95 protein-coding genes, 1 tRNA gene and 2 pseudogenes are annotated in these 99,947 nt (G+C 68.2%); 33 read left to right on the top strand and 65 right to left on the bottom strand.

Going from position 1 to position 99,947, the window contains the following annotated elements:
• The first annotated feature begins 201 nt into the window (after positions 1 to 201).
• The 4 genes from J2T21_RS18775 (at position 202) to J2T21_RS18760 (ending at position 2,509) form a co-directional block, all read left to right on the top strand.
• A complete protein-coding gene (locus tag J2T21_RS18775) occupies positions 202 to 588 on the top strand; it encodes an antibiotic biosynthesis monooxygenase family protein (protein WP_307583488.1) in 387 nt (128 codons plus the stop codon).
• A 13-nt stretch (positions 589 to 601) separates the two neighbouring features.
• A complete protein-coding gene (locus J2T21_RS18770; RefSeq protein WP_307583487.1) occupies positions 602 to 1,414 on the top strand; it encodes an alpha/beta fold hydrolase in 813 nt (270 codons plus the stop codon).
• 64 nt (positions 1,415 to 1,478) lie between these two features.
• A complete protein-coding gene (locus J2T21_RS18765; protein ID WP_307583486.1) occupies positions 1,479 to 2,027 on the top strand; it encodes a hypothetical protein in 549 nt (182 codons plus the stop codon).
• Positions 2,027 to 2,509 (top strand): DUF421 domain-containing protein, encoded by a 483-nt coding sequence (locus J2T21_RS18760; protein WP_307583484.1) that lies wholly within the window; start codon positions 2,027 to 2,029, stop codon positions 2,507 to 2,509. The genes J2T21_RS18765 and J2T21_RS18760 overlap by 1 nt, the downstream gene beginning before the upstream one ends.
• Positions 2,510 to 2,633: 124 nt before the next feature.
• Here J2T21_RS18760 and J2T21_RS20900 read toward each other — a convergent pair.
• The 6 genes and pseudogenes from J2T21_RS20900 to J2T21_RS18730 form a co-directional block, all read right to left on the bottom strand.
• A pseudogene (locus tag J2T21_RS20900) lies at positions 2,634 to 2,759 on the bottom strand (DUF6480 family protein); the annotation flags it as partial.
• Positions 2,760 to 3,108: 349 nt separating this feature from the next.
• Positions 3,109 to 4,032 (bottom strand): SDR family oxidoreductase, encoded by a 924-nt coding sequence (locus J2T21_RS18750; RefSeq protein WP_307583483.1) that lies wholly within the window; start codon positions 4,030 to 4,032, stop codon positions 3,109 to 3,111.
• Positions 4,033 to 4,156: 124 nt separating this feature from the next.
• Positions 4,157 to 4,351 carry a hypothetical protein gene (locus tag J2T21_RS18745; RefSeq protein ID WP_307583481.1) on the bottom strand — a complete coding sequence of 65 codons (195 nt, stop codon included), beginning with the start codon at positions 4,349 to 4,351 and terminating at the stop codon, positions 4,157 to 4,159.
• A 26-nt stretch (positions 4,352 to 4,377) separates the two neighbouring features.
• A complete protein-coding gene (locus J2T21_RS18740) occupies positions 4,378 to 4,635 on the bottom strand; it encodes a DUF4235 domain-containing protein (protein WP_307583480.1) in 258 nt (85 codons plus the stop codon).
• Positions 4,636 to 4,679: 44 nt separating this feature from the next.
• Complete coding sequence (locus tag J2T21_RS18735; RefSeq protein WP_307583478.1) at positions 4,680 to 5,780, bottom strand: hypothetical protein; 1,101 nt, start codon at positions 5,778 to 5,780, stop codon at positions 4,680 to 4,682.
• Between the two features lie 10 nt (positions 5,781 to 5,790).
• Positions 5,791 to 6,063, bottom strand: a complete 273-nt coding sequence (locus J2T21_RS18730; RefSeq protein WP_307583477.1) for a hypothetical protein — start codon at positions 6,061 to 6,063, stop codon at positions 5,791 to 5,793.
• A gap of 1,119 nt (positions 6,064 to 7,182) precedes the next feature.
• On the opposite strand from J2T21_RS18730, the gene J2T21_RS18725 reads away from it, so the two are divergent.
• The 4 genes from J2T21_RS18725 to hpaD are packed head-to-tail and all read left to right on the top strand — an operon-like array spanning position 7,183 to position 12,070.
• Entirely contained in the window at positions 7,183 to 8,688 is a 1,506-nt protein-coding gene (locus tag J2T21_RS18725; protein ID WP_307583476.1) for a fumarylacetoacetate hydrolase family protein, read from the top strand.
• Positions 8,689 to 8,695: 7 nt separating this feature from the next.
• A complete protein-coding gene (locus J2T21_RS18720; protein ID WP_307583475.1) occupies positions 8,696 to 9,355 on the top strand; it encodes a GntR family transcriptional regulator in 660 nt (219 codons plus the stop codon).
• Positions 9,356 to 9,407: 52 nt separating this feature from the next.
• The gene (hpaE, locus tag J2T21_RS18715) at positions 9,408 to 10,913 is read left to right on the top strand and encodes a 5-carboxymethyl-2-hydroxymuconate semialdehyde dehydrogenase (RefSeq protein ID WP_307583474.1); all 1,506 of its coding nucleotides are present in this window, start codon (positions 9,408 to 9,410) and stop codon (positions 10,911 to 10,913) included.
• Positions 10,914 to 10,960: 47 nt separating this feature from the next.
• Entirely contained in the window at positions 10,961 to 12,070 is a 1,110-nt protein-coding gene (gene hpaD / locus J2T21_RS18710) for a 3,4-dihydroxyphenylacetate 2,3-dioxygenase (protein ID WP_307583473.1), read from the top strand.
• Between the two features lie 161 nt (positions 12,071 to 12,231).
• Here the strand turns inward: hpaD and J2T21_RS18705 are convergent, their stop codons facing one another.
• The 3 genes from J2T21_RS18705 to J2T21_RS18695 form a co-directional block, all read right to left on the bottom strand.
• On the bottom strand, positions 12,232 to 12,792 hold the full coding sequence (locus J2T21_RS18705) for a dihydrofolate reductase family protein (protein WP_307583472.1): 561 nt from the start codon (positions 12,790 to 12,792) through the stop codon (positions 12,232 to 12,234).
• Positions 12,793 to 12,992: 200 nt separating this feature from the next.
• Positions 12,993 to 13,706, bottom strand: a complete 714-nt coding sequence (locus J2T21_RS18700) for a response regulator (RefSeq protein WP_373458073.1) — start codon at positions 13,704 to 13,706, stop codon at positions 12,993 to 12,995.
• A complete protein-coding gene (locus J2T21_RS18695) occupies positions 13,703 to 15,025 on the bottom strand; it encodes a sensor histidine kinase (protein ID WP_307583471.1) in 1,323 nt (440 codons plus the stop codon). Before J2T21_RS18695 ends, J2T21_RS18700 begins: the two co-directional genes overlap by 4 nt.
• 331 nt (positions 15,026 to 15,356) lie before the next feature.
• Between J2T21_RS18695 and J2T21_RS18690 the strand changes: the two genes are divergently transcribed.
• Entirely contained in the window at positions 15,357 to 16,178 is an 822-nt protein-coding gene (locus J2T21_RS18690; protein ID WP_307583470.1) for a GAP family protein, read from the top strand.
• Between the two features lie 111 nt (positions 16,179 to 16,289).
• Positions 16,290 to 16,961: a phosphoribosyltransferase gene (locus tag J2T21_RS18685; protein ID WP_307583469.1), complete on the top strand. Its 672-nt coding sequence runs from the start codon at positions 16,290 to 16,292 to the stop codon at positions 16,959 to 16,961.
• Between the two features lie 11 nt (positions 16,962 to 16,972).
• On the opposite strand, the gene J2T21_RS18680 is transcribed toward J2T21_RS18685, so the two are convergent.
• Complete coding sequence (locus J2T21_RS18680) at positions 16,973 to 18,445, bottom strand: MFS transporter (protein ID WP_307583468.1); 1,473 nt, start codon at positions 18,443 to 18,445, stop codon at positions 16,973 to 16,975.
• A 262-nt stretch (positions 18,446 to 18,707) separates the two neighbouring features.
• Between J2T21_RS18680 and J2T21_RS18675 the strand changes: the two genes are divergently transcribed.
• From J2T21_RS18675 to J2T21_RS18665, 3 genes and pseudogenes are all read left to right on the top strand, one after another.
• The gene (locus J2T21_RS18675) at positions 18,708 to 18,974 is read left to right on the top strand and encodes a GlsB/YeaQ/YmgE family stress response membrane protein (RefSeq protein WP_307583467.1); all 267 of its coding nucleotides are present in this window, start codon (positions 18,708 to 18,710) and stop codon (positions 18,972 to 18,974) included.
• Between the two features lie 117 nt (positions 18,975 to 19,091).
• Positions 19,092 to 19,433: pseudogene (locus J2T21_RS18670) on the top strand (ATP-binding cassette domain-containing protein); the annotation flags it as partial.
• 101 nt (positions 19,434 to 19,534) lie between these two features.
• Positions 19,535 to 20,347, top strand: coding sequence for an ATP-binding cassette domain-containing protein (locus J2T21_RS18665; protein ID WP_307583465.1), 813 nt, complete (start codon positions 19,535 to 19,537; stop codon positions 20,345 to 20,347).
• 73 nt (positions 20,348 to 20,420) lie between these two features.
• On the opposite strand, the gene J2T21_RS18660 is transcribed toward J2T21_RS18665, so the two are convergent.
• Positions 20,421 to 20,942 carry an META domain-containing protein gene (locus J2T21_RS18660; RefSeq protein ID WP_307583464.1) on the bottom strand — a complete coding sequence of 174 codons (522 nt, stop codon included), beginning with the start codon at positions 20,940 to 20,942 and terminating at the stop codon, positions 20,421 to 20,423.
• Positions 20,943 to 21,044: 102 nt separating this feature from the next.
• On the opposite strand from J2T21_RS18660, the gene J2T21_RS18655 reads away from it, so the two are divergent.
• Positions 21,045 to 21,713, top strand: a complete 669-nt coding sequence (locus J2T21_RS18655) for a phosphoribosyltransferase (protein WP_307583462.1) — start codon at positions 21,045 to 21,047, stop codon at positions 21,711 to 21,713.
• Positions 21,714 to 21,856: 143 nt separating this feature from the next.
• Here J2T21_RS18655 and J2T21_RS18650 read toward each other — a convergent pair whose 3' ends face one another.
• The 3 genes from J2T21_RS18650 to J2T21_RS18640 form a co-directional block, all read right to left on the bottom strand.
• Positions 21,857 to 23,227, bottom strand: a complete 1,371-nt coding sequence (locus J2T21_RS18650; RefSeq protein WP_307583461.1) for an MFS transporter — start codon at positions 23,225 to 23,227, stop codon at positions 21,857 to 21,859.
• Positions 23,228 to 23,462: 235 nt separating this feature from the next.
• Positions 23,463 to 24,914, bottom strand: a complete 1,452-nt coding sequence (gene hpaB / locus J2T21_RS18645; protein WP_307583460.1) for a 4-hydroxyphenylacetate 3-monooxygenase, oxygenase component — start codon at positions 24,912 to 24,914, stop codon at positions 23,463 to 23,465.
• 81 nt (positions 24,915 to 24,995) lie between these two features.
• Positions 24,996 to 25,535, bottom strand: coding sequence for a flavin reductase family protein (locus J2T21_RS18640; RefSeq protein WP_307583459.1), 540 nt, complete (start codon positions 25,533 to 25,535; stop codon positions 24,996 to 24,998).
• Between the two features lie 192 nt (positions 25,536 to 25,727).
• Between J2T21_RS18640 and J2T21_RS18635 the strand changes: the two genes are divergently transcribed.
• On the top strand, positions 25,728 to 26,444 hold the full coding sequence (locus J2T21_RS18635) for an IclR family transcriptional regulator (protein ID WP_307583458.1): 717 nt from the start codon (positions 25,728 to 25,730) through the stop codon (positions 26,442 to 26,444).
• A gap of 85 nt (positions 26,445 to 26,529) precedes the next feature.
• Here J2T21_RS18635 and J2T21_RS18630 read toward each other — a convergent pair whose 3' ends face one another.
• The 3 genes from J2T21_RS18630 to J2T21_RS18620 form a co-directional block, all read right to left on the bottom strand.
• Positions 26,530 to 27,801, bottom strand: a complete 1,272-nt coding sequence (locus J2T21_RS18630; RefSeq protein ID WP_307583456.1) for an MFS transporter — start codon at positions 27,799 to 27,801, stop codon at positions 26,530 to 26,532.
• 107 nt (positions 27,802 to 27,908) lie between these two features.
• On the bottom strand, positions 27,909 to 31,085 hold the full coding sequence (locus J2T21_RS18625) for an AAA family ATPase (protein ID WP_307583455.1): 3,177 nt from the start codon (positions 31,083 to 31,085) through the stop codon (positions 27,909 to 27,911).
• Entirely contained in the window at positions 31,082 to 32,248 is a 1,167-nt protein-coding gene (locus J2T21_RS18620; RefSeq protein WP_307583454.1) for an exonuclease SbcCD subunit D, read from the bottom strand. The genes J2T21_RS18625 and J2T21_RS18620 overlap by 4 nt, the downstream gene beginning before the upstream one ends.
• A gap of 79 nt (positions 32,249 to 32,327) precedes the next feature.
• Between J2T21_RS18620 and J2T21_RS18615 the strand changes: the two genes are divergently transcribed.
• Positions 32,328 to 33,329, top strand: coding sequence for an ADP-ribosylglycohydrolase family protein (locus tag J2T21_RS18615; RefSeq protein ID WP_307583453.1), 1,002 nt, complete (start codon positions 32,328 to 32,330; stop codon positions 33,327 to 33,329).
• 45 nt (positions 33,330 to 33,374) lie between these two features.
• Positions 33,375 to 33,947: a phosphatidylglycerol lysyltransferase domain-containing protein gene (locus J2T21_RS18610; protein ID WP_307583452.1), complete on the top strand. Its 573-nt coding sequence runs from the start codon at positions 33,375 to 33,377 to the stop codon at positions 33,945 to 33,947.
• Positions 33,948 to 33,992: 45 nt separating this feature from the next.
• On the opposite strand, the gene J2T21_RS18605 is transcribed toward J2T21_RS18610, so the two are convergent.
• From J2T21_RS18605 to J2T21_RS18565, 9 genes are all read right to left on the bottom strand, one after another.
• Positions 33,993 to 34,991, bottom strand: a complete 999-nt coding sequence (locus J2T21_RS18605) for an exonuclease domain-containing protein (RefSeq protein WP_307583451.1) — start codon at positions 34,989 to 34,991, stop codon at positions 33,993 to 33,995.
• 144 nt (positions 34,992 to 35,135) lie between these two features.
• Complete coding sequence (locus J2T21_RS18600; RefSeq protein WP_307583450.1) at positions 35,136 to 35,831, bottom strand: hypothetical protein; 696 nt, start codon at positions 35,829 to 35,831, stop codon at positions 35,136 to 35,138.
• Positions 35,828 to 36,751 carry an ABC transporter ATP-binding protein gene (locus J2T21_RS18595; protein WP_307583449.1) on the bottom strand — a complete coding sequence of 308 codons (924 nt, stop codon included), beginning with the start codon at positions 36,749 to 36,751 and terminating at the stop codon, positions 35,828 to 35,830. The genes J2T21_RS18600 and J2T21_RS18595 overlap by 4 nt, the downstream gene beginning before the upstream one ends.
• Entirely contained in the window at positions 36,751 to 37,140 is a 390-nt protein-coding gene (locus J2T21_RS18590) for a GntR family transcriptional regulator (RefSeq protein ID WP_307583448.1), read from the bottom strand. Before J2T21_RS18590 ends, J2T21_RS18595 begins: the two co-directional genes overlap by 1 nt.
• Before the next feature lie 596 nt (positions 37,141 to 37,736).
• Entirely contained in the window at positions 37,737 to 38,525 is a 789-nt protein-coding gene (locus J2T21_RS18585; protein WP_307583447.1) for a hypothetical protein, read from the bottom strand.
• Positions 38,526 to 38,527: 2 nt separating this feature from the next.
• Positions 38,528 to 39,754, bottom strand: coding sequence for a toxic anion resistance protein (locus J2T21_RS18580; protein WP_307583446.1), 1,227 nt, complete (start codon positions 39,752 to 39,754; stop codon positions 38,528 to 38,530).
• A 292-nt stretch (positions 39,755 to 40,046) separates the two neighbouring features.
• On the bottom strand, positions 40,047 to 40,748 hold the full coding sequence (locus J2T21_RS18575) for a DedA family protein (protein WP_307583445.1): 702 nt from the start codon (positions 40,746 to 40,748) through the stop codon (positions 40,047 to 40,049).
• A 111-nt stretch (positions 40,749 to 40,859) separates the two neighbouring features.
• Positions 40,860 to 41,276: a DUF6924 domain-containing protein gene (locus J2T21_RS18570; RefSeq protein WP_307583444.1), complete on the bottom strand. Its 417-nt coding sequence runs from the start codon at positions 41,274 to 41,276 to the stop codon at positions 40,860 to 40,862.
• Positions 41,277 to 41,352: 76 nt separating this feature from the next.
• Positions 41,353 to 41,709, bottom strand: a complete 357-nt coding sequence (locus J2T21_RS18565) for a cupin domain-containing protein (protein ID WP_209907324.1) — start codon at positions 41,707 to 41,709, stop codon at positions 41,353 to 41,355.
• Between the two features lie 329 nt (positions 41,710 to 42,038).
• On the opposite strand from J2T21_RS18565, the gene J2T21_RS18560 reads away from it, so the two are divergent.
• From J2T21_RS18560 to J2T21_RS18545, 4 genes are all read left to right on the top strand, one after another.
• On the top strand, positions 42,039 to 44,834 hold the full coding sequence (locus tag J2T21_RS18560) for an aconitate hydratase (protein ID WP_307583442.1): 2,796 nt from the start codon (positions 42,039 to 42,041) through the stop codon (positions 44,832 to 44,834).
• Between the two features lie 103 nt (positions 44,835 to 44,937).
• Positions 44,938 to 45,195 carry a DUF6458 family protein gene (locus J2T21_RS18555; protein WP_307583441.1) on the top strand — a complete coding sequence of 86 codons (258 nt, stop codon included), beginning with the start codon at positions 44,938 to 44,940 and terminating at the stop codon, positions 45,193 to 45,195.
• A gap of 56 nt (positions 45,196 to 45,251) precedes the next feature.
• Positions 45,252 to 46,010 (top strand): metallophosphoesterase family protein, encoded by a 759-nt coding sequence (locus J2T21_RS18550; protein ID WP_307583440.1) that lies wholly within the window; start codon positions 45,252 to 45,254, stop codon positions 46,008 to 46,010.
• Positions 46,011 to 46,145: 135 nt separating this feature from the next.
• Positions 46,146 to 47,957: an HNH endonuclease signature motif containing protein gene (locus tag J2T21_RS18545; protein WP_307583439.1), complete on the top strand. Its 1,812-nt coding sequence runs from the start codon at positions 46,146 to 46,148 to the stop codon at positions 47,955 to 47,957.
• 79 nt (positions 47,958 to 48,036) lie between these two features.
• Here J2T21_RS18545 and J2T21_RS18540 read toward each other — a convergent pair whose 3' ends face one another.
• The 7 genes from J2T21_RS18540 to clpS all read right to left on the bottom strand — a co-directional run bounded on the left by J2T21_RS18540 (position 48,037) and on the right by clpS (position 53,013).
• On the bottom strand, positions 48,037 to 48,606 hold the full coding sequence (locus J2T21_RS18540) for a hypothetical protein (protein WP_307583438.1): 570 nt from the start codon (positions 48,604 to 48,606) through the stop codon (positions 48,037 to 48,039).
• 172 nt (positions 48,607 to 48,778) lie between these two features.
• Positions 48,779 to 49,414 carry an RdgB/HAM1 family non-canonical purine NTP pyrophosphatase gene (rdgB, locus tag J2T21_RS18535; RefSeq protein WP_307583437.1) on the bottom strand — a complete coding sequence of 212 codons (636 nt, stop codon included), beginning with the start codon at positions 49,412 to 49,414 and terminating at the stop codon, positions 48,779 to 48,781.
• A 2-nt stretch (positions 49,415 to 49,416) separates the two neighbouring features.
• Positions 49,417 to 50,166, bottom strand: coding sequence for a ribonuclease PH (rph, locus tag J2T21_RS18530; RefSeq protein ID WP_307583436.1), 750 nt, complete (start codon positions 50,164 to 50,166; stop codon positions 49,417 to 49,419).
• Between the two features lie 75 nt (positions 50,167 to 50,241).
• Complete coding sequence (locus J2T21_RS18525) at positions 50,242 to 51,153, bottom strand: MBL fold metallo-hydrolase (RefSeq protein WP_307583435.1); 912 nt, start codon at positions 51,151 to 51,153, stop codon at positions 50,242 to 50,244.
• A complete protein-coding gene (gene murI / locus J2T21_RS18520; protein ID WP_307583434.1) occupies positions 51,150 to 52,079 on the bottom strand; it encodes a glutamate racemase in 930 nt (309 codons plus the stop codon). The genes J2T21_RS18525 and murI overlap by 4 nt, the downstream gene beginning before the upstream one ends.
• Positions 52,080 to 52,144: 65 nt before the next feature.
• Positions 52,145 to 52,714 carry a DUF2017 domain-containing protein gene (locus J2T21_RS18515; RefSeq protein WP_307583433.1) on the bottom strand — a complete coding sequence of 190 codons (570 nt, stop codon included), beginning with the start codon at positions 52,712 to 52,714 and terminating at the stop codon, positions 52,145 to 52,147.
• Between the two features lie 2 nt (positions 52,715 to 52,716).
• A complete protein-coding gene (gene clpS, locus J2T21_RS18510; protein WP_373458074.1) occupies positions 52,717 to 53,013 on the bottom strand; it encodes an ATP-dependent Clp protease adapter ClpS in 297 nt (98 codons plus the stop codon).
• Between the two features lie 317 nt (positions 53,014 to 53,330).
• Between clpS and J2T21_RS18505 the strand changes: the two genes are divergently transcribed.
• Positions 53,331 to 54,644, top strand: a complete 1,314-nt coding sequence (locus J2T21_RS18505) for a nicotinate phosphoribosyltransferase (RefSeq protein ID WP_307583432.1) — start codon at positions 53,331 to 53,333, stop codon at positions 54,642 to 54,644.
• A 19-nt stretch (positions 54,645 to 54,663) separates the two neighbouring features.
• Positions 54,664 to 55,296: an isochorismatase family protein gene (locus J2T21_RS18500; protein ID WP_307583430.1), complete on the top strand. Its 633-nt coding sequence runs from the start codon at positions 54,664 to 54,666 to the stop codon at positions 55,294 to 55,296.
• Between the two features lie 121 nt (positions 55,297 to 55,417).
• Here the strand turns inward: J2T21_RS18500 and J2T21_RS18495 are convergent, their stop codons facing one another.
• From J2T21_RS18495 to J2T21_RS18475, 5 genes are all read right to left on the bottom strand, one after another.
• Positions 55,418 to 57,214, bottom strand: a complete 1,797-nt coding sequence (locus J2T21_RS18495) for a DEAD/DEAH box helicase (RefSeq protein WP_307583429.1) — start codon at positions 57,212 to 57,214, stop codon at positions 55,418 to 55,420.
• 94 nt (positions 57,215 to 57,308) lie between these two features.
• Complete coding sequence (locus tag J2T21_RS18490) at positions 57,309 to 57,605, bottom strand: DUF3039 domain-containing protein (protein WP_307583428.1); 297 nt, start codon at positions 57,603 to 57,605, stop codon at positions 57,309 to 57,311.
• Between the two features lie 73 nt (positions 57,606 to 57,678).
• The gene (locus tag J2T21_RS18485) at positions 57,679 to 59,247 is read right to left on the bottom strand and encodes a transporter (protein ID WP_307583426.1); all 1,569 of its coding nucleotides are present in this window, start codon (positions 59,245 to 59,247) and stop codon (positions 57,679 to 57,681) included.
• Positions 59,232 to 60,008: an ABC transporter ATP-binding protein gene (locus tag J2T21_RS18480; RefSeq protein ID WP_307583425.1), complete on the bottom strand. Its 777-nt coding sequence runs from the start codon at positions 60,006 to 60,008 to the stop codon at positions 59,232 to 59,234. The genes J2T21_RS18485 and J2T21_RS18480 overlap by 16 nt, the downstream gene beginning before the upstream one ends.
• Positions 60,009 to 60,254: 246 nt before the next feature.
• The gene (locus tag J2T21_RS18475) at positions 60,255 to 61,172 is read right to left on the bottom strand and encodes a co-chaperone YbbN (RefSeq protein ID WP_307583424.1); all 918 of its coding nucleotides are present in this window, start codon (positions 61,170 to 61,172) and stop codon (positions 60,255 to 60,257) included.
• A 340-nt stretch (positions 61,173 to 61,512) separates the two neighbouring features.
• On the opposite strand from J2T21_RS18475, the gene J2T21_RS18470 reads away from it, so the two are divergent.
• On the top strand, positions 61,513 to 62,673 hold the full coding sequence (locus J2T21_RS18470; protein ID WP_307583422.1) for a calcium:proton antiporter: 1,161 nt from the start codon (positions 61,513 to 61,515) through the stop codon (positions 62,671 to 62,673).
• A gap of 209 nt (positions 62,674 to 62,882) precedes the next feature.
• Here J2T21_RS18470 and J2T21_RS18465 read toward each other — a convergent pair whose 3' ends face one another.
• Positions 62,883 to 64,595, bottom strand: a complete 1,713-nt coding sequence (locus J2T21_RS18465; RefSeq protein ID WP_307583420.1) for a hypothetical protein — start codon at positions 64,593 to 64,595, stop codon at positions 62,883 to 62,885.
• 226 nt (positions 64,596 to 64,821) lie between these two features.
• Here J2T21_RS18465 and J2T21_RS18460 point away from each other — a divergent pair, with 226 nt between their 5' ends.
• Positions 64,822 to 66,147 (top strand): AI-2E family transporter, encoded by a 1,326-nt coding sequence (locus tag J2T21_RS18460; RefSeq protein ID WP_307583419.1) that lies wholly within the window; start codon positions 64,822 to 64,824, stop codon positions 66,145 to 66,147.
• A 42-nt stretch (positions 66,148 to 66,189) separates the two neighbouring features.
• On the opposite strand, the gene J2T21_RS18455 is transcribed toward J2T21_RS18460, so the two are convergent.
• Complete coding sequence (locus J2T21_RS18455; protein ID WP_071213167.1) at positions 66,190 to 66,540, bottom strand: hypothetical protein; 351 nt, start codon at positions 66,538 to 66,540, stop codon at positions 66,190 to 66,192.
• A 104-nt stretch (positions 66,541 to 66,644) separates the two neighbouring features.
• Here J2T21_RS18455 and nucS point away from each other — a divergent pair, with 104 nt between their 5' ends.
• From nucS to J2T21_RS18440, 3 genes are all read left to right on the top strand, one after another.
• The gene (gene nucS / locus J2T21_RS18450) at positions 66,645 to 67,340 is read left to right on the top strand and encodes an endonuclease NucS (protein ID WP_307583418.1); all 696 of its coding nucleotides are present in this window, start codon (positions 66,645 to 66,647) and stop codon (positions 67,338 to 67,340) included.
• 145 nt (positions 67,341 to 67,485) lie between these two features.
• Positions 67,486 to 68,709 (top strand): N-acetylglucosamine-6-phosphate deacetylase, encoded by a 1,224-nt coding sequence (locus J2T21_RS18445; RefSeq protein WP_307583416.1) that lies wholly within the window; start codon positions 67,486 to 67,488, stop codon positions 68,707 to 68,709.
• A gap of 426 nt (positions 68,710 to 69,135) precedes the next feature.
• Positions 69,136 to 69,339 (top strand): cold-shock protein, encoded by a 204-nt coding sequence (locus J2T21_RS18440; RefSeq protein WP_068735141.1) that lies wholly within the window; start codon positions 69,136 to 69,138, stop codon positions 69,337 to 69,339.
• A 147-nt stretch (positions 69,340 to 69,486) separates the two neighbouring features.
• On the opposite strand, the gene J2T21_RS18435 is transcribed toward J2T21_RS18440, so the two are convergent.
• The 21 genes from J2T21_RS18435 to argS all read right to left on the bottom strand — a co-directional run bounded on the left by J2T21_RS18435 (position 69,487) and on the right by argS (position 91,181).
• Complete coding sequence (locus J2T21_RS18435) at positions 69,487 to 69,924, bottom strand: DUF2550 domain-containing protein (RefSeq protein ID WP_307583413.1); 438 nt, start codon at positions 69,922 to 69,924, stop codon at positions 69,487 to 69,489.
• 7 nt (positions 69,925 to 69,931) lie between these two features.
• A complete protein-coding gene (locus J2T21_RS18430) occupies positions 69,932 to 70,216 on the bottom strand; it encodes a F0F1 ATP synthase subunit epsilon (RefSeq protein WP_071213163.1) in 285 nt (94 codons plus the stop codon).
• 2 nt (positions 70,217 to 70,218) lie between these two features.
• The gene (atpD, locus tag J2T21_RS18425) at positions 70,219 to 71,676 is read right to left on the bottom strand and encodes a F0F1 ATP synthase subunit beta (RefSeq protein WP_307583412.1); all 1,458 of its coding nucleotides are present in this window, start codon (positions 71,674 to 71,676) and stop codon (positions 70,219 to 70,221) included.
• A 57-nt stretch (positions 71,677 to 71,733) separates the two neighbouring features.
• Positions 71,734 to 72,627: a F0F1 ATP synthase subunit gamma gene (locus tag J2T21_RS18420; protein WP_307583410.1), complete on the bottom strand. Its 894-nt coding sequence runs from the start codon at positions 72,625 to 72,627 to the stop codon at positions 71,734 to 71,736.
• Positions 72,628 to 72,705: 78 nt separating this feature from the next.
• A complete protein-coding gene (gene atpA, locus J2T21_RS18415) occupies positions 72,706 to 74,343 on the bottom strand; it encodes a F0F1 ATP synthase subunit alpha (RefSeq protein WP_307583409.1) in 1,638 nt (545 codons plus the stop codon).
• A 120-nt stretch (positions 74,344 to 74,463) separates the two neighbouring features.
• A complete protein-coding gene (locus J2T21_RS18410; RefSeq protein WP_307583408.1) occupies positions 74,464 to 75,276 on the bottom strand; it encodes a F0F1 ATP synthase subunit delta in 813 nt (270 codons plus the stop codon).
• Positions 75,276 to 75,830 carry a F0F1 ATP synthase subunit B gene (locus J2T21_RS18405; protein WP_071213158.1) on the bottom strand — a complete coding sequence of 185 codons (555 nt, stop codon included), beginning with the start codon at positions 75,828 to 75,830 and terminating at the stop codon, positions 75,276 to 75,278. The genes J2T21_RS18410 and J2T21_RS18405 overlap by 1 nt, the downstream gene beginning before the upstream one ends.
• Before the next feature lie 74 nt (positions 75,831 to 75,904).
• Entirely contained in the window at positions 75,905 to 76,120 is a 216-nt protein-coding gene (locus J2T21_RS18400; protein ID WP_071213157.1) for a F0F1 ATP synthase subunit C, read from the bottom strand.
• Between the two features lie 94 nt (positions 76,121 to 76,214).
• Positions 76,215 to 77,021 carry a F0F1 ATP synthase subunit A gene (gene atpB, locus J2T21_RS18395; protein ID WP_071213156.1) on the bottom strand — a complete coding sequence of 269 codons (807 nt, stop codon included), beginning with the start codon at positions 77,019 to 77,021 and terminating at the stop codon, positions 76,215 to 76,217.
• Between the two features lie 78 nt (positions 77,022 to 77,099).
• Positions 77,100 to 77,348 carry a hypothetical protein gene (locus tag J2T21_RS18390; protein WP_071213155.1) on the bottom strand — a complete coding sequence of 83 codons (249 nt, stop codon included), beginning with the start codon at positions 77,346 to 77,348 and terminating at the stop codon, positions 77,100 to 77,102.
• Positions 77,335 to 77,832: a hypothetical protein gene (locus tag J2T21_RS18385; protein WP_307583406.1), complete on the bottom strand. Its 498-nt coding sequence runs from the start codon at positions 77,830 to 77,832 to the stop codon at positions 77,335 to 77,337. The genes J2T21_RS18390 and J2T21_RS18385 overlap by 14 nt, the downstream gene beginning before the upstream one ends.
• A gap of 168 nt (positions 77,833 to 78,000) precedes the next feature.
• Positions 78,001 to 79,119 carry an MraY family glycosyltransferase gene (locus tag J2T21_RS18380; protein WP_307583405.1) on the bottom strand — a complete coding sequence of 373 codons (1,119 nt, stop codon included), beginning with the start codon at positions 79,117 to 79,119 and terminating at the stop codon, positions 78,001 to 78,003.
• Entirely contained in the window at positions 79,116 to 79,997 is an 882-nt protein-coding gene (locus tag J2T21_RS18375) for an L-threonylcarbamoyladenylate synthase (RefSeq protein ID WP_307583404.1), read from the bottom strand. The genes J2T21_RS18380 and J2T21_RS18375 overlap by 4 nt, the downstream gene beginning before the upstream one ends.
• 21 nt (positions 79,998 to 80,018) lie before the next feature.
• A complete protein-coding gene (gene prmC, locus J2T21_RS18370) occupies positions 80,019 to 80,888 on the bottom strand; it encodes a peptide chain release factor N(5)-glutamine methyltransferase (RefSeq protein ID WP_373458072.1) in 870 nt (289 codons plus the stop codon).
• A gap of 9 nt (positions 80,889 to 80,897) precedes the next feature.
• Complete coding sequence (gene prfA, locus J2T21_RS18365) at positions 80,898 to 81,980, bottom strand: peptide chain release factor 1 (RefSeq protein WP_307583403.1); 1,083 nt, start codon at positions 81,978 to 81,980, stop codon at positions 80,898 to 80,900.
• Positions 81,981 to 82,130: 150 nt separating this feature from the next.
• Entirely contained in the window at positions 82,131 to 84,395 is a 2,265-nt protein-coding gene (gene rho, locus J2T21_RS18360; protein ID WP_307583402.1) for a transcription termination factor Rho, read from the bottom strand.
• A gap of 345 nt (positions 84,396 to 84,740) precedes the next feature.
• On the bottom strand, positions 84,741 to 85,676 hold the full coding sequence (gene thrB, locus J2T21_RS18355; RefSeq protein ID WP_307583401.1) for a homoserine kinase: 936 nt from the start codon (positions 85,674 to 85,676) through the stop codon (positions 84,741 to 84,743).
• Between the two features lie 35 nt (positions 85,677 to 85,711).
• Positions 85,712 to 86,812 carry a threonine synthase gene (gene thrC, locus J2T21_RS18350; RefSeq protein ID WP_307583400.1) on the bottom strand — a complete coding sequence of 367 codons (1,101 nt, stop codon included), beginning with the start codon at positions 86,810 to 86,812 and terminating at the stop codon, positions 85,712 to 85,714.
• On the bottom strand, positions 86,813 to 88,099 hold the full coding sequence (locus J2T21_RS18345; RefSeq protein WP_307583399.1) for a homoserine dehydrogenase: 1,287 nt from the start codon (positions 88,097 to 88,099) through the stop codon (positions 86,813 to 86,815).
• Positions 88,100 to 88,107: 8 nt separating this feature from the next.
• Positions 88,108 to 89,529 (bottom strand): diaminopimelate decarboxylase, encoded by a 1,422-nt coding sequence (gene lysA / locus J2T21_RS18340; RefSeq protein ID WP_307583398.1) that lies wholly within the window; start codon positions 89,527 to 89,529, stop codon positions 88,108 to 88,110.
• A gap of 11 nt (positions 89,530 to 89,540) precedes the next feature.
• A complete protein-coding gene (gene argS, locus J2T21_RS18335; protein WP_307583396.1) occupies positions 89,541 to 91,181 on the bottom strand; it encodes an arginine--tRNA ligase in 1,641 nt (546 codons plus the stop codon).
• 195 nt (positions 91,182 to 91,376) lie between these two features.
• Between argS and J2T21_RS18330 the strand changes: the two genes are divergently transcribed.
• A tRNA-Arg gene (locus J2T21_RS18330) sits at positions 91,377 to 91,449 on the top strand.
• Positions 91,450 to 91,603: 154 nt separating this feature from the next.
• Here the strand turns inward: J2T21_RS18330 and J2T21_RS18325 are convergent.
• Positions 91,604 to 92,059, bottom strand: a complete 456-nt coding sequence (locus J2T21_RS18325; protein ID WP_307583395.1) for a peptidoglycan-binding domain-containing protein — start codon at positions 92,057 to 92,059, stop codon at positions 91,604 to 91,606.
• Between the two features lie 733 nt (positions 92,060 to 92,792).
• Here J2T21_RS18325 and J2T21_RS18320 point away from each other — a divergent pair.
• Complete coding sequence (locus tag J2T21_RS18320; RefSeq protein WP_307583394.1) at positions 92,793 to 93,038, top strand: hypothetical protein; 246 nt, start codon at positions 92,793 to 92,795, stop codon at positions 93,036 to 93,038.
• A 193-nt stretch (positions 93,039 to 93,231) separates the two neighbouring features.
• On the opposite strand, the gene J2T21_RS18315 is transcribed toward J2T21_RS18320, so the two are convergent.
• A complete protein-coding gene (locus J2T21_RS18315) occupies positions 93,232 to 93,909 on the bottom strand; it encodes a response regulator (protein WP_307583393.1) in 678 nt (225 codons plus the stop codon).
• Entirely contained in the window at positions 93,894 to 95,270 is a 1,377-nt protein-coding gene (locus J2T21_RS18310) for a sensor histidine kinase (RefSeq protein ID WP_307583392.1), read from the bottom strand. The genes J2T21_RS18315 and J2T21_RS18310 overlap by 16 nt, the downstream gene beginning before the upstream one ends.
• Positions 95,271 to 95,490: 220 nt before the next feature.
• Here J2T21_RS18310 and J2T21_RS18305 point away from each other — a divergent pair, with 220 nt between their 5' ends.
• Positions 95,491 to 96,078, top strand: a complete 588-nt coding sequence (locus J2T21_RS18305; RefSeq protein ID WP_307583391.1) for a M15 family metallopeptidase — start codon at positions 95,491 to 95,493, stop codon at positions 96,076 to 96,078.
• Here J2T21_RS18305 and J2T21_RS18300 read toward each other — a convergent pair.
• Entirely contained in the window at positions 96,075 to 96,449 is a 375-nt protein-coding gene (locus tag J2T21_RS18300) for an iron chaperone (RefSeq protein WP_307583390.1), read from the bottom strand. The genes J2T21_RS18305 and J2T21_RS18300 overlap by 4 nt on opposite strands.
• A 220-nt stretch (positions 96,450 to 96,669) precedes the next feature.
• Between J2T21_RS18300 and J2T21_RS18295 the strand changes: the two genes are divergently transcribed.
• Both J2T21_RS18295 and cls read left to right on the top strand, forming a co-directional pair.
• Entirely contained in the window at positions 96,670 to 98,136 is a 1,467-nt protein-coding gene (locus J2T21_RS18295) for a carboxylesterase/lipase family protein (protein WP_307583389.1), read from the top strand.
• A gap of 162 nt (positions 98,137 to 98,298) precedes the next feature.
• Positions 98,299 to 99,807, top strand: coding sequence for a cardiolipin synthase (gene cls / locus J2T21_RS18290; protein WP_307583388.1), 1,509 nt, complete (start codon positions 98,299 to 98,301; stop codon positions 99,805 to 99,807).
• Positions 99,808 to 99,947: the final 140 nt, after the last annotated feature.

Raw genomic sequence — 99,947 nt, 5'->3', positions numbered from 1 at the left:
GCCCTGCGCAACCCCAAGCCCCTGCAGGCGGCCGGGGCACCCGCCGGCTGACCCGCAAACCCCTGCGCCGCCCCCCCCCCCCCCCCCCGGCCCCCCCCCCCCCCCCCCCGCCAAGGTGGTCGCAGCGGCGTAGTGCCGTGGACGAGACCGTCCGCGGCACTATTTCGCATCGGCGTGCCGGGGTGGTGCAAACTGGGATGCATGATCACCGAACACGCATTGCTGCCGGTCATCGCCGGCATGGAGGACGAGTTCATGGCCGCCTTCGAGCAGACCCGCCCGTTCATTTCCGCCACCGAGGACTTCGGCGGCCTGCAGCTGTCCCGCAGCATCGAGACGCCCAACCATTTCCTGCTGCTGGTCTCCTGGGCATCCGTCGAGGCACACACCGTGGGCTTCCGCGGTTCGGGGAACTACCGCCACTGGAAGGCCCTGCTGCATCGCTTCTACGAGCCGTTTCCGGTGGTCGAACACTTTCGGGCCGTTGAACCGGCAACCACCGCCCCGCACACCGTCGCGCAAGGCGGCAGCGACCCTGACACACGCCCGCCCACCGCCCGGACATTCGCCAAGTCCTTCCGGATCTGAAAGGATCTGCCACATGGAATCCACACACGAGCACCTCGTCGAAGGCACCGCCAACGCCCTGGGCCTGACGGTATACGAACCCGGCACCGCCTCGGCGCTGCGACCCGTCGTGCTGCTGCACGGCTTTGCCTCCTCCAGCGAGTTGAACTGGGTGAAATCCGGGTGGATCCGCTCGCTGACCGAGGCCGGCCGCAAGGTGCTGGCCGTGGATCTTCCCGGCCACGGCACTTCCCCGGCACCCGAGGACCTGGATGCCTACACGCCCAGCCGCATGCGCGCGGACCTGCTGCAGCTGTTGATGGACCACGGGGCGAGAACCCTGTCGGACAACGACCCGCTCAGCGGCATCGACGTGGTCGGCTATTCCCTGGGCGCGCGCCTGGCCTGGGAATTCGGCGGCACCCAGCCGCAGCTGGTCAACCGGCTGGTGCTCGGCGGGCCGGCGAGCATCGACCCGCTGGCCGCCTTCGACCTGGACGCCGCCCAGCAATTCCTGGCCGACGGCAGCTCGATCGCCGACGAATCGACGGCGGATTTGCTGCGCATGGCCCAGACCGTGGAATCCAACGACATGTTCTCGCTCATGAGCATGATCCAGGCCATCAAGACCGAGCCCTTCTCCCCCGAGCAGATGGTCCCCACCATGCCCACGCTGCTGGTGGCCGGGGACGGGGACGCGCTGGCCACGACCATGCCGCGGCTGACCGAGCTGCTGGCAACCCGCGACACCGAGAAGTCCGTGCTCTGGCTGGCCGGACGCGACCATGCCAACGCAGTGACCAGCCGCGAGTTCAGGAATGCCGCGGTGTCGTTCCTGGCCGCCTAGACCGGGCACCCTTCCCGGGCTGCACCAGTGGGCGCGGCAGCTCCCCGCGCGGTTAGGATGAGGCATGGACAAGGACCCGGGTTTCCCGCAGGACCTGCAGCGGGAGAATGACTCGACCCTCGCCGATGTCGTGGACTCCGACCAGGACCGGCAGGGGCGCATCGGACGCCGCGCCATCCTCGGGTTGACGGCGCTTTTCATCCTGGCTTCGCTTTCGGGGGTCTTCGGCCTCAATTCCGTCGCCACGAGTTCTTCCCCGGGCTACGAGCTCACGGTCAAGTCCCCGGGCTCGACGAGGGCGGGCATGGACGCCAGGATCACCGTGGAACTCCACGCCACCGAAAAAATCACCGGCACCGTCATCGTGGAAGTTGACCAAAACTACCTGGACTCCTTCACGAGCTATGGCATTTCCCCCGCACCCGACGGGGAAGGCAGCGACGGCGACGTCGTTTCGCTGGAGTTCGATCCGCCCGGGGAAACCGGGTTCCGGGTCGACATCGACGGCACCTCGAGCGAAGACATGGTGGTGCTGTCCACCGGCCGGCTACGGGTGTACGTTGGCGGAGAATTGGCGGGCACCGTGGACCTGAAGACCTGGAAGGCGTTCTAATGGAAATCGTGCTTCGCGCGGCGGTGACATTCATCGTGCTGTGGCTCATTACCCGGGCCGTCGGGCGCTCCACCCTCGGGGAGCTCAGTTCCTTCGAGCTGCTGTTGTTCATCACCATGGGCGACCTGGTGCAACAGGGCATCACGCAGGAGGACCACTCGGTTACCGGGGGCCTGTTGGCCGTCGGGACGATCGCGCTGCTCACCGTGCTCCTGGGCTGGGCCAACGTTCGATGGCCGCGGATGGGCCGCTTCGTCCACGGATCCCCGGTGGTCATCCTGCACGACGGCCGCCCCGACACCAAGGCGCTGCGCGCCGAGCGCATGGGCATCGACGACCTCAGGACCGCCGCGCGCGGACAGGGGTTCCGGAATTTCTCGGATATCGACCTGGCGGTGCTGGAGCCCAACGGAAAGATCTCGTTCTTCGCCAAGGACCGTTCGGGCGCCTCCGGCTCCCCCGAGCAGCCGGAGGTCGGCTGACCGGCCATCCCTACCCGGCCTGCACCTCGCCACAGGCGACCGGGGCCCGGACCGGTGGCCCGGGCCCCGGTCGGGGACGAATCAAACCACCAGGGGCCCCCACGCCAATGCGAGCGGTGCGAAGCTACTCCTCGTGCCCCTGGTCCATGCTCATGGACCCTTCACCCGGCGGGGGCTCCCCGGGAGGGACTCCCCCGCCCGGTTCCAGCCCGGTGATCCGCTGCTCCAGGGGATCGGGGTTGGAGGTGGCGCCGACTTCCGGCGTTTGGGCTTCCTCCGCTTCCGCGGATTCCTGCTGCTGCGCCTCATCTCGCCCGAATTCCCTATTGTCTCCCATGGCCGTCCTGTCTTTTCTGTCGAAAGTGGTTTCCCGGCTTGCCTCTGCGGGTTCCGCCCGCCCGTCCTGTCCGCGTGGCCCATCGGGGGTGTCAGACCATTCCGGGTCGTCCGGCGTGAGGTTCAAGGGATCATCGCCGGCCGGGTCCTGGGACTCCAGCCGGGGGTCGTTCCCGGGCCGCCGGGATTCGTCCGCCGGTTCCGGGTGGAAGCTGGATGTGTCCATGCGTGTTTCTCCTCGTGGGTGTTTGCCGTCGGCCGGCTCACGGCGTCTGCCGGCCGCCGTTGACGTTCAGCGTCTCCCCGATGACGTAGCTGGATTCGGCCGAGGCAAGGAATACGTAGGCGGGCGCCAGTTCCACTGGCTGGCCGGCACGGCCGAGGGGAACGTTGTGCCCGAACTTCGGCAACGCGTCCTTGGGCTGGCCGTCCGAGACCTGAAGCGGGGTCCAGATGGGCCCGGGTGCCACCGCGTTGACGCGAATTCCGCGCGGTGCCAGCTGCACGCCCAGTCCCTTGGTGAACGCGTTGATCGCCGCCTTCGTCGAGGCGTAGTCCAACAGCGTCGGCGACGGGTCGTAGGCCTGGACCGAGGTCGTGTTGATGATGCTGGAGCCGGCCGGGAGGTGCTTGAGCGCCGCGCGGGTGATGGTGAACATGGCCAGGATGTTGATCTGGAAGGTCTGCAGGATCTGTTCGTCGTCTAGGTCCTCGAGATTCTCGATGGCCACCTGCTTGCCGGCGTTGTTGACCAGGATATCCAGGCCGCCGAGTTTCTCCGCCGCATCGTCGGCCAGCGAGTTGCGGTAGTCGGCGTCGAGGAGGTCGCCGGCCAGGCCGATGCCCACGCGCCCCTCGGCCTCGATCAAGCCGATGATCTTGCGGGCGTCTTCCGCTTCCGCCGGCAGGTAGGCAATGGCGACATCCGCACACTCCCGGGAGAAGGCGATTGCCACGGCCGCCCCGATGCCCGAATCTCCACCGGTGACCAGCGCCTTGCGTCCCTTGAGCCGCCCCGTCCCGACATAGGATTTTTCGCCGTGGTCGGCCTGGGGATCGAGCTTGGCATCCAGGCCCGGTTCGGGCTGGTCCTGTTTCGGCGGCGAGATCCTGGGGTGGCGGGTGACGGGGTTGTCCGGGGAAAGCTGGGCTTCGGAATCGGGCTTGAGGGGTTCGCGCTCGTCCATGGGAAATCCTCCGGTCTTCGTGGGCGTTTTGCTCGTACTATTCATGCCAGGGCAAAGCCCCGGGGTGATCAATGAATGCGCAGCCCCGGCCGGCGCGGTCGCGGGGTGCCGGGGCCGGGCATGACTAGTCGGTGCCGGAGGCCTCCTCGTCCGGTTCGGGGGAAAAGCCCTCCGCGGTGGGGCGGTCCTGGTTGATACCGGCCTTGACCTCCTGCTCCGGCGAGGGCGTTGCGTCGTCCTCGGGTTCTTGAGGCTGGCCCCCGGCGGCCTGGCGCGCCGCCTCCGACTCGTCGGACGCGTCGTTGTCCCGATGTTCCATCGCGGTTTCCCTTCCTCTCCGCCTGCCTACGGGGCGCTCTTCTTCTCGACGAGATTCTGCGTCCAGCGCTTGGTGAGGGCCTGGATGATCGATGCGGTGGCGCCGGAGACCACGGCGAAGGCCAGCACCTTGGAGATCTTCGTACGTTGCTGCGCCTCCGGGTTGGTCACCGCGGGAGCCGGTTCGCCGGTGGCACCCTTCCAGATTGCCCCGGAGATCCGTGCCCCGGCCAGTCCGGCCAGAAGCGAGAGCGCGATGGTCAGTGCCTTGGTGAGTAGTTTCATGATTCTCCTTCGTTGGCGTGCTTTCGGTGTTCCGGGGCGTGTGGCTACGCGCCGTCTTCGGTGTCATTGGACAGGCTGATCTGTCGCCGTTCATACTCCCTTCGGCTGTAGGTTGCCTTGCGCACGGATTCCTCGTTGTCCAGGCCGGATCCCACGGCACCGGCGATGGTTCCCAGCGACGCGGACAGCCAGGACAGGTTCAGGTAATCGCCGAAGCCCACCCCGTGGCCCAGCTCCAGGGCCAGGAACTGGGCATCGATGATGACCAGGGCGCCGGCGAGGATGACGGCGAACAACGCCAGGTACATCAGCAGGATCGCCGAGACGATGGTCAACAGTGTTGCCAGGTTGTAGATCACCCGCTTCTCCCGATGGCGGTCGCCGACGGGGCGTTCCCACAGGCCGTTGTGCAGCACCAGCCAGGAACCCATGACCGTGACCGAGAGCAGGGTGATGAGGGCCAGGCGCTGGGCAGGCAGGTAGTCGGCCATGCTCCAGATGCTGGTGTAGAAGACGCCAAAGGCGCCCGTGGCAAGGGCCGCGGCCATGGCCGTGGACAGGCTCGGAACCAGGCGCCACGGCCGGTTGCTGCGCACCATGCCGATCAGCAGGAGCAGGCGGCCCCGCAGCCCCTTGACTGTTTCGAAGGCGTCGCCCTCGGCCTCGACTGCCTCGATCCGGCGCTCGACGGAAAACGGGTCCACGCGTGCGGGCACCCTGCCGTCGTGGCGCAGGTAGGGGTCCCCGACACCGTGCAGGGCGGCAAGGACCTGCACCACGGCCCTCTGCAGCCGCTTCCGGCGCACGATACCCAGCGCGGGAAGGACCACGACGGCCGACCCGGAGCCGGTGTTGCGGCTGGTCGCCACCGGCTCGCCGTTCTCGTACTTGGGCAGGTCCGTCAGGTAGACCAGGTAGTCCCACTGCCCCGCCTCGCGCAAGGTGCGGGCATGCGCGTTGAGTTCCACTTCGCCGTTGGCGCTCAGGGGAAGGGAGAACTCCGCGACCTCCAGCTTCCACCCGACGGCCGAATCCAACCGCGACCGCAACTGCTCGGGCAGCGTCTTCTCCAATTCCAGGGCACGGCCCAACGGCATGCCTGCGTCCGCCATCAAGCCGACCACCATGGTCCGGTCCGACCGCATGTCCATCGCCCTACCCGGCGTCGAAACGGTCTTCGTCCTCGGACGGCGCACTGGCCGAGGACTCGTCGCCCTCCGAAGCCCCGCCGGTCCCGGGCACCGCGCCCACGTCCTCGGGCAGGTGCTCGGCCAGGTACTCGGAGTCCTGGAACGGATCGACGGTTCCCGGGTCCTCCGGCCCGTCGAGGTCATCCGGATTGACGGGCGTCCCGCTTTCCGGTTCCAGGGCGTCCTCGGGGTAGTCGTCCTCGTGCGCCAAGCTGTTGTCGGGGGAATTCGTCGTCATGTCTCGTCTCCTGGAGTGGTGTTGCCCGTTGGGGAGTCGTTCCGGACTGGTTCCCGGCCTGGAATCCGCCGGTGTCGTGGCTCCCACGCTACTGATTCAGGATGTCGATGCCAAGTGATTTGCACGGCGAACCTCCGGGCGCAGGATCGATTGGCTCGCGCCTGCCCTGGGCGCCGGCAGGCCACCCCCGGGAGGCACGCACGGCCCAGGGCAGCGGATCGACGTCCGCAAGCAGCCTGCCGAGCCTGGTGTGGACGCGCTGGTGCTCCGGCGCGGTCCCGGAGGGGGTGTCTCAGCAGTCAAGGCCCCCATGGAGGCGGCCCTGGCAGCCCGCAGCACCGGGGGCAAGGTCAGCCCGGGCGGCGAGGAGGCCTGCGGTCGGGTCGGCCGATGCGCGATTCCCATGCAGCAGGTTTTCCGCGCCGCGCGCAGTGGCCAGGACCAGCGTCATGCGCAGGCCGCAGCATTCCTCCCCGTGGTCCCGGCACCAGGGCAGGCAGTTGTCCAGTTCAGGCTCCACCGGGTCCTGCGCCCTCCGGCCCGCCAGCCTCGGTCCCCGACTCCCCCGCATCGGTGCCGACCACGATTTCCAGCTCCTTGTCTTTCGGGCCCGTGGTCTCGATCCCAGCCGGCCGCTCCCCGCCGGGGAGGATCGGCGGCCGAGTGTACGGCCGGGTGTGCACAAGGCAGTCCCCGTCACAGTCCGCGGCGGGGCTTTTCCCGCCCCACGGGAGGCAATGGCTTGCGGGTTCCATGTTGCCGGCTTCTGGGGCGAAGGGGGATCGTGTCCGTCGGATCTTGCCGACCCGACCCGGCATTTTGCGGTGGGAACGGCCTCCATCGGGGCTTGGCCGCACGTCGCCGAATCGGTGGACGGAGTTCACCCCCGCCGTGCCAGCCTTCCAGTGACAGGCAGCAGCAGGGAGCGAAGGCCATGGGCGAAGCGCGCGGAGGTGTATTCATTTTCGTCCACCCCGCGCGCGAAATTCCGCGCAATCGAGGGGCCGAACCAGCACCCTGCCAGCCTTTGCCGAACGTAACCGCAGACACATCTTGACAACCCCGGAGATCCCGATCACACTGGATCGTATACGATTTCATACACAACAGGAGGAAACCGTGAGCAGCGACGCCACAGCCACCGAACCGGTGCAGGTCGACCAGTCCATCTTCGAGGCGGCCGGCAAGGTTCTTGCTGTACATCTTTCCTACTCCTCGCGTGCCGCCCAGCGCGGCCGCACCCCGGCCTTCCCGTCCTACTTCATGAAGGCCTCCTCCTCGCTGGCAACCTCCGGATCCACCGTCGAGCGTCCCGCCGGCACCGAGCTGCTCGCCTTCGAGGGCGAGATCGCCCTTCTCATCGGCACCGATGCCCGCCGCGTCTCGGTCGAGGACGCCTGGTCCCACGTCGGGTCCGTGACCGCTTCCAACGACCTGGGCGTGTACGACATGAAGTACGCCGACAAGGGATCGAACATCCGCTCCAAGTCCGGCGACGGCTACACCCCGATGGGCCCGGTGCTGCTTCCTGCGTCGGCCGTGAACCCGGCGGCCCTGCGCATCCGCACCTGGGTCAACGGCGAGCTCGCCCAGGACGCCTCGACCGGGGAACTCATCTTCTCCTTCGCGCAGATCGTTGCCGACCTGTCGCAGCAGATGACGCTGAAGGCAGGCGACGTGATCCTCACCGGCACCCCGGCCGGATCCTCCGTGATCGTCCCGGGCGACGTGGTCGAGGTGCAGGTCGACGACGAGGCCGCGGGCCTGTCCACCGGGCGCCTGGCCACCACCGTCGTGGAAGGCACCGAGTCCTTCGCGGCCTTCGGCAACCAGCCCAAGATCACCGATGCCGACCGCATCGACGCCTTCGGCACCGCCGCCGGCGCGGGCATCGAGCTGCCGATCACCGGCAAGCAGGCACTGACCGACGAGGTCAAGGAAAAGCTCATGTCGGTGGCCACCGCCACCATCTCCGGCGCCCTGCGCAAGCGCGGGCTGAACAACGTCTCGGTCGACGGACTGCAGGCCACCAAGGGCATGAGAAAGGTCATCGGCACCGCCCGCACGCTGCGCTACGTGCCGGGCCGCGAGGACCTGTTCAAGACCCACGGCGGCGGCTACAACGCACAGAAGCGCGTCATCGACGACATCGGCCCGGGCGAGATCCTGGTCATGGAGGCCCGCGGCGAGAAGGGCTCCGGCACGCTGGGCGACATCCTGGCGATGCGCACCCAGGTCCGCGGCGCCGAGGCCATCATCACCGACGGCGGGGTGCGCGACCTCGACGCCGTCGCCGCCCTGGACATCCCCACCTTCCACAACGGCGCGCACCCGGCGGTCCTCGGGCGCAAGCACGTGCCGTGGGACACCGACGTGGCCGTGGGCTGCGGGGGGACCACCATCGTGCCCGGGGACATCGTGATCGCCGACGCCGACGGCATCCTGGTCATCCCGCCGCACCTGGCCGCCGAGATCGCCGAGGAGGTCGTCGAATCCGAGCGCCAGGACACCTTCGTCTTCCTGAACGTGTCCAAGGGCAGCAAGATCGAGGGCCTGTTCCCGATGAACGCGCCCTGGAAGGCCAAGTACAACCAGTGGGTCGCCGACGGCGAACCGGAAATCTAGGTCGACGATGGCCCCGAGCAAGTCAGAGTCGGCCTACCGGCTGCTGCACGAGAAGATCACCGACGGAACCTTCACCCCCGGCTACCGGCTGGTGCTGGGCGCCATCGCCGCAGAGCTTGGCTGCTCGGTGGTCCCGGTCCGCGAGGCCATCCGCCGCCTGGAGGCCGAGGGCCTGGTGACGTTCGAACGCAACGTCGGGGCCACGGTGGCCGCGGCCGACCTGACGCTCTACATGCACACCATGCAGACCCTGGCGATCATCGAGGGCGCAGCCACCGCGCTGAGCGCCCCGTTCATCGACGCCGACCAGCTGGCCGCGGCCCGGTCCATCAACCAGGCCATGGCCGACCTGTTGGTCGACTTCGATGCGGTGCGCTTCACCGAGCTGAACAACGAGTTCCACCAGGTGCTCTACCGCAATTGCCCCAACCCGCACATCCTGGAGCTGGTGCAGCGCGGCTGGAACCGCCTGGCCGCGATGCGCTCCTCCTCCTTCATCCACATCCCGGGCCGCGCCCGGGAATCGGTGAAGGAACATGCAAGCCTGCTGGATTTGATCGAGGCCAATGCCCCGGCCGCGCAGATCGAACAGGCGGCCCGGGCCCATCGGACCACCACCCTGAACGCCTATCTCGCGGCGGCCAATCTCCCGGCCTCCCCGCTCTAGCACTTCCGAAGCACGCCACCTTTCCCCGCAATCCCCCACAAGGAGCCAGTAAATGAGCAAGCACTTCGTTCCCGAGAACCTTCCCACGACCATCCAGCACTACATCGGCGGCAAGTTCGTCGACTCCATCAACGGGGAGACCTTCGAGGTCCTGGACCCGGTGACCAACACCACCTACGCAACCGCCGCCGCCGGCCAGAAGGCCGACATCGACGCCGCCGTCGCCGCCGCCACCGAGGCCTTCAAGAACGGCCCCTGGCCGACCATGAGCCCCCGGGCCCGCGCCAAGGTGCTGTACAAGATCGCCGACGCCGTCGTCGCCGCCGAAGACCGCCTGGCAGAGATGGAAACCTTCGACACCGGCCTGCCGATCACCCAGGCCCGCGGCCAGGCCCAGCGCGCCGCCGAGAACTTCCGCTTCTTCGCCGATCTCATCGTCGCCCAGCACGACACCGCGTTGAAGGTCCCCGGCTCCCAGCTGAACTACGTGAACCGCAAGCCGATCGGCGTCGCCGGGTTGATCACCCCGTGGAACACCCCGTTCATGCTCGAGTCCTGGAAGCTCGCCCCGTCCATCGCCTCCGGCTGCACCGTGGTGCTCAAGCCGGCCGAATTCACCCCGCTGTCCGCCTCGCTGTGGGCCGGCATCTTCGAGGAGGCCGGCCTGCCGGCCGGCGTCTTCAACCTGGTCAACGGCATCGGCGAGGAGGCCGGCGACGCGCTGGTCAAGCACCCGGACGTGCCGCTGATCTCCTTCACCGGCGAGTCCTCCACCGGCCAGCTGATCTTCCGCAACTGCGCCGAGAACCTCAAGGGCATGAGCATGGAGCTGGGCGGCAAGTCCCCGGCCATCGTCTTCGCCGACGCCGACTTCGACGCGGCCATCGACTCGACCCTCTTCGGCGTGTTCTCGCTGAACGGCGAGCGCTGCACCGCCGGTTCCCGCATCCTGGTGGAGCGCCCGATCTACGAGAAGTTCATTCAGGCCTACGCGGCCCGCGCCAAGAACATCAAGGTCGGGGACCCGCACGATCCCGAAACCCAGGTCGGCGCGCTGGTCCACCCCGAGCACTACGACAAGGTCATGGGCTACGTGGAGATCGGCAAGACCGAGGGCCGCGTCGTGGCCGGCGGCGGCCGCCCGGAGAACCTGCCCGAGGGCCAGGAAAACGGCTCCTACGTCGCCCCGACCGTGTTCGTGGACGTCGCCCCGGACGCGCGGATCTTCCAGGAGGAGATCTTCGGCCCCGTCGTGGCAATCACCCCGTTCGACACCGATGAGGAGGCCCTGGCACTGGCGAACAACACCAAGTACGGGCTGGCCGCCTACGTGTGGACCAACGACCTCAAGCGCGCGCACAACTTCGCGCAGGATGTCGAGGCCGGCATGGTCTGGCTCAACAGCCACAACGTGCGTGACCTGCGCTCCCCCTTCGGCGGCGTGAAGGCCTCGGGCCTGGGCCACGAGGGCGGCTACCGCTCGATCGACTTCTACACCGACCAGCAGGCCGTGCACATCACCCTCGGTGAGGTCCACACCCCCAAGTTCGGCGCCTAGGCACTTCCACTACTTTCCAGCCTTATTCGCGAAGGAGCGAACCCGTCATGACCAAGACCCCAGCAAACCCCATTCCCACCCCCTCGGTTCCGGCCCCGGACATCCTGCGCTGCGCCTACGCCGAGCTCGTCGTCACCGACCTGGCCGCCTCGCGCAGGTTCTACGTCGACGTCCTGGGACTGCACGTCACCGAGGAAGACGAGAACCAGATCTACCTGCGCTCCTTCGAGGAGTTCATCCACCACAACCTGGTGCTGACCCAGGGACCGGTCGCCGCGCTGAAGGCCATGGCCTTCCGCGTGCGCTCCAATGCCGACGTGGATGCCGCCGAGGCGTACTACAAGGAACTGGGCTGCCGCACCGAACGCCGCAAGGAGGGCTTCACCAAGGGCATCGGCGATTCGGTGCGCGTCGAGGATCCGCTGGGCTTCCCGTACGAGTTCTTCTTCGAGACCACCCACGTCGAGCGCCTGCACCAGCGCTACGACATCTACTCGGCCGGCGAACTGGTCCGCCTGGACCACTTCAACCAGGTGACCCCGGACGTCCAGCGCGGACGCGGCTACCTGGAGGACCTGGGCTTCCGGGTCACCGAGGACATCAAGGACGAGGAAGGCACCACCTACGCCGCGTGGATGCACCGCAAGGGCACCGTGCACGACACCGCCCTGACCGGCGGCGACGGCCCGCGCATGCACCACGTCGCCTTCTCCACCCACGAGAAGCACAACATCATCCAGATCTGCGACAAGATGGGCGCGCTGCGCATGTCCGACCGCATCGAGCGCGGACCGGGCCGCCACGGCGTCTCCAACGCGTTCTACCTCTACATCCTGGACCCCGATGACCACCGCATCGAGATCTACACCCAGGACTACTACACCGGGGACCCGGACAACCCGGTGATCACCTGGGACGTGCACGACAACCAGCGCCGCGACTGGTGGGGCAACCCCGTGGTCCCGTCCTGGTACACCGAGGCCTCCCTGGTCCTGGACCTCGACGGCAACCCGCAGGAAGTCATCAAGCGCACCGACTCCTCGGAGATGGCGGTGACCGTGGGCGCCGACGGCTTCTCCTACACCCGCGCCCCCGGGGACGCGCTGACCGGGGATCCTGGCGAGGAAGTCGGCTTCAAGATGGGCCACCAGCTCTAGCCGGCACCCCGCAACCCGCCGCACCACCGGACCTTCGCGTTCGATCGGGGGCCGGCGTGCATGCACCATCCCGGCGATGGTGCGTGCGCGCCGGCCCCTTCGGCGTTCGAAGGATCCGGCGCGGTTCCCGTTTTCCGCCGCGGCCACCGCGTCCGGGGCTGCTAATGCAGCACGCGGTGGCGCATGAAGACCATGCCGTTGGCGAAGCGGCGTTCCTCGAGCAGCTCCAGGGGTTGGCGGATCCCGTCGGGGAACATCGGCTTCCCTCCCCCGACGAGCATCGGGGCCACAAAGACCTGGCACTCGTCGATGAGCCCCGCGCGCCACGCCTCGGCCGCGATCGTCGCGCCGGAGACGTTCAGGTCCTTTGCCGCGCTTTCCTTCAAGGCCCGCACCGACCCGGCGTCAAAGGAGCGCTCGATCCGCGTGCGCCTCGTGCTTGCCTCCTGAAGGGTGCGCGAGAAGACGATCTTGTCGGCGGCCTGCCAGAGCCGGGCGAACTCGGCGTCCCCGGGCGACCCGGCGGCATAGCCGGGGTCGGTTTCCCAGCCGGCCATCATTTCGTACATCGTGCGCCCGTAGAGGTAGGTGCCCACGTCGCGCTCGGCGGCGTTGATGAAGTCCATGACCTCTTCGCCCGGGTACGCCCAGCCGAAGTCCCCCGTTTCGTCGGCGACGTAGCCATCCAGCGAGGCGAGGTATGCGTAGATCAGCTTGGCCATGGTGTTTCCCTTCCCGGGCGCCCCGGGTTTCCCCGAACGGCGGACGGGGGCCCAGCGGCGCATCGGGTTCAGGCTACTCCCCGCCGGCCGTGAAGTCACCGGCGGACCACGGTGGGGCAACCAGTCCCGCACGCGGACAGCGCGATGCACCGTGGGGCAATGGTTGGATCGTGGCCGGCCGGTGGTCCTGCGCCGATGACCTATTCCTGTGCGAACGCACGGTGCGCAACCAGGGCGGCCTGGACCCTGGACGAGACGCCCAGCTTGCCCATGAGCCTTGAGACATGCGTCTTCACGGTGGTCTCGCCGATGCCCAGGTTCCGCCCGATCCGGTGGTTGGTGTGGCCCGCACCGAGTTCCCGCAGGACCTGCAGTTCCCGCCCGGTCAGCACCGTGCGGGGATCGATCCCCGGGAACTGCGGCGCGGGCGCGGGCGCCGCCTCGAGCGCCGCGTGCACGATCTTGGCGGTGACCTCCGGGGCCAGCACCTTCTCGCCGCCGAGCACCGCGTGCATGGCGGCGATGATGGAGGGCGGGGACGCGCTCTTGAGCAGGAAGCCCTGGGCGCCGGCAGCCAGCGCCCCGAAGAGGTACTCGTCGTGGTCGAACGTGGTGAGCACCAGGACCTTGGACAGCGCCTCGGCCACGATCCGCCCGGTGGCCGCAACCCCGTCCATGACGGGCATGCGCAGGTCCATGAGCACCACGTCCGGCCGCAGGGCGCGGGCCATCGACACCGCCGCGGCACCGTTCCCGGCCTCGCCGACGACGGTGAAACCCGGTGCCGATTCCACGACCATGCGCATGCCGAGCCGGACCGCGGCGTGGTCGTCGGCCAGCAGCACGGTGATCGCTTGCCGGGGCATGGCTTCGCGGGGTTCGGGGCCGGGAACCGGTCCCTGGTGTGCGCTCACGTGGATCCTTCGTTGAGGTGGGCAGGTGCGTGGCCGAGGGGCAAATCCGCTTTCCCCGGCGCCGCGGCTGCTGCCGGCGGGCGGTGGCCCATCGGCAGCAGCATGAACACCGCGAAGGTGTTGTTGGCCGTCGAGATCCGGAACGAGCCGCCCAGCTCGGCGCTTCGGGCCCGCATGCCCTGCAGTCCGGTGCCCGTGCCGGTGCCCGTGCCGTGGACGCCGGCGGCCCCGCCATCGCCCGGGTGCCCGGCGGCCGCCGGGTTGGAGGCCGAGAACAGCACCGACCCGTCGCGAGGCACCAGCGAGAGCGCGAGTTCACCGTCCGGGGCATGCTTGGCGAAGTTGACCAGGGACTCGTTGACGCTCCGGTAGATGGTTGCCTGGGTCACGGCATCCAGGGCGCTTCCCCCTGCGGGCAGCTCGTTGCGGTAGGCGACGCGGAGACCAGAGCCGCTGTAGGCCTGGACCAGGGCCGGGACATCGCCCAGCGACCCCGCCGGCGCGAGCGGGGTGCCGCGGTGCAGCATGCGGATCATGGTGCTCAGCTCCTCGATCCCGTTGACGCTCTGTGTACGGATGGCGTCCATGGCGCGGGCGGCCAGCTGCGGGTTCTGCGGGGAGTTCAGCGCCGCACCGCTTTGCAGCGCAATCGCGGCAAGCCGGGCGGAGAGCACGTCGTGGACCTCGCGGGCCATGGTGGTGCGCTCGGCCACCAGCAGCCGTTCGTGTTCGGCCGCCTGCGCCGCCGAGCGCGCCTCCGCGGCCTCCGCCATGGCCGCCGCGGTGCGTGCCTCGCTGGCCGCCAGCTCCCGGGCGTGGCGGATGTTTCCCGCCCATTGCGCCGGCATCACCAGGACCATCGCCGCAACCAGGGCGAGGGTCACGCTGATCGCGGCGGAACCGGTCACGAAGTACATCACGATCGTCAGCAACGCCGTGAGGACCAGCGAGCCGTGCTCGGCGGCCCGCGAAACCCTGGCCCCGCCCCAGAGCACCAGCGTGAAGACGGACTCGAAGACCAGGAAGAACCCGCCGCTGCTGCCCACCGGCAACAGCACGATCCCGGCCACCGCCATGGTGGCCGAGGCGGCCAGGACGTGGCGTTGCCTCAGTGCGACGGCCAGGCAGCCGATGGCCAGGGGCAGCGGCCACCACTCGTTGTACCGGTGCAGCCCCCAGGCCCCGTCGTTGTTCATGGCCAGCGCGTGCAGCAGCCAGGCGACTCCGGCATAGCCCAGCGCCAGGGCCAGGTCCTGCGGTCGCACCCGTCCGCGGCGGCCGGGCCCGGGCGTCGCGGTGGCGTTGTCATCGGCTAACACCCTTTCATCGTGGTACGTCGGGACGCTTTTACCAAGGGCGACACCACGAAGTGCCCCTGTCGAGGCCGTCGCGCGCGAACCGCCCGCGCGCGGCTCGGGGCTGCGGGGGCAGCGGATATGCCGGATGCGCGGCGCGCCGAAAACCCGGGGTGGCGGCCTGGTTCGCGCGCTCGCGCGCGCCCGCGCGAGGCTCGGGGCTGCGGGGGCAGTCGATATGGCGGATGCGCGGCGCGGCGCCCTGGCGTCGGCAGCCGGTGTCCTACGAAGGGATGACCCCGGATGCTCCCATTGATCGACGCCCATGCGCCGGTGCCCGGGGGAAGCTGGAAGCATGATGCTTGGAACCACCGGATTGTTCGCTTCCCTGGCCGTGCTGGCCCTGATCGATGCCACCAGCATCGGCACCCTGGTGATCCCGGTGTGGCTGGTGCTGCGGGCGAAGTCGCGCGGGGATCTGCGCTCGGCACTGGCCTACCTGGGCGTTGTGGGGAGCTTCTACCTGGCCGTCGGGTTGCTGCTGCTCGGCGGCGTGGACCTGGTCAGCAGGGAATTCACCGGCGCGTTGCTGGGCTCCTCGACCTTCCGGTGGGCGGTGCTGCTGCTTGGCGCCGGGATGCTCGCCTGGTCCTTCAGGAAAAACCCGGACAAGGCCAAGGCGGCATCCGGGGCCGTGCCCGCGGGTGCGGGCCGCTCGGCTGCGGAAACCGGCCGCGCACCGGCTCCCGGGCGGGGCGCCGCACACCAGGCCGGGCCGGGCTCCGAGGGCCGCTGGGCACGTCGGCTGGACGCGGCACTGGCCAGCCCGTGGGGCCTTGCGGCGCTGGGCGTCACCGCAGGGCTCCTGGAACTGCCCACCATGCTTCCCTACCTGGGGGCCATCGGGCTGCTGACCCAAAGCCCCTACCCCCTGCCGGTGCAATCCGGGCTGCTGGTGCTCTACTGCCTGGTGATGCTGCTCCCGGGAGCGGTGGTCATCGGCATCCGGGCGGTTGCCGGACCGAGGGTCCAAGGCCCGCTGGGGCGGCTCTCCGCGTGGCTGGCCAAGTCGTCCTCTCAGTGGCTGCCGTGGGTCGTGGGCATCCTCGGGTTCCTGATGGCCCGGTCCTCGTTGGCGTTCCTGTTTCCCACCGCCGGGTGGAACCCCTTCAAGTGACCGGATTCGCCGGGCATTCGTGCGTGCCCCGGCAGTGGGCGGGGCCGGATCGGGCGGCCGGCTGCGCTGTCCGGTATTCACCCGGTCGCCAATCGCGGGCACACTGGTTCCATGGGCAGGCATGAAGCGGTGAAGTTCCAGGACCGGGCGCAGGCCGGCGCGCTGCTCGGCGAGGTCCTGGCCGCCCAGGGCCTGGGTGCCGACACCGTGGTGCTCGGGCTGCTGCGCGGCGGGTTGCCGGTTGCCGCGCCGCTGGCCCACAGGCTGGGTGCCGAGCTCGGTGCGCTGGCCGTGCGCAAGCTCGGGGTCCCGGGCCATGCGGAGGTCGCCTTCGGCGCCATCGCCTCCTACCGCCGGGTGGCCGGACGCTACCTGGTGCCCTCGGTCCACCACCACGCGCTGGCCTCGGTCGGGACCGCCGGGCTTCAGGCCGTGGAAGAGAGGGCCGCCGCCGAGCTGGAGGTGCTGGCCGCGCGCTTCGCCGACTTCGCGCCGCCGCTGGCCGGGCGCACCGTGGTGCTGTGCGACGACGGCCTGGCCACCGGTGCCACGATGCACGCGTCCCTGGATGTGGTCACCCGGTGCGGGGCGGGCCAGGTCGTCGTCGCGGTCCCGGTGGCACCGCGGGACCGGGTGCACGCCATGGAGGGGGCATCGGCGATCGTCGTCCTTCACTCCCCACGCGATTTCTCCGCCGTCGGCGCCCACTACGAGGACTTCTCCCAGGTCCAGGAGGACACCGTGGCGGCCCTGCTGCGCGGTTCGCAGAACCCCGAGGCGTAGCCGGCCGGCGGCTACCCCCGGGTGCGCCGGCGCTGGTCGGCGAGCGCCACCAGCAGCGTGAGGAGCACGACCGCGGCAATCGAGGCCAGGCCCACGCTCATGGCCGTGTCCCAGGCCGTGGCGGACAGCGTGGCGAAGAAGATGGCGGTCATCATGGCGATGCCCACCGCCGTGCCGATGCGCTGGGAGGTCTGCATCACTCCCCCGGCGCTGCCGGAATGTGCGGCGGGCACCTCGAGCATCGTCAGGGCCTGGTTCGGGGCGATGATCGCGCCCTGGGCGATGCCCACGAACGCGAGCGTGCCCAGCAGCCACCACAGCCCCACGCGCCCGCCCGCGTGCAGCTCGATGACCACGATGCTGGAAAGCAGCCCGAACAGCGCGCACAGGATCCCGAGGATCACGATCTTGCCCCCGTACTCCATGACCCGCAGCCCGGCCAGGTGCGAGCTGGCCGCCGCGCACAGCGCCGCCGGCAACCCGAGCAGCCCGGCATCCAGCGCCGTGAACCCCTGCCCGTCCTGGACGTAGATGGCCACCAGCACCCACACGCTGGAGATCCCCACGAAGTACAACCCGGCGATCAGCGTGCCGAAGGTGAAGGAGCCGATGCGGAACAGGTCCAGGTCGACCATCGGGGCGTACCCGCGGGCCGCGTAGCTCCGCTCCCACAGCACCCATCCGGCAACCACGGCCAGCCCACCGGGCAGCAGCCACCACACCCAGGCGCTCTCGCGTCCCTGCACGAAGGGCAGCAGCATTCCCAGCACTCCGAGTCCCAGCAGTGTGCTGCCTACCGGGTCCAGGTCGGTGGCCCGCCCGGTGCGGCGCCCGGCACCGGGTGCGGGTTGCGGTTCCGGGTGTGCGGCCCGGGTGAACATCGGCCGCGGGAACCAGCGCAGCGCCAGCACGATGGCCAGCGCCCCGACCGGGACGTTGACCAGGAAGGTCGCCCGCCATCCGGCATCCGGTCCCAGCAGCGCGATCAGCGCCCCGCCAAGCAGCGGGCCGATCGCCACCGAGAACCCGACCATGGTGCCCATGGCGCCGTAGGCCCGCCCCCGCTCGGGGCCGCGGAAGTATTGCTGGATCATGCCCAGCACCTGCGGGTTGACCAGGCCCGATCCCACGCCCTGGATGAACCGGGCGATGTTCAGGCTCAGCGGATCCGGTGCCAGCCCGGCGGCCACCGAGGACAGCGTGAAGACCGCGACCCCGGCGATGAACAGGGCACCGCGGCCAAAGACGTCCCCGGCGCGCCCGGCGGCCACCAGCACGACCCCGAAGGTGAGCGCGTAACCGGCCAGCACCCATTGGATGTCCGATTGCGAGGCGCCGAGGCCCGCCTGGATCGCCGGGAGCGCGACGTTGACGATCGACACCCCCACGAGCGACATGAACATGGTGACCAGCAGGACCGCGAGGATGCGCCAGCGCCCGGGGTCGGGCACGTGGCTCTCCGCTTCCGGCACCTCGCCGCGCATCGTGTCCTCCTTCGTTTCTTCCTCTATTCATACGCGCTGCCGGCACCGGCGCCAAAGACCCACGCCACAGCGGGGATTGATGCCGGTCCTCGGCACCGGCCCGGTTCCGGGTGCCGTGGGGCGGACTCCCGTACCGGATTCGCCGCCCGCCGCGCATTGCGTACCGGCGGCTTGCGCCGTAAATTGTTGCTCGTCCGGGGTTGGGCGCCGTCCGCACGGACGGCCCGGGACCCGGGCGCCCGCTGTCTCGAAGGAGCACCCGATGGGGCTGGTTGGTTGGATCATCCTGGGCCTTATCGTCGGCGCCCTGGTCAAGAACATCATGCCCGGGCGCGTCAACGGCGGCTGGTTCACCTCGCTGGCCCTGGGGGTGGTCGGCGCCATCGTCGGCGGCTGGATCGGCAGCCTCGTCTTCCACACCGGGCTCGGCGGGCTCCTCAACCTGCGCGCCTGGGCGCTGTCCATCGTTGGCGCGGTGATTGTCGCCGGGGTCTACGGCGCCATTCGCCAACGGCGCCTGGATCGCTAGTCCCGGCAGGTGCACTGCCCCTCCCGCATTGCCCGAGGGCCCGCGCCATCCGTTGCCATGGTGTGGCCCATGATGGTTGTCTACCTGTAATCGGTTCGCCTTCCGGCGCTCGCCTCCATGGGGCGTGTCCGCCGGTTCGCCCGGTGTGCAAACCCTGCCCTGTCCATCGCCGTACCGGCGGTCCTGGCATCCGCGCCCGCGTACCCTCCCCCGATGACAGCAAGCGCAGCGGTCCGGCCCCGCACCCGGGAACTGCACGCAAATACCTGGGACACCATCATGAAAACCCAACTTTCCCTGCACGGGATCACCGTTTCCTTCCCCGCGCGGACAGTGTTCCGCGAGCTGGAACTTGCCGTGCGCCCCGGCGAACGGCCGGGCCCCATCGGCGAGAACGGCGCCGGCAAGACCACGTTGCTGCGCCTGCTGGCGGGCGAGCCCACCCCGGAACGCGGGACGGCCATCCTGCATGCAGCCGGGGAATCGGCTACCTGCCGCAGCAACCCCACGTCGAACCGGGATGGAGCGTCGCAGACTTCCAGTCCCATGCCCTGGCCCCGGTGCGCGAGCTCGAAGCGCGGATCTCCGCCGCGGCAGAGCTCCTCGCGCGCGCACGCGAGGAGCTCGGCCACGGGGAGTTCCGGGCCAGCGACCGCTCGCACGGTTCCTCCGGGGCGCTGCGCCGGGCCAAGTCCCGCCTTGGCCGGCTGCAGGCCAACGAGGCCGCGGTTCCCGTCGAGCCGCTGCGTTTCATCCCCTGCCCGCTGTCCGTCGCAGGCCCCGCGGACCAGCTCTCACCCGCGGCGCTGGAGCTTGCCGATGTGCGTGTTCCCGGACGCCTGGGCATCGACCGGCTGCAGGTTCGCACCGGGGAGCGGGTACTTGTCACGGGTTCCAACGGCGCCGGGAAATCCACGTTGCTCGATGTCATGGCCGGTGTGCTGAAGCCGGTCTCCGGCACCTGCGCGGCCAACCAGGTCGTGGCATACCTGCGCCAGCATCCCACCGGGTTTCCCGCGCACTGGCTGGCTGCACAGGCCTTCTGCCATGGCTCGGGGCGCGGACTCGAAGAGGACCTGGGGCAATTGCTGTCCCTGGGCCTGTTCCGCCGCGGGGAACTTGTCGCGCGCGTGGGGGCCTTGTCACTGGGCCAGCGCCGCCGGATCGATGTGGCACGGGTCTTTGCCCGGCCGGCGGACGTGCTGCTGCTCGATGAACCGACCAACCACCTGTCCCCCGCGCTGGCCGACGACCTCGAGCGGGCCCTGGATGCCTTCGCCGGCACCGTCGTGCTGGTCAGCCACGACCGGGCGCTGCGGTCGAGGTTCTCCGGGCGCCGGATCCACCTGGAAAACGGGAGGATCGTGCAGTAGCCGGGGAATAGGCAATCACCGCAGCCGGACCTGTTCGATTCGCCCTCGCACCTCCCGGCCCGCACCGCAGCGGTCAGTAGCCGACGTTGAGGCGCGGCAGCGTGCCGATCTCCCGGCCGGCCGCGTCGGTGACGTGGAGCGTGTCGCCCTTCACCCGCACCGCTGCCGCCGAAGAGAGCCAGGTGTCCATCCCGAGACAGGCCACCAGGGTCATGATCGTGTCCTTCAGCTCGATGCGGGCCCCTTCCACCACCCAGGAGCCTGCGAGCGAATTGCACCCGTCGTTGCCGTTGAAGCCGCCGGTGTCGGAGAACCACAGCACCGGGGAGCCCTCGGTGGCCCCGCCCCACTGGCCCGAGACCGCGGCGGCAACCGGGCCGCTCGGGGGCACCGGCGGCACGGCAGTGGGAGCCGGCATCGCGGTCGGGCGCACCGCCTTCGGCCCGCCGCTGCCGTCGGTGGGTCCGACGATGTCCAGGCGCAAGGACACGCTGGCCGCGGTGCTTTCCGGAGCTGGCGCACCGGGTGCGCCCGCGCAGCCGGCCAGCGCCAGGGCCAGCGCCGCGGCCGCGACGAGGGCTGGAGATCGCTTCATGCCCACATCGTAGTACGCAACAATGGGCGTTTGGCGGCCAAAGAGGTGCCCAAGTCGTGGCTTGGCTCCCGCCCGGACACACGGGGGTGCAGACTTGGAGACATGACACCCGAACACATTGCCCCCAACCGCTTCGCGGACCGCACGGCCGCCGGTGAATTCCTGGCGGTCGACCTGCAGAAGTACTCCCGGGACCCGAACGCGCTGGTGCTCGGCCTGCTGCGCGGCGGGGTCCCGGTGGCCGCGGAAATCGCCGCGCGGCTGGGGCTGCCGCTGGACGCCTTGGCGGTGCGCCGCCTGGTGATGCCCGAACGCACCGACATCGCCTTCGCCGCGCTGGCCGCCTACGGGGAGCACACCTCGCTGAAGTACATCGAAGGTGTCTGGGACTCGGCGCAGCTGCGATTCGAGAAGGAGACCCTCGACGAGGTCGAAACCGACGCCCGCAAGGAGCTGGACGAGCTGCGGGCCCGCCTGGTGGGCCAGTCCGTGCTGCCGGTCGCCGGTCGCACCGTGATCCTGGTCGACGACGGGATGGCCAGCGGGGCGACCATGCTGGCCGCGGTGGAACTGATGCGCGAAGCCGGCGCCGGCCGCATCGTGGTGGCCGTCCCGGTGGCCCCGGCCCCGGCGCACAAGGCGGTCCAGCCGCTGGTCGACGAATTCATCTGCGCCATCACCCCTCGGGTCTTCCACTCCGTCAGCGCCTTCTACTCGCGCTTCGACTCGCTGGCCGACTACGAGATCCTGGCCCTGGTCCCGCACCTGTAGCAGGCGCATTCCGGGGATCATCCGGTGCAGGCAGCACAGGGGCCCGGCGGCTCCCGGTCCCCGAAGACCGGGGTACGGGAGCCGCCGGGCCCCTTGCTTGTTGGTCGCCTGCGCGGTGCGCACGGGCGCACCGGGTGTGGTGGCTAGGCGTGCTGGTCGCGCTGCGCCGCGTCGTGGGCGGCCTGCAGTTCCGGATCCACGTCCTCGACGTGCAGGTTGTTGCCCTTGGTCTCCCCGACCCACAGCACCGCGACCACGGAGATCACGGTCAGGACCATGATGTAGATGGCGATGGAGATCGACTTGCCGGTCTCCTCCAGCAGGATCTGGGCGACGGTCGCCGCGAAGGCTCCGCCAAGGATTGCACCCAGGGCATAGCCGATGGAGATGCCCGAGTAGCGGATGTGCGCCGGGAACATCTCGGCGTACATGGCCGACTGCGGTCCGTAGGACAGCCCCAGCCCGGCGGTCAGCACGAAGACCGAGAGCCCGTAAAGGAAGATGGACCCGGTGTCGATGAGCATGAACATCGGGATCATCCAGACAAAGACGATGCCGTAGCCGATGACGAAGGTGTTCCGGCGTCCCAGGTGGTCGGAGAGCCAGCCGCCGACCAGGGTGAAGATCAGCCACCCCACGGCACCGATGGTGGTGGCCAGCAGCACCGGTGCGACCGGCATGCCCAGTACCTTGGTGGTGTAGGAAATGAAGAATGCGATGACCAGGTATCCGGCGGCATTGTTCGACACGAAGATCAGTGCAGCCTGCAGGACTTCCTTGGTGTTGGACTTGAAGAGCTGCTTCAGCGGGGTGTGCTCGGATGCCTTGCGCAGGGCAAGCTGCTTGAAGACCGGGGATTCCTCAACGGCCTTGCGGATCATGTAGCCGACCACGATCAACACCACCGAGAGCAGGAACGGGATGCGCCAACCCCACGAGGTGAACTGTTCCGGGGTCATCGAGGTACGCAGGATGTAGAGCAGGCCTGTTGCCAGGATCATGCCGATTGGTACGCCGATCTGCGGGTAGGCGCCGAAGTAGCCGCGCTTGTTCGCCGGTGCGTGCTCGACGGCCATCAGGGCGGCCCCTCCCCATTCGCCACCGGCGGAGAAACCCTGAATGATGCGCAGCAGCACCAGCAGCAGTGGTGCAGCAATGCCGATCTGGGCGTAGGTCGGCAACACGCCGATCAACGCGGTGGCAATGCCCATCATGATCAAGGTGGCCACCAGGACGCGCTTGCGGCCGTACTTGTCCCCCAAGTGGCCTGCGACGATGGCGCCCAGTGGGCGGAACAGGAAGGAAATGCCGATCATGGCGAATGCCAGGATCTGTCCCAGGCCCGGGTTGGATTCGCTCAACGGCTTGAGGAAGAGCGGAGTGAGCAAGGTCGCCGTCAGCTGGGCGAAAATGAAGAAATCGTACCACTCGATGGTGGTGCCGACCAGCGTGCCGGCGAGAACGCGGCGTTCTTCGGAACGCTTCCGTTGTGCCGCAAGTGAAAAGGATGCCATGGATGATCTCCGGAATCTGGCGCTGCGCGCGGTGTGAGTGTGGTTATACCGACCGTTCGGACGGTTATGCCGTGTGACCATAGTAACCCATGATCGTGAGTTCACTCACGTCCGCCTAGCGGGGGTTCGTCCGCGCGCCTCCTTCGGCGCCGGATCCGTGCCGGTCCGGCGCCTGCACCGCGCAGGGGCACGGCATCGCAACGGGCGGCCGGCCAAGGGGGAATCCGTTCAGGGTTCATTGGTCGCGGGCCAGGAATTCGCGCACCCTTGCCCGCACCGGCTCGCGGTCGTAGCCGTTGACCATGGCCCCGGCCATGCGCACCGGGTCCCCGAAGAAGAAGTACTCGTAGAGCGACTGGCGCCCGGCGAACCCGGTGATCGAGGCGTCGTAGGCGAGCTTGAACAGCGCAATGCGCTCGGACCCGGTCAGCGACTTGCCCTGCAGGTACTTGGCGATGTCCTCGCCCGCCACCTCCAGGTCCGCCTGCCCGGGCAGCGCCATCAGCCCCGAGGCGCACATCTTGCGGATGATCTCCGGGTAGCGCTGGGAGATCTTCGGGTACCAGTTCCGTGCCGCGTTCAGCGTCTCCCAATGCGGCAACAGCACCCCGTCGACGCTCATGGCGGCCTGCGCCTCGGCGGCGACCACCAGCGCCTTGCCGATTTCCACGTTGCGGATCAGCTCGGCCAGGTCCTCCTGGATGTGCGCGAAGCCGTCAATGCCGATGGCCGCGCCGATCTCCGAGGCCAGGCCCAGGAAGAATTCGGACTTGGCCACGGTGCGGGTGACGACCTGGTGGGTCATCAGCGCGCCGGCGCCGGTGTCGGTGTACCAGGCGTTGCACAGCTCCGGGTGCCCGAGCATGAAGATCCGGTCGTTGGGGACGAACACGTCGTCGAAGACCACCACCGCGTCGATCTCGTCGAAGCGTGCGGCCAGCGGCTCGTCGTGCGTGTTCCCTCCGTTGTGCAACCCGGTGCGGCAGAGATAGCGCAGCCGCGGGGCATCGTTGGGCACCGCAACGGCGAAGGAGTACGGGGCGTCCTCCGGGGTTCCGCGCAGCACCGTGGAGGGGAAGACCAACAGCTCGTCGGCGATCGGCGCGACGGTGGCCAGCATCCTGGCCCCGTTGATGATCACGCCATCGGAGCGTTCCTCCACGATGCGGGCGGTGAGCTGCCCGCCCATCTGCTCGGATCCCGAGACCGAGCGGTTGACCTGCGGCGGGATCAGCGTGTGCGTGGCCAGCAGGTCGTTTTCGCGCGCGAACTCGTAGTACGCCTCGATGCGCTCCCCGTAGACCGGGCCTCCCTTCGCGAAGAAGGTCTTGGCGCTGGCCAGGGCGGTGAGCGCGGAGTTCATGTAGTCGGCGGTGCGGCCCAGGAATCCGTTGGAGTACTGCGCCCAGGTGTTGGTGGCGGCCCGGCGTTGGGCCAGGTCCTCCGGGGTGCGGGGAATCAGGAAGGAGGCATTGACCCGGTCTCCGGTGGTGGGCGAGATGTAGGTGAGGGCATCCTGGTGCGCCGGGTCGTGTTGCATGTCGAAGAGCCTGGCGTAGGTCTGCGCCAGGTTCTTGAAGGCGGGGTGCTGCGTGAGGTTCCTCGACACCACCTCCCCGTCGATCACCAGGTGCGGGGACATCGCATCGAGCTTGTCCAGGAACTGTTGGCCGGTTCGGATTCCCATGGTGAGGACCTCTTTTTGCGTGGCGGGCTTTCTTCGGATGTGGCGGTGGTGTGCGGGAAGGGACATGCGGCGGGCGCGGACCTAGAGAAGCTCCTCGACGCCGAGTTGGCTTTCGGGGATGGTGGTGAAGGCGGAGTTGGCGAAGGCCAAGGCGTCGCCGCGACGGTAGTTGAAGTCCTGGACCTCGCCCAGGTACAGGGTGTGGTCCCCGCCGTCGTAGGCGGCCCACGGGGTGCAGGAGAAATAGGCGAGCACTCCGGCCAGGCGCGGGGCGGTCTCCCCCTCGACCCAGGCCGGCTCGTGGCTCGGGCGGCCGGCGAAGTGCAGGGCCAGCGCCTTTTGCTCGGCACCCAGGATGTTCACGGTGAACGGCGTATTGGCCAGTTCGTCGTGGGCCCTGGACTTGCGGGCGATGGACACCAGCACCAGCGGCGGGTCCATGGAGACGGAGGTGAAGGAGTTGACGGTGATCCCGTGCCGGCGGGTTGCCCCGTCGAAGGTCACGATGGCGACGCCGGTGGCAAAACGCCCGAGGCTGCCGCGGAAATGTGGCAATGTTGAGGCATCGATCCTGCGCGGGAGTCCGCCCTCTGCGGCTCCCCTGCTGCGCGGAACGATCATGGCGTGCTCCCGGATCCATTTCCTGCCGTTCGGTTCCTCGCAACGGAGAAGGAAATGTTCTAATATCGAACGTATAGTTCCAATAAAGAACCCTATTTGCACCATAGCCCAGCACCGGTTGGCCAACAACCCCCCCGGCAGCAACCGGCACGCCACATCAGCACGATTCCCCAGAGGATGGCCACCAAACCCATGACTGCCACCAGCGCCCCCGCCCCGGCATCGCAAACCCTGTCCCGCGGCATCCGCATGCTAGAGATCCTGGCCGAGGCCGACGGCCCGCGGACCATTGCGGAACTCGCGGCCGACATGGGAGTGCACCGCTCGATTGCCTACCGGATCCTGCGCACCCTGGAATCCCACCGCCTGGTCACCCGCGACGAGTCCGGCCGGGTGCACGGGGCCCCCGGGCTGGCGGTGCTGGCCCGCGGGGTGCAGCGCGACCTGCAAAGCGCGGCGCTGCCCGAGCTGACGGTGCTGGCCAACGAGTTGAAGATGTGCGCCTTCATCGCCGTGTGGGACCAGCCGGACTGCACCACGCTGGTGACGGTCGAGCCGCGCCACGTGCACGCCACGGTGGTGCAGCACCCGGGAACCCGGCACCCCTTCGGGCACGGGGCGCCGGGCATCGCCATGCAGTCCACGCTCACCGCGGAGCAGTGGAACGAGCTCAACCACGGGACGCCGTACCGGGACAATGCCGCCATTGCACGTGCCCAGGGATATGCCACCAGCATCGACGAGGTGATCCCCGGCCTGTCCTCGGTGGCCGCGCCCATCAACGTGCCGGGCCGGCTTCCGGCGGCCGTCGCGGTGGTCTACAGCACCGGGTCGAACACCAGCGAGGTCGCTGCAATCGGCGCCAGGATGAAGGCGGCGGCGCTGGCCATCGAGGCCGAACTGGCCTGAGTTCCCCGCACGCGAAAAAGCGGGCGCCGGCACCCGGGGAAATCCGTGGTGCCGGCGCCCGCTCGACGTTTCCGGGCCGGTGCGGTCAGGCGCGCGGGCCGTGGCCGGCGAGCATGGTGCGGCGCTGGCGCTGGCGCAGGATCGCCATGGCGATGCCGGCGGCCAGGATCAACCCGGCGGCCCCGGCGGCCACCGCGTAGGCTCCGGCATAGCCGTGGGAATCGGCCAGCAGCCCGGCCAGCGAGTTGCCGATGGCGGTGCCCACCACGATCCCCGAGGACAGCAGCGTCATGACCGTGGACAGGCGCTCGCGCGGGGCGATTTCCCCGCCGAGGGTGAAGATCGTGACCAGCACCGGGCCCACGGGGATGCCCACGATCAGCAGTGCGGCAATCATCGGGACTAGGTCCCCGGGAAGCTGCAGGGCCAGGGCCGCCGGGACCATGAAGATCGCCGCGGCGAGCCAGCGGCTGGCTTGCGGCCACCCGCTGGGCCAGAAGGCCACCGAGAGCGCGGCGATCGCGGAGGTGAACCCGACCGCGGCGTACAGCAGCCCGCCGATGTTCGCGTTGCCCAGCGCCCCGGCAAAGGCCAGGGTTCCGGCGGCACTGGCGCCGAAGAAGGTTCCCATGCCGATCATGCCGGCCACGGCGAAGGAAATGCCGGTGACCTGGTTGGAGGTGAGCTTCACCTTCACGGCGTTCCGCGCCGCGGGCAGCACGGCCTTTTCGGTGCGGTGCACCGCGAAGAGCGGGACCAGCACGATGGTCAGGACCGCGGCGATGGCCAGCGGCAGCCAGGGTGCGACCAGTGCGGCGAACAGGCCCACGGCCGCCGGGCCGAGCACGAAGCCCAGCTCGTCGACCATGGACTCGTAGCTCAGGGCCGCGGAGAGCTCGCGACCGCCGGTGTCGCGCTTGCGGGTCAGCGCCATCCAGCGCACACGGGCCAGCGGGCCGACCTGCGGGCCGGTGGCCCCGGCCAGGATGGCCAGCAGCACGATGACGCCCAGCGGCGCCAGCGGACCGGCGCCCCCGAACCAGAGCAGCGCGGTGATCAAGATGGCCTGGGCCACCGCCACCGGGACCAGCACGCGGCGCTGGCCGAAGCGGTCCGAGAGGTAGCCGATGGTGGGCCCTCCCACGGCCGAGCCGATCCCGACCATGGCGGCGGCCATGCCGCCGGCGGCGTAGGAGCCGGTCGAATCGATCAGCAGGGTCATGGAGCCGATGGTCAGCATGGCCAGCGGCAGGCGGGCGAAGAAGCCCAAGGGGAAGAAGGCCCAGCCGACCAGCGGCGGAAGCGCCGCATAGGGCGAGGGCTGGGGCGTTGTTTTCCTGGAAACGGAATTACTCATGGTGATGACGGGCACTCCACATACACGCGTGCACCGTCCCTGCCTCCCGCTACACAAAACCCTTTGAAACCAACGATCAGTCTATCGGAGGGCCACAAGGGTCCCGGTCACACCCCCGCCTGCATCGACACCGTGGAACCCGTGCGTGACTTGTGCACATTCAGCTGGGTGGTGATGCGCTGCTTCATGTCCGCCACATGCGAGACGACCCCGATGACCCGTCCGCCGCTGCGCAGGTTCTCCAGCGCGTCCATGACCTCCTCGAGCGTCTCGGCATCCAGGGAGCCGAAGCCCTCGTCGACGAAGAGCGTCTCGATGTCGATGCCGCCGCTCTGGTGCTGGATGACGTCGGCCAGCCCCAGGGCCAGGGACAGCGAGGCCATGAACGACTCCCCGCCCGAGAGGGTCTGGGTGTCGCGCCGCACCCCGGTCCAGGAGTCAAGGATCTGCAGGCCCAGCCCGGACTTGTTGTTGCCGCGCGGGGTGTCGTCGTGGACCAGCGAGTACCGCTCCCCGGTCATCGCCAGCAGCCGCTCGGTCGCCGCCAGCGCCACCGATTCCAGCCGGGCCGCGAGCACGTAGGTGCTCAGCGTCATCTTCAGCCGGTTCTCCCCCGCGCCGCGGGCCAGGTCGGCGATGCCCTTGAGCGTCTCGAAGCGTTCGACGACCGGTCCGGCTTCAACGGCCAGCGCGGCCAGGCGTTCAAGGGCGGTTTCCAGGCGTGCGGCGTAGCTGGCGAGCACCGCGTCGCGGGCCAGCAGGCCGTCGCGTGCCTCCGTGCCCCGGGCCATGGCCTGGCCGGCGGCCTCGATGTCGTCCTCGTCCGGGGCACCGATGCCTTCGGCGGCCTCGGTGCGGGCCAGCTCGATCCCCGGCGCCTCGGCCAGGGTCTTGATGCGCACGGCCGCGTCGTTGTGCTCGCGCACCCGTGCCTGCTCGGTGGAGCGCCGGGCATCGTCCAGCTGCAGCTCCTTCCAGGCGGCGGTGTCGGCCGCCCCGATCCCGGCCAGCCTGCCCGCCCACAGGAGCCGCGCATCCTCCAGGGCGGTGCCCGCGTCGAGGCGCACCTGCACCGCGCCGGCCAGGGTTTCCAGGGATTTCGCGGCGGCGGACAGGGCCATGTGGCGTTCGGTTAGGGACTGGCCGTCCCGGCCCAGCTTGGCCAGCCGCGCGGCGAGCTTGGTGGCCTTCGCCTCCTCGGCCTGCTTCCTGGCGGCCGCGACCTCAAGTGCGGTGGCGGCCGAGGCCAGTGCCGCATTCAGGGCCTCGAGCTCGGTTTCGGCCTGCTCCAGCGTCCGGGCCGCGGCGGCGGATTCGCCCGCCGAGGCCAACGCCTGGGCGTGCGCGTCGGTGGCCGTCTTCAACTCGGCCTCCGCCTCCTCGGTCGAGAGCTCGCCGATCTTGCCGCGGCCGACATCCAGGGCGGTGTCCGCCTGCTTCAGCGCGGTGCGGTGTTTCTCCTCGGTCTTTTCCGCCGTGGCCAGCAGGGCCTGGGCGGCCTCGATGTCCCGGGCCCCGATCAGTTCGCCCTCGGGCAGGGTGGCCGGTTCCGGGTGGGTGGTCGATCCGCACACCAGGCAGGGTTCCCCGTCGACCAGTTCCCGGGCCAGGGCCGCGGCCGACTGCTCCAGGCGCAGGGAGATCAGCGCGGCGACCCGTTCGCGGGCCTCAAGGGTTCCGGTGCGTGCCTTGTTCCACGCTGTGTGCGCGGTGACCTGCGCCTTTTCCGCCTTGGTGCGTGCGGCCACGGCGTCGCGGCGTTCGGTGGCAAGCCGCACCGCGGATTCCAGGCCGGGTGCGGATTCGGCGAGCGCGGCCAGTTCCCCGTTCCGGGTGCGCAGGACCGGGAGCTGGTCCCCGAGAGCCTGGATGCGGGTGGATCGCTCCGCCTGCTTGAGGGTGCCGGCCTCGATGTCCTCCTGCAGGGCGTCGATGTCCCGGCGTGCCTGGGCCAGTTCGGCCTCCTCGGGCAGCGCGGCCTCGATCAGGGCCGCGGCGGCACGGGAGTCCTTGGCCGCGTCGCCGGCATGCCCGCCCAGGGCCTCAAGTTCCGTGGGCGCCGGCTCCCCGCTGCGCGCGGCGGCCAGCAGGGTTTCGAGGCCTGCGTCCCGGGCATCCAGTGCCGTCCGGGCCTCGCCGGATTCGATCGCGGACATCGCGTCGGCCAGCCGGCGATGGGCAGCATCGGACTTGGTCCGGGCGTCGAGCAATTGCTGGTGGTACGGGCGCAGGCCAACGGCGCGGGCGTCGGCCTCCAGCAGCGCCCCGAGTGCGGCGATCTCTTCGGCGCGGTCCTCGTGGGATGCGCGCAGGGTTGTCAGCTCGGCCAGCTGGCGGTGCCGGGTGGCCCGCTCGTGCAGTGCGGTCCGGGATTCTTGGGCCGCGGCGAGCGCCGCCTCGGCCGAGGCCCGCGCCTCGCCCAGCGCGGTGCGGGTGGTGGCGACGCGTTCGCGCAGCACGGTGCCTAGTTCCGCGTCTTCCCCGGCCTGCAGGTGTTCGCGGGCCTCGGGCGGCAGCCCGGTGTCCGGTGCAGTGCCTTCCCCGGTGCCCTGCCCGTTGTCCCTATTGGCTTCGGCCCCGGTTTCGGCGTCGTGGACACCCGCGAACAGCGTGGCCTCGGCGTCGGACACCAGCGCGTGGAGCGTGGTGGTGCGGGCGCGCGCTGCCTCCTCGGCCTCGGCGCGGGCGGCGTTGAGGCGCTCGCCCAGGATCCGCTCGGTCATCGCGTACTCGCTGGTGTCGAAGAGCGAGCGCAAAAGGTCCTCGCGGTCCTTGTCCTTGGCGCGCAGGAAGGCGGCGAAGGCGCCCTGGGGCAGCATCGCGACCTTGGTGAACTGCTCCCGGTCCAGCCCCAGCACCTCGGTGAGCAGCTGCCCGACCTCGTCGTTGCGGGTGGATTTCTCCACCCAGGTCCCGTCGATGCGTTCGCGCAGCCGGGACTGGGCCTGGGCGGTGGTGAAGCCGTTCTTGCTGCGGGCCGAGGGCCGCTCCCACGCCGGGGAGCGGGTGACCTCGAAGCGCCGCCCGCCGGTGGAGAACTCGCAGATGACCTCCGGCACCGCATCGGGTGCCGCGTGGTCGCTGCGCAGCGACTTGGACCCGGTCCGCACCCCGGGCAGCGAGCCGTAGAGCGCGTAGCAGATCCCGTCCAGCACGCTGGTCTTCCCGGCGCCGGTCTCCCCGTTGAGCAGGAAGATCCCGGCCTCGGAGAGCGCGTCGAAGTCGATGGTGGCCCGCTTCGCGAAGGGGCCAAAGGCCTGCAGCTGAAGCGAATGCACCCTCATGCCTGCACCTTTTCGCTCTTGACCTGGTCCAGCACCGAGACCACCAGTTCTTCCTCGGCCTCGCTCAGGGGCCGCATCCGCACGTGGTCGACGAACCCGGCGCAGACCTGGACCGGCGAGGTGGCGGCGGCCAGCCGCTGCGCGTAGGAATGGTGCGGGTCCGCCGCGCGGTCCTCGGGTTCGAAGTTCAGCACCAGGGTGTCCGGGAAGCGGCCGCGCAGCCGCTCCATGGCCCCGGCGGGCCGATGGGTGTCGGTCAGGGTGACCTGGCACCAGGCGTCCTGCGCCGAGGCGTAGGCCGGCTCGGTGAGCAGCTCATCGATCTTGCCCTTGAGGATCCGCAGCTCCTTGGATGCGGGCCAGTCGATGCCGCGCACCTCTCCCAGCCCCCCGGGGCCGATATCCAGCAGCCAGGCGCCCTTGGAGTGCCCGGCCTCGGAGAACGAGTACGGAATCGGGGAACCGGAATAGCGCACGTTGTGCCCCAGGGCCTGGCGCCCGTGCAGGTGGCCCAGGGCCGCGTAGGCGAAGTCGGCGAAGAAGGAGGTGGGCACGATGTCCAGCCCGCCGATGCTCAGCTCGCGCTCCGAATCTGATCCGGCACCCCCGGCGGCAAAGACATGCGCCAGCACGATCCCGTGCACCGGGACGCTTGCGGCTTCCTGGCGTTCGGCCAGGTCCGCGCGGACCCGTTCAAGGGCGGCGGCAACCACCGGCGGGTGCCCGGGCTCGGTGACGCCCAGGGACTCGGCGACCATGCGCGGCTCCAGGTAGGGCAGCCCGTAGACGGCCACCTCGAACCCGTCGCCGGCGAACACCGCGGGCTTGGCGATGTCCGCGACTCGGGTGCGCAGGTGCAACCCCGCGTGTTCCAGCAACGCCGAGCCGAAGCCCAGGCGCAGCGCCGAGTCGTGGTTCCCGCTGGTGATCACCATGCGCACCCCGGTGGCCCGCAGCCGCGCCAGGGTGTCGTCGAAGAGCTTCACCGCGTCCACCGAGGGCAGCGCCCGGTCGTAGACGTCCCCGGAGACCAGCAGCACCTCGACGGCCTCGGCCTCGATGGTCGCCACGAGCCGGTCGACGAATTCACGTTGGGCCCCAAGCAGCGAGGCCTGGTGGAAGGAGCGGCCCAGGTGCCAGTCGGAGGTGTGCAAGATACGCATGGGTTCCACAGTAGCCAGCGGCGGCCACGAGTTGGTATTCGGCCCGGCCCGCCGGTGCAAAACCACTAGACTTGCTTCCGTGAGTGAATCAACTGATCAGTACGCGCTTCCCGCCGATTTTTCCGACCGTGTCTTCGGGGTCCTGCTGGCCGCGGCCGACGGCGCCGCCCACGCCCGCGATGCGCAGGAGCCCGGCGAAACCGAGACCCTGGCCCTGTACCTGCTCGACGGGCTGCTCGAGGCCCTGGAATGGGCCCACGACGGCGTGGCCTCCGACGAAGCCGCGTGCATGTGGCTGGCCGCGCTGCGCTGGTACAAGCTGGTGAACAAGGCCTTCCCCGAGGGCGCACCCGAGCCGCAGCCGCGCTGGATCGACGAGGCCTTCGCCGGAGCCCCGGCCTTCGCCACGGGCGACTCGCAGAACCTGCTGGCCCTGGACAACCGCGACATGGCCTCGGTGGGCCGCCCGCTCTTCCCGCAGGCCGACACCACCGGGGTGCTCACCCGCGCCGCGTTCGTGGCGTTGCTGCCGCGGGTCGATGAGGCCACCACCGCCAAGATCGCCACCGATGCCGCGGCGCTGACCCACGGCTCCCCCGCCGCCCACCGGGCTGCCGGGGCCGCGGCCCTGGTGGTGCGCGCCGCCCTGGAATCCGGGACCGGTTCCGTGGACCGCTGGGCGGCCCTGGTGCAGGAATTCGCCCCCGGGGAACCCGCCGACGAGGAGGCGGAGGGCACCGCAGCGGAGCCCAACGCGTCGGACACCGCCGGGCAGCACAGCGACGAAGCGACGGCCGGCGAAACACCGGACCGGGAACCGGGGAACACCGCCGGGGCCGGGCTCTTCCGGGCCGTCACCTACGTGCGCAACGCGCTGGCACACACCGCACCGAAGGCCGCCTACGACGCGCTCTTCGAGGCCCTGGGCGAGGAGCCCGACGTGGAGACCGCCGCGTTTGCCACCACGCTGCTGGCCGCGGTGCTGGGCACCGATGCGGTGGCCCACCGCCCGGCCTCGGAGATCGACCCGGTCCTCGACGCCATGCACGAGCGCTGGATGACCCTGACCGCCGGGCAGTAGCGGAACACCGATGCCGACCGCGCACCGGGCAGCCGCGCCCGCCCGGTGGGGTTCGATGCTGCTCGCGGCACGCGGGGCCATCGCCGCGGCCCCGTTCACCGCGGTGTTGTGGCTGGTGGTGCTGGGCGGCGGGAGCGCGACGGCACCGTCCAGGGGTTCCTCTCCTGGCTGCCGGTGTATGGCGCCGGCGGAACGGTGACCGGGTGGACACTGGATTTGATGCATTTGATGCGCCGGCGCGCGGGCGGCTTCGGGCCGGTCATCCAGTTCCTCATCGCCTCCTCGCTGCGCACGTTTTCCGCCGAGGGCGCCGCCTTCGCCTCGCTGTCCGGGGCGCCGCTGGCCCATGCCGTGCACCGCGCGGGGACCGAACCGGTGGACCGGGTGCTCGCCGCGCTGGCCAGGGCCCTGGAACCGGTCTACGGGTTCGGGTCGCTGCACGCGTTCAAGGCGAAGTTTTCCCCGCGCATCGTGCCGATGTACCTGGTGTACCGCGACGAATCGGATCTGCCGCGGATCGCCGGGGCGCTGGCCCGGGCGTACCTGCCCGAGGCCAGCGTGGGTCAGCTGGCGCGCGAGGGATTCGGCGCGCTGCGCGTGCTGCGCGGACGGCGCTAGGCTGCGGTGGCCCCGCCCACGCGCCCGCGCGAGGCGCCAGCCGGCTCAGGCCGCGTCGAAGCCGTCGATCAGCTGCAGGAACTCGCCCTCGGACAGGATCGCCACGCGCTGCCCGGCCTCCTGCAGGCGCAGCACCCGCTTGGCCTTGCCGGTGAGCCGGCCGGTGGACAGGTCCTCGGGGACGAAGCCGTCGCCGACCACCAGCACCGTGGTGGCGCGGGTGACCCGGCTGGCGGTGTTGGCCCCGCGCTCGGCGGAGCGGTCCTTGGCGATTTGCCGCGAGATGCGCAGGTTCCCGGTGAACACCACGGTCTCGCCGAACAGCGGGTGTGCCGGGTCGGCCTGCGGGTCACCGGTGCGGTCCTCGCCCTCCTGCGGCCACGCGGCCCACTCGGGCTGCACCGGCACGCGGTTTCCGCTGGCTGCCCAGCCCTGGGCGTCGCGGGTGGCCTTGGACAGCGCGTCGCCCGGCACATAGGCCGGGGCGAAGCCCATCTTCACCTTCAGCGTCTCGGCGGCCGCGGCCACCGCGTCGGCCTGCTGGCGGCGGGCGATGTCGATCATGATGTTGGCGCAGGCCCGGGCGTCGGCGAGCGCGTCGTGGTGGTTTTCCATCGGCGAGCCGGCCTCTTCGGCCACGAAGGGCAGCGAGTAGGAGGAGAGCTCGTAGGTGCGCCGGGACATCTTCACGGTGCAGGCGTAGTCGAAGGCCGGGCCGGCCAGCCCGGAGACCTCGAGCGCGGAGCGGATCACCCCGAGGTCGAAGGCCGCGTTGTGCGCCACGAGGGTGTCGGTGCCGATGAAGTTGGCCATCGGGGTGAACAGTTCGCCGAAGCGCGGGGCGTCGGCGACCATGTCCGCGGTGATGCGGTGGATCATCACGTTGCGCGGGTCGAAGTGGTCGAATCCCTCCGGCGGGCGCATCAGCCAGGAGGCTTCCTCGACGATGGTGCCGTTGCGGACCCGGCTGAGCCCGACGCTGCAGGCGGAGCCACGGAATCCGTTGGCGGTTTCAAAGTCGATCGATGTAAAGTCCAGGGCCACGCACCAAAGGATACCGTTGATCCCCTGCGCCTCGGGCACCGCGACCCGGGCATGTGGCGCGAATGACACCGCACACGCACGGCGAACCCCGGCGGGGAGGGGGCCGCCCCTCTTCCCCGCCGGGGTTCGCACGGTGCGCTTCGCCTAGGTCGTGGCCCGGCGCAGCGTCAGGTAGGAGCCGCCGGCCAGCAGCACGCAGAGGCCACCAAGGACGATGCTCAAGCCCAGCACCTGCATCGCTGCGAACCACGCGCCGACCTGGGGCCAGGCGTCGTTCAGTGTCGCCAGCGCAACCAGGCCCAGCAGCACCACGGCGAAGCCGATGCCGGCGATCAGCAAGCCGGTCGCCTTCCATCGCATGTACACCGTGGCAGCCCAGAAACCGATCATGAACAGCAGCACCATGGCCACGAAGTAGAACAGGATCTGGATGGCGGCGTTGTTTCCGGCGATCCAGCCCAGGGCGAAGAGCTGCCCGTTGAAGCCCCAGCCGCCGGTGGCCTTTTCCACCAGGCCCAGCAGGTAGTACAGGATCGCATAGCCCATCGCGATGGTCGCGAAAAGCCCAAGGGTTCCCAGGTAGAACGTCCTGCGCGAAACGCTCATGGCTTGGGAGAACGGGAAGGTGAAGGTCAGCGACTGGATGCCCAGCGCCAGAAAATACCACATGACCGCCTGGCCCGATCCCGAATACAGGGTCCCTTCCCTGGCGCTGGCCGGCAGCAGGGCCCAGATGGCAAAGGTCATCAGGGTGGAGGCCACCAGGATCACCATCGGGATCCCCAGGAATGACCACTTGTTGATCAGTTGCATCCGGGCAACCTTGACGACGCGGTTCATTTGAGGGCCTCCTGGTAGTGATCCCCGCGGGGTTCAGTTTGGGCGGCCATGGTGGTGCGCACGACCAGTTGCTGCAGTGGAACCGGTGAGATCTCAAGCCCCAGCTCGGCGGCCATGGCGCGCTCGGTCGCCCCGAGCCGCGCCTGGATGGTGACCGAGGCCAGGGAACCGAGGGAGTCGCGGTGCAGCACGCGGCGGCCCTCGATGAAGGCCGCAACCTTCTCCTGGTTCCCGGTCACGGCGAAGGCCGAACCGCGCAGCGAGTCGGCGTCCTCGTCTAGGATGATCCGTCCCTTGTCGATGACCACGACATGCTCCAGGAGGTTCGCGATCTCGTCGATCAGGTGGGAGGAGAGCACGATGGTGCGCGGGTGCAGGGAGTAGTCCTCGACCAGGCGGTCGTAGAAGATCTGCCGGGCCACCGCGTCAAGCCCCAGGTATGGCTCGTCGAACACGGTGATTTCTGCCCGGGCCGCCATCCCTATGATCACCCCGACGGCCGAGAGCTGGCCGCGGGAGAGCTTCTTGATGCGCCGCTTGGTCGGCAGGGCGAAGTCCTCGATGAGCCGCTCGGCCAGTTCCTGGTCCCAATTGGCGAAGAACAGCGCTGCGGCCCTGAACGCCTGGCGCGCATTGAAGTCATCGGGATATCTCTGCGATTCACGGATGAAGCAGATCCGCGCCAGCGTCCCGTCGTTTTCGTACGGGTCCTTGCCATGGATCAGCACCTGGCCGCCGGTCGGGAACCCCTGGCCACTGAGGATCGACATCAGGGTGGTCTTGCCGGCGCCGTTGCGGCCCAGCAGCCCGTAGATCCGGTTTGCCTCCAGGGACAGGGAGACCGAGTCCAGGGCGTTGGCTTCGCGGTAGGTCTTTGTCAGGTTTCGCACCTCGATGGCCGGTGCGGGTGTCGCTTCCATTATCGGACACTTCCTTCGGCCGCATCGGCAGCCAGTGATTGGCGGACCATCGAAGCCAGTGTCTCGGCGTCGATGCCGAGTTTCCTCGCCTCGCGGGCCAGCGGTTGGATGTATTGGGCGGCGAAAGCGCTGCGCCTTTTACCCAGCAACTGGTCGCGGGCCCCAGTGGCGACGAACATGCCAATTCCTCGTTTCTTGTACAGGATTCCTCGTTCAACCAAGAGGTTCACTCCCTTGGCCGCGGTGGCCGGATTGATGCGGTAGTAGGCCGCGAACTCGTTGGTCGAGGGGACCTGCGTTTCCTCGGCCATCGTGCCGGCGACGATCTCGGACTCGACCAGTTCCGCGATCTGGATGAAGATCGGCCGCGAATCATCGATGGCGCCCAAGACGACCAGCCTTTCTTGACACGCAACGATCCCACGAGCCTGATTGGTTCAGTGGTTCATTACTCATGTAACTAACCTAGGGCGGCGGGAACCGGTTGTCAACAGGAAACAGGTGATTCATTCAGTCGCGGGTCGACACCGCGCGCCACCTCTCACCGGGCAGCAAAAAGCCCGGCCGTCCACAGCCCCGCGCGATGCGATGGACGTGGACGACCGGGCCCGTGATGCTTGCCGCGCGCAGCCGCGTGGCAAGTCGATCTCGTTGTGCAGCGTGCCGGTGGTTTCCTGGTTCGTCGCTTGCGGATGTACCCGCGAAGAACCGTGTGCGCCCTGAGAACATGGAGAAGCCAAGACATTTTTGGAGACATCGTCACTGGATTCGCGACGAGCTCGGCATCGGGAAACTTGCGGTTCGCAGGACAAGGAAGACGCTCAGAGCAAAATGTCTCCAACGAATTCCCCCTTGCGGATACATGGGGGGAATTCCTGAGCGAGTCTCGTTTGCCCACGACTACCAACTCACAGCCGCACTGCTTTTACGAGCTATCCCGTCGGCAATCAATCCACGAAACGCAATCAACTACGGACGTGATCTCTTACTTGATCCCGAAGTCGAATCCACCTTGCTGGTGATGCCCGAACCGTTCTCTCAGGAAGTTGCCGGTAGTGGTCAGATCCGCCGAGGCTTGGCTGTGACGGGTGGAGTGCAGTGTCTCGGCCTGTCCGAGAAGGAGCCCAAGTTGCTCAACCAATTCCTCATTGGGTGTTCTTCCGTTTGGTTGCCGGTTGTCCACCATGCTCGGCGGTATGGCCAGGAATCCCCGAAGAACCGTTGGCAGGTATTCCCTCACCACGGCTTCCAGTTCATACTCAAACCGCGCATCACCGGACGGCTGCAGAATTTCCGCGTCGATTACCGAGTCCAGCATCTGGCAGGTTTCCAGGATGGTTACGTATGTATCACCGGGAAGGCGGTGCTTGTTCTGCTTGGCCTGGGCGCTCACCCATGCCAGAGCGGACGACAGGTTGTCCGACGCCCCGGGGAGCGAAGTTGCGGTCGGGTACGGCTGGGCGGGAGGGGGCATGGTCGCGTGCTCGTGGACCATGTTGCCGCGCTCAGATTTTCGCACCCTTCTGGGAAGCCACAGATCGCGAAGCATGTATGAACGCACGGCTGACAAGCCCATTGCCGCGAGACCGACGATAGCACCGGTGCTTCCAAGGGAAACGGCGGCAATGAAGACGGCGGCGTAGCACCCACCTTCAAACATAACCTTCTTGTTCTTGGCGCCAATTCCGATCACGAGCACGTAAAAAGCGACGAAAAGCCAGAAAACGAATGCAAGCACTACCCTGAAGATATTTCCTGCAGTGATGCGAGACATCGTTAGCCCCTCTGTGTGTGCGTAGTGGCTGCGTCTGTGGCGTGACTGCGCTCAAGCTGACGTCGCGCTCGACCCACTTGACCCTCGAGAACCTGCACCGTCTGTTTCATGGACTGTGCTGCTTCCGTCTTGTACCTGTCGATCTCGTCCATGGCCTGGAATACGTTGTCGAATGCTTGCTGCAACTTGGTGGAGTCGATTGTTGCCCGGGCAGCATTCTTGTGAATGGCAGCACCCTGGGAACGGAGGAGTTCCGAGGTCGAGACAATCAAGTCCGACGTGGTCGAATTGAGGGCATCAATTTGCGCCAGAACGATCTTTTGCTGAGCCAGGGCTTGCGCAACTATCACCGCGACCCGCAGCGCTGAGAGAGTGGTGTCGAGCGCCCGATCCACGCCCTTGATCAGCTCCGAGTTGTTCTTCTTGACCACGTCAAGAGCCAGATACCCTTGGATGGACACCGCCATCTGGGTCAACAAGTCTTGGTGGCGCTGGCGGACATAGTAGAGGGCGTCTGCCTCCAGGGTTGTGGCGTCGTCCGCTTTGCCAACGTTGCGCAGCTCTTCAATGCGCCGCTCCAAACCGTCTCCAAGGTGGCTCGCGAGCACGGCGTAATTCGCCAACTTCCCCATCGCAGCCCAGAGAGCATCGCGTTCGGTCTGAATGGCAGCGTTGTCCTGCCGAAGGTCGTCCTGCCCACCCTTGAGTGCCTTGGTAATGGCGTCGAGTTGCTCTTGCGACGACTCGTACTTCAAGAAGTATCGCTGCATAGCGCTACCCCCGGGCAGGAACTTCAGAAAACGCTTCGTTCCAGTCAAGTCGTGGCGCTTGGGATCCAGCTCGGTGACGATCTGCCGCAGTTCCACCAAGGTGCTGCCGGTCCGCGATGCAGGGTCCGCGCCAGTCGCGGCAAGAGCGGCTGCCGGCCTCTTCAACATGCGGTTGGACGCACCGCTTGCCTGCTGCATCGTGCCCTCGCCCAGCCGGGTCAACTGGGCCAACTTGGTCTGAAACTCCGGGCTCTGGAGCGGGACCGCCAGCAGGTCGTCAAGAAAGCTGTTGGCAGTCTCAGCGTGCTTCTGCTGCGCGTCGGCATCCACCAGGACCATGCCACCGACCTTCTCCGGAACATGAACCGTTACCTCGGCCACAGGCTTCGGCGGCTCCAACTCAAGCGGGTTCCCTGCCTGCAGGGACGAATTCGAGTCGAGGTCGAGCGGGTTCAACATGATGTACTCCTTGGAGGCTTTGGGCCAAGTTGCAGTCTGCAAGAGGTTACCTGAAGGTTACCGCAGATGACCGACATCAATGTCGGCCGCGGTCTACAAGATGACCACTGCCGTCGGGCCATCCACACGTTGACCTTCAGTCACCGGGAAAGCCCCGCAATCAGCGGCAACCGCATCGCCGGGGGGACGCCACGTCGCCCCGGGCCGCAAAAAGCCCGGCCGCACGTCCTTGGCTTTCCTTTCGGGGTGCCAGGGACATACGACCGGGCCGGGGCTCGGTGGGGCGGTGCGGCTACTCGGCGGCGTCCGCATCCTGCAGCGCCGCGGACTTCTTCGCCCTCGACTTGCGGACCTTCAGCACGGCCCAGAGCACGATGAGCGCCGCGACCACCACGATCACGAGCTTCTGGAAGACGTCGGCGTAGGCCTCCACCACGTGCCAGTTCTCGCCCAGGTAGAAACCGGAGAGCACGAAGATGGAGTTCCAGATCAGCGACCCGGCCGCGGTCAGGCCCAGGAACTTGGCCTGGTTCATCTTGGTCACGCCGGCGGGGATGGAGATCAGCGAGCGGAAGATCGGGATCATCCGGCCGAAGAACACGGCCTTGGAGCCGTTGCGGTCAAACCAGCCCTCGACCTTGTCCACGTCGTCCAGGTCCACCAGCGGCAGCCAGCCGAAGATCGCCCGGGTGCGCGCCCGGCCCAGCGCCCGACCCACCCAGTACAGCGCGTAGGCACCGAAGATCGACCCGATCGTGGTCCACAGCAACGCCTCGAACAGCGAGAAGGACCCGCGGCTGGCGGTGAATCCGGCCAGCGGCAGGATGACCTCGGAGGGCAGCGGCGGGAAGAGGTTCTCCAGCGCGATGGCCAGCGCGGCACCGGGCGCCCCGATGACCTCCATCAGGTGCACGGCCCAGTCGGCAAATCTCGTGATCAGGCTTCCGCCGGAGGGATCGGCGGTCGCGGCCTGTAGCGCAATCAAAGTAGTCATTACCCATCAGTGTCTCTTAACGGGCTGGAAATCCGCCGGGCCCGCAGGTCCAATGTGTCCAAGGCCTCACGCGCGCGGACACACACAACCGTGGCGGTCCTGGTCGCACGGCTACGCGAATCCCCTAAAGACCCCTGACTCGTCGGAAGCGCGCACGAAATCCTCCCAATCCATGTTGGCGATGTTCAGGTTGTTCTCCACCGCCCACAACTCCGAGGCGGCACACCGGAATTCCGGACGCCCCTTCATCAGGTCGATCACCAAGACCGGGTACCCGCGGTCGGCCAGGCTGCGCCGGTCGGCGGCGAAGAAAACCATCGGGCCAAACCGGTTGGGAACGACGGCCGCGCGCAGCAGCTGCGGGGCCGCCCCGTCGAATGCCGGATCGTCGACGATGGACAGGTTCGCCACAAGCCCTTCCTCGCTCGCTCGTCCCACGGCCTCAAGCAGGCGCCCCCAGGCGGCCTGGTCGGTGAAATCAAGGCGGACCAAGGGAGAAATCGACCAGGTGTCGGGCAGCATCTTCATGGCGCCGGTCTTCCACGGCCACCCGCGCCCGTGGATGGATGCCGGCAGCGGAAGCAGGCGGCCCGCGAATCCAGGCTCAGTCGTTTCCGGCCGCTTCCAGCCGGTCGATCTTGGCCACGTTCAGCAGCAACCCCGATTCCTCCAGCGCGGTGATCTGCGAATACCCGGCCGGCAGCACCAGCAGGTCCCCGGTCCGCCCCTCCCAGTGCTCCTGGCCCGAGGTCAACCGGATCCGCCCGCTGAGCACCATGATCGTCGCCTCCCCGGGGTTGATGTGTTCCTTCAGTTCCGTCCCCGCGGCCAGGCCGATCACCGTCTGGCGCAGCGTGTGCTCGTGCCCGCCGAAAACCGTGTTGGCACTGCGCCCGCTGGAGGCCGTCGCGGCAAGCTGCATCTGGGTGCGGGCCATGGCAGTGAGCGAAAACTTCTTCATGCGTCCTCTTATCCCGGAAGGCGAATCCTCTTGCCCAAGGATGGCCCTTCGTGGATGCGGCGGTCAAGCACCGGATTCACGCTCACCCGGCCTCGATCCGGCACGCGAACCCCAGCCATGTTCAATTGCGGGTTCTGGCGGTAGGTTGAAAAGAGCTGACACCCGGCCGAGCGCCCGGGCACCCGCCGGCCTTTCGCCCGGCGGCACGGCATGTCGGATCGGAGGTCTGCACCGCGCCAAGCCCCCGCTTCCTGCCGTTTTACCAGCACCCGCCGCGCCAGCCGCCGGCTGCCCCCGGGTGGACCCCCATGTGAGAGGACCCCACTTCCATGACCAGCAACTCCTTCAATTCCCGCTCAACCCTTGACGTCGACGGGCAAAGCTACCAGATCCACCGGATCGATGCCGTCGAAAACTCCGCACGCCTGCCCTACAGCCTCAAGGTGCTGCTCGAAAACCTGCTGCGCAACGAGGACGGACGGCTGGTCACCAAGGACCAGATCAATGCGCTGGCTTCCTGGGACCCGGCCGCCGAGGCGGCAAGCGAAATCCAGTACACCCCGGCGCGGGTGCTGATGCAGGACTTCACCGGGGTGCCCTGCGTGGTCGACCTGGTCGCCATGCGCGACGCGATGACCGCCCTGGGCGGGGACGCGAAAAAGGTCAACCCGCTGATCCCGGCCGAGCTGGTCATCGACCACTCGGTGATCGCCGACGTCTTCGCCCGCTCCGACGCCTTCTCCATCAACGCCGACTACGAGTTCCAGCGCAACCAGGAGCGCTACCAGCTGCTGCGCTGGGCCCAGCACTCCTTCGACGACTTCCTGGTGGTCCCGCCGGACACCGGGATCTGCCACCAGGTCAACCTCGAATACCTCTCCCGCGTGGTGTTCACCCGCGAGGGACCCGACGGCACCGCAGCCTACCCCGACACCCTGGTCGGCACCGACTCGCACACCCCGATGGTCAACGGCCTGGGCGTGCTGGGCTGGGGCGTGGGCGGCATCGAGGCCGAGGCCGCGATGCTCGGCCAGCCCATGAGCCTGCTGATCCCGCAGGTCGTCGGGCTCAAGCTCACCGGCGAACTGCCCGAGGGCACCACCGCCACCGACCTGGTGCTCACCGTCGCGGAGCTGTTGCGCAAGATCCGCGTGGTGGGCAAGTTCGTGGACTTCTTCGGCCCCGGGGTCGCCAACGTCCCGCTGGCCACCCGCGCCACGCTGGGGAACATGTCCCCCGAGTACGGTTCCACCGGCGCGCTGTTCCCCATCGACGCCGAGACCCTTGACTACCTGCGGCTCACCGGACGTGCGGAGCACCAGGTCAAGCTCGTCGAGGCCTACGCCAGGGAACAGGGCCTGTGGCACGATCCGGAGCACGTGCCGGACTTCAGCCAGGTCGTCGAACTGGACCTGGGCACCGTGGTGCCCTCGCTGGCCGGGCCCAAGCGCCCGCAGGACCGGATCCCGCTGGCCGCGGCCCAGGGCGCGGTGCGCCGGCTGCTGGCCGGGGACACCCACGAGGAAGCCATCGCCGGAGGGCTGGACGACGCCTCGGCCGAATCCTTCCCCGCCAGCGACCCGGTGGCGATCAGCACCCGGATCGAACGCGACGATCCCCCGCACAACTACGCCGACGAGGAACCGGCCATCACCTGGCCGTCCAAGCCCACCAAGATCCACCTCGGGGGCAACTCCGAAACCCTTGACCACGGCTCGGTCGTCATCGCGGCCATCACCTCCTGCACCAACACCTCCAATCCCACCGTGATGCTCGGGGCGGCGCTGCTGGCGAAAAAGGCGGTCGAGAAGGGACTGCGCTCCAAGCCATGGGTCAAGACCACCCTGGCGCCGGGCTCCCGCGTGGTCACCGACTACTACAACCGCTCCGGGCTGACCCCCTACCTGGAAACGCTGGGCTTCAACCTGGTCGGCTACGGCTGCACCACCTGCATCGGCAACTCCGGCCCGCTGATCCCGGAAATCAGCGAGGCGGTGAACTCCCACGACCTGACGGTCGCCTCGGTGCTCTCGGGCAACAGGAACTTTGAGGGCCGGATCCACGGGGAGGTGAAGATGAACTTCCTGGCCTCCCCGCCGCTGGTCATCGCCTACGCGCTGGCCGGCTCGATGCACGTGGACCTGCTCAACGATTCCCTCGGCGAGGACACCGAGGGCAACCCGGTGTACCTGCGGGACATCTGGCCCACGAGCGCGGAAATCAAGGCCGTGGTCGACGCCAACCTCGAGGCCTCGATGTTCACTAAGGGGTACGCGGACGTCTACCACGGGGACGAAAACTGGCGCTCGATGCACATCCCCGAGGGCGACCAATTCGCCTGGGACGAGACCTCCACCTACGTTCAGTCCCCGCCGTACTTCGACGGGGTGGGCCCGGTGCCCGAACCCATCAAGGACATCTCCGGCGCCCGGGTGCTGGTGAACCTCGGCGATTCGGTCACCACCGACCACATCTCCCCGGCCGGTGCGATCCGCAAGGACTCCCCCGCCGGGGAGTACCTGCTGTCCAAGGGCGTGGCCCCGGCGGACTTCAACTCCTACGGCTCGCGGCGCGGCAACCACCATGTGATGATCCGCGGCACCTTCGCCAACGTGCGGCTGCGCAACAAGCTGGTCCCGGGCGTCGAGGGCGGCTTCACCCGGCACCTGCCGGGCACCGAGACCACCAGCATCTTCGACGCCTCGGCCGCGTACCTGGCCGAGGGCACCCCGCTGGTGGTGCTGGCCGGGTCCGACTACGGCTCCGGTTCCTCGCGCGACTGGGCCGCCAAGGGCACGCTGCTGCTGGGGGTCAAGGCCGTGCTGGCCACCTCCTACGAGCGGATCCACCGCTCCAACCTGATCGGCATGGGCGTGCTTCCGCTGCAGTTCCGCGACGGGGAAACCGCCGAGTCCCTCGGCCTGACCGGCGAGGAGGTCTACTCGATCGCCGGGCTGGCGGGCACCGAGAAGCTGCCCGACGAGGTCCAGGTCTCCGTGGAATCCGATGGCGGTGCCACCCGCGAGATCACCATGGCAGTGCGCATCGACACCCCGGCCGAGGAGGCGTACTACCGCCACGGCGGCATCCTGCAATACGTGCTGCGCCAGCTGCTCGACGCCTAGTGCGGCATCCCCAATGGGTGCCATGACAGGCGAAAATGAGTACGCTGGAAGCACGGTTCAAGACATTCGTTGGTGCCAGGTCGCCCGGGAAGGCGGAATGATTATGAGTATCGGTGCCGGAGTATTTCTTTTTGTCCTTGGTGCGGTCCTTCGCTTCGCACTGAACGTCGAAGTGGGCTGGCTGGACGTTCCGCTGGTCGGAAACCTGCTCATGGGTGCCGGGGTCCTGGTCTTTGTGCTCGGACTGGTCTTCACGTTCCGCCGCCGCCGGACCGTCTCCACGCGACGGACCGTCGGCGGACGGGGCGAGGTCGATGGGGTCACCAGGACCACCCGCGAAGTGGACGACCCCGGCCTCTAGCCGCCGCATCGCCCGCTGCCCTTGTTCCCGTCCCGCGGGACGGGCATACTCGGGGCATGATTCGAAGCGCCGCCGTCCTGTCCGACATCCACGGGGTGCTGCCGGTGCTCGAGGCGATCCTGGCCGAGCCCGCGGTGGCGGCCGCCGACCTCATCGTCGTCACCGGGGACCACGCCGCCGGGCCACAACCCGTCGAGGTCCTGGACCGGCTGGCGGCCCTGGGGCAGCGGGCCGTGCTGGTGCGCGGCAATGCCGACCGCGAGCTGGCGGCCGTTGCCCGGGGCGCTTCGATCGAGGTTCCCGACGACGTCGTTCCCTGGGCGGCCGCGCAGCTGGGCCCGAAGCACGTCACGATGCTGGAGCAGCTGCCGCATCCGGTCACCCTCGAGCTGGAGGGCTTCGGCCCCGTGGTGTTCTGCCACGGGACCCCGCGCGACGACGAGGAGGTCGTGTTGGTGGACACCCGGCTGGAACGCTGGGCCGAGGCCTTCGCCGAGCTGCCCGAGGAGGTCCGGACCGTGGTCTGCGGGCACACGCACATGCCCTTCGTGCGGCTGGTGGACTGCCGCCTGGTGATCAACCCCGGCAGCGTGGGCATGCCCTACGGCCGGGCGGGCGGCAACTGGGCGCTGCTGCGCGACGGCGCCGTGTCCCTGCACAGGAGCATCATCGACGTCGAGGAGACCATCGCCCAGGTGGTCGCGGGTTCGACGTACCCGGGCCGCCGGAAATGGGCAGAGTTCTTCATCCGTTCGGCCGCGAGCGACGCCGAGGCGCTGACGGTGTTCGGCCCGCGGGACGGCCGCGACGCCTGACCCACGCCCCACATCGGCCCCGGCCTCGGCCCCACACGCCGGGCTGCCCGGATTTCCGGCCATTAGAAAAAATAGTTATCCACAGATTCCCGGTTCCGGCCCCAAGGCACCCCGGGCCGGAGCATGCTGGTGGACATGGAAACCGACCGGTTCATCAGCCTCATCGCGGGCACCCGCGGCGACCCGGGACACCACGTGTCGCCGGACGATGAACTGCGTGCCCTGCTCGAGGTCCAGGCCCTGGCCCGCGATTTGTCCCGGCGCGTCGCCGCGCACACCAGTTCCCCGGTCCATGCCGCCCTGTTCGCCCGTGCGGCCGAAGACGGGCACCGCACCGCCGCCCACGCCCGGCTGCTGGCCGCCGAGACGGCCCGGCGCACCCTGGTCCACGAGCTTCCCGAGGCCACCTTCGACGACCTCGACGCGATCCACCGGGACCCTGCCGGATACCTCGCGGGCAGCGCGGTGCTTCCGGCGGATCCGGCCACGGTCCCGACCGGGCGGCCGGTCTTCAAGGACATCACCGCTTTCCTGTCCGGCTTCCTGCACATTTCCTTCTTCGAGGCCCGCGAACGGGTCAGGTCCATCGACCGGCTGCTGCCCGGCACCGATCTCAACGGCACTCCAACCCCGCCGAGGTTCCCGGTGTTGGCAGGGGACCTGGCCGACGGGACCGCCGACCCCGGCCAGATCGGGGCCGCCGCCCGCAAGCTCGAGGCTCTCACCCCCAGCATCGACCGGCATCCCGAAGCCGCCACCCTGGCGGGGACGCTCGAGGACCAGGTCGCCGAATCCGTGCGCACCCAGGATCCCCGCACCACCGCGAAGCTGCTGGCCGGGATCCAAGCCACCCTCGAGCAGGGACCCGGGGACCTTCCGGAAGAGGTGCTGCGCACCCGGACCGGGCTCTTCTACCGCGGGACCACCGGCGGGCTCGGCGAATTCCTGCTGCGCACCCTGCCCCGGGACACCGAGGCCCTGCTGGCCCTGTGCGCCAGCACCGACAACCCCAGGACGAAGGCCGGGGACCGCGACGGGCTGCTCGCCCAGGCCCTGGCCTCCACCGGCACCGGCACCGATGCCGATGCCGATGCAGCTTCCGCCGAGAATGCCGCCCCGGGTGCCGGGTTCCCCGATTTCCTCACCGACCCCGCCACCGGCGCCCCGCTCACCGACCCGGCCGCCATCCGGGAACTCTCGCTGGATCCCCATGGCCCGGACAACCTCGGCAGCCTGTTCACCGCAAACGGCAACGGCAACGGAACCGAAGCCAACGGAGCCGACGCGGGCACCCGGAACGGGCTATTCGATCCGGGAACCATGAACTCCACCGCCTATGGAGGCGACGGACTCACCCCGCCCCAACGACACCTGCAGGGACTGCTGAACCTCATCCGGGCCGCGGGCCAACCACGCACCGGGAAGAAGACCATCGGCCTGCCCTCCCCCAAGACACTGGTCATCGCCACCCTGGACGAGCTTCGCGGACTGGCCGACACCCACGGCATCACCTCCCGCGGCCAGCAGCTCACCCCGGCGGAACTGCGCCAGGGCCTGTGCAACGGCGGGGTCGTGCCAGCGGTCATGGGCGGCAAGTCCCGGATCCTGGACCTCGGCCAGGAGGAACGTTTCTTCCCCGACTACATGCGCGAAATCATCCTAGGGATCTACGGCGGCTGCATCATGCCCGGCTGCACCGTGCCACCGGAGCATTGCGAGATCGATCATGACGACGATTGGGCAAATGGCGGAACCACCAGGATCAACGATGGGCGGCCCTTCTGTTCGGGGCACCACCATGCCAGGCACACCGGGCTCATCGATGTCGTGCGCGACGACGACGGGCTCTTCTCCGTCATCCTGCCCAAGTTCATGGACCCCGAACAAAAACCGCGGCGCAACACCTACTGGCGCACCCCCAACCCGCGACTCTTCTGGGCCCAATGACAACGACCCTGCCCGTTCGATCCGGAATCGGATCAACGTGCAGGGTCGTTCACTGTGCAGCGGCGAGGAGTCGAGGCGACTACTCGAAGTCCACCTGTCCGCGGCGCGGCGGGACCGGCGCGATGTGGTCGCCGGCAGCGGCCACCAGCTCCACTTCGTTCAACCGCGGTGCGGGTCCGTCGGCGGAGTGCAGGATCCACGGCCCGACCATGAGGTAGTCGGCATCGCCCTCGGCCGCGGTGGCCACGCCCGTGACCACGAAGTCGCCGTAGGGTGCCTGCGTGAACGAAGCGACCACCAGGTCGCCGTGCGCCACTTGGTTCACGGCAATCGGCGTCGGGTCGAAGTCCCCCTCGAAAACCGCCGGGAAGGCGCGCACGTCCGAGTCCGGCTGGCGCTGCCGCAGCGGCTCGCCGTCCGCGGACTTGGCCGCCTTCGCCGCGGCCGCTGCGTTCAGCCCGCCGACCATCAGGTCGTCGAGCACGGTCAGGTGCGCGGCCCCGGTGACCAGGAAGTTGCCGTAACGCGCATTCTTGAACAGGACGGACACCACCTCCGTGCTCCCAACCAGTGCGAAGGCCGCCTTCATGCCCGCAACATCGCGCTTTGATGGCCCCTTGATAAAGGTGTCCACTCTTGCTCCGTTCATTCTCGGTAGGTTTGTCTTGCTTCCACTCTAGGCGCCGGGCCGCCGCCGGCCCGGGACGGCCGGGCCGCACCGTTCGATCGGGGGCCGGGCACCGCCAGGGGCGGCCCTCCCAGCGGCACGTGGCCGAACGAGGTCCGCCCCTTGGGGGGTCGTGCCGCCGGCGATCCGGAGCCTACGCGGCGTCCTGGTCCGCCAGCGCCTTGACGATCTGCGGCAGCAGGCCGCGGAACGCGCGCCCGCGGTGGCTGATCGCGTTCTTTTCCCCAGCCGTCAGCTCCGCCACGGAGATCCCATAGCCCTCGGGCTGCAGGATCGGGTCGTAGCCGAAGCCGCCGTTCCCGCGGCGTTCGTGCAGCAGCGTGCCGGCCAGGTGCCCCAGCTCCACGGCGACATGGCCGCCCGGGGTCGCCAGGGCCGCGGCGCACACGAAGGAGGCGCCGCGGTGCTCCTCGGCGATGTCGCCGAGCTGGGCCAGCAGCAGGTCGATGTTGGCCTCGTCGTCGCCGTGCCTCCCGGACCAGCGCGCCGAGAAGATCCCCGGGGCCCCGCCGAGCACGTCGACAGCCAGCCCGGAGTCGTCCGCGATGGCGACCAGGCCGGTGGCCTCGCACACCGCGCGGGCCTTGAGCAGGGCGTTGCCCTGAAAGGTCACCTGGTCCTCAACGACATCCGGGGCACCGACGGCCCCGGCATCGACGACCTGGGTGTCCACGTCCAGCCCGGGTACCTGCCCGCGCAGCAGCTCGCGCAGTTCGCGCAGCTTGCCCTGGTTGTGCGTGGCCAGCACCAAACGCGGGGTGGTGCCCATGCTCAGAGCCCCAGGGTTTCGGACTGGATGCGGGTCAGCTCCGTGGTGCCCACCAGGGCGAGGTCAAGCAGGGAGTCGAGTTCGGCGCGCTTGAACGGCACGCCCTCGGCGGTGCCCTGCACCTCGACGAAGTCGCCGGTGCCGGTGACCACGACGTTCATGTCGGTCTCGGCGCGCACGTCCTCCTCGTAGGGAAGATCCAGCATCGGGACCCCGTCGATGATGCCCACGGAGATCGCGGCCACCGAGTCGGTGAGCACGATCGCGTTCTTCTTCACCAGGTTGTTGGCCCGGGCCCATTCGATGGCCTCGGCCAGCGCGACGTAGGCGCCGGTGATCGCCGCGGTGCGGGTGCCGCCGTCGGCCTGGAGCACGTCGCAGTCCAGCACGATGGTGTTCTCGCCCAGCGCCTTGGTGTCGATGACGGCGCGCAGCGAGCGGCCGATCAGCCGGGAGATCTCGTGGGTGCGCCCGCCGATCTTGCCCTTGACCGACTCGCGGCCGTTGCGGGTGTTGGTGGCCCGCGGCAGCATCGCGTACTCGGCGGTGACCCAGCCGGTGCCCTGGCCCTTGAGCCAGCGCGGCACGCCCTCGGTGAAGGAGGCGGTGCACAGCACCTTGGTGTTGCCGAATTCGATCAGGGCCGAGCCCTCGGCCTGCTTGGACCAGCCACGGGTAATGGTGATCTCACGGAGTTGGTCGACGCCGCGCCCGTCGGCGCGCACTGCTGCTGTGGTGGATGCTGAAGTCATGGCTTCAAGTCTAGTCGGCGCGTGGCCGGGGCCGGGCACGCCCGCGGCAGCGGAAGCGCGCCCGCTGCCTCGCGGCTACCTGCGCGGGTTCCTGGCCTTGGTCCCGGGCCACTCGCGGTTCGGCGCCGAGCGCACGATGGACACCGGCGCGGTGGGCAGCGACTTCGGGGTGCCCAGCTGCGAACCGGAGAACACCCCGTAGGTGACCCCGGAGACCGCCACGGCGATCCCGCCGTCGTAGGTCTCCTTGGCCTCGTTGACCACGGTGTTGATGTCGGTCCACACCGGGATGTGGGTCAGCAGCAGGCGCTCGACCCCGGCGTCGGTGGCGGCCTGGCCGGCCCGCTTGCCGGTCAGGTGCACGCCGGTGATCGCGTCGTCGCGACCTTCCTCGAAGGCGGCCTCGCAGAGGAACATGTCAGCTCCCTGCGCCGCCTCGATGAGTTCGGGGCAGGAATCGGTGTCGCCCGAATAGGTCAGCACGCTGGTTTGCAGCGACCCGTCGGCGACCGGTTCGGTGGCCTCCACGCGCAGCGCGTAGGACTCCTCGATCGGGTGCAGCACCGGGTAGGGGGTGATGGAGAACGGGCCGACCTTCACCGGTTGGCGGGATTTCCAGTGCCGGAAGTCGTAGTCCGGGTGCATGCCCTCCTCCAGCGGCAGCCCGTAGGCGGTGGCCATCCTATCGGCGGTGGCCGCCGGGCCGTGCACCAGCATCCGCTCGCGGCCCCAGCCGTTGGGGTCCCAGCGGATCGCCACGTGCATGCCGCACAGGTCCATGCAGTGGTCCGGGTGCAGGTGGGAGATGAAGATCCCGTCCAGGTCCTTGATGTCGACGTAGCGCTGCAGCACGCCCAGCGCGCCGGAGCCGAGGTCCAGCAGGATCTTCCAGTCGCGTGTCCCGTCGAACGCGGTGACCAGGTAGCAGGAGGCGGGCGACCCCGGGCCGGGGAACGAGCCGGTGCAGCCGATGATGGTCAGCTTCATGAGGCACTCGCTTTCGAAAGGGCCACCATCTGCGGGGTAACCATCGCAATGGAGCCGGTCGGGTAGTGGGCGGCCACGTTCTGGACCTGCTCGACCGCGAGGACCTCGGGCCCCAGGAAGCGCCGGGCCAGGATCTCAAAACTTGCCGCATCGCCGGTGGCGAGGAACTGGTGGGTGGGGTCCGCGTCGGCGGTGCGCGCCAGGTCGTGGCCCACCAGCGCGCGGTAGACGTCCTTCGCGGTCTCCTCGGCGCTGGAGACGAGGGTGACGTCCTCGCCCATGACGTAGGAGATCACCCCGGTGAGCAGCGGGTAGTGCGTGCAGCCCAGCACCAGCGTGTCCACGCCGGCGGCCTTGAGCGGCGCCAGGTATTCCTCGGCGGTGTCCATCAGCTCCTTGCCGGTGGTGATGCCGTTTTCGACGAATTCGACGAAGCGCGGGCAGGCCACCGAGGTGATGGAGTAGTGCGGGGCCGCGGCGAAGGCGTCCTCGTAGGCGCGCGAGCCGACCGTGGCCAGGGTGCCGATGACCCCGATCCTGCCGTTGCGGGTGGCGGAGACGGCGCGGCGGACCGCGGGCTGGATGACCTCGACCACCGGGATGCCGTAGCGGGCGGTGTAGCGTTCGCGGGCGTCGCGCAGCACCGCGGCGGAGGCGGAGTTGCAGGCGATGACCAGCAGCTTGACCCCGGCGTCGACCAGTTCGTCCATCACCCCCAGCGCATTGGCGCGGACCTCGGCAATGGGAAGCGGGCCGTAGGGCGAGTTCGCGGTGTCCCCGACGTACATCGTCGATTCCCCGGGAAGCTGGTCAATGATGGCGCGTGAAACGGTCAGGCCGCCGACCCCGGAGTCGAAGATCCCCAACGGGGCGTTTGCCCGGGGCCGCTCGGATGGTCGCTTATCGCTGGAGGACACACTTGTCATGGTGTACGAAGCCTACGTGGTTTTGCGCGCGAACGGCCAGCACGCGCGACACACTGTATCCCAGCTCACAAGGACTTGAGCATGGCCTGCATCAGGGATTCCTGCAGCCAGGTGACGAAGTTGTAGACCAGTGCCAGGTATTCGTCGACGGATTCGGCCTTCGACCAATCGTCCTGCGCGTGGATCCGCTCGGCGTCTTCCTCGCTCGCCAGGCCCAGCCGCTGCGCCAGCACCAGGCGCACGTCGTTGACCGCGGCGGCGAAGCGCGGGGCGGTCTCGTCGGACAGCAGGATGGTTCCGGATTCCATCAGCAGGGCCGCCTCGCGCAGCGCCCCGATCTTGCGTTCGCGGATCCCGCGCTCGGAGAGCCTGCGGAATTCCAGCGACGCGGCCGCGTCCTCCGGATCCGCGTCCGGCAGCAGGCGCTTGGTGGCGGGGTCGCTCGGGGGCGCGAAGTCCGCGCGGTGCGCGTGGGGGTCCAGCCCGACCATGGCCCACAGCGGATCCTCGTCCGCGGCGCGCTGGGGCTCAAGCAGGGTGATGACGTCCTGAAACAGGCCGCGGAGCAACTTGCGCTCGGCGGCTTCCAGGGAGGCGGAAAAACCGCGCAGGGTGCTCTTGAATGCTCGTGCCACGGTTAGGCTGCGTCCGCCTTCGACAGGGTGGCCCACAGGCCGAAGCCATGCATCGCGGACACGTCGGCCTCGATCTTTTCGCGGTTCCCGGTGGCGACGACGCTGCGTCCCTCCCGGTGGACCTGCATCATCAGCTTCTCGGCCTTGGCCTCGGGGTACCCGAAGTAGGAGCGGAAGACGTAGCTGACGTAGCTCATCAGGTTGACCGGGTCGTTCCAGATGATCAGGATGTAGGGCTGGTCAAGTTCGTGTGCTTGTGCCTGCTCCACGTGCTCAAGCACATCGGGCATCGCAGTCATGGTTGGCATACCTCCCATTCTACGACGGTGCGCCACCGAAGCGAACCGGGCCGGTGCCCGCGTGTGCCGGGCCCTGCCCCCCGCATGCCCCGGGCGGCAAGCCCCACGCACCCCGGAGCGCGCCGGGCCGGTCCGAAGGCGGCAACGGGTCGATGCCGGGTCTAGAGTATCTACTAACGTTTGCACCGCCGTTGCCGGCCCAATCCGCCGCCACCTGCGGCGGGACGGGCCCCGGCGCCCAGGCTCCCGACGCCGGTGCGAACCGCCCGAACACGCTTTCATCACCCCCGATACCCATCGCGAGGAGCCCAACGGCCATGTGGCAGCAGCCCACCTCACTGTTTACCGACCACTACGAATTGACGATGCTGCAGGCCTCCCTGCACTCCGGTGCCGCACACCGCCCCAGCGTCTTCGAGGCCTTCGCCCGCCGCCTGCCCGAGGGCCGGCGCTACGGCGTGCTGGCCGGCACCGGCCGCATCCTGGAGGGCATCAAGGAGTTCCGCTTCGGCGACGAGCAGCTGCGTTTCCTCTCCGACACCAAGGTCGTGGACGCCGCGACCATCAAGTACCTGGCGGACTTCACGTTCAGCGGAAACATCCACGGCTACGCCGAGGGGGAAATCTACTTCCCCTACTCGCCGGTGATGATCGTCGAGTCGACGTTCGCCGAGGCCTGCGTGCTGGAGACCTTCATCCTTTCGGCGCTGAACCACGACTCGGCGATCGCCTCCGCCGCCTCGCGCATGATCGCCTCGGCCGGCACCCGCCCGTGCATCGAGATGGGTTCGCGGCGCACCCACGAGGAATCCGCCGTCGCCGCGGCCCGCGCGGCGATCATCGCCGGGTTCGACTCGACCTCCAACCTCGAGGCCGGACACCGCTACGGGATCAAGACCGTGGGCACCGCCGCCCACTCCTTCACGCTGCTGCACGACAACGAGCGCGCCGCCTTCGAGGCCCAGGTCGCCTCCATGGGGGCCGACACCACGCTGCTGGTCGACACCTACGACGTCGAGCAGGGCGTCCGCACCGCCGTCGAGGTCGCCGGCCCGGGCCTGGGCGCCGTGCGGCTGGATTCCGGGGACCTGGTCGAACAGGCCCGCTGGGTCCGCGTGCTGCTCGATGACCTGGGCAACGAGAACACCCGCATCATGGTCACCTCCGACCTCGACGAATACGCCATCGCCGCCCTCGGCTCCGCCCCGGTGGACGCGTACGGGGTGGGCACCTCGCTGGTCACCGGCTCCGGACACCCGACCGCCTCGATGGTCTACAAGCTGGTCTCGCGCCACGACGACGCCGGAAACTACGTCGACGTGGCCAAGGCCGCGAAGAACAAGGTCTCGGTGGGCGGGCGCAAGTACGCGGTGCGCCGGCTCAACGAGCGCGGCCGGGCCACCGGGGAACTCATCGGCGTGGGCGAGGTGCCCGCAACCGATGCCGACGACCGCGCCCTGCTGACACAGTTTGTCTCACACGGGGAAGTCGATGAGGCATTCACCGGCGCCGCCGGGGTGCGCCGCGCGGCGAAGCGCCACCGCGACTCGATCCTGGAGATGCCCGGCAGCTCGCGGCGGCTGCAGCGCGGCGAACCGGTCATCCCCACACGTTTCATCGACGAAAACTGACCACGAGGAGAAGCACACCATGAGCGAACCAAGCAGCACACCGGAAAACGCCTCGACGCGTGCCCTGATCATCGTCGATGTGCAGAACGACTTCTGCGAGGGCGGCCCGCTGGCCGTGGCCGGCGGGGCCGCGGTGGCAACGGCCATCGCCGAGCTGGTGGCCGCGCGGCACGAGAGCTACGCGGTGCTCGTCGCCACCCAGGACTGGCACATCGACCCGGGAAGCCACTTTTCCGAGGCCCCCGACTACATCGACTCCTGGCCCGTGCACTGCGTGGCCCAGACTCCCGGTGCGGCGTTGCACCCCAACCTCGCCCCGGCCACGGCCCACCTGGACGCGGCGTTCCGCAAGGGCCGCTTCACCGCGGCCTATTCCGGTTTCGAGGGCCGGATGGCCCTCGAGGGCGCGGCGGTGGAGGACGAATCCGGGCCGCTGCTGGGCGACTGGCTGCGCGAGCGGGGCATCACCTCCCTGGACGTGGCGGGGATCGCCACCGACCACTGCGTGCGGGCCACGGCGCTGGACGCCCGCACCCAGGGTTTCGAGACCACCGTCATCGCCCCGCTCACCGCCGCGGTGCACCCGCAGAACAACGAAGCGGTCTTCGAGCAGCTGCGGGCCGCGGGCGTGACCGTGCTGACCCTCGGCTGACCGGCCCCCTGCGCAAGGAGGCGCGGTGCCTGCCCGGGATGTGGACTGCTCCCCGGCCAGGCACCGCGCCTTCGTCGTTCCCCGCGCCGCCGTCCCCGCACGGCGGCGGGGAGGCGGGCGGCTACTTCTTGCCGATGAACCAGCCCTGCAGCTTGTCCAACCGCATCTGCAACTGCTCGGCGTTGGCCTGGGCCACCGCGGGCCCGCCGCAGGCCTCGCGCAGCTTCGTGTGGATGACCCCGTGCGGGGTCCCGGTGCGCGCACTCCACGCCGAGACGTTCTTGGACAGCGTCGAGCGCATCTCCATCAGCGCCCGGTGGTCCATGACCGGGGCCTCGGCGCTTTCCTCGTGCGCCTTGCGCACCTTGCGCCGCGAGACCTGCTCGGCCTGGCGCTGGCGCAGCAGCACTCCCACCTGGTCGGCGTCCAGCAGCCCCGGGATGCCCAGGAAGTCCTGTTCCTCCTCGGAGCCCACGGCGCCGCCGGTGCCGAACTCGCCGCCGTCGAAGAGCACCCGGTCGAAGGAGGCGTTGGAGTTCAGCGCCTCGAACTTCTGCTTGTTCAGCTCGTCGCTGGCCTTCTCCTCGCGGTTGGCCGCGGCGACCAGCTCGTCCTCGGGGTTGTAGTCCGGGTCCTGGAAGTGCTTCTCGGGTCGGTCCAGGGCGTGGTCGCGCTCGGTCTCCATCTCGTTGGCCAGCGCCATGAGCACCGGCACCGAGGGCAGGAAGATCGAGGCGACCTCCCCGCGCTTGCGGCTTCGCACGTAGCGGCCGATGGCCTGGGCGAAGAACAGCGGGGTGGAGGTCGAGGTGGCGTAGACGCCCACGCAGAGCCGGGGCACGTCCACGCCCTCGGACACCATGCGCACCGCTACCATCCAGCGCGAGTCCCCGGCGGAGAACTCGTCGATCTTCTTCGAGGCGCCGGCGTCGTCGGAGAGGATCACGGTGACCTTCTCGCCGCAGATCTTCTCCAGCTGCTCGGCGTAGCCGCGCGCGTCCTCGTGGTCGGTGGCGATCACCAGGGCGCCGGCGTCGGGGACGGTGCGGCGGACCTGGGTCAGGCGCTTGTCGGCGGCCTGGAGCACCGAGGGGATCCAGTCGCCGGCCGCATCCAGCGCCGTGCGCCAGGCGTGGGCGGTGATGTCCTTGGTGAAGCCCTCGCCGAGCTGGGCCTCCATCTCCTCGCCGCCGCTGGTCTTCCAGCGCATGTTCCCGGAGTAGGCCATGAACAGCACCGGGCGCACCACGTGGTCGCGCAGCGCCTGGCCGTAGCCGTAGGTGTAGTCGGCCTTCGAGCGGCGGATGCCGTCGGGACCCTCGGCGTATTCGACGAAGGGGATCGCGGCGGTGTCGGAGCGGAACGGGGTGCCGGTCAGCGCCAGGCGGCGGGTCGCGGGCTCGAAGGCCTCGCGGATGCCCTCTCCCCAGGACAGGGCGTCGCCGCCGTGGTGGATCTCGTCGAGGATCACCAGGGTGCGGGCCGCCTCGACCTTGGCCCGGTGCAGCATCGGCTTGGAGGCGACCTGCGCGTAGGTGACCACGACGCCGATGTAGTCCGCGCCGTGGCGGCCGTCGGAGTTCTTGAAGTTCGGGTCAAGGGCCAGGCCCACGCGCCCGGCGGCGTCGGCCCACTGCTTCTTGAGGTGGTCGGTGGGGGCGACCACGATGATGCGGTTGATGGTCTTCGCATCGACCAGCACCTTGGCCAGGCGCAGCGCGAAGGTGGTCTTGCCGGCGCCGGGCGTTGCCACGGCCATGAAGTCGCGCGGGTTGTCGGTGAAGTACTTGTCCAGCGCCTCGGCCTGCCACGCACGCAGCTTCGGTCCGGTGCCCCAGGCCGCCCGTTCCGGGTAGGCGGGAGGAAGCCGGTCCTCCATGGGCAGCTTGTCTGCAAGTGAGAACAAGGTATCGGTCATGCATACACCTCCACGGCGCTAAAAATCTTCCCTGCCAGGGCGCGTGCCGGCGCGCCCGGGCGGGTTCGGGTCAAGACGTGTTGCGTGGAAGGGGCTACTTCTTGCCCTTGTCGCCGCCGCCGGTGAGGCCCTCGTAGATTTCCTTGCACTCGGGGCACACGGGGAACTTCTGCGGGTCGCGGCCCGGAATCCAGACCTTCCCGCACAGGGCGATCACGGGGTCCCCGGAGAGCGCCGACTCCATGATCTTTTCCTTGCGCACATAGTGCGCAAAGCGTTCGTGGTCCCCGGCCTCGACCTCCTGGGCCACTTCGGTGCGCTCGATGGTGGTGGCACCGCCGCCGGAGGTGGTGCGGGGATCATTGCGGAACGGATCTAGGGGCATGCTCATGTCCTCCAGTCTAACAAGCCAATCCCCCGGCTCGGTCGAACCCGACGGTCCGCTGCGCATCGCGTGGGGCACATCAGCGGTTTGCCGCGACCGCCTGCATCAGCTCCGGGGCCCGGGCGTCGAGCCAGCGCCCGCCGAGGCGGATTCCGGCCACCAGCAACACCGCGCCCTCCACCACGCCCACCGCCAGGGCGAGCCAGCCGAAGATCGCGTGGTGCGTGAGGACCTGGGCCACCAGCAGCCCCAGGGCCGGCAGCAGCAGCACGGACATGATCGCGAACGTCGCCAATTGCACCACGGCCATCCGCGCCCCGGCGCCCGGGGGCGTCTTGAACGGGCTCTCCCCCGGCAGCGGGACCGCGTAGGTGAAGCGTGCCGAGGCCACCGAGGCCACGCCGAACCCGGACAGCAGCCCGCACAGCGAGATGCCCAGGATCGCCGGCAGCAGGTCCGTGCGGCCCAGGAACACCGGCGGCAGGATGGCGGCCAGCAGCGTCACCGGCAGCGCGAACACGGCGCAGGCCAGCACGCGCCCGGCCCGGTCGTCCACCCCGCGCACCCCGGTGAGCACGTGCAGCGAGAACGCGGTGGAGTCGTAGGAGACGTCGGCGGAGATTGCGAACGCCATCAGGATCCCCAGCAGCGGCCCCAGCACCAGCATCAGCTGCGGGTTCCCGGAGTTGGTGGAGGTGAACCAGATCAGCACCGGCATCAGCGGGACGACCACGATGGAGGCGGCGTAGCGGGGGTCCTTGAGCCAGTAGGTCAGGGCGCGGGCGGCCACCGCGCCGCGCGGGGTGGCGGGGAAGATGCCGAAGGCGCCCATCCCCACGGGCTTGGAGCCGGTGTGCGGTGCCAGCGGGTTTTCCATGGACTTGTGCAGCCCGCGTTCCCACGCCCAGAGCACCGCGCCCAGGTACGCCAGTCCCAGGACCAGGCGCGCCGCGCCCAGCCCCCAGGCCCCGGCGGCCAGGTCCCCGGGAAGGGCCGCGAAGACGCCCAGCGGGGTGAAGCCCAGCACCGTGGCCAGGCGCGGCAGCCAGTCCAGCACCGATTCGATGCCCTCGGCCGCGGTGCCGATGATCGGGCCCAGCAGGATCAGCGGGATGATCGCGATGATCCCGGCGACGTCGCGGAAGCGCCGCGATCCGGTCAGCCGGGCCATCGAGGTGGTGGTCAGCCGCGCCAGGGCCAGGCACATCAAGGCGCCGGCCACGCCGCCGGCCAGCGCCGCGAGCAGGGCCGGCGGATCGCGGCGCCAGGCCAGGAACTGGCCGCCGAGCAGCAGCAGCGTCAGCAGCCCCGGGACGCCGATGAAGCCCGAGAGCAGCAGGCCCGTCGCCAGCCTGGGCCGGGAGATCGTGAAGGTGGTGAAGCGTGCCGGGTCCAGGGTCAAATCGACGCCGAAGGCGACCAAGGGGACGATCGCCCAGCCCAGGGTGACCAACGACGCCGCGCAGACCAGGATGGTGTTGGCCAGTGCGGCGTCCGCGTCGGCCAGCAGGGCCGTGCCGGTGACGGCGAAGACGACCATGCCCAGTCCGTAGAGGCCGCCGATGCACACGCCCACCAGCTGCCAGGGGCTGCGCCGGAAGGAGTTGCGCAGCAGCGCCAGCTTCAACCTCATCAGGTGTGCAACCATGAGAGCCCCTCGCTGTTCCCGCGCCCGCCAACCAATTGCACGAAGCGTTCCTCCAGGGAGACGCCGCCGCGCACCGCATCCACGGTGCCGGCGGCCAGCAGGTTGCCCTCGGCAATGACCGCCACGTGGCTGCACATGCGCTGGACCAGGTCCATGACGTGCGAGGAGACGATGACGGTGCCGCCGTGGGCGACGTAGTCGGCAAGGATCTCGCGGATGTTGGCCGCGGAGACCGGGTCCACGGCCTCGAAGGGCTCGTCGAGCACCAGCACCCGCGGGGAGTGGATCAACGCGGTTGCCAGGGCGATCTTCTTGGTCATGCCCGCGGAGTAGTCCACGACCAGCTTGGCCCCGGCGTCTTCAAGGTCCAGCACGCGCAGCAGGTCCTCGGTGCGTTCGGCGACCGTGTCGCGGTCCATGCCGCGCAGCAGACCGGAGTAGGTGACCAGCTGGCGTCCGGAGAGCCGGTCGAAGAGCCGCACCCCGTCGGCCAGCACGCCCATGGCGGCCTTGGCCCTCAGCGGTTCGGCCCAGACGTCGATGCCGGCCAGCCAGGCCTGGCCGGCGTCGGGGCGCAGCAACCCGGTGGCCATGGACAGCGTGGTGGTCTTGCCGGCGCCGTTGGGCCCGACCAGGCCGAAGAACGACCCGGCGGGGACGTCGAGGGAGATGCCGTTGACCGCGACCTTGTCGCCGAAGCGCTTGCCCAGCGATCGGATCGACAGGGCCGGGGTGCCGGGTTCCGCAGTGGAGTTGCTCATGCCATCGAAATTAGCAGTCGCCACGTGGTTTTGCCGTCATCCCTGCGGACTAATCCCGCCGAACGTGCCGTCCCCGGGGATGACGCGCCGGGAATTTCGCCCGCCGGGGCCCGCGGCCCTGCCGGCTGGCGGGACGCGAAAGGGAGTGCCCTGCGCGGACCCGGACGGGTTCGCGAAAGACACTCCCTGGTTCCCGCCCGCCGGGTCCGCGTGTGGCAGCGCGCGGGACCGGTTCGGCGAGGGATCCTAGAACAGGACGCGGGCCAGCTTCTGGCGCGAGGCAACCACGCGCTCGTCGGCCACCCCGACCACCGAGTACAGCTCGACCAAGCGGGCCCGGGCGGCCTCCTTCTCGTCGCCCGCGTGTCGGCCGATGAAGCCCACCAGCCGGGAGAAGGCGTCCTCGACGTGCCCGCCAATGAGGTCCATGTCGGCAACGTCCAGCTGCGCGGCCAGGTCGTCGGGGTTCGCAGCCCCTGCGGCACGCACCGCGGCCAGGTCCTTGTCCTGGGTGCGCATCAGCAGGCGCACCTGGTTCAGGCCGATGGCCGCGTCGTTGTCGTTGGGCTTCTCGTTCAGCGCCTGCTTGTAGGCGTTTTCCGCCGCCGGCAGGTCGCCGGATTCGATGGCGTCCAGCGCCGCCTGGTGCAGCGGGGGCAGCGGGGCCGGCGCGGTTGCGGCAGCGGTGGTGCCCAGCGGCGCGATGGTCCCGGCGACGCCGTGCTGGACACCCAGGCCCAGCAATTCCTCGATCAGCGACTGGATCTGTTGGACGTCGGCGCTGCCCTGGAACAGCGGCACCGGCTGGCCGTTGACCAGCGCGATGACCGCGGGCACCTGTGTGACCTGGAAGGCCTGGGCGATGGCGGCCTCGGCCTCCGCGTCCACGGTGGCCAGCGCGAGCGTTCCGCCCTTCGCGTCGACCAGCGAGGCGAGTGTTGCATCGAGCTGGACCGAGGCCGGGGACCGCGGGCTGCCCAGCGAGACGATCACCGGAACCTGTTGCGAGAGCGCAACGATTTCCGGGAAGAGTTCCTGGTTGACGGAGCGCACCCAGGTGGGGGCCCCGGCGTCCGCCGTGCCGTTGACCGGCTCCGGGTGGGGCGTCTTGAAGGCTGCCAGATCAATGGCGCCGCGCGAAGAGGGTGCAGTGGGTTCAGGCATGCTGGTGGTCATTCCTCTACTTTAGGCCGCTTCGTGCCCGGGTGGAAAACCCGTCCGCTTCCCGCTGACAAGCACACCGGCGCGGCGGCTGCCGGGGGCGGCCGCGCGGGACGATACCGGGACGCCTCCGGGGACCCGCGCGGAGGGCGCGGAGGGTGCAGGTCACGCCAAATCCACCCGGGCCGCGCCGGTGGCCTATCCTAGTGATTGGAAATCTCCCGCTGCACCGATCCCTGCATCCAGGCACATCCCAACGGCAGCGTGGCAGCCCAGTTGCGGACGGGACGGCCCGTTCGATCGGTCGAACACGGGGACGGCCCCGTGGAATAGGGTCCATTCCGTGGTTTCCCCCACTGCACGCTCCATCCTCACGCGCCGCGCCATCGCGCGCCTCGCCGTCGGCTGGGGCGCCGTCCTCGGCCTGCTCCCGGCCGGCCCCCTGCTGGAGCCACCCGTTTCCGCACCGCTGCTTATCGGTGCGCTGGTCCTGGTCATCGGCGTCATCCTGCTGTGCGCCTTCGGGGTGGTCCACGAGGCCGAACACCTGGCCCGCCGGCTGGGCGATCCCTACGGGTCCCTGGTCCTGACGCTGTCGATCGTGCTGATCGAGGTGGTGCTCATTTCCGCGGTGATGCTCGGGCCCGGCGAGCACGCCACCATCGCCCGGGACTCGGTGATGGCGGTGTCGATGATCATCCTCAACGCCGTGATCGGGTTGTCCCTGCTGGCCGGGGGCCTCAAGCACGGCGGGCTGGGGCACAACCGCACCGGCACCTCCGCCTACCTGGGGATGATTATCGTGCTGTCCTCGCTGGCCTTCGCGCTGCCGGCACTGATCGGGAAGGCCGGCGCCTACACCCGGGGGCAGCAAATCCCGATCATCGTGCTGGCCCTGGCCCTCTACGGCTTCTTCCTGGTCCGGCAGATGGGCCGGCAGGCCGATGACTTCCGGGAAGTGGATCCGCGTGTGGCCCCGGCCGCCGACTCCCCCGCCGCCGCGGACCCCACGGCGGAGCGCCAAGCCATCACCGCTGTCATGGCCGAGCACCGCACCGAGATCGGGCTGCGGCTGGGCCTGCTTGTCGTCACGGTGCTGCCGATCGTGCTGCTCTCGCACGCCATGGCCACGCTGCTGGACGACGGCCTGGGCCGGGTCGGTGCGCCGGTGGCGCTCTCGGGCATCCTCATCGCCATGGTCGTCTTCCTGCCCGAGTCGATCACCTCGGTGCGCGCTGCCCTGAACGGGGAGATCCAGCGGGTCGGCAACCTCTGCCACGGGGCCCTGGTTTCCACGGTCGGCCTGACCATTCCCGCGGTCCTGGTCATCGGCCTGCTCACCGGCCAATCGGTCGTGCTGGCCGAAACCCCCGTCAACCTCATGCTGCTGGGCGTGACGTTGCTGCTGTCGGTGACGACCTTTGCGGCCAGGCAGGTCACCGCGATGCACGGGGCCGCGCACCTGGTGCTCTTTGCCGTCTACGGCATCGCCGTGTTCTCCTAAGGCGCCCCCACCGGTTCCCGCGTCCCGGTTCACTGGGCCGGGGCGGCCCGCGGCCGGGCCGCGCCCGGCGATCCGGGGCATCGGACGCCGGCACGCAAAAAAGCGCGGTGCCGCCGGCCACGGGATCCGTTACCCCGTGCCGGTGGCACCGCGCCCTGCGTGGAGGGACCGACAGGTCCCCGCACTCCCCCGCCGAAGGGGGCTTTTGGCTACTTCAGCAGTTTCGCGCCCTTGGTGATGACCTCGGCAGCGACCACCGAGACCTTGTCCTTGGAGTCGGCGGCCGGGATGTAGATGAGCATCGGCTCGCCGTAGGTGATCTCGATGCCCTTCTTGGTTTCCTTCGCGTCCACGATCGTGGCGGTGGTGTCGTCCAGGCCGATGGTGCCGCCGGTTTCCTTGGGCTTCGCGGTGGTCGTGGCGGTGAAGTTGCCCGAGACCAGCGCCCCGCCGTCCGGGGTGGCCAACACGACGGTGTCCTTGGCGTTCACCTGGCGCTTGAAGGTGATCTTGGCGTCCTTGTTGGCCTTGACCAGCGCGTTCTGGTCCTTGGCGTTGAGCGTCAGGAACGCGTTCTTGGCGAACTTGTCCGCATCCTTGGACTTCTCGTTGTCCATGAGCCCGGCCAGGCGCTCAAGTGCCGACTTCGGGGTCATTTCCAGGCCCTCGGCGTTGTCCTTGAGCAGCTTCACGGACTGGTCCCCCACGGCGATCCCGGGGAACGTCGAACCGGGCAGCATCGGGGTGGCGAAGGCGACCTTGTAGTCGTCCCGCGGCCCCGCCTGGGTCAGCGTGATGGCGGTGGGGATGGTGGAGGCGGCGGAGTCCTTCGCGGTGACAACCATCAGCGAACGCGGGAAGTGGGCACCGTCGTCGGTCGGCACGGCGGCCGAGCGGATGACGGTGGTGTCGATGGCCGAGGGGCCGTCGAGCTTGACCTTGTCGTTGCGCAGCTTGTAGTTCTGGCTGCGCAGCGTCTTCAGGGTGCCGGTGGTGCGATCATCGAGGTCCTTGGCGTTCTTCGACTTGTCGGCCTTGGCCACGGAGCTGGAAACCTCGGAAAGGATCCGCTCGAGCTGGGCCTGCAGCACCACCGGGAAGACCTTCTCGGTGTCCTGGGCTGTGCCGTCGGCCGGGGAGGACGACGGACTTGCAGCCAGCGCCGGCACGGAGGGAACCAGCGCCAGGGCCAGGATCGAGGCGGTCGCAACGACCTTGGCCACGGTGTTCGGTCCGTTCTTCACCGGGGGCGTGGTCGGGAGCGAACCGGTCTGCGGGGCACCGGCACGCTCGGCGGCGCGGCGTCCTCCGCCGGTGGAGCCCCCGCGCGGCGTGGTGCGCACGGCGGCCAGCGCAATCCCGGCGACCAGAAGCAGGGAACCGATGATGATCAGCGGCATGGAGTACGGGGTGGCGGTGTCGCCGGGCCAGGTCACCGAGATGTCGGTGGGCGCCGCGGCCTTGCCGTCGGCTGCGAGCAGCAGCGTCCAGGAGCCCTCGTCGGGGTCCGTCCAGCGGTAGGTCATGGTCTTGTCGGCGTTCTCGGTCGCCTGGAACAGGTCCGCGCCGGCCGGATTCGGGACCTCGGCCTCGCCGGTTTCCGACGTGGATTCAAGAACGGTGTCAGCGGTGTTGATGCCGGAGATGGTGGTGTGTGCGGCCTTGCCGACCCACGCCTGGGCATCGGCGGAACGCACCAGCGAGGCACTGAACTTGCCCTCGGCCTTGATGGTGATCTCCGTGGGGTGCCCGGCAACGGTTCCGATACCGGATTCGAGCAACGTCACCGGTGCCGCCGCGGGGGCTTCGGCAAGGTGGGCGGTCAGCGTCTCGGGCGGAGCCCAGACGGTACGCTGGCCGATCCCCACCACCAGGGCTGCAAGCCCAAGAATGATAGCGATCGCTGATAAGATCTTTCGCACAATTACACCTAACGGATGGGGAGTCGAGATTCGGCCTCGGGCTGCCGCCCCGCGTCATGGACTCAGGGTGGCACGCCATAAGTCTAACGAGTTGTACCGCATCCGGGTTCCTTGATGTGGGTAGCACCACGCTGCGCACCGGTGAGGCATCGGCCACCATTTGCCGCATCCGACATCGGGGGCCCAATGCCGACAAGAACCCGCCCCGGGTATTAAGCTCGGGGTTGTGACTACTCAAGACGGGGACGACGCAGTGCCTCCGGAGGCAACCGGCGGCCAGGGGACCGTGCCCGGAGCCGACGGACCTCAATCTCCTGGAGCTCCGGGCACCGGGGAAGTTTCCCGGGACGACACCCGGCTTCCGGCACCGCTGGCGGGCCCGCGGCAGTGGTGGCGCCGGCTGCTGGGCACCGCCCAGCAGACGCTCGATGCCCGGATCAAGCCGCCGGCGAACTTCGGCTTCCCTCCCGAGCCGAAGCACGAGGCAGGCACGGGCCTACCGGGCGCGGATGTTTCCCCGGCCGCCAACCCGATCGCCTTCGGGTTCCTGTTCACGGTCGGCGTGGGACTGGCCCTGCTGGGCTTCTTCCTGCTGACCAACGTGGGCTCGCTGGTCATCTGGATCGCCATCGCCCTGTTCATTGCCCTGGGGCTGGACCCGGTTGTGCGCTTCCTGGTGTCGCACGGGACCTCGCGCACCATCGGGGTGCTGGTGACGATGCTGGCGCTGCTGGGCTTGGCCGCCGGGTTCATCGGCAGCATCATCCCCACGCTCACCGAGCAGACGGCCCAATTCATCGAGCGCGCACCGCGGATCGTCGACGACTTCCTGAAGTCCGAGCTTTTTGTCAGTCTCGACGCGCAGTACCACGTCTCGGACCGGATCAGCGAGGAGATCGGGAAGTTCTTCTCCGACGCCGGGGCCGTTGGCGGGATCTTCGGCGGAGTGCTGGGCGTGGGCAGCGTCATCGCCCAGGGCGTGTTCGGCGTGCTGATCGTGTTGGTGCTTGCCATCTATTTCCTGGCCTCACTGCCGGCGATGAAGTCCTTCTTCTACCGCATGGCCCCGCGCTCGCGCCGGGCACGGGTCGAGGAGCTGGGCGACACCATCACCCGGTCGGTGGGCAACTACGTCATGGGCCAGGCGTTCGTGGCGGTGCTGAACGCCACCGTCGCCCTGGTCCTGATGAGCATCCTCGGGGTGCCCTTTGCCGCCCTGCTGACCCTGCTCGTTGCCATGCTGGCGTTCATCCCGCTGGTCGGCGCGGTGATCGCCGGAATCCTGGTGTCCCTGATTTCGCTGACCCTGGGGTGGCAGACCACCGCCATCTACGCGATCTGCTACTTCGGGTACCTGCAGATCGAGGCGTACTTCATCTCCCCGCGCGTGATGCAGAAGGCCGTCTCGGTCCCCGGCGCGGTGGCAGTGATCTCGGTGATCGCCGGCGGCTCGCTGCTGGGGGTCATCGGCGCGCTGATGGCGATTCCCGCGGCCGCGGCGATCATGCTGATCCTGCGCGAGGTCTTCATCGCCCGGCAGGACAACCGATAGGGCCTTCCGGACCCCGACGGCCGCCGGCGGCGGATCACCGGGCTAGTACCGGTAGGAGCGTGATTCCCAGCACTTGGGGTGCCAGTGGCGCCGCGCCGCGGCCGAGGCGTCGTCGCCGGACCAGTGGTCCGCCCTCCACGCCACCAGGTGCTCGGTCCCCGGGGAGATGAAGCGCCCGCACCCCGGGCACTTGTAGGTCTTGGAGGCTCCGACGGCCGAAATCCGCCGCACGTGCCATTGCCCGTCCGGCGCGTCCTGCAGCCGCTGGACCCCGTAGCGCGCCTTTTCCAGCCACGCGTCGTCGCCCGCTGCCTCGGGGCGGGTCCACTTGTTGACCCGGCCGGAACGGGGTGCGGGCGTGGAGGAACGAGAAGGTCGATTCGAGCGGGCCATGGTCCAATTCTGCCCCAGTTCCGTGGCGGGCCGTGCCCGCGGCGCACCCGCGGCCCGCCACGGCCGGGCCCGGGGCCACGGCGAAACCCGGTAGAGTGCCTGTTGTGCGTTTAGTGATTGCCAAGTGTTCAGTTGATTACGAGGGCCGCCTTCGGGCCCATCTCCCCCTGGCGACCCGTCTGTTGATGGTCAAGGCCGACGGCTCGGTGCTGGTGCATTCCGACGGCGGCAGCTACAAGCCGCTGAACTGGATGAGCCCTCCGGCGGTGATGCGGGTCGTCGAGCCCGACGAGGAACAGGCCGCCGAGGGAGACATCGAACTCTGGCACGTCGCCCACCAGAAGTCCGATGACCGCCTGGTGGTCCACATCAAGGAGATCATCCACGACACCGAGCACAACCTCGGCACGGATCCCGGGCTGATCAAGGACGGGGCCGAGGCCGACCTGCAGCGCCTGCTGGCCGACCAGATCGAGACCGTCGGCGCCGGCTACACGCTGATCCGCCGCGAGTACATGACCGCCATCGGACCGGTGGACATCCTGGCCCGCGACGCCGACGGCGCCACCGTGGCCATCGAGCTCAAGCGCAACGGCGACATCGACGGCGTGGAGCAACTCACCCGCTACCTCGAGCTGCTCAACCGCGACCCGCTGCTCAAGCCGGTGCGCGGCATCTTCGCCGCCCAGAAGATCAAGCCGCAGGCCCGCACGCTGGCCACCGACCGCGGGATCGATTGCCTGGTGTTGGACTACGACGCGATGCGCGGCGTCGACGACGTGGCAGCGCGGCTCTTCTAGGGCCCTTGCGGCACCGCATTGCAGCGCCTTCGGGAGCACATCCCTCGGCGGCGCCGGCCCGGCTTGGCCCGGCCGGACAGGCGGGCGGCGCAACCTTGTGCCGCGGCTAACTCGGTACGCGGGCGCTCGGACCTAGAATGGGTCCATGACTTCCACCGACTCACCCGACCGTTACGCATTGACCGGACGACTGGTGTCCCCCGGCAGGGACATCACCAAGGGCATCATCGCCGTGGAGGGCAACCGGATTGCGTTCGCCGGCGATGTGCGCGAGTTCTCCTTCTTCGACGAAGCCGGCGCCTTTGAGCTGCGTGAAAGCCCCGAGGGAACCATCATCATCCCCGGCCTGATCGACCTGCATTGCCACGGCGCAGCCGGCGGCGATTTCCCCTCCGGGGACCGCGAGAAGATCGCCACCGCCATCGAGCACCTGCACCGCTCGGGCACCACCTCATTCTTGGCATCGCTGGTCACCGCCTCGCGCGCCGACATGCTGGCCTCCGCCACCGTGCTGTCCGAGTTCGCCCAGCGCGGGGACATCGCCGGGATCCATGCGGAGGGGCCGTTCCTGTCCACCGTGCGCTGCGGCGCCCAGGACCCGGCATTCCTCTCCGACCCGGAACCGGACTTCGTCGACGCGTTGATCGATGCCTCGGCCGGCCAGCTGCGCACCATGACCTACGCGCCGGAACTTCCCGGGGCCGACGCGCTGCTCGAGCAGTTGGTGTCCCAGGGAGTTGTCCCGTCCCTGGGACACACCGATGCCGATGCGTCGACCACCGCCGCCTCGCTGTCGCTGGCCCGCGAGGAACTGGCCAGCGCCGGGGTCGACGGCTTCACCGAGCGCCCCACCGTCACCCACCTGTTCAACGGGATGCCGCCGATGCACCACCGGGCACCCGGTCCGGTCGCTGCCTGCCTGGAAATGGCGGCCCAGGGCAAGATCATCGTCGAGCTCATCGCCGACGGCGTGCACCTCGACCCGGACATGGTCCGCACCATGTTCAACCTGGTGGGGGCCGAGTCCATCGCGCTGGTCACCGACTCGATGGCAGCCACCGGGCTGGCGGACGGCACCTACGAGCTGGGCCCGGCAGAAGTCATGGTGTCCAACGGGGAAGCCCGCCTGGCCTCGAACGGATCGCTGGCCGGGGGTACCGCCAGCATGCTTGACATCCTGCGCTTCACGGTGGCCGCCGGGGTGGATCTGCGCGACGCCCTCGTTTCCGCCACCAAGGTGCCGGCGAGCGTGCTGGGCCTGATCGACGAGGCAGGTCGGCTTCACCAGGGTTTTGCGGCGGACCTGCTGGTCTTGGACGCGGACCTGGGGCTGCAGCAGGTCATCCGCAACGGCAAGTACCTGCTCTGACGGTCCACCCCTTCACCACAAGGCATCCACCGGCCCGCGGCATCGATCCCCGGCCCGGTGGTTGCCGGGGTTCGGCCCGCTGCCGCACCCGGCGTGCCCGCAGGCCGGAGCCCTGCAGCACCAGCACCTCCCCCGGAGCGACGGCACCGTTCCCCGCCGGCGGGCCCTATCACGGGTCCGATCCGCGCGCGCCCATATGAAGTCTTTGCTTGCCATCTGCGCCCAAGGTATTGACCCAAGTCACACCATTGTGTGATGCTTGACTCAGTCTTTGTGTTGGTTAGTCATACCCGCCAAAGCAGTGCTGCGGGTGTGAAGTGACTGCGGCGGGGTTAAACCCACGCCAGTGATCTTCTCACTTGAGTACCACCCATGGCCGTTGCACGGTGCAGCGGCCAGATTTTCGCACTAAATGAGGAGATATACATGGCTCAGGGAACCGTGAAGTGGTTTAACGCCGAAAAGGGATTCGGCTTCATCACTCCCGATGGCGCCGAGGCTGACGTTTTCGTGCACTACTCGGAAATCCAGACCAACGGTTTCCGCACGCTGGAAGAGAACCAGCGCGTGGAATTCGAAGTTGGACAGGGCGCCAAGGGGCCGCAGGCCACCGGTGTGGTCGGTCTCTAAAGGACTTCACAGACTCTTTGAACTTCCCGCCCTTCCGTACCCGGCCCGCATAGCGGAGCCGATCGGATAGGCGGAAACGCTAAAAGAAAACAAAAGCCTGGGGCGGGATGATTTATTCATCCCGCCCCAGGCTTTTGTCTTGCTTGATCAGTCTTGCCGCCAGGTGCCGACACCCGCAACGGGGCCGGCCTCCAACCAGGCCGAAAGGCCGTTGTAGGTCTGGTAATCCATGGCAATCAAGACGTCTCGGCCTTCATAGCTCATCATCACGATGACGCTTCCGGGCTGCACCAGGTGCTTTTCCTCTTCCTCGGGCCTTCTCCAGCCCTTGAGCTGGATGGAGGACCGTTGGAATCGATGCACCGGTATTGGGGAGACCGAAAAGAGCTTGAGAAACTCAAGCTCTCCAGGAGCATAACGCGCAATCGCCATCATCCACTTCCCGGAGGACGTGCAGATGGAAGCGTCGAAAGTGCCAAGAGTGCGCCGCAACTGAATGCGGCGCACTCCCATGGCACCCAAGAACATCACCACAAGCAGCAGGGCTGCCAACACGATGAGTACAGGAATGCCGAGTTCGTTCAAGGCAGGACTATCGAGTTCCCGCCGGGACGGAGTCGGCCATGACGGCGTTGTCCGCTACGATCACCACGCGGTCGGCGTCAACGGAGAAGAACCCGCCATCAACCTGGACCGAGAACCGTGACCCGGAGACCGGAACGATTTCCAGATCCCCGGCAGCCAGGACGGCCAGCATAGGCACGTGGCCGGGAAGGATCCCGATCTCGCCATTGCTGGTGCGTCCCTTGACCAGTTTCGCCGCACCCGACCACACGAAGTGGTCGGCTGCAACGATTTCGACTTGGAGTTCGGCCATGACTAGCGGGTCGACTTCTGGATGTCGGCCCACTGGCGCTCAACGTCGTCCATGCCGCCGATGTTGAAGAAGGCCTGTTCGGCAATGTGGTCCACATCGCCGTTGCAGATCGCGTTGAAGCCCTCGATGGTGTCCTTGATGGCAACCGTCGAACCCTCGACACCGGTGAACTGCTTTGCGGTGTAGGTGTTCTGCGAAAGGAACTGCTGGATGCGACGGGCGCGTGCCACGACAATCTTGTCTTCTTCGCCGAGCTCGTCGATGCCGAGGATCGCGATGATGTCCTGCAGTTCCTTGTTCTTCTGAAGGATCTGCTTGACGCGAACCGCGGTCTCGTAGTGAGCCTGGCCGACGTACTGCGGGTCAAGGATTCGCGACGTGGAGGTCAGCGGATCGATGGCCGGGTACAGGCCACGGGAAGCGATTTCACGGGAAAGTTCCGTGGTCGCGTCCAAGTGGGCGAAGGTCGCTGCCGGTGCCGGGTCGGTGTAGTCATCGGCGGGCACGTAAACGGCCTGCATCGAGGTAATCGAACGGCCCTTGGTCGAGGTGATGCGCTCCTGGAGGAGACCCATCTCGTCGGCAAGGTTCGGCTGGTAACCCACGGCCGAAGGCATGCGGCCCAGCAGGGTCGACACCTCGGAACCGGCCTGGGTGAAGCGGAAGATGTTGTCAATGAAGAGCAGCACGTCCTGGTTCTGCACATCGCGGAAGTACTCCGCCATGGTCAGCGCCGACAGTGCCACGCGCAGACGCGTGCCTGGCGGCTCATCCATCTGGCCGAACACCAAGGCGGTGTCCTTCAGAACGTTTGCTTCTTCCATTTCGACCCAGAGGTCGTTACCTTCACGGGTGCGCTCGCCAACACCGGCGAATACCGAGGTACCACCGAAGTTGCGGGCCACACGGGTGATCATTTCCTGGATCAGAACCGTCTTGCCAACACCGGCGCCGCCGAACAGACCAATCTTGCCGCCCTTGATGTAAGGGGTCAAAAGGTCGATCGACTTGATGCCGGTTTCGAGCATTTCGGTCGAGCCTTCAAGGCTCGCGAAGCTCGGAGCCTTGCGGTGGATCGGCCAGCGCTCGGTGATCTCGAGTTCCGAGGCTTCCACGTCGAGGGGCTCGCCCAGGACGTTGAAGATGTGGCCCTTGACGACATCGCCGACGGGTACGGAAATCGGGGCACCCGAGTCGACCACCGAGGTACCGCGGACAAGTCCGTCGGTGGCCTGCAGGGAGATCGCGCGAACCATTGAGTCACCGAGGTGCTGGCTGGTTTCAAAGGTGATGGTCTTGGTCTCGCCGTTGAGGGTAATCTCAGCGGAAAGAGCGTTGTAAATTGCAGGCAAGGAGTCGGCGGGGAATTCAACGTCGACAACCGGGCCGATAACGCGTGCAATGCGACCGGTTGCACCGGTCGAAGCAGCGGTACCCTGCTCGTTAAGTTGGGCAGTCATCTCTCTCACTTCACTTGTGTAGATGGCGTGGATGTAAGTGTTGGTAGGAAAGTCCCGTTAGCCGTTCAGCGCGTCAGCGCCGGCAACGATTTCGGAAAGTTCCTGGGTAACCTCGGCCTGGCGGGCGTTGTTACGAAGACGCGTGTACTTCTTGATCAGTTCGTTGGCGTTGTCGCCAGCGGACTTCATGGCACGTTGGCGTGCTGCCAGCTCGGAAGCGGCGGCCTGCAACATGGCGTTGAAGATACGTGACTCGATGTAGCGCGGGAGCAGTGCGTCCAGCACCTGCTCCGGTTCCGGCTCGTATTCGTAGAGCGGCAGCAGCTCGTCGGCGGGAGTCTCGGACTCCCCCTCGACAACCTCAAGCGGCAGCAAACGAATGACCGTCGGCTCCTGAACGACCATCGACTTGAACTGGGTGAAAACAACGTGGATCTCGTCCACGCCACCAGCTTCAAACTCGTCGGCGAAGTCCTTCAGCAGGACCTCGCGCAGTTCGCGTGCGGTTTCAAACTCCGGAGCGTCGGTTCCACCGGTCCACACCTGCGCGTATTCCCGTCCACGGAAGTCGAAGTACGCCTGGCCCTTGCGGCCGACCAGATAGGTCTTGACGTCCTTGCCTTCTGAATGGAGCAGTTCAACGAGGTGCTCTGCCTGCTTCAAGACGCTGGCGGAGTAGGACCCGGCGAGTCCGCGGTCCGAAGTCATGACCAAGACTGCCGCGCGACGGATTGACTCCGGCTCGGTGGTCAGTGGGTGTTCGACCTCGGACTGTGACGCGACGGCAGTAACAGCACGGGTAATCGCATTGGCGTACGGCAGCGATGCCGAGACACGCGCACGTGCCTTGCCAATACGGGAAGAGGCGATCAGTTCCATCGCCTTGAAGATCTTGCCCATCGACGTCGTCGATGCAATCTTCTGGCGGTAGACCCGAATCTGGGCTCCCATGTTTGTCCTTTCCTTATCCCTTTGCAGGGGCTGCCGCGCCACACGTGGTGGCGCGGCAAGCCCTACTCAAAGGAGATGTCAGCGCTTTTGCTTGACGATCTTTTCCTGGTCGACGGAACCCTCGGCCAAGGGGTCGAATTCTTCGCTGCCGGCGGCGACAAGCTTGTCGTCGCCCTGGCCAAAGAAGCCGGCCTTGAAGTCGATGATGTTCGACTTGAGCGTCTCGACCGTCTCGTCCTCGAGCTTGCCGGTTTCGGCAATCACGGTCAACGCATTGGCGCGGTGACGCAGGTGGGCGAGGAATTCGGTCTCGAAGCGGCGAACGTCTTCAACCGGGACATCGTCCAGGTAGCCGTTGGTGCCCATCCAGATGGAAACAACCTGGTCCTCGACCGCGAACGGTGCGTACTGGCCCTGCTTGAGCAGTTCCATCAAACGCGCGCCACGGGTCAGCTGCTGCTTGGAAGCGGCATCCAGGTCCGAGGCAAACATGGCGAAGGCCTGCATGTCGCGGTACTGGGCCAATTCCAGCTTCAACGTACCGGAAACCTTCTTCATGGCCTTGACCTGGGCCGAGCCACCCACGCGGGAAACCGAAACACCCACGTCGACGGCCGGACGCTGGTTGGCGTTGAAGAGGTCCGACTGCAGGAAGATCTGGCCATCGGTGATCGAGATGACGTTGGTCGGGATGAATGCCGAAACGTCGTTTGCCTTGGTCTCGATGATCGGCAGACCGGTCATCGAACCGGCACCGAGCTCGTCGGAGAGCTTGGCACAACGCTCAAGCAGACGGGAGTGCAGGTAGAACACGTCACCCGGGTAGGCCTCGCGTCCTGGCGGACGGCGCAGCAACAGGGAAACGGCACGGTAGGCTTCGGCCTGCTTGGACAGATCGTCAAAGACGATCAGAACGTGCTTGCCGTCGTACATCCACTGCTGGCCAATGGCCGAGCCGGCGTACGGTGCCAGGTACTTGAAACCAGCCGGGTCGGATGCCGGGGAGGCCACGATGGTGGTGTACTCCAGGGCGCCGTTGTCCGCAAGGGTCTGGCGCACTGCGGCAATGGTCGAAGCCTTCTGACCGATTGCCACGTAGATGCAGCGGACCTGCTTGTTGGTGTCACCCGAAGCCCAGTTGGCCTTCTGGTTGATGATGGCGTCCACGGCCAGGGCCGTCTTGCCGGTCTGGCGGTCACCAATGATCAGCTGGCGCTGGCCACGGCCAATCGGGATCATCGCGTCGATGGCCTTCATGCCGGTCTGCAGCGGTTCGTGAACCGACTTGCGCTGCGTGACGCCGGGGGCCTGGGTTTCCAGGGCACGACGGCCGGAGGCCGCGATCGGACCCAGGTCATCGATCGGCTCGCCCAGCGGGTCGACCACGCGGCCCAGGAAGGCGTCGCCAACCGGAACCGAAAGGATCTCGCCGGTGCGCTCAACGCGCTGGCCTTCGGCAATGCCGGTGAAGTCGCCAAGGACAACAACACCGATATCGCGGGTATCAAGGTTCTGGGCCAGGCCCAGAGTGCCGTCTTCGAAGCGAAGCAGCTCATTGGCCATGACGGAGGGAAGACCCTCCACCTTGGCGATGCCGTCACTTGCCGTGGTTACGCGGCCGACCTCGGTGCGCTCAGCTTTGCCCGGTTCGTAGGACGCTGCGAACTCATTCAAGGCATTGCGGACGTCGTCGGCGTTGATGGTCAATTCGGCCATCTGCAGTCCCTGCTCTCCTAAGTTGTGATTGCCGCGATGGATCCTTGCGGCAACCGAAATTTGATTCAGTCTATGGTGACTGGCCTGCAAGGCAGGCCCCCCGTTGTGGTGGGGGGCTGCCTAGCTTGCCAACTGGCGGCGAAGATCCGCGACGCGGGTGGCGATGGTTGCGTCAACAACCTCGTCACCCACCTTGATGCGGATGCCGCCAACTAGTGCCGGGTCGATCTCGACATTGATCTTCAAGTCCCGGCCGTAAAGGTTGTTCAGGCCTGCCTGCAGGCGCGCTGTTTGCTCGCTCGTGAGATCACGGGTGACGCTCACTTGGGCAATCCAGCGGTCCTGGCGTTTAGCCACCAATTCCACGAAGCGCTCCAGAAGTGCAACGGGCTTGAGCCCGCGCGGCGAAGCGACGGCCTGGCGGATCAGCAGTGCCGATGCGTCCGAGGCGTTCGGAACCAGCTTGAGCGCCAAGGCGCCCTTGGCTTCGTCCGATGCCTTGGAATCATCGAGTGCACGCTGCAGATCATGACTGGACCCAACCACACGGATGAACGCGAAGAGGTCTTCTTCGAGCCTCTCCAGTCCTGCGGAACCGCCCTGACGCTCGGTCACCACGATGGCGACAGTTGCCGCCAGGGTTTCCAATGCATCGCCAATGTCTCGTGCCGAGCTCCAACGCGAGGATGCCAGAGACGCGACGGTGGCTTCGGCTTCCGCCGACACCCTCCCGTGCAACAGCTTGGCCACGAGGCCAGCCTTGTCCGAGGCCCCACGGGCCGGATCAGTCAGTGCGCGACGCAGGCCTGCGTTGCCATCCAGAACGTCAACCGTTCCAAATAACTCGGCGGACAATTCCAAGGACGCGTGTGCAAGCTTGGTTTCCAACGACGCCAGCGCCGCGGACAGTGACTCGCTCGATACACCTGCCATTAGTTCGATGCACCTGCGTTCTGCTGGTTTTCCAGGTCTGCCAGGAACTTATCGACCACGCGGGAAGCGCGGTCATCGTTCTCAAGAGCGTCGTCGACGATCTTGCTGGCCAAAGCGGTTGCCAGGGTGCCGACCTCGGCACGCAGCGAGGTAACTGCTGCGACGCGCTCGGATTCGATCTGGCGATGTGCCTGCTCGGTGATGCGAGCGGACTCTTCGGCGGCCTTGGTCTTGAGATCCGCGAGGATCTGTGCACCTTCTTCGCGCGCTTCCTCACGGATGCGGTTGGCTTCGGTGCGTGCTTCCAGCAGCTGTGCCTTGTACTGCTCCAGGGTGGCGTTGGCTTCGGCCTGTGCGGCCTCTGCCTTCTCAAGTCCACCCTCGATGGCCGTGACACGGTCCTGGTAGGACTTCTCGAATGCCGGGGCAATGTACTTGACCACGATGAACAACAGGACAGCGAAGCCTGCGGCAGTGACAAGAATTTCCCACGGGTTCGGAAGCAGCGGGTTTGCGCCCGCACCTGCAGCGAGGATCAATTCGTTGCTGATCATTCTCACTCTTCCTTATCTCTTAAGTTCCAATTGCAATGGCGCCTGCGACAGTGGCAGGGCCACTACGAGGGGAACTAGGCGCCGACGACGAAGGCGAAGACCAAGCCCAGGATGGCCAGTGCTTCTGCAAGGGCGAAGCCCAGCATGGCGATCGGCTGCAGGATGCGCTGTGCTTCCGGCTGGCGTGCAACGCCGTTGATGTAGGCAGCGAAGATCATGCCCACGCCGATGGCCGAGCCGATTGCAGCCAGGCCGTAGCCGATCATGTTAAGGGAGCCGTGGAGTTCCATTTCGTTCCTTTCAAGATACCGACACTTTGTCGGCAGGTTGTGAGGTCATTCCCTGATGAAGGGGAAAACTTTGTTTATTTGGTGCGAGCCCGAATTAGTGGGCGTCTGCATCCAGGGCACCCTGGATGTAGATGGCGGTCAACAGGGCGAAGACAAACGCCTGCAGGACCATGATCAAGAGTTCGAGGAAGTACATCGCAACCGAACCCGCGATGACCGCAACGCCGATGGCGTTCATGGCCAGGGACTCCTGGACCATGATCAGGTGGCGGGCGCCGGTGGCTGCCAGCATCACGATCATGTGGCCGGCAAGCATGGTGGCCATCAGACGCAAGGAGTGGGTCAACGGGCGGACGATGAAGTTGGAAATGATTTCCAACGGCACCATCAGCGGCATGATCCAGCCCGGGACGCCCGAGGGAACGACGGCCAGCTTGAAGTAGCGGATACCGTGGTTCTTCACCCCGACAGCGATCCAGGTGCCATAGATGATGATGGCCATGGCGTATGCTGCACCGGCGTGGGAGAAGGACGGGAGCTGAAGGAACGGGATGGCCCCGAACAGGTTGTTCAGCAAGACGAAGAAGAAGGTCGCAAACAACAGCGGGACCCACTGGGCGAAGTTCTTTTCGCCGATGATGTCGCGGCCGATGCCGTTACGGACGAAGCCGTAGGCGCTTTCAGCCAGGAACTGTACCTTGCCTGGAACGAGCTTCGGGTTCTTGATGGCCGACTTGAAGAACCACACGATCAAGATGATCGAGAGGATGATCATGACCATCTGCTTGCCGAAACCGGTCCCGTACTCGGCTAACCATGGCAGCACCTCGGGAAGGTGGGTGTCGGAAATCGACGGCGGGACATAAGGTTCAGTGGCCGTCGGAAGCGCAAACGCGGTCAACGCGCTGTCCTCTCTGCAGTTTCGGTCGTGGGGCAATATCGGTGATTCGGCGCAAGGCGCCGCCCACCGTGTGAAGTTCTATTGGTCGATCTCATCGTCTGGTGAAAACCCGCGGCGTCGATGCCGCAAATGGTGGCGAGCCAGAAACATTCCTGCGGTTGCGCCAAGCAGCGCTCCGAGGAAAACTATCCAGCGGGTGTCCAGCAAAAGATCCAAACCCCAGCCTATCAAACCCCACGCGATGAGCCCGCCAACAATGTAGTTGACGTACTCGCGGACACGAGGCTGTTTCGGCCCTTGGACGGGACTGGTTTCAGGGTTGTCCATTTTCCCCTCCAGCGGATGGGGTCGGCGATGGATCGTCGGAATTGAAAATGGGAAGCCGTGCCCGGGAGAAGGCCCGGATCTCGCCAAACTGCCATAGCACCAGGGAACCCAGCGCTCCCCACATGAAATAAGGCGCAAGCACCCAATCGGGCAGCCCGGAGAAAAGCACCAGGAAGCCCATTGCCAGGATCTTGGCAATGTACATGAACAAGAACGCCGGAAGCGCCCAGGTGCTGCGATAGCGCCCGGCCCATTCGGCGACCAGCAGGCTGACGCCGAAGAACACAACGATCAAGGTGCAACCGAAGGCCAGGGAACTGGCCTCGCGTGCGCCAAGGATCGGCCACGCGGCGAGGGACGCAAGTGCGCCGACACCAACGGTGTATGCGACGCAGGTCTTCAGGATCCCCAGCCAAGGGGAACGCGGAGCCGACGATGCAACCAATGCACCGCTGGCCTTGGAACCGCGTTCCGGCTTGATCATGTAATTCCAGTTCCCTTGTATACAGAAGGGCCCGCTTGCTGCGGGCGCCTGCCTGGTATCGAGGCTTGATGGGGGGATGTCCCCCGGTGAGGGCGACCCTTGAATTCTACACGAGATAGAACGGGGCTCGACCAGACGGTCGACGGGCCGGCGCAAGCCCGGGGTCGGCTAGTTTTCTCCGGGCGCCGGGGCCCTGCCCCGGGCGCGCTTGAGCAACGGCCACCAGGTGACCAACGTCACGCAAACAAAGGCCGCAACATAAAGGGGAATGGCGATTTTCCTGTTGGTCAGGGAGATGACCACGACGCCGGAAGCGACCAGCAACGCCCACAGGTAAAGGATGATGACCACGGCGCGGGCGCTGTGCCCCAGATCGACCAGGCGGTGGTGGATGTGCCCGCGGTCCGCGCTGAAGGGGGACCTGCGATTGGCGGTTCGCCGGATCACCGAGAGCAGCAGGTCGACGTACGGCAGCACGATCACCGCCACCGGAAGAATCACCGGCATGAAGGCCGGGACGTTGCGGAAGCGGAAGGCGTCCTCCCCCAGCACGTCCCCGGTCACGGCCAGGGTGGCCACCGCAAAGAGCATCCCGATGGCCAGCACCCCGGTCTCCCCCATGAAGATGGAGGCCGGCTGGAAGTTGTGCGGCAGGAAGCCCAGCGTGGCACCCAGCAGCACGGCACACAGTAGGGCGGAGAAGTTCGCGTTGTCCTCGGCGCTGACGCGCGTGGCCAGCAGGTAGCTGTATACAAAGAAGGTTGCCGCCCCGATGGCGGAGATGCCGGCGGCCAGTCCGTCCAGGCCGTCGACGAAGTTGATGGCATTCATCGTGCCCACGATGATCAACACCGTGACCACGACCTGGACCATCGGCGATTCGATCTGCAAGGAACCCACCGGCAGGGCCTTGAGCAGGATCCCGTGCCTGACGATCACCAGGCCCACCGCGACCTGCCCGATGAGCTTGATCCACCAGCGCAGGTCCAACAGGTCGTCAAAAACCCCCATGACCAGGATGATGCCCAGGGCGATCAGCACGCCCTGGATCGACTCTGTCGACCGGAAGATCCCGGCGAAGAACGAAATCTGCGAGGCCACCAGGATCCCGAGATACAGGCCGCCGATGATGGCGACCCCGCCGAGCTTGGGGGTGGGATTCCGGTGGAAGTCGCGGTCGCGCACCGGGGCCTTGGGCATGAAACGCACGCCCACGACGCGGAGCACCGGGGTAAGCAGATACGAGGTCATGAAGGTGATCCCGATCAGCAGGAGATAGCTTCTCATGACGCGCGGGCGGACTCCCCTGCCGCGTCCTCGCCCCGGGGCGGTGCCTGCTTCGCGGTTGCGTCCAGGGGAGCACCGGAATCGGCAGGTGCCTCGGAATCGGCTGCCGTGGCCGCGTTGGGGGCCTCGGCGGTGCCGGCCTCGGGGGCTTCGGACTCGTCGGCGGGGCCAGCCTCGGGCGCATCCGCGGCGGCGGTCGCCGGATCCGGCTGCCCGTCGGCGTCCAGCAGTTCCGGGACTACCTCGCGCAGCAGCTCGAGCGCCAGCGCGCCGGCGCGCACCACCCGCGGCGGGGTGAGCGTGCAGTCAATGATCGTGGAGCCCAGCGCTTCACCCGTGGCCGGGCGGGGCCCGGCCTCGAGGTACACCTCGACGGTTTCGCCGAGCTGGTCGAAGGCCGCTTCGGCGGTGTCCGCGGCGGGTTGGCCGGTGCGGTTGGCCGAGGAGACGGCCAGCGGGCCGGTGAGCTTGAGCAGGTCGCGGGCGATTTCGTCGTCGGGCACGCGAAGGGCGACGGTCCCCCGGGTCTCACCCAGGTCCCAGGTCAGCGACGGCTGGGCATGCAGGATCAGGGTCAGCGCACCGGGCCAGAACCGCGCGGCCAGTTCGCGGGCGAAGTGGGGGATGTCGGCGGCCAGTCCGTCCAGCGTCGCGGCCTGCGGGATCAGCACCGGTGGCGGCATGCTGCGTCCGCGGCCCTTGGCGGCCAGCAGCGTGGCGACCGCCTGGGCGGAGAAGGCGTCGGCGGCAATGCCGTAGACGGTGTCGGTGGGCATCACGATGCACCGGTTTTCGGCCAGTGCGGCGCGTGCGGCCTCGAGTCCAGTCTCTAGTTCCTGGCTGTCGCGGGCATCAAAACGTGAAGTCACGTGATTCATTCTTCCATGTTTCGGGTGGTGTTAGCGGCGGACACCACTGGTGGCCCGGTCCCTGCCGGTCAGATCCAGGTGGGTCTCGATCTTCTCCCAGTTCCCGGAGACGGCAAACATGGCCGCCATGGCCTCGGCCTGGACCTCGGCGTGCTCCATGACGAAGAAGCCCCCGGGACGCAGCAGCCGTGCGGCGGAGGCCTCGGCTGCCCGCGGCAGGACCATGCCGTCCTCCCCGCCGCCGTACAGCGCCATGGCCGGGTCGTGGTCGCGGGCCTCGGGCTCGCGTGGGACCGCATTGGCCGGGATGTAGGGCGGGTTGGACACGACCACGTCACAGGTGCCGTCGAGCTCGGCAAACGCGTCGGACAAATCCCCCTTGACCAGGTGCACGCCCAGCGGTTCGAGGTTCCGCGCCGCATAGCCGAACGCGTCGTCGGACAGCTCCACCGCATGCACGCGGGCACCGTCCAGCTCGTGGGCCAGGGACCCGGCGATGGCCCCGGATCCGGTGCCCAGGTCCACCAGCACCGGGTGCTGCAGGCCGGAGGCAAAGTCGATGGCCAGCTGGACCACCGCCTCGGTCTCGGGGCGCGGCACGAACACCCCCGGACCCACCGCCAGGTCCAGGTAGCGGAAGTGGGCGAGCCCGGTGAGGTGCTGCAGCGGGATGCGGGTGGCGCGCCTGGAGACCAGCAGCGCGTACGCCTCGGCGTCCCCTGCGGTGAAGCACTCCCCCATCATCACCATCGAGGCGAGCCGGCCGCGGGAAATGCCCAGCACGTGCGCGGCCAGCAGCTCGGCGTCCACCCGCGGGGAGGGGACTTTCGCCGCCTCAAGGGCGGCGGTGGCCGCGCCGAGCACCTGCGACAGCGGCCTGCCGAAAACCGGTTCGCTCACCTGCCGCGCCTAGCCCTTGTCCCCGCCGATGGCGTCAAGGCGCTGCTGCTCGTCCATCTCGATGCAGGAGTTGATCAGCGGCTCGAGTTCGCCGTTCATCACGTGGTCGAGGTTGTACGCCTTGTAGCCGGTGCGGTGGTCCGCGATCCGGTTTTCCGGGTAGTTGTAGGTGCGGATGCGCTCGGAGCGGTCCATGGTGCGCACCTGGGACTTGCGGATGTCGGAGTTCTCCGCGTCGATGATGGCCTGCTGGTGGGCCAGCAGGCGCGAACGCAGCACGCGCATCGCGGCCTCGCGGTTCTGGATCTGCGACTTCTCGTTCTGCATGGCCACCACGATGCCGGTGGGGATGTGGGTGAGGCGCACCGCGGAGTCGGTGGTGTTCACCGACTGGCCGCCCGGTCCCGAGGAGCGGTAGACATCGACCTTCAGGTCGTTCGGGTGGATATCGACCTCTTCGGGCTCGTCGACCTCGGGCAGCACCAGCACGCCGGCGGCCGAGGTGTGGATGCGGCCCTGGGATTCGGTCTGCGGCACGCGCTGGACGCGGTGCACCCCGCCCTCGAACTTCAGATGCGCGTAGACGCCCTGGGCCGGGTCGTTGGACTTGCCCTTGATGGCCATCTGGGCGTCCTTGTAGCCGCCGAGGTCCGACTCGTTGAAGGAGATCAGCTCGGTCTTCCAGCCCATGTGCTCCGCGTAGCGGGTGTACATGCGCAGCAGGTCCGCGGCGAACAATGCGGCCTCGTCGCCGCCTTCCCCGCCCTTGACCTCGAGGATCACGTCGCGCGCGTCGTTGGGGTCGCGCGGGATCAGCAGCCGGCGCAGCTTCTCCTCGAGCGCGGGCAGCTTCTCCTCGAGCTCGGCGACCTCGGCGGCGAAGTCGGGGTCCTCGTCGGCCATTTCGCGGGCCGCCTCGAGGTCCTCGGTGGCCTGCTTCCAGCGCTTGTGCGCCTCGACGATGCCGTTGAGTTCGGCCGAGCGGCGCCCGAGCTTGCGGGCCATCGCCTGGTCCTGGTAGACGGCGGGGTCCGAGAGCTGCGCCTGGAGGGCTGCGTGCTCATCGAGAAGGCCCTGTACGGACTCAAACATAATTCAACTTCTTTCACTACGACTGGTTCCCAGTGTAGGGAACGAAGGTGGATCTGGGGGTGGCGGATGCCGATGCCGGTGTTAACGACCAACGCCCAGCCTCACCGGCGCCGGGATGAAGGGCACGGTGAAACTGGGCGTGTAGGGCAGCTAGGCGTCGTTCTTGGAGCCCAGCGTGGTCTTGTTGATGAGCATCAGGAACTCGGCGTTCGAGGAGGTCTCGCGGATCTTGCCCGTGAGGGTCTCCAGCGCCTGCTGGGTGTCCAGGCCCGAGAGCACGCGGCGCAGGCGCCACATGATGCGCACCTCGTCCGGCGAGAGCAGCTTCTCCTCACGGCGGGTGCCCGACTCGTTGACATCGACCGCCGGGAAGATGCGCTTGTCCGCGAGCTTGCGGCTCAGGCGCAGTTCCATGTTGCCGGTGCCCTTGAACTCCTCGAAGATGACCTCGTCCATCTTGGACCCGGTCTCCACCAGCGCGGTGGCCAGGATGGTCAGCGAGCCGCCGTTTTCGATGTTGCGTGCGGCACCGAAGAAGCGCTTGGGCGGGTACAGGGCCGAGGAATCGACACCGCCGGAGAGGATGCGCCCGGATGCCGGGGCGGCCAGGTTGTAGGCACGGCCCAGGCGGGTCATCGAGTCCAGCAGGACCACGACGTCCATGCCCATTTCCACCAGGCGCTTGGCGCGCTCGATGGCGAGCTCGGCGACGGTGGTGTGGTCATCCGCCGGGCGGTCGAAGGTCGAGGCAATGACCTCGCCCTTGACCGTGCGCTGCATGTCGGTGACTTCTTCGGGACGCTCGTCGACCAGCACCATCATGAGGTGGACCTCTGGGTTGTTGATGGTGATGGCGTTTGCAATGGACTGCAGGATCAACGTCTTGCCGGCCTTCGGCGGCGAGACGATCAGGCCGCGCTGGCCCTTGCCGATCGGGGCGACCAGGTCGATGACACGCGGGCCGACCAGCTTCGGGTCGGTCTCCAGGCGCAGGCGCTCGGTCGGGTACAGCGGGGTCAGCTTGGAGAAGTCGACGCGGTTGGTGTTCTCCTCCGGGGCCTTGCCGTTGATCGCGGTGAGCTTGACCAGGGCGTTGAACTTGGCGCGCGAGTTGGCGTTCTCGTTTTCGCGGGGGGCGCGGATGGCGCCGACCACGGCATCGCCCTTGCGCAGGTTGTACTTCTTGACCTGGTTCAGGGTGACGTAGACGTCCGACGGGCCGGCGAGGTAGCCGGAGGTGCGGATGAACGCGTAGTTGTCCAGCACGTCCAGGATGCCAGCAACCGGCAGCAGCACGTCCGTGTCGCTGAACTCGGTGTCATCGACATCGGGCTGGTTGCGGTTGCGGCCGCGGCGGTTGTTGCGGTCCGTACGGTCATTGCGGTCGTTGCGGTCGTTCCGGTCGTTGCCGCGGTCCTGGCGGTCGTTCCGGTTGCGGTCGCGGTTGCGCTCGTTGCGCTCGCGGTTGCGTTCGCGGCGGTTGGCCGCGCGGTCCTCGGAGCCTTCGCGGGCCCGGTCCTCGGAGCGGTCGGACGACTTGGTGTCATTCGAGCGGTCGTTGGAGCGGTCGTTCGAGCGAACCTCGGCCGACTTCTCCTCGTGGGCCTCGGCGTTTTCGCCCTGCTCGGAGGAGTCATTGTTGTTGGACTCGCGGCGGTTGCGGTTGCGGTCGCGGCGGTTGCGGTTGCGCTCGTGGCGGTCGCCGCGGTCGTTGCGGTCGTTGCGTGACTCGTTGGTGTCCTGGCTCGACTCGGAGGAGTCGGTGGACTCGGCAGAAGCCTGCTCGGGCGCAGCGGTTGCCTCGGCCGGGGCCTCGGCGGCTGCGGCGCCGGTCGACTCGGCACGGCGGTTGCGGGTGTTGCGGCGCGGTGCGCGTTCTTCGCTGGCCGGGGCCTCTACGGCCTTGGCCTCGGAAGCCGGAGCCTCGGTGTCCTTCGGCTCGGCGGCGACCGGTGCGGTTTCCACGGCCGGGGCCGCGGTTCCGGAGGAATCGGCGCGACGGCTGCGGGTGCGGCGGGCAGGTGCTTCGGCCTTCGCCTCGGCGGCCGGGGCCGCGGCGGTCTCGCTTTCGTCGGGCTTGCTTGCCGTCTTGGCGGTGCCCTTGGCCGGGGCCTTCGCGGCGGTCTTGGCGGGTGCCTTCGACTCTGCCTTGGCGGGGGCCTTGGACTCGGCCTTGGTCTTGGCGTCGGCCTTGGGCTCCGCCTTGGCCTTGGCGTCGCGGTCGGCCACGGAACCGCCACGTTGGTGGTTCGAGATCGCGGTGACAAGATCGTTCTTGCGCATCCGCGAACCGCCGGTGATGCCCAGCTGGGACGCAAGCACCTGCAATTGTGCAAGTTTCAGGCCGGCAAGTCCGCCGCCCTTGGATGCGTTGTTTTCGTCCACGCCTGCAGTAAGGCTGGTGGTTTCGGTCACGAAGGTTCCTTCCCCCTCGTCGGGCGGATTTCATCAGAGAGATCCGCAACTAGTGACTACCCCTTGTTCCCGCGTCAGATGCGGGAAAAGGTTCGGCCGTGCACCGCCTCGCAAAAACGGGGCATGTGCGTCGGTCGATCGTAAGACACACCAAGGGATCGAATCACCAACATGGTTGACGGCTTCAATCGGATGGTGTGGGTGTGCCTGCTCGCCTCGGCGAAAATGGTTTGTGGTGATCGAATTCCCCAAGATCCGCCCGCCGCGGCGAGGGAAGGAATTGATGGCTGCACGAAACGCAATGAACCATCCACTGGAATCCGGATGTTTCTTTTCAGGCGGGTGCTAAAGCACTTCTACTCTAACACCCGTTGGCGGTACTGACTCAATCCGGACACGCCAGGTTGCTTCGCCGTGGCTTGCCGCGAACGCGGAAATGGCCGCGGCGGCCTCCTGGGCCTGGGCCTGCCCGGCGCACAGCACCAGCACCGTGGGACCGGCGCCGGAGACCACGGCCGCATGCCCCGCCGCCCGCAGCCGGGCAATCAGCGCGGCGCTGGGCTCCATGGCCGGCGCCCGGAAGCCCTGGTGCAGGAAGTCCTCGGTGCCGACCAGCAGGACCGACGGGTCGTGGGCCAGGGCGTGGATGAGCAGGCCCACCCGTCCCCCGTTGGCCGCGGCCAACCCATGCGGCACGGTCGCCGGGAGCAGCCCGCGTGCCGTGGCGGTGGACAGTTCGACATCGGGAATCGCGATGACCGGGACGATGTCTTCGTGCAGCTTCCCTTGCACCGTGCCGAATCCGTCCTCGGTGCTCCAGGACAGCGTCAGCCCGCCGTAGACCGCCGGGGCTACGTTGTCCGGGTGCCCCTCCCAGCGCGAGGCGGCCTGGAAGACCTCATCCAGTCCGACCTGCGACGCGGCGGGAAGCAGTGCGTTGGCGGCGGCCAGCGCACTGACCATGGCCGCGGCGCTGGATCCCATGCCGCGGCCGTGCGGGATGTTGTTGGTGGCCTCGATGCGCAGGCCGGCCGGCTCGAAGCCGAGTTCCTCCCAGCGCTCCAGGATGGTCCGGGCGATCAGGTGGGATTCGTCGGTGGGCAACGTGTCGGCACCCTCTCCGGTGACTTCCACACTGACGCCGGGTGGGGCAAGGGTGTGCACCACCAGGGTGTCGTACACGCCCAGCGCCAGGCCCAGCACGTCGAATCCGGGCCCCAGGTTCGCGCTCGTGGCCGGCACGTGGACGGCTATTGATTGTCCGGCTTGGATCTGCGCCATCTTGTGCTTGTTTTCCCTACTCTGGAGTGCTCGGCCTAGTCCAGGCCGAGGGCCGAGGCCACCGAGACGACGTCGAAGGCGACCTTGGTCGGGGTGACGGGCGATCCGTCGGCGGTCTTCAGCGCCCAGTCCGGGTCCTTCAGGCCGTGGCCCGTCACCGTGATGACGATCTTCTTGCCCGATGGGACGTTGCCCGCGGCGTGGTGCTTGATGATGCCGGCGACGCCCGCGGCGGAGCCCGGCTCCACGAAGACGCCCTCGCGGCTCGAGAGCCAGCGGTGCGCGGCCAGGATCTCGTCGTCGGTCACCGAGTCGATGATTCCGCCGGATTCGTCGCGGGCCTCTTCGGCCTGCTTCCAGGATGCGGGGTTGCCGATGCGGATGGCGGTGGCGATGGTGTCCGGCTCGGTCACCGGGTGGCCCAGCACGATCGGTGCGGCGCCCGCGGCCTGGAAGCCCCACATGATCGGGGTCTTGGTGGACACCGGTGCGAGTTTCTCGCCGGCGAAGTTGGTGTACTCGGAGGAGTACTCCTTGTAGCCCTTCCAGTACGCGGTGATGTTGCCCGCGTTGCCCACCGGCAGCACGTGATAGTCCGGGGCGTCGCCCAGGAAGTCAACAACTTCGAAGGCGCCGGTCTTCTGGCCCTCGATGCGGGCGGGGTTCACCGAGTTCACCAGGAACACCGGGTAGTTTTCACTCAGCTTGCGGGCGACCTCGAGGCAGTTGTCGAAGTTCCCGTCGATCTGGATGATGTCCGCGCCGTGCGCGATCGCCTGCGACATCTTGCCCATGGAGATCTTGCCGTCCGGGACCAGCACCGCGCACTTGAGCCCGGCCTGGGTGGCGTAGGCCGCGGCGGAGGCGGAGGTGTTGCCGGTGGAGGCGCACACCACGGCCTTGGCGCCGGCGGCGACCGCGGCGGTCATCGCCATGGTCATGCCGCGGTCCTTGAAGGACCCGGTCGGGTTCATGCCCTCGACCTTCAGGTAGACCTCGGAGCCGGTGAGCTCGCTCAGTGCGGGGGCGAAAACCAACGGGGTGCCGCCCTCGCCCAGGGTGATGACCCTGGTGTTTTCGTCAACGGGCAGGCGGTCGGCATATTCGCGGATGACTCCGCGCCACTGGTGGGCCACTTAGTTTCCTTCAACTCGCAGTACAGAGGTTACTTCTTGGACGGCGGCCAGCGCGGAGACGGCGGCCACGGTGGCGGCAAGCGCCGATTCGGTGGAGCGGTGGGTGACGATGCGCAGGTCCGCGACCCCGCCGTTGGCTTCCGGCTTTACGGTCTGGCGCAGCGTCTCGATGGAAACACCGTGCTGGGCAAAGATCGCGGCGATCGCGGCCAGCACACCGGGCTCGTCGGTGACGCGCAGCCCGATCCAGTAGCTGGTGGCGATGTCGGCGAGGTCCATGACCTGCACCTTTTGCTGCGCGGCGATGGCCGGCAACGGGCCGCCGGAGACCACGCGGCGGGCCACCGCGACGGTGTCGCCCAGCACGGCCGAGGCGGTGGGGGCCCCGCCGGCGCCGGCGCCGTAGAACATCAGCTCCCCGGCGTTCTCGGCCTCGACGAAGACCGCGTTGAACGCGCCGTGGACGGCGGCCAGCGGGTGGGTGCGGCGCAGCAGCGTCGGGTGCACGCGCACCCCGATGCCCTTGGCGCCGCGTTCGGCGATGGCCAGCAGCTTGATGACCATGCCGGCATCCTTGGCCGCCGCGACGTCGGCCGCGGTGATCTTGGTGATGCCCTCGCAGTGGACATCCGCGTAGGCGAAGTCGGTGTGGAAGGCCAGCGAGGCGAGGATCGCGGCCTTGGCGGCGGCGTCGTGCCCCTCGACATCGGCGGTCGGGTCGGCCTCGGCGTAGCCCAGGTCCTGGGCTTGGCCCAACACGTCCTCGAACGCGGCACCGGTGGTGTCCATGGCGTCGAGGATGAAGTTGGTGGTGCCGTTGACGATGCCCATCACCTTGGTGATCCGGTCCCCGGAGAGGGAGTCGGAGATCGGGCGCAGGATCGGGATGGCGCCGGCGACGGCGGCCTCGTAGCGCAACTGGGCCCCGGATTCGAAGGCCAGCGCGTTCAGTTCCGCGCCCTGGGCCGCGAGCAGCGCCTTGTTGCCGGTGACCACCGAGGCGCCGCGGGACAGCGCCCGGCGGATCAGCGCACCGGCCGGCTCGAGGCCGCCGAGCAGCTCGATGACGATGTCTGCGCCGTCGACCAGCGCCTCGGCGTCGGTGGTGAACAGGTCCGCCGGGAGTACCACGTCGCGCGTGGCGGCGGTGTTGCGCACGGCAATGCCCGCCAGTTCAAGTTTCGCGCCGGCGCGGTCGGCCAGCACCGCGGCGTCGTCCGTCAGGATGCGGGCAACCTGGGCTCCCACGTTGCCGCAGCCCAGCAGGGCCACCTTCAATGTCTTCACGTTTATTACTATGCTCCCAAGTCGCGGGCCAACAGATCGGCTTCGGTTTCCCTGCGGATGATGGCGCGGGCTGCGCCGTTGCGCACCGCCACCACGGCCGGGCGCCCCAGGTAGTTGTAGTTGCTGGCCAATGCCCAGCAATACGCCCCGGTGCCGGGCACCGCGAGCAGGTCGCCTGCGGCAACATCCTCGGGCAGGTAAACGTCCCGTACGACTATGTCACCGGATTCGCAGTGTTTGCCAACCACGCGGGAAACAATCGGGTCGCTTTCCGTCACACGGGAGGCGAGCACCGCGGTGTAGTCCGCGTCGTAGAGCACCGGGCGGGCGTTGTCGCTCATCCCGCCGTCCACCGAGATGTAGCGGCGCGGCACCAGTGTGCCGTCGGCGGTCTCCACCTGGACACTCTTGCGCACGCCGGCCTCGTAGAGGGTGAAGGTGGAGGAACCGGCGATGGCGCGGCCCGGTTCGATGGAGATCCGCGGGACCGCCAGGCCCAGCTGGGCGGCGGTGCTGCCCACCACCTCGGCCATCGCGGCGGCCAGCACGGCCGGTGTGCTGGGGGTGTCGGCCTCGGTGTAGGCGATGCCGTAGCCGCCGCCCAGATCCAGCTCGGGCAGCTCGACGCCGTGGTCCTTCTTGACCTGTGCCAGGAAGCCGAGCATCTTCTGCGCGGCCAGCGCGAAGCCCTCGGAATCGAAGATCTGCGAGCCGATGTGCGCGTGCAGGCCCAGCAGGTTCAGCTCCGCGTGTCCCAGCGCGAAGCGCACCGCGGCGGCGGCCGGGGATTCCTCGTCGCCCGCCGGGATCATCGAGAGCCCGAACTTCTGGTCCTCGTGGGCGGTGGCGATGAATTCGTGGGTGCTGGCGTGCACACCCGGGGTCAGGCGCAGCATCACGTTGGCGCGCCTGCCGGTTTCCCTGGCCAGGTCCGCGACGCGCTGCAGCTCGTCGAGCGAGTCCACGACGATGCGGCCCAAATCCGCCTCCAGTGCGGTGCGGATCTCGGTGACGGACTTGTTGTTCCCATGCAGCGACAGGTTTGCGGCGGGCACGCCGGCAACCCGGGCCACTGCCATTTCACCGCCGGAGCAGGTGTCCAGGCGCAGGCCCTCGGCGGTGACCCAGCGGGCGACCTCGGTGCTCAAAAACGCCTTGCCGGCGTAGTAGACATCGACCCCGCCGCACAGGTCCTTGAACGCCGCGTCGAAGGCCCGCTTGAAGCCGGCCGCGCGGGCGCGGAAGTCGTCCTCGTCGAGCACGAACAGCGGGGTGCCGAACTCGCGGGCCAGCTCGGCGACGCCGATGCCCTGGACGGCCAGCTCACCGTCCCCGGCCCGGGCCACGCCGGCGGCCCATTCGATGGGGCGCAGCGCGTTGGCGTCCTCGGGGAAGGACAGCCAGGAAGGGGCAAGCTGTGAAACGGCCATGGGAAGGGTCCTTACATCTTTTCCGGTGCGGATACGCCCAGCAGGTCCAGGCCGTTGGCCAGGACCTGGGTGGTGGCGTCGTTGAGCCAGAGGCGGGTGCGGTGGATGGGCTCGACGGTGCCGTCGCCCACGGGGGTCACGCGGCAGGCGGCATACCAGGAGTGGTAGGCGCCGGCGAGCAGCTCGAGGTGGCGGGCCACGCGGTGCGGTTCGCGGTGCGTGGCTGCCTGGGCGACGACCGAGGGGAACTGCCCCAGGGCCGCGAGCAGGTCGTTCTCGGTCTCGTGGGTGAGCAACGTGGCGTCGAAGTCGGTGCGTTCCACGCCCTTCTCCACGGCGTTTCGGCTCGCGGCGCGCGAACGGGCGTGGGCGTACTGGACGTAGAACACCGGGTTGTCGTTGGTGTTCTTCTTGAGCAGTTCGGGGTCGATGGTCATCGGCGAATCGGCCGGGTAGCGGCCCAGCGAGTAGCGCAGCGCGTCGGCGCCGAGCCAGTTGACCAGGTCGCGCAGTTCGATGATGTTGCCGGCGCGCTTGGACAGGCGGGCACCGTTCACGGAGATCAGCTGGCCGATCAGCACCTCGATGTTGACCTTCGGGTCGTCCCCGGCCGCGGCAGCGATGGCCTTGAGGCGGTTGACGTAGCCGTGGTGGTCGGCGCCGAGCAGGTAGATCTTCTCGGTGAAGCCGCGGTCCTTCTTGGACAGGTAGTAGGCGGCGTCGGCGGCGAAGTAGGTCGGCTCCCCGTTGGCGCGGATCAGCACGCGGTCCTTGTCGTCGCCGAAGTCGGTGGTGCGCAGCCAGACCGCCCCGTCGGTGTCGTCGATGTGGCCCTGCTCGCGCAGGCGTGCCACGGCGTCCTCGACCGCTCCGCCGGCGTGCAGTTCCTGCTCGGAGAAGAACACGTCGAACTCGACGCCGAAGTCGTTCAGGGTCTCCTTGATGTCGGCCATCTGCGCCACATAGGCGGCGTGGCGGACGATCGGCAGCGCCGCTTCGGCGGTCAGGTTGCGGATGTCCGGGTGCGCGTCGGCCACCGCGTCGGCGAGTTCCTTGATGTACCCGCCCGGGTAGCCGCCCTCGGGCACCGGCAGCCCGTGCAGGCGGTTGTAGACCGACAGGGCAAAGATGTTCATCTGGTTGCCGGCGTCGTTGATGTAGTACTCGGACGTGACGTTGGCGCCGCTGGCCTTGAGCACGCGGGCGATCGAGTCGCCCAGGGCTGCCCAGCGGGTGTGGCCGATGTGCAGCGGGCCGGTGGGGTTCGCGGAGACGAACTCCATGTTGATCTCGTGGCCGACCAGGGCCTCGTTGGTGCCGTAGGCGGCACCGGCCTCGACGATTGACCGGGCCAGTTCGCCGGCGGCTCCGGCCTCGAGGGTGATGTTCAGGAAGCCCGGTCCGGCAATCTCGACCTTGGCTACCCCGTCGGCATCGGCCAGGCGGGTGGCCAGGACCTGGGCGAAGTCGCGCGGGTTCATGGACGCCTTCTTGCCCAGCTGCAGGGCGATGTTGGTGGCCCAGTCCCCGTGGTCGCGGCTCTTGGGTCGCTCCACTCGCACGCTCTCGGGTACGTCGACGGAAATCTGGCCGGCGGCGACGGCATCGCGGAGGCAAGCGGAAATGGCTGTGGAGAGTTCTTCAGGAGTCACCACTCAAGGATAACCGGGCCCGCGGGCCGCTGCCGCCGATGTGACGGAGCGACGTCGCACACATCAGGGGCGCTTTTGGGCACCGCCGGAGTGCGGCGCGGGTCCCGATTTGTCATTCCCCGCTTGACACCTGCTAAGCTCGTCTACGTTCCCAGCCGGAATTCGTTTTGCGGGCACGTATCGCACTCCGGCATTGCCCTCGTAGCTCAGGGGATAGAGCGTCCGCCTCCGGAGCGGAAGGTCGAAGGTTCGAATCCTTTCGAGGGCACCGATGAAAAGCTCCCGTTTGCCAGGCCAGCCTGGCGGACGGGAGCTTTTTTCATGCCCGCAGCCCGGGCCCGCAAGGGGTGCCTTGACCTGGCCCGGGTTAAACCCCATACGCCGGGCAGTACCCGGATGATTATCGAATTCCGAGCCGGCCGTCAGCCGGCCAGCATTCCACTGACCAGTGCCCGCCAGGTAATCGGTCCCACAATGCCATCCACCACCAACTCCAGGGCCGACTGGAAGCCGCGCACCGCCCCGTCCGTCTTGGGTCCGAAAATGCCGTCGATCTTCAGTCCCTTGTTCGGATCACCTGAGAGATTGCGGAACTGGAATTCCTCCTGCACCCCCTTGACGGCATCTCCGGTGCTGCTCTGCCGGACGGTGACCACTACCGCCGGCCATGTCTTGGGGCCCACGATCCCGTCCACATACAGTCCCTTGCTGCCCTGGAACGCCCGCACAGCGGCGTCGGTGATGGGACCGAAGTCTCCATCCACCAGCAGCGGGTGCCCGTGTTGGCGCAGCAGCCACTGCAGGGTCCGCACCGGATGGGCGGTATCCCCTTTTCGGGTGGTCGGCCATGGGCTGATGGTCTCTGTCGGTGTTGTCATGACTGGGCCTCTCTTCCCCCGGTGCCCGGGACGGGCAGCTGGTTCACGCCACGCTAGACCAGCGGCGGGCCCGGGTCAACGTCTTAACAGTTGGGCTGCGCCTGCGATAAAGAGATCGATCCGGCTTACCCGAGGATGAACCAGTGAATGACTGAAAATACTCCGGAACACCGGAAAGGCCAGTGGCTGGATTGCCCCGTCAGCATGCGCCGGGGGACTTGGGTGCCTGGGCAGGTGAACAATGTCGAAATACCCCGGATCCTGGAAGAGGCGCGGATCCACCCCTTCGGTCCGCCGGCATCCCCCGCGGGCAGATATCGCAGGTAGCCCTTGAACAGCAGCACACCACCGCTGCCCAGGAAGCGGCTTGAACCGATGTCCACGACAACGAGACAACACCAGAAACACGCGCCGCCACACGGGTATTCCTATCTGAGGCAAGACGAATCGGACAGATCTGGCCACAACCCCGGATCGCAGGACCACGAGTTCGCCGCGTCCCAATTGCCGATCAGCTACCTGCTGGGCACCGGTGTGGCGCCGACGTATCCTCTTCCTTTCGGAATGGGTTCCCGCGAACCAGCTACTTCTGTCTGTTCGGCTCGGGACGGAGAGCCAAATGCTTCAAGACTACTGCCATGGAAACCAGTCGCGGAAAGGCTCCCTTCCCGTATCGCGGCAATGGCATGCCATCGGCTAGATTAGAGGAAAAGCTCCTCGAGGGGAAGCAATTGTGATCCTGACTAAGACCGATGTCGGGCATTGGCTCGACTCGGTCGCGCCCGGCATCGGTCTGACGGTGCTGTCCAGGCAAGCCGGTTTCTCCCGGATCCGCATCATCCAGCAACTGGCCGGTGACAGGGTCCAAGCCGAGACGATCATCAAGGTCGCCCGCGTCCTGGACCTCAACCCCCTCGAGCAGCTGCGCTCGTTCAAGGGCCACGAAGATCTCGAAAATGCGGGCCGCAGGTTAAATTGAGCGGCCCCCGTGGTGACGGCGAATCTCCACGGGGGCCTAACCGCCGCTCCTTTGAGAAAAGGTGCATTGGCTACGGATGAGACTACAGCCAATGGTGCCGCGGCCACCAATTGACACCACGTGTCTTGCCCCACAGGCCGCGGGGGACGCATGCGCAAAGCGGGCCGGACGCCCGTCGGGAACGCGCACGGTGCTAGCGGCCGATGCCGTTCTCGTAGGAGTACACCACGATCTGCACCCTGTCGCGCAGCGCGAGCTTGCGCAGGATCGCCCCGATGTGGGTCTTGACCGTGGATTCGCCCAGGAACAGCCGCCCGGAGATCTCCTGGTTGGTCAGCCCCAGCGCGACGGCGTTGAAGACCTCCCGTTCCCGCTCGGTCAGTTCCAGGTACGGCACCGGGATCTCGGGCACCGGTTCCGGTTCGTCGCGCAGCAGCGCGGCCAGGGACTGCGGGGCGATCACGGCTGAACCGCCGTGCACCGCACGGATCGATTCGCAGACGAACTCCGGGGTGCTGTCCTTGAGCAGGAACCCGCTGGCGCCGTGGCGGACGGCGGTGGCGGCGTGCTCGTCCCAGTCGAAGGTGGTCAGCATGATGACCTTCGGCACCGTGGCGAAGCGCCCGGATACATCCTCGAAGATCCTGCGGGTGGCCTCGACCCCGTCCATGGGCGACATCTGCACGTCCATCAGCACCACGTCCGGGCCGTGGGCGGCGATCTCCCCCAGCGCCTCGGTGCCGTTGGCGGCCTGAGCCACCACGGCCATGTCGGGCTGGGCGCCGATGATCACGGCCAGGCCGGAGCGGAAGAGCTGCTGGTCATCGACCAGGGCCACGCGGATCTTGGGGAGGGTCAACGGCTCATCCATTCGGTGTTGATCGGGAAGGTCGCGGCAATCGTGAACAGGTCGGGGGCGCCGGCCACCCCGACCTCGGAGTCGATGCTCAGGGTTCCCGAGAGGCTGGCCAGGCGCTGGCGCATGCCCGCGATCCCGGTCCCGGTGCGCGCCGAGGCGGCGGGGGACTCAAAGTAGTTTGTCACGCTCAGCGTGTAGCTGGTGGCACCCCAGTAGTGCCGCACGTAGATCGGGGTGGTGGAGCAGCCGTGGTGCAGCGCGTTGGCGAGCATCTCCTGGATGATCCGCCGGGTGGCCGGAACGATGTCCGCCGGCAGCGGCACCGGCTCCCCGAGGGTTTCCTCGCTGACCTCGTACCCGGTGCCGCGCACGTTCTGGAGGATGGCGGAGATCTCCGAGGTCCGCGGGGGCAGCAGCCCCATTTGCGCGGTCGCCAGCGCCAGGCTGCGCGCCACCGGGTGCCCGGGGCCCGCGGCCGCCGCCCTGGAATCGGCCGGCGGTGTTTGCGTCGGCCGGGTGTCCGCGGGCCTGGTTTCGGCGGTTTGCGAGAGCACCTGGCGCACCTCGCCCAGGGAGCGGCGGGCCGCGTCGGCAATCGTGCCGGTGGTCTCGCGGATGCGGGCGACATCGTCGTCCGGGATGAAGCGGATCGAGTCGGCCTGCGCGATGATCACGGCCAGCGAGTGCCCCACCACGTCGTGCACGTCGCGGGCCAGCGCCGCGTTCTCGGCCCGCAGCCGGGCGAGCTCCAGCGCGCTGTCGGCCTCCTCCCGGGCCCGGGCGGAGCCGCGCTCGGCGGATTGCTTGCCGGCGAACAGCCGCACCAGCAATCCCAGCAGCCACGGCAGTGTCATCACCGAGGCGACCACCACGAAGATCGCGACCAGCTGGTTGCGCTCGGGCCAGGCATTGGAGTCCATGGCGGCGAAGAGCGGCCCGGAGACCCAGGAGCCGACGCGCGCGATGTACAAGGTGCCCAGCACCGAGCCCACCGCGATCGAGGCCCCGGCCATGAAGACCCAGAGCCGGGTGCCGAAGCGGGCCACCATCCCCACCACGTACAGCGCGGCCAGCTGGGCCAGGTCGACGTCGAATCCGCCGAGCATCTGCAGCAGCGTCCCCACCCAGATGAGGGACAGCGCCACCCCGGGCAGCACCCGCGCACAGCCGATGGCCACGGCGGCGGCCAGCACGAAGAGCGCGGTGTCAGCCAGCTGGCTGCCCGAGATCCGGGCCATGAAGAGGAATTCGTGGCAGAGCACCACCAGGGCCAGGAACATGAACGCCGCCGTGACATCGGAGCGCCATCCCCACCGCCCGCGCCAGCGGACCGGTTCGATGTCCCGCGCCCGCGCCTGAACCGGCGAGCTCACCGGGCGCCCTCCGGCCCGATCGCGGGGCGGGCTCGTGCCGGGGCAGCTGCCGCCGAACGACGGGAAACGCAATTGTGCATGCCCACTACGTTAGACGTCCCCGCGCGGCCGCGGGTCACCCGCAGGTACCGCACGGCTCAGACGCAGGTACCGCATCGCCGGGACGGGATTCGGCCCGCGGCCCGATGCGCACGGCGCCGGATCCGCGAAGACTGGAACCATGATGAGTTTTCCCTCCCAACTCCCGCCCTCGCCGATGGCCCGGGCCATGCGCCTGGCCGCCGTGCTCACCGCGCTGGCCATGCTCACCGCTTCTGTCCTCGGGATCGCCTATGCACTGAAGCCCTTCGCGGAGCCGGAAGCGGAGGCGGGGTTCCCGGCCGGGTCCGTGCTGCGGCCGGCTGCCGCATCCGCGGAGGGCACAGGCCTCGGGGCCACGTACGGCAACGGCAAGATCCCGCTCGATGAGCTGGTGCGCATCGGGCCGGGCCGATACCTGGCGTCGGAGGCCGCGGCCGCGTTCACCGAGCTGGCCGTGGGGCTGCGCCGGGCCGGGCACGAGGTGCAGGTGAATTCGGCCTACCGGAGCCTGGCCGACCAGGAAGGCCTCATCAAGCGCTACGGGCTGCTCTCCGAGGGCGGCACGGCGGCCGCGGTGGGAACCAGCGAGCACGGGCTGGGCATCAGCGTGGACATGACGCTTTCCGGGGAGGCGCTGCGCTGGATGGAGTCGCATGCCGCACGCCACGGGTTCGGCAGCACCGTGGCCGGCGAACCCTGGCACTGGACCTACGTGGGGGCGCGCTAGGACATCCACAACACCCCGTGCTCCAGGTACTCTTCGGCCCGCGCGGCGGCGACGCGCCTGATGAGCCCGATCGGCAGCGGCGCATCGTGCGGCAGCTGGATCGAGCCCTTGCCCGTCCGGTGGCCGGCCAGTTCTCCGGCGAGCGCCTCGCGGGAACTCGGCGTGGTGTACAGGTTGATGTGCTTGGCGAACACGGCGTAGGAGACCAGGATGGTGCCGTCGACGAAGGCCGGCTGCCCCCACTTGATCTGCACCTGCGCCCGCGGCAGCGCCTGGACCAGGGTCCGGTGCAGCTGCCTGGCCCTGGGGCGAAGTTCGGCCGGGACGTTCGCGAAGTACTCCTCGGTCGTGGCGCCCCTGATCCTGGCCATGGTGCTCCTTGCGGCGTTGGCTGCGGCGTTGCCTGCGGCGGAAGGGCCCCGGCGGCCCTCGACCGGGCTACCCCCGGGCAAGGCCCGCCTGCCCCTGGCACCCATTGTGCCCCATGGCCGGGGCGGGTGCCGGGGCACCGGAACACCCCCCTGCCATTGGAGCCGTCGCGCCGCTAATCTGGATTCATGGCGGTGGTGGCGCAAGAACAAGGTGGAATCCATGGGTGTCGGCAATGATCCGCACGGAGTCTCGCTGATCCGTGCCACGCCCAGCGGCCCGGTGGAGGGAATGCTGGTCGGCGGCGTGCAGCGGTTTTTGGGCATCCCCTATGCCGCGGCGCCCGTCGGGAAGAACCGCTTCGCCCTTCCCACGCTGCCGGAGCCGTGGACCGGCCCCCTGCCCGCGACCGCCCACGGACCCACCGCCTGGCAACTCCCGTATGCCGGGGCCCTGGGACGGCTGCTGCCCACGAAGGGGATTCCCGGGGACGGGTGCCTGAACGTGGACGTGTACGCCCCGGACAAGCATTCCCCGGCGCTGCGCCCGGTGCTGGTGTGGATCCACGGCGGGGCGCTGCAGCACGGATCCAACTCCCTGGAGGGCTATGACGGCACGGCCTTCGCGCGCGACGCGGTGGTCTTCGTCGCGGCCAACTACCGGCTGGGCGCCGAGGGGTTCTCGGTGCTGGAGGATGCCCCGCTGAACCTGGGGCTGGCCGATGTCATGGCCGCGCTGGAGTGGGTCAAGGCCAACATCGCCTCCTTCGGCGGGGACCCGGGACAGGTCACCGTCATGGGGCATTCGGCCGGCGGCTCCCTGGTGGCCGCGCTGCTGGCCCACCCGCATGCGGCGTCGCTGGTCTCCCGGGCCATCATCCAAAGTGCCCCGTTGCCGGCGCAGCCGGTGAACCGGGCCCGGCGGATGACGCAGAAGATCGCCACCGACCTGGGCATCGGGGCAACCCGCGAGGAATTCGCTGCCCGCACCCCCGCCGAGCTGCTGGCCTCCCTCCAGCGGGTGGCCACCGGGGCCGGCCCGCTGGAGGGCGGGTTCTCCTACACGCTGGCGATCGATGGGCAGCTGGTCCCCGAGGACCCGTTGGAGGCGCTGGTCGCCGGCGCCGGGAAACAGATCCCGCTGCTGGTCGGCACCACCTCCGAGGAGGCCCGGCTGTGGCTGGTGCCCTCGGGCCGGGCCGAAAAGATCACCAAGGTCCACCTGGCGCTGGCCCGGCGCAAGGCCGGGATCCCGCATGCGGCGCAAAAGCTCTTCGCGCACAACCGCCCCGGTGCCGGCCCGGGCGAGCTGCTCGGTGCGCTGGCCACCGACAAGCTCCTGCGGGTGCCGATGTACAGGCTGGCCGATGCCCGGCACTACGCCGGGGCGCAGACCCAGGTGTACGAGTTTGCGTGGCACAGCCCCGTGGAGGAACTGGGTGCGGCGCACGGCACCGAGTTGCCCTTCGTCTTTGACAACCTGGCCACGGCCGATGCCATCGGGCTGGTGGGCAATTCGGCACCGCAGGCGCTGGCCAGCGCCATGCACGAGGCCTGGGTGTGCTTTGCCACGATGGGGATCGCCGAGTGGCCGACCTGGGACATGCGCCGCCCGGTGAAGATCTTCAACGGGTTGGACAACAAGGTGGTTCTCTCCCCGCGCGAGGACGAGGCCGAGTCCCTGGGCTGAGTCCCCGGACCGGGCCGCCGGCGCCCTCCCCCGCGGCATCCGGTGGCAACGCGCCGGCGGCTCCGGGGCCGGGTGAACACCGCGGGAACCGCCGATCCGCTAGCGTACCTAGTGGAACGCGTTGGTTCGGACGATCGGTCCGGCTTCGGGAAAGTTGCATACATGTTTACAAGTGCCTGGTGGTGGGCGAGTGCGCTGGTGGTCGTCGATTTGGCCATTCGCGTCCTGGCGATCATCTTCGTGCCGCGGAACCGGCGTCCGACCTCCGGGATGGCGTGGCTGCTGGCGATCTTCCTGATCCCCTACTTCGGGGTCATCGCCTTCCTGCTGATCGGCTCCCCCAAGCTGCCGCGCAAGCGCCGCGAGGTGCAGGAGGAGATCAACACGTTCATGCGCGCCGTCAGCGCGGAGGAGCGCCTCGAGGACACCCATGGAAACAACCCCGCGTGGTTCAACTCGCTGGTCCGGATGAACGCCGTGTACGGGGGCCTGCCGCTGCTGGCGGGTAATTCCGGGACGCTGCTGGGCGACTACGAACAGACCATCGCCGCAATGGCCGACGCCGTGGACTCCGCCACCGGGTACGTGCACGTGCAGTTCTACATCCTGGGCGTCGATGCGACCACCGCCGGCTTCTTCGACGCGCTGGAGCGGGCCATCGCGCGCGGGGTGACGGTGAACGTGATGCTCGACCACTGGGCCTCGCGCGGCAAGAGGGACTATGCGGCCACCAAGGCCCGGCTGGATGCAATGGGCGCGAACTGGACGTTGATGCTCCCGCTGCAGCCGCTGAAGGGCAAGTTCCAGCGCCCCGACCTGCGCAACCACCGCAAGATCCTGGTCATCGACGGCACCGTGGGCTATATGGGCTCGTTGAACATGATCTCCCGGGACTACAACGTGAAGAAGAACATCAGGCGCGGGCTGAAGTGGAAGGAACTGGTCGTGGAGCTGCGCGGCCCGGGCGTCTCGACCCTGGACGCGGTGTTCATCTCCGACTGGTACTCCGAGACCGGCGAGGTCATCCTCCAGGGCGTGCGCCGGGCCGAGCTGGTCTCCGGCGGCGAAAGCCTCTCGCGGCTGGGCAGCGCACTGGTCGACCACCGTGCCGATGCCGGGACCATGCTCATCCAGGTGGTGCCCTCGGGCCCGGGGTTCGAGCGCGAGAACAACCTGCGGCTCTTCCTGGGTCTGATCCACGCGGCCCAGCAGCGCATCGTGATCACCTCCCCGTACTTCGTGCCCGACGAGTCGCTGCTGTATGCGATCAGCTCCGCGGTGGCGCGCGGGGTGCCGGTGGACTTGTTCGTCTCGGAGATCGGCGACCAGGCGCTGGTCCACCACGCGCAACGGTCCTACTACGAGCAGCTGCTGCGCGCCGGGGTGCGCATCTTCCTCTATCCCGCCCCGTACATCCTGCACGCCAAGCACTTCACCATCGACGACGAGGTGGCGATGATCGGATCCAGCAACATGGACATGCGGTCCTTCAGCCTGAACATGGAGGTCTCGATGCTGGTGCGCGATGCCGGATTCGTGGCGCGGCTGCGCGCGGTCGAGGACGAGTACCGCGAGGTCAGCCGGATGCTGACGCTTGAGGAATGGATGCGCCAGCCGCTGCGCTCCACGGTGCTGGACAACCTGGCCCGGCTCACCTCCGCCTTGCAGTAGCCCCGGGGCCCAGCCTCCTGCCTGAACTGCCGGGGAGCCGGCAGCGGGGGGGGGGGGGGCCCCCAGCCCCCCCCGGCCGCCGCCCCGGGGGGGGGGGTGGGGGGGTGGCCGGCGCGACCAAGACGCCCCACCCCCCCACC

Source organism: Paeniglutamicibacter psychrophenolicus (assembly GCF_030812255.1).
Taxonomy (GTDB): domain Bacteria; phylum Actinomycetota; class Actinomycetes; order Actinomycetales; family Micrococcaceae; genus Paeniglutamicibacter; species Paeniglutamicibacter psychrophenolicus_A.
This window is presented reverse-complemented; position numbering and strand designations above follow the sequence as displayed.

Coding starts and splice junctions, on each gene's coding strand:
- J2T21_RS18775 (WP_307583488.1), top strand. CDS start 202: ATGATCACCGAACACGCATTGCTGCCGGTCATCGCCGGCATGGAGGAC.
- J2T21_RS18770 (WP_307583487.1), top strand. CDS start 602: ATGGAATCCACACACGAGCACCTCGTCGAAGGCACCGCCAACGCCCTG.
- J2T21_RS18765 (WP_307583486.1), top strand. CDS start 1,479: ATGGACAAGGACCCGGGTTTCCCGCAGGACCTGCAGCGGGAGAATGAC.
- J2T21_RS18760 (WP_307583484.1), top strand. CDS start 2,027: ATGGAAATCGTGCTTCGCGCGGCGGTGACATTCATCGTGCTGTGGCTC.
- J2T21_RS18750 (WP_307583483.1), bottom strand. CDS start 4,032: ATGGACGAGCGCGAACCCCTCAAGCCCGATTCCGAAGCCCAGCTTTCC.
- J2T21_RS18745 (WP_307583481.1), bottom strand. CDS start 4,351: ATGGAACATCGGGACAACGACGCGTCCGACGAGTCGGAGGCGGCGCGC.
- J2T21_RS18740 (WP_307583480.1), bottom strand. CDS start 4,635: ATGAAACTACTCACCAAGGCACTGACCATCGCGCTCTCGCTTCTGGCC.
- J2T21_RS18735 (WP_307583478.1), bottom strand. CDS start 5,780: ATGCGGTCGGACCGGACCATGGTGGTCGGCTTGATGGCGGACGCAGGC.
- J2T21_RS18730 (WP_307583477.1), bottom strand. CDS start 6,063: ATGACGACGAATTCCCCCGACAACAGCTTGGCGCACGAGGACGACTAC.
- J2T21_RS18720 (WP_307583475.1), top strand. CDS start 8,696: ATGGCCCCGAGCAAGTCAGAGTCGGCCTACCGGCTGCTGCACGAGAAG.
- hpaE (WP_307583474.1), top strand. CDS start 9,408: ATGAGCAAGCACTTCGTTCCCGAGAACCTTCCCACGACCATCCAGCAC.
- hpaD (WP_307583473.1), top strand. CDS start 10,961: ATGACCAAGACCCCAGCAAACCCCATTCCCACCCCCTCGGTTCCGGCC.
- J2T21_RS18705 (WP_307583472.1), bottom strand. CDS start 12,792: ATGGCCAAGCTGATCTACGCATACCTCGCCTCGCTGGATGGCTACGTC.
- J2T21_RS18690 (WP_307583470.1), top strand. CDS start 15,357: ATGATGCTTGGAACCACCGGATTGTTCGCTTCCCTGGCCGTGCTGGCC.
- J2T21_RS18685 (WP_307583469.1), top strand. CDS start 16,290: ATGGGCAGGCATGAAGCGGTGAAGTTCCAGGACCGGGCGCAGGCCGGC.
- J2T21_RS18680 (WP_307583468.1), bottom strand. CDS start 18,445: ATGCGCGGCGAGGTGCCGGAAGCGGAGAGCCACGTGCCCGACCCCGGG.
- J2T21_RS18675 (WP_307583467.1), top strand. CDS start 18,708: ATGGGGCTGGTTGGTTGGATCATCCTGGGCCTTATCGTCGGCGCCCTG.
- J2T21_RS18660 (WP_307583464.1), bottom strand. CDS start 20,942: ATGAAGCGATCTCCAGCCCTCGTCGCGGCCGCGGCGCTGGCCCTGGCG.
- J2T21_RS18655 (WP_307583462.1), top strand. CDS start 21,045: ATGACACCCGAACACATTGCCCCCAACCGCTTCGCGGACCGCACGGCC.
- J2T21_RS18650 (WP_307583461.1), bottom strand. CDS start 23,227: ATGGCATCCTTTTCACTTGCGGCACAACGGAAGCGTTCCGAAGAACGC.
- hpaB (WP_307583460.1), bottom strand. CDS start 24,914: ATGGGAATCCGAACCGGCCAACAGTTCCTGGACAAGCTCGATGCGATG.
- J2T21_RS18640 (WP_307583459.1), bottom strand. CDS start 25,535: ATGATCGTTCCGCGCAGCAGGGGAGCCGCAGAGGGCGGACTCCCGCGC.
- J2T21_RS18635 (WP_307583458.1), top strand. CDS start 25,728: ATGACTGCCACCAGCGCCCCCGCCCCGGCATCGCAAACCCTGTCCCGC.
- J2T21_RS18630 (WP_307583456.1), bottom strand. CDS start 27,801: ATGAGTAATTCCGTTTCCAGGAAAACAACGCCCCAGCCCTCGCCCTAT.
- J2T21_RS18625 (WP_307583455.1), bottom strand. CDS start 31,085: ATGAGGGTGCATTCGCTTCAGCTGCAGGCCTTTGGCCCCTTCGCGAAG.
- J2T21_RS18620 (WP_307583454.1), bottom strand. CDS start 32,248: ATGCGTATCTTGCACACCTCCGACTGGCACCTGGGCCGCTCCTTCCAC.
- J2T21_RS18600 (WP_307583450.1), bottom strand. CDS start 35,831: ATGAACCGCGTCGTCAAGGTTGCCCGGATGCAACTGATCAACAAGTGG.
- J2T21_RS18595 (WP_307583449.1), bottom strand. CDS start 36,751: ATGGAAGCGACACCCGCACCGGCCATCGAGGTGCGAAACCTGACAAAG.
- J2T21_RS18585 (WP_307583447.1), bottom strand. CDS start 38,525: ATGTCTCGCATCACTGCAGGAAATATCTTCAGGGTAGTGCTTGCATTC.
- J2T21_RS18580 (WP_307583446.1), bottom strand. CDS start 39,754: ATGTTGAACCCGCTCGACCTCGACTCGAATTCGTCCCTGCAGGCAGGG.
- J2T21_RS18575 (WP_307583445.1), bottom strand. CDS start 40,748: ATGACTACTTTGATTGCGCTACAGGCCGCGACCGCCGATCCCTCCGGC.
- J2T21_RS18570 (WP_307583444.1), bottom strand. CDS start 41,276: ATGAAGATGCTGCCCGACACCTGGTCGATTTCTCCCTTGGTCCGCCTT.
- J2T21_RS18565 (WP_209907324.1), bottom strand. CDS start 41,709: ATGAAGAAGTTTTCGCTCACTGCCATGGCCCGCACCCAGATGCAGCTT.
- J2T21_RS18560 (WP_307583442.1), top strand. CDS start 42,039: ATGACCAGCAACTCCTTCAATTCCCGCTCAACCCTTGACGTCGACGGG.
- J2T21_RS18555 (WP_307583441.1), top strand. CDS start 44,938: ATGAGTATCGGTGCCGGAGTATTTCTTTTTGTCCTTGGTGCGGTCCTT.
- J2T21_RS18550 (WP_307583440.1), top strand. CDS start 45,252: ATGATTCGAAGCGCCGCCGTCCTGTCCGACATCCACGGGGTGCTGCCG.
- J2T21_RS18545 (WP_307583439.1), top strand. CDS start 46,146: ATGGAAACCGACCGGTTCATCAGCCTCATCGCGGGCACCCGCGGCGAC.
- J2T21_RS18540 (WP_307583438.1), bottom strand. CDS start 48,606: ATGAACGGAGCAAGAGTGGACACCTTTATCAAGGGGCCATCAAAGCGC.
- rdgB (WP_307583437.1), bottom strand. CDS start 49,414: ATGGGCACCACCCCGCGTTTGGTGCTGGCCACGCACAACCAGGGCAAG.
- rph (WP_307583436.1), bottom strand. CDS start 50,166: ATGACTTCAGCATCCACCACAGCAGCAGTGCGCGCCGACGGGCGCGGC.
- J2T21_RS18525 (WP_307583435.1), bottom strand. CDS start 51,153: ATGAAGCTGACCATCATCGGCTGCACCGGCTCGTTCCCCGGCCCGGGG.
- murI (WP_307583434.1), bottom strand. CDS start 52,079: ATGACAAGTGTGTCCTCCAGCGATAAGCGACCATCCGAGCGGCCCCGG.
- clpS (WP_373458074.1), bottom strand. CDS start 53,013: ATGACTGCGATGCCCGATGTGCTTGAGCACGTGGAGCAGGCACAAGCA.
- J2T21_RS18505 (WP_307583432.1), top strand. CDS start 53,331: ATGTGGCAGCAGCCCACCTCACTGTTTACCGACCACTACGAATTGACG.
- J2T21_RS18500 (WP_307583430.1), top strand. CDS start 54,664: ATGAGCGAACCAAGCAGCACACCGGAAAACGCCTCGACGCGTGCCCTG.
- J2T21_RS18495 (WP_307583429.1), bottom strand. CDS start 57,214: ATGACCGATACCTTGTTCTCACTTGCAGACAAGCTGCCCATGGAGGAC.
- J2T21_RS18490 (WP_307583428.1), bottom strand. CDS start 57,605: ATGAGCATGCCCCTAGATCCGTTCCGCAATGATCCCCGCACCACCTCC.
- J2T21_RS18485 (WP_307583426.1), bottom strand. CDS start 59,247: ATGGTTGCACACCTGATGAGGTTGAAGCTGGCGCTGCTGCGCAACTCC.
- J2T21_RS18480 (WP_307583425.1), bottom strand. CDS start 60,008: ATGAGCAACTCCACTGCGGAACCCGGCACCCCGGCCCTGTCGATCCGA.
- J2T21_RS18475 (WP_307583424.1), bottom strand. CDS start 61,172: ATGCCTGAACCCACTGCACCCTCTTCGCGCGGCGCCATTGATCTGGCA.
- J2T21_RS18455 (WP_071213167.1), bottom strand. CDS start 66,540: ATGGCCCGCTCGAATCGACCTTCTCGTTCCTCCACGCCCGCACCCCGT.
- J2T21_RS18445 (WP_307583416.1), top strand. CDS start 67,486: ATGACTTCCACCGACTCACCCGACCGTTACGCATTGACCGGACGACTG.
- J2T21_RS18440 (WP_068735141.1), top strand. CDS start 69,136: ATGGCTCAGGGAACCGTGAAGTGGTTTAACGCCGAAAAGGGATTCGGC.
- J2T21_RS18430 (WP_071213163.1), bottom strand. CDS start 70,216: ATGGCCGAACTCCAAGTCGAAATCGTTGCAGCCGACCACTTCGTGTGG.
- atpD (WP_307583412.1), bottom strand. CDS start 71,676: ATGACTGCCCAACTTAACGAGCAGGGTACCGCTGCTTCGACCGGTGCA.
- J2T21_RS18420 (WP_307583410.1), bottom strand. CDS start 72,627: ATGGGAGCCCAGATTCGGGTCTACCGCCAGAAGATTGCATCGACGACG.
- atpA (WP_307583409.1), bottom strand. CDS start 74,343: ATGGCCGAATTGACCATCAACGCCGACGACGTCCGCAATGCCTTGAAT.
- J2T21_RS18410 (WP_307583408.1), bottom strand. CDS start 75,276: ATGGCAGGTGTATCGAGCGAGTCACTGTCCGCGGCGCTGGCGTCGTTG.
- J2T21_RS18405 (WP_071213158.1), bottom strand. CDS start 75,830: ATGATCAGCAACGAATTGATCCTCGCTGCAGGTGCGGGCGCAAACCCG.
- J2T21_RS18400 (WP_071213157.1), bottom strand. CDS start 76,120: ATGGAACTCCACGGCTCCCTTAACATGATCGGCTACGGCCTGGCTGCA.
- J2T21_RS18390 (WP_071213155.1), bottom strand. CDS start 77,348: ATGGACAACCCTGAAACCAGTCCCGTCCAAGGGCCGAAACAGCCTCGT.
- J2T21_RS18385 (WP_307583406.1), bottom strand. CDS start 77,832: ATGATCAAGCCGGAACGCGGTTCCAAGGCCAGCGGTGCATTGGTTGCA.
- J2T21_RS18380 (WP_307583405.1), bottom strand. CDS start 79,119: ATGAGAAGCTATCTCCTGCTGATCGGGATCACCTTCATGACCTCGTAT.
- J2T21_RS18375 (WP_307583404.1), bottom strand. CDS start 79,997: ATGAATCACGTGACTTCACGTTTTGATGCCCGCGACAGCCAGGAACTA.
- prfA (WP_307583403.1), bottom strand. CDS start 81,980: ATGTTTGAGTCCGTACAGGGCCTTCTCGATGAGCACGCAGCCCTCCAG.
- thrB (WP_307583401.1), bottom strand. CDS start 85,676: ATGGCGCAGATCCAAGCCGGACAATCAATAGCCGTCCACGTGCCGGCC.
- lysA (WP_307583398.1), bottom strand. CDS start 89,529: ATGGCCGTTTCACAGCTTGCCCCTTCCTGGCTGTCCTTCCCCGAGGAC.
- J2T21_RS18325 (WP_307583395.1), bottom strand. CDS start 92,059: ATGACAACACCGACAGAGACCATCAGCCCATGGCCGACCACCCGAAAA.
- J2T21_RS18315 (WP_307583393.1), bottom strand. CDS start 93,909: ATGGATGAGCCGTTGACCCTCCCCAAGATCCGCGTGGCCCTGGTCGAT.
- J2T21_RS18305 (WP_307583391.1), top strand. CDS start 95,491: ATGATGAGTTTTCCCTCCCAACTCCCGCCCTCGCCGATGGCCCGGGCC.
- J2T21_RS18300 (WP_307583390.1), bottom strand. CDS start 96,449: ATGGCCAGGATCAGGGGCGCCACGACCGAGGAGTACTTCGCGAACGTC.
- J2T21_RS18295 (WP_307583389.1), top strand. CDS start 96,670: ATGGGTGTCGGCAATGATCCGCACGGAGTCTCGCTGATCCGTGCCACG.
- cls (WP_307583388.1), top strand. CDS start 98,299: ATGTTTACAAGTGCCTGGTGGTGGGCGAGTGCGCTGGTGGTCGTCGAT.